A 115,343-nucleotide genomic window follows, 5' to 3' on the forward strand; every position below is an offset into this window, starting at 1 on the left:
GGTGCCCAGATGGAGCGTCCGAGGATTTCGTTGAGTAGGGCCAGTTTGACCTGGCCGTATCCTTCGCCGCCGAGTTCGGGGTCGAGGTGGCAGGCCCACAGCTTTTCGGCTTTGACTTTGTCTTGCAGGGGTCGGACGATCGCCATTGCTTGGGCGTCGTCTTTGTTGTAGGGATCGCCCAGGACGAGGTCGAGGGGTTCGATTTCGTTGCGCACGAAATCGTTGGCCCAATCGAGCTTGAGCTGGAAGTCGGAATCAGTTTCAAAGGCCCATACCATGCTCCGATAGTGCACATGTACGAGTTCTCATGTCAAGTGCACTAGCCCGAAAAGTGATTCCGTTGAATGCATTGGGTAGTGCAGTTGACACCAGTGCACGTACAAGTGCACTATAACTCGCATGGCGATGAATGTATCCCCCATCACACTACTCGGCAGGACGTTCGAACCAACTGTTGATGATGCGTATTCGCTGATGTTTTGCCGCCAGGTGACGTCTGAGGCCGACAGATCCTGGAACCCGATGCCCGGCCTATGAACCCCCTAGCTCGAATGAAGACTCGCCCCTTGCGGCAGTCGATCAGCCCCAGTCTGATCGGTGCAGCGTTGATCTCCGTGGAGGACAGATGAAGTACGTGGTAGGAATCGATATCGGCGGCACGTTTACCGACTGTGTCGCAATCGATTCGAACGGCCAGATAACGATCGGAAAGTCGTCGTCGACACCGCCGAACTTCGATCAAGGTTTCATGAACGCGATCGGAGTGGTCGCCGAGACCCTGGGCCGGACGGTCGAGGAGTTCCTGCCCGATGTGGAAGCACTTCTGCACGGCTGCACCGTCGGCACGAACGCCCTGGTCGAAGGCCGCACGGCCAAGGTTGGACTGATCACCACGGCAGGGCACGCGGAATCAATGTTCATCATGCGAGGTGGCGGTCGGCTGACGAACCAGTCGCCCGACTACATTGCGCACGTCGCGGCCCACCGCAAGCCGGCACCTCTTGTACCCCGCTCGCTTGTTCGCGTGGTCAATGAGCGAGTCGCGTTTGATGGGACCGTCTTGGCAAAGCTCGACGATGACGAAGTGCGCTCGGTGGTACAGGATCTGCTCGACGAGGGCGTGACCGCCTTCGCGGTATCGCTGCTCTGGTCGGTGGCGAACGACAGCCACGAGCAGCAGATCAGTAAGATCATTGCGGAGCTGGCTCCGCACGCTTTCGTCTCGCTGGCATCGGGCATGGTCAGTCGCATCGGTGAGTACGAACGCACCGTGGCCGCGGTCGTGAACTCGCTGATCGGGCCGGAGATGACGTCTTACCTGTCAACTACGCGCCAATCCCTCGCCAACGCGGGATTTGACCGCGAACTCGGAATCATGACGTGTTCGGGCGGGCTGGTCGACGCATCGTTGGCCCAGGAGCGCCCGATCCTGACGATCGGATCTGGTCCGGTTGCCGGTGTTGTCGGATCGCAGACCCTGGCGCGTCGCGGCGACACTGCTCCTCCCGGAGCCGATCGGAATGTCCCGCTCAACGTCATCACCGCAGACATGGGTGGAACCACCCTTGATGTGGGCGTGTTGGCGCGTGCTGTGCCCAAGACACGTTCGACCAGTTGGCTCGGCCAGTTCGAATACTTTGTGCCCACCATCGATGTGAGGTCGGTGGGAGCAGGCGGCGGATCGATCATCCATCGTCACGAGAGCACCGGCACCATCAGGGTTGGTCCGGAGAGTGCCGGCGCCAATCCGGGACCTGCAGCCTTCATGCGCGGCGGCACCCGGCCCACGATCACCGACGCAGACCTCGTACTCGGATACCTCAACCCGGACTACTTCCTCAAGGGCGGCATTCACCTCAGCGTAGATGCGTCCCGCGAGGCGCTGGCCGCGGTCGGCGAGCCTCTGGGCATGTCGGCGGAGGAAGTTGCGGCGGCTGCGGTCCGCATCGTCGACAACCACATGGCCGATGAGATCCGTTTGCTGAGCATTCACGAGGGCCATGACCCCCGTGACTTCTCGGTCTTCGCGTTCGGCGGAAACGGGGCCGTCCACGCGACGGCGTTCGCACGGGAATTGGGCGTGAGCCAGGTCGTGGTTCCGTTGGGCGACTTGGCCTCTGGCTTTTCGGCGCTGGGTGTCGCCGCTTCTGAATTCTTGGTGGTCGAAGAAGCCGGCGCGATGTCCGGCTACCCATTCGATCTCCACAGGATCAACACGCTGTGGAAAGAACTGGAAGAAACGGCATCCGCTCGGATGGCGTCCCAAGGTGTCAAGGCAGATGACGTCGTATACGAGCGCAGCGCTGAGATGAGGTACACCCAGCAGGTTCACGAGGTCCTGGTCAGCGCACCAGACGGGTACTACACGGATGAGACCGCGGACGAGCTGGTCGCCCGCTTCGAGAACGAGTACTCCCGCGTCTATGGAGAAACAAGCCTGATGCCGGGAGCAGGTCACCTGATCCGAACTCTGGTGGTCAAGGCGCGAGCCAAGGTCCGCACTGTGGACATCTCGCGCGGTGGAACGACAGGTACCGGTCGTCCGCCGAGCAAGGGCGAGCGCGGGGTCATCTGGTACGAGAACGGCCTCGAGCGGGTGCCCACCCCGACGTACGACGGCAGCGGATTCGTCACCGGCATGTCCGTGGAAGGGCCGGCGATTGTGGAATACCCCGACACCACGTTGGTCGTACGAGGCAAACAGATAGCGCGTGTGTCGGAGACCGGATCGGTCGTCATCGACATCAACATCGAGGAGAAGAACTGATGACCATACTGAACGACGCACCTGAGACCAAGACGTCGGAGCTCGTCGAGTCCCCGCCGATCAAATGGGATGGACTGTTCCACAGCTACCGGCCGGCCAGCGACTGGGAGGAAAACCTCTCACCCAACATCAAGTTCCTGGATCCCGGCCCGATCGAGGTCGATCCGATCGTCTACGAGGTTCTGCGATACCGGATGTGGACGATCAACACGGCGCACGGCGCTACGCTGGTGCGCATCTCGGGCTCACCGGTTCTGCAGGGCCTCGACTTCAACATGTGCATCCTGACCGCTCAGGGTGAGGTGGTGATGAACGCGCCGTACTACCAGCACCTGAACTCCGGTGCGCCGTTCACCATCAAACACATCCTCGAGCATTTCGGCGGAGATTCCGGCGTCAACGACGGTGACGTCTTCCTGTGCAACGACCCGTGGATCGGTGTGGTTCACCAGATGGACGTGTTCATCGGCATGCCGGTGTTCGTCGACGGAGAACTGGTCGCCTGGGTGACCAACGCCGCTCATCAGGCCGACCTGGGTGGCACAGCCCCGGGCGGATTCCCGCAGAACGCACCTGACGTCTTCAGCGATCCGACGAGCTTCCCACCGATGAAGATCGTCGATGGCGGAAAGCTACGGAAGGACGTCGAGAGGGCGTACCTGCGACAGTCCAGGGCGCCCGGCATGGTCGCCATGGATTTGCGCGGCCAGATCGCGGGCGTCCAGTTCGCACGTGGTGAGCTGCTCCGGGCGTGTGATCAGTTCGGTGCTGCGACGGTACGGGCAACCATGGGACAGGTCCTCGACGGCGCTCAGCGAGAGTTCGCCGAGACCCTCCGCCAGATTCCCGACGGCACGTGGTCGCAGATCCGTTACCTGGACGAGAAGATGCCAGGGGACCGTGAAACGCACAAGATGCAAGTCAACATCCACAAGGTGGGCGACCGCCTCCGAATCGACAACCACGGCACCGAAGTTCAGTCCGAGGGTCCCAATGGCTTCACGTTCGCCTGCTTCAAGGGTGCCATCCTCGGCGGCATCACCCTGAGCATGTTGTACGAGCAGCTGTTCGCCGCCGGCGGCGCCGATCGTCAGATCGATTGGGACGTCGAGCCAGGCCTCCTCAACTGCGTCGACTGGCCGGCCGCGGTCAGCGCCGGATCGCCGCAGCAGCTGATCACCGTCGACCTGGCTTTCGAGGCCATGTCGAAGATGCTGGCGTGCGTGCCCGGCAAGGAAGCGGACGTCATGGCGCAGAACGGGGCGCCCAACGTGCTGGTGTTCTTCGGAGCCGAAGGCGTCGAATCACCGTTCCTGCCGAGTTCTGACGCCATGTCGACCGGCGCCGGGGCACATTTGGACAGCGACGGCGTCGACACAACTGGCTACGTGTATTCGCCCCTGTCGCGCTATCCCTCGACCGAGGACACCGAATTGCAGTACCCGATTTTGTACGTCTACCGCGAGCAGCAGGTGGACAGCGGCGGTGCGGGTGAGTTCCGTGGTGGCGTCGGCACCAGGTTCGCAATGGTCCCGTACCGCAGCAAGACACTGGGAATCATGACGGCCGGTGCGGCGCAGTCCGCGACGACCCACGCTGCGCCGGGCCTGTTCGGTGGCTATCCCGCGCCGACGAGCCTGGTCGAGGTACTCGCCGAGACCGATCTGCACGAGCTGTACGGTGACGGCCGCATTCCTGTCAAAGCGGATGACTTCGGACGAACGTCGGAGATCACGCTGCGGAGCAAGACCGAAGCAATGTCGTTGGGGGAGAACGATGCTGTCATCGTGCGCATCCCCGGCGGAGGTGGCGTCGGAGATCCGCTGTCCCGCGACCCGCAGCGGGTGGCTGACGATGTCGCAGACGGGGCCGTGTCCGTCGGCGCTGCTCTCGACATCTACGGAGTGGTGTTCGACGAGACGGGGCTGCTCGACGAAAGCGCGACCAATGCTCACCGTGCGGAACTGGTCGCTGAACGCAAATCCTGGAAGCCGGTTGCATCCTGGTGGGCCGAGGCCGCGACGCTTGAACCTGCCGCTGCCACCGGTGGGCCTGCGTTCCGTATCCATCCGCGCATCGAGTCCGTCGACGATGCGTCGGCCCGAGTGCTCAAGTGCACGTGCGGGCACGTTCTCGCGCCCGGCACGGCGAACTACAAGTTCGGTCTGCTGTACGACGAGAATCCGGTGACGAAGCTCCCGCTGGTCATGGACCCGTCGCCGATGCTCGACGAGCCGATGGTCTTCCGCCGGTTCTGCTGCCCGGGTTGTCTCTCGTTGATGGTGACCGAGGTAGCCCGCGAGGCTGATGGCCCGCTACCCGAGGTGAATCTCGCCTGAACCCGAGTTCGGTGCCGGTCGGGTGCGGTGAATCTGCACCCGACCGGCACCGACCGGTGTCACGCCGGAATCGCAGCTGGTGGATATTCAAACTTGTTGTGGCACAAATCAATAACGTTCAAAACAATGTAGGGGTCTGAAATGGGTTCACGTTTTGCCGGCAAAGTTGCTGTCGTCACCGGCGCTGCCAGTGGTATCGGCACGGTTGTTGCGGAGCAGTTCGCGGCCGAGGGCGCATCTGTTGTCCTGGCCGATATCGATGACGTCAAAGGTGAAGAAGCCGTGAACTCGATCCGGTCTGCCGGCGGCAACGCGATCTTCCTCCACCACGACGTGATGATCGAGGATTCGTGGATCGCGACCATCGCGGCCGCCAAATCCGAGTTCGGTGGCATCAATGTGCTCGTCAACAACGCCGGCGGCAATCGACCGAATCGGTTGGTGGACATGAGTTTTGAGGACTGGAAGTTCCAGATCGGCCTGAACCTAGACGGTGCCTTCCTGGGCATGAAGTATGCAACTCCGGTGATCACCGAAAGCGGCGGCGGCAGCGTGGTCAACGTGTCGTCGGAAGCCGGCATGAATCCGTGGGTGAACAGCTCCGCGTACTGCGCGAGCAAGTCGGGCCTGAAGATGCTCACCAAGGTGGCGGCCCTCGAGAATGCTTACGACAAGAACAATGTGCGGGTGAACTCCGTCCATCCCGGAATCATCGAGACACCGGCCTGGGGTCCGCTGAGTTTGATGACCGAGGGTGAAGAAGGGCAAGAGTCCGACGTCGACAAGTTTGCCAAGTTCGTGACACCGCTCAAGCACGCGGGCAAGCCGATCGACATCGCGAACGCGGTGCTCTTTCTGGCCCATGACGACAGCCGATATATCACTGGTTCAGAACTTCTTGTCGACGGTGGCAGCGCCATTGCGCCTCCCGATGCCGCGAACCACTGACACGGTAGATCTGCTGCGTCACTTCGTTCGTTGCAACTCTTGAGTGGTAGTCAAAGGAGACACCGATGTCCGCAAACTTTGAAGGAAAAGTCGTCCTCATTTCCGGCGCCGGCGGAACGAAGGGGTTGGCACTGACACAACTCCTCGTGAGTGCGGGTGCAAAGGTTTTCGTGACCGATATGGATGCATCGAAGCTCGATCACGTCGCTGAGCAAACCGAGCACCCAGAGAACGTGACCCACTGGAAACTGGACGTCGGCGAAGAGGGCGACTGGATTCGCGTGGTCGACAAGATCAAGCAGTCCGAAGGCAAGATCGATGTCCTGATCAACAGTTCGCGTCAGTTCGGTGTGGGCAAGGTCGCGGATCTCACCATCGAGGACTGGCGTCGCTGCACGGCGGCCAACCTCGATGGCACCTTCCTGGGCGCGAAAACAGTGCTGCCGGTGATGATCGAGGGCGGCAGGGGTGGCTCCATCGTCAACGTCATCTCGATCGCATCTGTCCGGCCGACCGACAACACCCCGAACTACAGCGCAACCAACGCGGCGGCCATGAACCTCCTCAAGACCATCGCGATCCAGTACGCCGAGCACGGCATCAGGGCCAACGCGGTGATCGCCGGGTTCTCCGCGAATTCACCCCTCGAAGACACCCACGGATTGGCAAAGCGCGTTATCCCGTTGGGACGACCGGGTAACGGCACCGACATGGCCAACGCCATACTTTGGCTCGCCTCGGACGAATCTTCGTATGTCACCGGAACCGGGATCACAGTCGATGGCGGATGGACGCTAGGACTCAACCTATGATTTCGCGACTTGATGCGTCGACCGGAAATGAATCTGCAGACGGATTGACTTGTTGTCCAGCAGTTTGATTTGGCGTAGTCATCAGGAATTGCGCATCCTGAATCAGGAGGAAATATGAAGGCATGGCAGTTCCAGGACACCGGGATACCTCTCGAATTGGTCGACTGGCCCGAGCCCGAACCGGGGCCTGGAGAGGTGGTCATCGATATCAGGGCTTCCGGCCTCTGTTTTTCGGACGTTTCCGCAGTCGAGGAACCAAGCTGGTCATACATGTTCCCGACGCGTCCGGTCATACTCGGGCACGAGCCGGCGGGAGTGATCTCGGAGCTCGGAAGCGGTGTGACCGAGTTCGCGATCGGGGACCGGGTCAGCATCCCTTCCGGTTATCCGCCAGGTATCGGCTACGCGCGAAATGGTGCCTATGCGGAGAAGCTGGTTGCCCCGACGCAATATCTGGTTCGGATCCCGGACAGAGTGAGCTTCGTCGAGGCCGCAGCGGGAGCAGACTCGGGGAACGTCGCACACCATGCGGTCGTCGCCGTGGGCCAGGTCCAACCGGGCGAGCGAGTCGGCATCATCGGGATCGGCGGTCTCGGCCAGATCGGCCTGCGAATCGCGCATTTACGCGGGGCCGAGGTGTATGTCGCCACGCGGAATTGCGAAGTGTGGCCGATCGCGGAAGCCGCTGGTGCGAAACGGGTTGTCTCCGACATCACCGAACTGGCAGACGTCGGTCTTGATGTGGTAATCGACTTTGCCGGATTCGAGGCCACCACCGCCGGGACCATCGAGGTCTTGGGCAGGGGCGGTCGGTTGATACTGGTCGGGTTGGGCCAATGGACGGCATCTGTCGACATCGGAGCCGTGGTGACGAAAGAGCTGAAGGTACTGGGTTCTGAGGGTGGCGGAGTCGAGGACTTGGCCGCGGTCTTCGAGTTGTACGCCCAGGGCTTGTTGAAACCGGTTCTGACGGAGATCGCGTTCTCAGAGATCGGCGAAGGGCTTGAGCGACTGAAGAAGGGCGGGGTGCGCGGGCGGCTTGTCGCCGTACTCCCGTGAACGCTCCGCCATCACGAGACGAGCCGCGGATCGAGCCCGTATTGCGCAGGGACGTTCAGGTTTCCGCGAAGCGTCGAGTCCGCATACTCGGTGTGAAACACACCGCGCTGCTGGAGAATAGGAACGACACCTTCGACGAAGTCGTCCAGACCGTCGTGCAGGCTGTCCGCGGGGCGATCGAGAAGCCGTCGCAGGCACCAGCTTCGAACCATTCCTGCATGAAATCCGCTACATCCGTGGCGGTTCCGGGAACGACAGGGTGGTAGTCGATCACGCCGTGCGCGAGAACATCCCGGACGGACCAGCCTTCGTTGACCACCTCGAGTGCGTGCTTTGATCGCGGGTCGCGTGGATTCGCAGTGGCCCGGCCGCGCCTGGCCGCCGGAATCGGTTCGTCGATCCTTTCGAAGTCGAGGTGTAGACCCACCATCGCACCGAGGTAGTCGACTCTCTGTTGGAGATCGATGGATTCGTCCAGCAACTGTCGGCGGTCGAGCGCATCTCGGCGGGAGGCCGCAATAGACGGCATGAATCCGGCAAACATTTTGACTTCGTCTGGGTTGCGGCCCGCCCGGGCCGCGGCGTCACGGATGAGAGCACGCTGCGCGCGAGCGCTGTCGATGTCATATGGGTTGGCGTAGACGCCGGAGGCGTAGCGGCCCGCAAGGTATAGGCCTTCGGCTCCACCGCCTGCCTGGAAGATCACCGGTTGCCCTTGTTCGGATGGCGGGATCGGCAATGGGCCTCGCGAGGCCACGTAACGACCCCGGGCATTGACCGGCTGGATCTGGGACATGTCGGCAAACCGGTTGTGTTCCACATCTTTCAGCCACGCCTCTGGTCCCCAGCTGCCCCACAGTGCCTGCACAATCTGGATCACCTCGTGCGCACGCTCGTATCGCTCGGAGCGGTCGGGGACTGTTGTCCCGTAGTTGGCTGCCGCGCTCGGGTTCGAGGTTGTGACCGCATTCCAGCCGGCACGGCCGTTGCTGATCACGTCGAGCGCTTTGAACTGTCGCGCAAGGGTGTACGGCTCGGTGAAAGTCGTCGATACCGTGGCAGGGAATGTTGTTCCTGGCCAGCGACCAGTCGTCCTACATCACGGGAATCTCGCTGCCCGTCGAAGGCGGCCAGACCGCAGGCTGAAAGCCGTTGCGGAATCTTGGCCCGGTGGGCGTAGCTGATCTCGACGGCTGCCGCCCACTGGCCGCCCGCTCACGGCACTGATCTAGGGCTGTTTGAGAGCGCGCTCGATCTCAACAAGGCCGAGATTGTGCAGTCATCGGTGGACTCACCACGTAAGAGTCTCGCGAGAAGTAGGACCGATCAGCGTTTGCATCGCGTTGGCGACGTTGGGCCGGTATGGAAACTGCGGACCGTGCGTGGTGGGTGCGGTTTTGTCCGCGGGAGTTGTAGCCTGTGCACGCGCCGATGCCGTCCTTGACCGAACCCCAACGTTCGTGGGTGATGACATACACCATCGTTGGCGCTGTCAGATCGATACCGTGTGTCGCGCAGAACCGGCAGCCTTTGCCGGTCCTCACCCCGGTGAGCCTGGCAAAGACCGTGCGCTCACATTTCATGCAGCGACAGGACCATTGTTTGTCTGATCCCGGATACGGCACGAGGGGTTCGAGGCCGGCGGCGCGCATCTCCCCAGCAGTCGAATCATCGTCGAGGCGCCGTCCTCGCGCCGCTGCAGCGGTTTTGGCTTGACCGCACGGCACGCAACCGCCTTGCCCGGCTTTGATGCCGCCCAACTGTGGTGTTCCCACGGTGCCGCACACGGTGCATCGGCATCGCCAGGGCTTCTTTGTCCCTGGGAAGTCTTCAATCGCCTCGTACCTGCTGCGCGCATTCTTTCGGTGGCGGCAGGTGATCGAGAAGCAAGACGCCGGGCTTGCAACGCGGGCGATCTGCAAGCGCTGCAACCTAATAGTCCGTCAGTTCGTTCCTGACAGGCGCTCATGGTCGATGTGACCTCGGCATCGCACGACGTGCATCGGCATCGCCTGGGTTTCGCGGATCCTGGATAGTCCTCTAGCGGTTCGAGGCCGGCAGATTGCATAACCTGGCTGGCCCGAAGTGGGGTGATTCGCATTGTCGCGTTGGCACGTTTGCGTCCGCAGGGTTTGCACGGACCTTGACGGCCCAGTGCAGACAGACGCGGGTGCCCGGTCGTTCCACACTGCACGACAGCGCCACGGAGTGTCTGAGCCGGGATACGGCTCTAGTGGTTCTGCGCCGGCGGCACGCATTCGGGCAGCTGCCTCGGCTGGGTCGAGCGGTCGCACAGAACCTCCTGGTTGCACCAGCCACGTTTTATCGTTCGCTGGGTTGTACCGTCAGCATGCTACTGCGGCATTGGGACATTACTGCGGAACTACGTTGCGCACACGAAACTGGCCATCTGGGCTCGAGGGCGCGGTCTCATCTACCGTTCGAGGGCAGTACGTGCAAAGGCAACGAAAAGGGGTCGACCTCACCTTGGTTAAGGAACGTTGATCGTTTCAGATCGATTGTGGGCCTGAACGAACCGCCCTGGGTATCAAACCCGACCTGACCGCCGTGTCGCGGAGGGTGGTCCCCGCCACTACAGTGGGGACGATTTTAGGGAGTGAGGATGCGGCCCAGGCGCTTTGATGCCGCCTTCGCGTATCCACAGTCACGGCACGTTGCCTGTAGGGAAGTATCTGACATGCGCGATTTGCAGACTTGGACGATCTGGATTGGGATTGAAGTTGTCTGTATCTGAGTAGCTTCCGACAAGGACTATCGCTTGGCGTTGGCTGGATGAGTGGTCCGAAAGGTTAATTGCTACTTGTGATCTCAGGTGACGTGAGGAGTCGCCAATGTCTGGTTGGAACGAGGGCGGTGCGGGACGAGCCGGCTGGGTCGGTCAGTGTTCGGTGGGACGCGTGCGTCGCAATCGGCGTGCTGGTGTGCAGGACCTCTGGTACGCGCGGTTCACGAGGAGAAGAACTTTGCGATTCGGCCGTGGGATGCGTTGGCGTGCTGTGTATGTCGACACGGTGGGACTGCAGCACACCAGAGCCTTCCGGATCAAGGCTGCCGCGCAGGGATGGTTGGATAGCATCACCGCGGCGGTGGTGGCGGGCACGTGGGTCGATCGCGGAAAGCGCACCGAAGAGTTCGGGGGTGTCGCGCAACGGTGGATGCTGAGCAAGGCTGGATTGAAACCGACGTCGCAGGCGGGGTATCGATGTTTGCTGGACACTCTGGTGCTGCCGTTTTGGGGGGATGTGCGTCTTGTCGATATCGATTTCGCGGCCGTTCAAACCTGGGTGAGTAGCTTGCGCCAGGTGGGTGGGGGATCGCGGTTCACCGATCGGGGATTGTCTGCGTCCCGGGTGATTCAGGCCCACTACATCGTGTCGGCGGTGCTGAAGTTCGCGGTCAAATGTGGGTTGTTGGTGAGGAATCCCGCGGAGGAGGTCGAGCTGCCGCGCAAGGTGGAATCTGAGCCGGTCTTCCTCACTCACGTGCAGCTTCTTCGGTTGGCTGACGAGTGCGTGCAGTACAAGTCGCTGGTGTTGGTCTTGGGGTACTGCGGGCTCAGGGTCGGTGTGGCGATTGCCCTGCGTATCGGTGATGTTGACCTGGACAGGGCGAGAATCCGGGTGCGCAGATCGGCGACGCGCGTGCCGGGACAGGGCTACGTCGAAGGCACACCCAAAAATCATGCGGCTCGAACCGTCCCAGTGCCTCGAATAGCTCTTGGGCCGTTGCGTGCAACGATTGGCGACCGAACGGCGGATGCGTTGGTGTGGCCACCGACCGCGGCGACGGGTTGGCTGACGAGCGGCGCGCTGCGGTGGGTCTTTGACGCTGCGGTGAAGCGATGCGCCCAGACCTGTGCGGGGTTTCCCAGAGCTACGCCGCACCAACTGCGTCACACGTGTGCAACGCTCGCAATCAGCGCCGGCGCCAACGTCAAGGTCCTGCAGACCCTGCTGGGCCACAAAACAGCGACGATGACCCTAGACCATTACGGGCATCTCATGCCCGATGATCTGGAGCATGTTGCGAACGCAATGGACGCTGCAGCGGAAAATGCTGCATACCCTCTGCATACCCGGTACAAAACCCGTCCAGTTAGATGGCCTGAAAATAGGCCAGAAATAGCCCCTGACCTGCGCAAATGTGGTGCCCCCGGTCAGACTCGAACTGACACTGGACGGGTTTTGAACCTGCGGTCGTGGATGTTTGCAGATCGTTGGCCTTGTTGATGGTTTGCGAATGATGCAGTGGGGGAGCGTTATTCGTGTTTGTCCTGTTGGATAGATGTGGGTGGTTCCGGTGTTGCTGCGTACCCTCTGCGTACCGGGGGCAATATCGCTCGACAGTACCTACTGGTCCGAGGCGTGTTGATGTAGGACGAGTAAGTCGTTGCAGCTCGGCGAGGTGGTGTACGACGTGAGCCGCGGTGCGCGCCTGGTCGTCGAAATTTCCTGCATTGATGTCGCGTTGGAGTGGTGTCACTTCTTGAGCGTCCAACGTGACGTCGACCCGTCGTCCGGTGATATCACGCTCGCGATGTCACCGGAGCACCCCCCAGGCGACGGAAATGGCGGGTTTGCTTCATGCGCTGCGCTGCCCCGCGACTTCGTTGAGCGCTTCGGCCGCGAACCCGGCCCGAACGACCCGCTGCTGGTCGACCTGATGCTGCCGTGCCGACGCCGCTGTCCGGGGACGCGTTCGACGTGATGCTCAACCGCCTCGCCGCCGGTGTCGATGACCTAGTCATCAAAGCAAAAGTCCTGGCCAGCAGCGATGTCGGCTACATCCTCACCGAGGACACCCTGCACCTGTTCAGTGCCCACGAAATCGACTTATGGGAAGCCGCGCTCGACCGACGCCTAGATGACCTGCAGTGATGTGGTGACTAGTGGTGCTGTCCGACGGTCAGCTTCTCAACGGGCTGTTGTCAGGTGCGAAAAGTGCAATATATGGGGACCTGCGCCCGTCATCCCCGGACCTGCATGAGCACCCGATGCGACGGCGCGAGTGATCCAGGCTGGGCTGGCCCCCATATGTCCGCAGAGGTTGATAATTTCACCAGGTGAGGAAACGTGACGCACTACGGCGTGAACGGGACAGGGAACGTGACTACTCCAGTCTGGTGGCCGCTGAGCTAGATAGTCGCAAAGAGGTTCTCTGGCCGCGCCGACCGATTCTCGAAGGTCGCCCTCGCCAGGTTCTCCCGGAGCCTCCGGCCGGGTCTGTAGTTAGGTTCCTTAAAGAGGGCTATCGCTTTGTGGCGATCCGCATCGGAGGGAATTGGCACACGAGTTCAACAGGTGTCAGTAGCGACCCATCCTTCATTGCCCCGGTCGAGTCGTGGTCGAGGATCTGTCAATTGGGTTACGCCATCGAGGTGCCTGGCGGATGGCGGAAGCTCTCCTCCTTCCCGGCGTGTTCTGTCACATCTAGCAGGCTGGCGGCCTCCTCAGGTAGGTCGAATCATGACGAATCGGAGCTTGGCTAATGTACAATCAGGACGAAGAGTTGCAGCGGCAGAATGAGTTTGAACGTCGGTACTCCGCCGCTCTTCTCTCTGAGCTGAACGAGTTATATGAGGCCCAGAGGCAACCGCAGCTAGTGATCGATGACTCGGGTCAGCACGCCTACACGGAACCTCCTGAGTACACGACAATCAGATTTGTAAGTCGCGGTGCCCAGTATGTTGCGGTCCGCGTCGGCGACTTCTGGTACACCAGCTCCGTAGTCGGTGTTTGGGGTTCGTGGACCGATTCCGAAGTGATCAACTCGAACGAGACCTGGACTTCGATTTGCAGCCTCTCGACCGATATTGAGCTGGCTCAATCATGGACCGACTGGGGCGCGGAAACAGACACACTGGGCCGGGAGTTACCGGAGGGCCGCGACCGAGATGGCGGCGCAGCCAGGTGACCGAATCCGGTTTCCCGGGCATCCAGCTGCACTGCGCTGCCACCACGCGGTGATTATGGGCCCAGGCCCAGGCATAGAGGTCGATCAGCGCTCGGGTGAGCTTGCTCAGACCGGTTAGTCAAAGCATCGAGTTTATCGACCGGAACGGGTGAAAAATTGGTTGGATAGTCCGCAACCTGGCCGCGCGGTCCACAATGGCCTGGACGACTTCGCAAGGCGCGCAACCGCGTCGCCCATCATGAACCGGCCCAGGTCGTCGACGTCAACCAACTCATCCGACGCATTCGACGCTATGGCCTTTACATCTCGCGAGACGTTGCGGACTACTCGACCAAACCAGCGACGTAACCAAGCTTCTAGCCGCGCGCCCCTAATGTGAAATTGACTGCGGTTCTAGTAATTTCGCACTGCCGATAATAGGTAACCTTGACAAGATTCCGCTAGGGGCCAGGTCGTCGCGCGCCTGCTATCTGGGTTAAGAGCCGGATGTACTCCGGAGGTCCAGTCATCATCGACGGCCTGCTCAACGGCAGGCATACTCTTCTGCATGGGACCGGTCACCCGTGCACCACCTCCCACCGGTTTAGCTCAGCTTCAACGCTTGGCTTGCCGTTCCACATGTGAAGTTGGAAATCGGTGTCCTTCAGCATGAGCTCTCCGCTCGCGTCGGTCTCGGTGTAGTTCGCATAGTGCGCGACACGAAGCGCGAACATCTGGTCGCCGATTGCGGGTGCGGCCTTGTACGCCTTGGCGAACTGGGTCGCCAGCGGACGCAGCTCGTCGGCGGTGGAGATGGCGCCGCCGCACAGATCAATCGTGACCCCGAACATGTCCGGCTCGTCGCTGTCGGTCCCTAAACGCCCGGTCACGATCGACACCCCGGCCGGCAGCTCCACGCTCTCGGCGACCTGCTGCGCCAGAACCGCCTGCCCCTCAGCCGCACGCCCACCCTCACTGAAAGGCACAATTGGCCGGCAGCTGCTCGGTGCCGCGGTTGCGGTTGCGTTTGTGCTCGTCGTGGAGGAGGCAGTGCTCTGCGCCGCGTCGTCGGTCGAGGATCCACCACTGCACCCGGCGGTCAATGCAATTACCGCGGCCGCCGCGATCATCGGGGCAAGTTGTATGTTCAATTTCGTCATGTCTTCATCATCGCGGAGACATCACAAGGCACCGCGATGGGATCGTCCTCGGGTCGGCGGAAGGAATAAAACGGGTCCGGACGACAACCGCCCGGACCGCTCCTGGTGATGCTTGGTGGGGTCTATTGGATGCTTGGTAGCCAAATGCACTGCCCAGTAGGTGGTTACGCTCGGTAACAATGTTTATGTCAAGTATCACTTGGCGAAAGTGCTTATTTACGTTTGACGCATGGGGAAGCGACCCGACACTCGATGTGTGGCAACGACTTACCTGGTCGATCTCATCGACACCCACAAACACGCCTACGGCGTCAGCGACGCCGAGCTGGCCCGCCGCATCGGCGTCTCACGCCAGAACTTGAATCTCTGGCGCACTCACGGCGTCCGCGGACTGCCAGCCCGCGCCACCCTCGACGGCATTACCACGGTAACCGGTCAGCCATACCTCATCGTGCTCGAAGCGGTCCTGCGCGATACTGGCTACCTTGACGACACTGACAGCATTGTCGCCGTTGGGAAGGGCGCGCAAAGATGACCGGCAACCCCGAGGTTCGCCGCAGCGTGGTGGCTGCACTCGACTGTGCATCGGATGAAAGTCTGGCAGGATAGTTGGATGGCTGACTTCCCTTTGTTGCGCAGCATCTTTGGTGTGCCGACGGCAAAAATAGACGCCGCGATTATTGAGCGTGCAATCGCCGATCGCGTCGCTGAGAATGAAGAACTCGACTGGAAGCAAGAGCCCTATACGAAGGGCTCAGAAATCGCGAAAGATCTAGCCGCCTTTGCCAATCATCGCGGCGGCATAATCGTGCTCGGCGTCGCCGAGGATGATCACGCTGCCTCCTCCGCCACACCGGTGACGGTGCCGGCCGCCGAGGTAGAGAAGCAGTTCCGCCAAGCTGCAGCGAGCCACATCCAGCCATTCCTCGGTCGGTTCACTGTCCGGCAAACCGATTCCGCCGCTGGCGGTGGTCACTATGTGATCATCGAAGTGGAGCCCAGTCGCGACGCACCGCACGCGCAGATTCCGAACGGGCCCTCAGGAAGCACTCTCGCATATCCTGTACGCAACGGAGCCGACACCCGCCATCTCAAAGAGTTCGAGGTGGCGGTGCGCTACCGAGACCGCGCCGTCAGCCGCGCCGACCTCAACGCCGAGCTATTGGTCGCACACGACAAAGGCAACAAGACCGCGACGGAACGAGCAGTAACGGGCACGGACTGGGAGGGGCCATCGCTGTCGGTAGCAGCTGTCCCCGTCAATAGAGGGTCACGGCAAGTGGGGTCCAGCGCCCGCGAGGCGGAGACAACATTCTTCACCGAGTGGGATCGACGCTCCGGATTGCCTGGCCACAGTATCGAGTACAAGCTCCACCACAAGAACTATCGGTCGCGGCCAGCGCCTCAGCGCACCGTGTTCACCACACCAGACACCGTCGTGGAACTCGGACACCGCGGCACCGGTTTCCTCTGTCACGCCCTGACCGACCTACCCATTCCCTCCGGCGTCGACGACAGCGACCGAGCATTCAACGGTACACACGCCTCCGCCGTCTTGGTTCCCGCCGAGCGCATCGAGTGGGCGTTGTTCGTGGCCATCAACTTCCTGATCGATCATGCCATCGACACCGGAGCGTCAGGAGAGGTCGAACTGCGGGCGCAACTCCACTTCACCCACGGTGCTGGACGGCTAAATGGCGGCATCTGCACCCGAATACCCGGGCGGCGGGAGTACCAAAAGTTGTACGAGCTCCCGTCCGGGTCACGCCTGTCACCCATCACGACAGCGGCCCAGATAACAGCAGCGATCAGCGGTACTGATGACTCCCACCGCAGCGCGGCGATCGCGGCCTTCTTCCTCGCAGTGGACATTTTCGCCGAATTCGGCGTCGACACTCCACACATCTTCACCGACACCGGGGACGGTGTCCCCGACTCCATAGGCGGCACACAACCCCCCGGCGGGCGTGACTGGCTGACAACCCATCTCCAACAGCCAGGTGCTGGTGGATCCGGCAGCGTGTAGTTCCCCTGGTATGACCATGCCCCAAGCGGTTCGTAACGACATCATGTGAGGAAGTTTGGTGACTGAGCAACTGTCACGATTGAAGCTGTCCGAAGTGTCTGCGCGATGTGGCATACCCCTTCAAATTCTGAAGCTAATGGCCAGCGACGATTTGCTCGCTCAGGTGGAGCGAGGCCGGGCCGGGCACTTCTACTTACCGGAAGAGGCAATACCAACATGGCCAGAATGCATCGCCATCCTCGAGGAAGAACGAGACCGCCGGCTCCGACGTGCCAATGCGTAACTCGATCGCGTCGACCGGGAACTCGAAGCGGTCCGCAACGACATCAACGAAGCACGCGAGTACCCACGCCAGCCGCTGGGCGTTGACCTACTGTCTCTCGGTGACTGGGTCGGCGACCGCGTACGGGGACAAACCACGGTCTCAACCATCCTGAGCGAGTTCGTCATACAGCGTTGGCGCGTCACCCAATATGACGAAGCACTCCGCGAGGCATGCGCCAGCAGTCCTGACCGGGAATAACAGCTCGCCAGGCCGCCCATCAAGATTCTCGGTATCCGCGCGCCGGACTCGAACTCCTCCGATGCCCGGGAACAATGCCTTGGGCAGCTATCGACAGACCACCTCAAAAAGATGCTGGGGCCCGGATGTGCGTGTCGAGTACGAGGACGCTCAGCCGCCGGCTGATGGTGAAGGCAACACTCGCGCGCACCTCACGGCGCCGCTGGCTACTGGCGGCCAACTCGTCGGTGCCGGGCAGGTGCGTAGCGGATGGGCATTCCGTATGAACGACGCAGCGACGGGGTATGACGACGTGATGCACTCTCAGAGGTGTATCCAAACCGACGCAGAAGAGGAAGCACGTCACAACCAGGTAGGTATCTGGAATCCGGGTACTTGCAAATGTGCCTAGCGATCGCCCTCCGCGTCGTTTCCATGTCAGCGTCGGATGTGGCCGGGCCCCGGCGAATGCGCGAAGAGAGTCGGAGCCGTACTGTGACGGGTGTGCCCAGCGGTGAATCACTTCGGCGATATCGAGGTGGCGTCGCAATTGAATACCGCGAGTTCACAATTCAAGCTGGTGATGGTTCTCAGGTCGACTCCGCACGACGCTACGGCGCTGGGATGCTGTCGGCGCGAACTAGCCTCTTAGGAGTGGCAGTCGCCGTCGATCCGGGACCAGCCGTGCTCACAGTAGAGGTTTGGGACGAACCGCCTCCAGTGTCTGATCTTGACGATTGGGACGCGGCGGCGGAGCTCACGTACGAGTTTGAAGAATCTGCTGCGATTCTGCTTGCCTTTACGGCTGCGCCGCCGGAAGTACGGGGCGAGCTGGATTCTTTCGTACTAGACCCCGGCACATACCGAATCCGAGCTTACGGTCGTGAGCGCGGGCACACGTCGGTGCCAAAGACCGAGGTTGACGTGTGTGGTCTCAGCACATGAGCGACGAACATATCGAAAGGGTCAGGGACGCTGCGTTTACACACGCCCGGGGCGGTGGTGCCGTTCAAATAGGACCGGATCGTCTTGGGGTCTCGGCCGGTGTGCCGGGCGATCGCGGAGATCGTCCAGCCTCGTTCTTTCAGGGCGCGAATTTCCACGTCTTCCTCTCGTGTAAGGAGCGGGTCTCCTTCGGATAGCTGGTGCGTGGTCAGAGACCACCAGCATCCGGGGAGACCCGCCCTCGTTGGCGGTGCCACACGGGTAGGGAATTTCGGTGAGCGAAACTAGGAAATTTCGATGAGCGCCGTCAGCTGCGGTCGATGGGCCGGACCGAGGTGTGCTGGGACAATGCTGGTGCCGAATCGCTGTGGTCGACAATCAAACATGAGCACTACTACCGCCACAGCTACGTCCACAAGACGGAATTGGTTGCTGCGGTTGACAACTGGATTGGTTACTACAACACTACGAGGCGGCACTCAACGATCGGGATGCTCAGCCCCATGAACTAGGAGATGTCACTGACCGCGGAGCTTCTGGCCGCGTAACCACCCTCCACTATTCGGGGTGAACCTCAGACCTTTTAGTCGTCTGTAAACATGACGAAAGATCGGCGCCCGTCGAACCACGATTTGAGCCATTGAGGCTGCCGTCCCATAAATTGCATGGCGAGTGCCTGACGGTCGGCGCTCGGACGCCTTCCTGTCTTGACGCGATAGTCGCGCCACTCAAGAGCGGGTCGAATGTCATCTATTTGTAGGGTATTTAAGATTTGAATAAAGGCTTCAGTGTCGCACCTAGCCTCGTGTAGCGTGCAAACAAGGTGAAATAGCAGGATCAAGAGGGTCTCGTCGAGCGGATCGCTGTCTGTCAAATCAGGGCACGTCCAATCGAGATGCTCAGCGCCGTTGTACAGAATTGCGAGGCGAAGGTCTTCGATTAGAGGGGCAGGGACCTGTGCGCCGCGGCTCAACAATTTATACACAGTCATGATGACTCGTCTTCGCAGCGGCGATTCTGGAATAGCCTCACCTCTACCAAACCGCGCATCTATAGTCCACCATATGACACCCGGAACAGCTCCGTAGAGACTAGGGCTGACCACAGCGTCCCAGCCGGACCACGAATAGCCAACCGGATCGATATCTGCTGCCACGCTCCAGTTCGCGCCAACCGGTGAAGAGGGTGACGTTCCACGTTCGACAACCCCGATCATAACGGGATTCCAATATTCAAAGTGCCGGGCTGTAGACCCGCTCAACACTCGGCCGGCCCATCCATCAACAAGAACCTGGTGGATTCTGGGGAGGTTAATGCCTTCGACGTCTTCCGACGGGTTCTCAATAAATTCCTTGACTAATTGACTGCGTGCCTGGGGGTTCAGGCCGAGAACGAGGTCAAACTCGTAGTCGGATATGTCGCCGTCTAGCCACGTGCGAAAGGTCTTCACAAGGACTCGTCTCCGCATTGTGGCGGACATTCCAATGCCCTCCATTAAGCGCAGGAGGAGAACGTTTTGGGCACCTGATCTCAACAATTCCAGGAAGACTGCGGCTCCGCCGCCGTCGCGACGAAAATCGTACGCCTGAATTAGTAGTTCGGGTACGACGGATGTTGCATCTCTTGTAAATGTCTCCACTATCTCGTGGCAAACATCACTGTCATCCTTGGCTTTGCGAACGAAGGACTCCGCCGCGAAATACTCCAAGAATGTTCGGTGAGTGAACCGAAACACTCGCTGACCGTGACTGTTCGTGCCAAAGCTAGCGAGAAGCCAAGCACGTCCAGCGCAAAAGTTAACAAAACTCTGTGCGTCACGCTCCGCGTCTGCCAGCTCGAATCCGTCACGGTCTCTAAGCGAGTGCGCGAGAATCTTCACAAGGATCTGCTCTTCGATTCCATCTTGCACTGACGGTGACGAGTAGACCCATCGAGCAATCTCCTGCATCAGCCGTTCTGCGTATTTCGGCATCGCTCCATCGTGCTCGATCTGGCGATGGCTATCCCATCTCCGGAAAAGTAGATCGGCGCACCTTGCATACACATCTCGCCGGTCGGTGGGAAGGGATCCGTGTTCGCGGTATAGCGCGCATAGAAGAGATAGCATCAACGGGTTGGAGCGCAGATCCTCGACGGAGCTCGAGTCGTCAATAAAGCTTTCAATCAGGTCTTCACGGCCCTTGAGTCGGAACCATCTGGTGCAGTACTCGGAGAATTGTTCCTCGTCGAACTGGTCAAGCCGGACATGAACAAAAAGAGGATTACGCATGGGTGCTCGCTCGTACCCAAGCAAACGGGTAGTAGCGAGGACAGAGCATGAAGGGTATTGGACAACCAAACTCTCTATCCGTGCGATCATTTTGGCTCGTCGAATCTGGTCAGTGATTTCGTCAAGACCGTCGAAGACCAGGCAGACGCGTCCGAGGAGCAGCATATGCTCCAGATCCCGCGCGCTGATCGATATTGAATACTCGGCGTTTACAATGTCGGCGGCATGCTCGAGTAAAGATTCTGCCCACGCAGATTTGGAGTAGTGTCGACAGACTATTTCGATTACCGGTATATGAGGCTGAATGGACGAAATCTGCTTTTTCATGTGCTGGACGAATGTGGATTTTCCGGCTCCCGGATCTCCCATCACGACCATGCGAAATGGATCGGTGCTCGGATTTAGGGTGTTCGAGTCTACGGATTGCTCATCGTCAAGGCGAACGAATCGTCTGGAGACGTAGAGTGATTCGAACTCAGACTTATCGTCGAGCTCGGTATGCGTGATGATCGGTAGATGATTCGCGCTGCCGATAGTTTGCGCGATCCTGCGGCTCAGGTCGAGCGCATGGGCTAGCTGATCGAGGTTCGAAATCAGCTGGATCAGGCGTCCCAGATACGTGGTTGACGAAGATTCAGCGCGTGCCCCGCTCAGGGCGGGAGAGTTGACAAAATCGCCGAATTGCTCAAGATCGGCCGTCGCAACGGATTGTACAACGCTCGGCCCGATGGTGCCGTCATATATCCCTTCTATGCGACGGGTAAGCCATGTCGCGTGCTGAATCCAGTCAGTACGCTTTTCAGTCGTCCACCGCCTGACCTCGTTGCCGAACAAAGATCGAAATTGAGCTAGTGCTTCGTCGCGCTCTGCCGAAGGCAGTGATAATTTTGTAATTGCGAGGAACGCTAACAACGGCTCAAGTGACGGTGCCGCGAGAAACGATTCGATGTCTTTGACTTGGTTCGAGGTGAGCCCGGTGTCATCGTCGCCGCCCAGCGAGAGCCACTCAGGCTCGAAGGTTCCGAGAAGGCGCCATCTCTTGAAGGCGGACTTAGCGCCCTTGCCCGCGTTAATTGCGAGGCTGGTGCCAGCATTCGCTGCACCGATTCCTACTGCGACTGAAGCTGGATCGACCATGTGTTGATGCTATAGCGCGTATGGGTGAGGCCCGGCACGTGACGACGCGAGGCCCCGATTGCCAGTTCGGGTGCAGTCGCCGACGGTCGATCAGGATTTCGGCCACTTCGGTGGCAAGACTGCGACAGGCCCCGAGTCGTTGCGCAACATCTGCGATTGCAGATACGGATCAGGGTACGGGGTTTGTCCGGCGCATTGGTGCCTCGCGTCAGAAACCTGACGAGGCGCATCCTCCGACGTGCGTGGAACACCGACACTAGGTGTCCTGTGTCGCTAGAAATACCCGCGCCGCTACTCCAGGGCGTCAAGCACAGTGTGGACGGCAGGCTTCTCGAAGCCCGAGGCAAGGAATTTTAGGGCATGAGGGATCAACCCCTTCTTCGATCGCCGGCCTCCGGTACTGGGATCCGGTGACTTGTATTTAAAAACCTGGCCACCGGCACCTCGTGAGAGATGTGGCTCGACCTCTAACAGGCCCATAGATGATAGGAACTGGTGTCTATCAAAGGCATCTGGGCCGAGCCCGTGATAGTGAATCCGCTCATCGCCAGTCATGCGGAACCATCCGTCGGGCCCCTTTCGTGATTGCTGGTAGGCGCACACCAAGAGAAATGCCAACTCCGATTCAGTGAGGGCATACACCCAACCGTTCGTGAAGAGAGTGATAGGGATGTCAAAAGTGTCCCCGTCCCCAGCTCGCGGGACTGTGTAAGGAACATTATCGCCGGTGGCGCGCCGGCCGCCTTCGTGGAGCAACTCAAACCCCGCGTGCTTTTGACGGCCATGCCGTGGGGCTAGGCGAAGTAGTTCGTTCTGGGGGCTTGCCAGGTTGTCGATGGAACTCTGTAGTTGATTGAGCATCTTCTCCTCCGGCCTTACCGAGCTGAATCGGTTGTCTGGCTTGTTGACTCGCGTTATCGAAGGCAACAAATCGAGCCAGCCTAAATCCGACCCGCCCGAACTGAGCAGGTTGCGGCGGTTTTTAGGCCGGTCGCCCGCAGGAGTTTGGGTTTGAGCCTCCAGCAGCGTCAGCAGGCTAAACCGCAGGAGCGATCCACGAGGCGTAACGAGACGAGTGGCCGGCGGCCGATCCTCCCGATTGGGCTGCTTTCGGTCCGAACCGGAGGGCGACGGCGTATCGCGTCGAACGTAGACGTTACGGATTCGGATCGGGTCTTCATGTTTGCCCGCGATGCGGGACACGGTCTCTACTGCTTTCGCGATGTGCGGATCAGCATCGCGAAGCTGCCGGATTCGACGTTCAACCCTCACTGTGGGTGTGATGTTCGTCATGTTTCTCTCCGGCTTGGCGGGTTTTGGTCTGGGTGTTTAAACCTGTACTTATGTGCTAATCGCTTATACGTGGATAGCGTCAAACTACAGGTTTAAAACTTCGATTGAGTGTACCAGCGAAAGGTGGCGAACTCTGTTCTCGCAGTTCAGAGTGGAAGTCGTTCGCAACGCATCCGCATATGGGTGCGGCCCCCGGGGGGTATCCGGAGGCCGCGAACGTCGATGTTCGATCCAAGGAAAGGAAACAACCGACATGACGACTGTACGTCCGATCGATCCCAATGAGCTGAACGAGAAACACTCGCCGCCCAGCCGTCTACCGATTCGGTGGCTACTGATCGTGCTTCTCGTCGCCACAATCTGCATAGTCGTGCATCTGGCTGGTGCGCCGGTTGTGGCAGTCGTCATGTCCGGGTGTGCCGTTGCCACAGCCGCCCACCGACTGATCGAATAGCGAAACGAGTGGCGCGCTGCGGGAATGCGATTAGCTGTGGACTAGAACAATCTCAGGCCAGGCCCCGGTGGCGCCACTTCTATTTCGCCACCGGGGCTGTGCAGGCGAGGGCTTCCGTCCTGGTTTGTGCCTAGGCAAGGGAGATTGTTGGCGCCGGGCATCGTCGGAATGCCCGCGACTCGTCTGGTGGTGCGAGTGTGCCCCAGTCGGCGAATGCGGGCCGCGGGTGTGCTGGTCGCCACTCGTAGGTGGATGGTGTTCTCCTGGCCTCCGAATCGTGGACTCTGTGCAATTCGGCAGGGTCGGTAGTGGCGGTAGCCATACAGGTTGACCACCTCGGGAGAGGCAGCAAATCCGATGCGCGGCCGAATGGTTGGATCGTCGACTTCTGTATCTGCGGGAGACAGGGTTGAGCATGGTGAATGAGAAGGTGACGGCGTATTTCGTACAGTTCGGGAGTGTTGCAGGTAGGTCCCGTCGGAGCCAGTATCGGTATAGACCGTCATCAGAAATGATTTGCGGGCATCGACCTGGGAGCTTCGGTGACTAGTCGGTCCATCGACTGTATGGAGGGCACCGCTGATTGCCCGCTGGTCGGCATGCCCTAAATCTGCACGGCACCGATGGACGGAGTACTGGTCGACGCGGGCGTGCCCGTGGTCGGCGCCTGGTTGTGTGCAGTACGCAATGGTGTGTGGCTCGCGGAGCATGTCTCGCACTCGGCGTCCAATGGCACAGCAACCGGCGATGATCGCATCCGTGGGTGATCGGTATGGCCCCATTTCGCCGATGCATTCGTGAATGGTGTCACCGTTGGCGACGACTGTCGCAGAGACTTCGACGTAGTAGTGCCTGTCGGTGCCGGCGGAACTATTGCAACGCTTGTGGTTTGGATTCATGGCGTCACTCCCTTCTAAGTCCTTCTTGCAGGTGGTCGCTAGCCTTTCGCGCTGATCCTGTCCGGTCGATGGCCGACAAGCCGTTCTGATCGCACCAGATCCGCAGCGAGTGGGGATGGATGCCGAGGTGTCGCGCAGCGGTGATGATGGCTGTCCAGCGGGAGATGCTCTCGGTCCTGAGGAGGAAGCGGACGCGGTCGACAGCTGCGATTCGGAAGTCTTCGCTGACCGTTCTGTTTTCGGAACTCATTGGCCTACCTGCTTTTTCAGTTCTGGGACCTCGCAGGTCGGCTCGGCGCCGATCGTCACATCAGCATCACGGCCGGGTTCGGCGGACTCAACGCGTTCAGGCCGGTGGTTCCGGGATCGTCCGGCTTGCGGACTGCATCTTGGGCAGAAGGCTGCCGCGTCTGACCCGTCGGGTTGTTGAATCGTGATCGTGCGTGACCGATCGTCTTCACATTCGCCACACCAGGGCAGGAGCGGTTGACCGCTGATGCGCCGATTGCGCGGTGGCCCAGGAAGATCCGCGAGCCGAGCGGCGAGTACTCGCACGGGGTAGCGCACACCGTTCGGGTTGCGCGCCAGGTGCTCGACCAACGCTCGGGTGGTCCAACCATTCGCGAGCGCGGCGAAGACTGCCGGCGATAGCCGTTGTCGGTCCGCGCGTCCGACCGTCCACGGTGCGGGCAGTGCGTCGAAGACGCGGTCGGCGTCGTCGAGGGGTGGCGGTTCGGATGGGGGTTCTGGTGAGGGGTTCAAGGGGTCCTGCTCTGGGTCTCCCGGGGGGTGTCGTTCTGACACGCCCCCGGTCTGTCGCCGAGATGGGGCCCGTCCCAGATCGGGACGGGAGAGTGTCAATTCGGGACCGGGGTCGGAATCGACCTGTGGGGAATCGGGATGGTTGAGAAAATAGCGGCTCGACCGCTGGGCCCCGGACTGGTGGAACTGGGCGCGCCGAGTCAGATAACCATCGGTTTCGAGGGTGTTGAGGGCGCGCAGGACAGTGCTTCTGCCGGCGCCTGATTCAGCCATCAGGGTCCGGACCGATGGGTAGCAGGAGAAGTATTCGTCGGCCTTGTTCGCCAACAGGATCAGAATCAGTTTGAGGACTGGGGAACCCACGTGGGCGTCGGTGGCCCAATCGACGGCTTTCCAGCTCATGGCGGTCGGTTACACGCGAGTGGATTCGAGCCACTCGAGCACATCGTCGCGGGTCCATCTGCGGTGGCGGTCGCTGAGGCGAAGGTGATGCGGTCCCGGGGCGTTGATGCCGCGTTCGCGTTTGGCTGCCCAGTCGTGGAGCGTTGATACCGGGATGCCGGTGAGGTCGCGGACCTCGTTGGCGGTGAGCATGTCTCGGTCGCTACTGGTATTGCGCATGAGTGTTTCCTTCGGTGGTGGTGAGGTCGCCGGTCGGCAGGTCGGGATGCTGAGTCGTCCCGAGTTCGGTGTCGGTCGAGATGGCTGCTTTCGCGAGCATGCGGCCGACGGTCTTGTGGTGCACGCCGAGGTGGAGTCCGATGCGCCGGTTGGACCAACCGGCGTCTTTGAGCGTCACGGCGAGCGTCAGGGCGCCATTGGCGGCGGGTGGCGCTGTGGCTGTTTCGGTCTCCACGAGTGCTGGTGAGGTCTCCGGGCTGCTGTCTGGTGTGTCGCCGGTCTCCGCTTCGGCGGCACGTAGCGACTTCCCTTCTGGTGCAGAGGTCGGTGTGCCGACCAGCAGCGCGAGGCCGTGTGTTGCTGCGAGCAGACTCACTGGCGCGACGGTGGCGACCGCGGCGCCGATCAGGGGCGCCAGTGTTCGGACGGTGGATACCGCCGCGTGCAGGGCGTTTCCGGCAACGGACACCGTTGCGGCGATCGTAAGCACGGTCCAAAAGAATCGGCGGGCGGACTGTGCGCCAGTGCGTTGCGCGAGCGCCACGATGCTGATCGTGGCTTGGAGGATGGCGCCGTCGACGATCACCGGCCAGATCCAGGCGAGTTCTTCGGGTTGGCCGGCTTGTACGGCGAGATCCTCGAGTGCAGCAAACGAGAGGACGAAGGCACCGGTCGCGATCGCGACGGTGGTGCCGATGGCGCAGTAGGTAGCCACGCGCAGTGGTTGGGTAGCACCATTGGTGTTCACGCGCTTCGGTTCTGGCGACCGGGGCGCCGGTCGGTGCCATCGTGGTAGAGGGTGGCGACGTAGTCCTGCGCCAACCGGAGCGACTCCGACAAAGCCTCTGCGTGATGGGCGACAACGCTGAAGGCTGTCGCGGCCGCTTCGGCGCGTTCGACCGCGCATGCGTGGTTCAGTGCGTCTTCGACGTCTCGATAGTGGGTGTCGCGGAGCGTGGGGTCTGCGGTGAGCCGGCCGGCCCACTCTGCGAGTCGTCTGTGGAGCTTCGAGTGGAGCCGCGCTTCCTGCGAGAGCGCTTCCAACAAGGGGAGTGGGCTGGTCGTGGATGGTCGAAACGTGCCGGTGGAATCGTCGCGAGCAGTCTGTGCGAAGTGCTGATCTAGATCGCCGGCATCCTTGCCGGCTATCGGAAGGCTCCATTCACCTGGCGTCGTACCGTCGGAGGATCGCTGGATTCTCATGTGTTGGTCCCCGTCCTGCAATGTGGTTGCGGTGCTGGCGTCCATCGGTTGGTGACTCGGGTGTTGGTGAGTCGGCGGTCGGGCCGGGTTGGGCTATCTGGACTGTTCGTCGGCCTCGTACGAATCATCAGCCCAGATGAGTGCACAGAAAAGGACAAGCAAGAGGACATAAATAGGACATATAGAAACAATGCTTCGTGACACACGTCCACTAAGCGCCTAGCATTGAGGTATGACAACGCCAGGCAACGCGCGCCTTCGCGCCGCACGTCAGAGTCTTGGCCTGCGGTCGCAGGCTGCTCTTGCCGAGGCCGTGACGAATGCCGCTCGCGAGGTCGGTCTCCGTATCGCAGTCACCGCACGCACTGTTCGTCGCTGGGAGTCATCGACGCCGCCGTGGCCGCATCCCGACCACGCCGCGGCCCTGGAAGCCGTATTTCAGCGCCCCATCACGGAACTCGGATTCGCTCCACCGTGGTCAGGCGACTCCGATGCCGGCTATTCGCCGCAACGCCAGCCTGATTCGAGTGCGGGCGCACATCCGAGAATTGGTCAGTCAGGTCCACTGTTGCCAGCCTCGGTGGCCGCCGACTACATGGCTGTGACCGTTGCCCATCGGCGGATGTATTGGTCGTTGCCTGCAGTTCGTATTCATCGGGCAGTCGCCGAGCACGCACTGCTGGGTGCCGATTTGGTCGAGCAAGTCGCGGATTCCGCGAAAACTCTTCTCGCGACGGCGGTCTCCGAGTCGAGCTTGCTTGCCGGTCGTCTCGAGTTCTTCGACCTCCAGAAGCCGGAGCTTGCACAACGTAGTTTCGTGCTCGCACTGCAGGCCGCCCACGAAGCTCACGATTCGCTGTTGGGAGCTGCCGCGCTGGCGCATATGTCTTTCGCGCCGGCGTTCTCGGGCTCCACCACACGGGCTGAGGAGGCTCGGGACCGTATCCGTGCGGCTCGTGCCTTCGCCCGTCGAGGCGACGCGAACCCGCTGATCATTGCCTGGCTCGACGCGGTTGAAGCCGAGGTCGAGACTAGGTTTGGGGACACCCGCCGGGCTCTCGGACTCATTCATCATGCTGAGCAGCAGTTTGCCGAGATCGACGATCGCGCATCGCCGGTTTGGTTCGACTGGTTCTCTGAAGCTCGTCTCGCCGGTTTCAAGGGCAACACGCTGATGGTCGCCGGTCAGGGGCGAGACGCACGCGAAACCCTCGAGGGCGTGCTGCAGGACCTACCTGATGAAGCTGTCAAACAGCGCTCGATCATCTTGGCCGACCTCGCCGCTGCTGCGGTCATCGAGAAGTCGCCAGAGAAGGCGTGCGAGTACCTCTCGTCGGCGATGGATCAGCTTGGACAGAATTGGTACGCGACAGCGATGGAACGGGTCAAAGCGGTCCGACAAACGTTGCGGGAATGGGAGTCGCTGCCCGCCGTCCGCAAGCTCGATGAACGTTTGTACGACTGGCACACCACCGTCAACTCTGTTGTGGGCTAGCTCGATTCACCGTTCTCTAGTGCAACGATGCCGGGCAGCTCGTTGAGGCTCTCGATCCGCCAGTCCGAGAGTTCAGCAACTTCGGGCTTGTCGCGGAGGATCCAACCCCAGGGACCGCGCTGGATGTAGGCGGTCTTGAGGCCGGCCTTCTTGGCTGGCGTGATGTCGTTGTCGATGCGGTCGCCGACGTACAGGATCTGGTCGGCCGGAACTGGGGTCTCATCGATGAGGCGCTCGAAGAAAGCCACGTCCGGCTTCTGGACGCCCCAATCATCCGATGTGGCAATGAAATCCGTCGGAAGGTCGAGCCCTCGCAGTAGTCCACCTGCCCGAACGGTTTGGTTGCCGGCGATGCCGACCCAGACGCCGTTATCGCGGAGTTTGGTTAGCGCGGGACGCACGTCGTAGTAGAGATCGTCCTCACCGAACCATTCCGGCTTGCCTGCGTCGGCACGTTCTCGACGAGCGGTCGTAAGGTCGAAGCCTGGTTGGAACACCTGGAATGTCTCGCGGTAGTCCTTGCCTGACGCGATGGTGGCACCAAAGACCGACACGAAGGTATGGCGGGGGACACCCAGCCAATCGGCCCAGGTCCCATACTCACGGGTCTCGTCGACCAGACACTCACCGACGTCAAATACAACAGCTCCGATCACGGTCACAGGATACCTATCTGGGCGACGGGCGTGGATGGGAGGCAAATGCGCTTCACTCAAGAAGCTCTCGCGCTCGAGTTAGGAGTGACCAGAGACGTCCTGATCCAAGTCGAGCACGGCCGCCGGGGCACCCTCTACGCGCCTTTCCGACATTGCGGACGTTCTGGGGGTAGACGCCAGCGAGTTACTCAAAACTAGTTAAGGCACGGCGCGTCGAATCCTCCGACAACAACGCGCGACCGGGGAACGGGTTGATAGCTTCGAATGGTGACACCATCATTGGTCGGTGTGCCAGCCTCCTGGTGCGAGTACGAGTATTGGCGCTGTTCTGACGGCTGTCCCCTCAGGGCGGCCGAAGGACGGCTCCGCGAGGCGCACCGTAGCTGGCACGGATGTGCCAGCTCCTACCAGCAGCCCGAAGACTTCCGCGGCAGCCTTAACACCGCGATCCAAGCTCTCCGGAACGTGACGTTTCTGATACAGAAGGTGAAGTCGCAGCTTCCCGGATTCGACAGCTGGTACGCAAACGAGCAAGCTGCCATGAAAGCTGATCCGCTGCTGAAGTGGAGTCTTGGAGCGCGAAACTACATTGTCAAAGAGGGCGACCTAGACACCCAATCCATTCTGCACGTCAGCCTTGTATGTTCCTACGAGAATGAAGCGGCGTCGGTGTCGGACGAGCAACACGTCTGGGGTTCGAAGCCGAATTCGGTAAATACAAGCAACGCAATGGATTTTACCCGGGTCCCGGTTGGACTTTCGCTGGATGAAATCTTCGATGAGTTCGCTCGGTTCGAGCTTCCGCTGAGCGTTCGCCAGGATGCGACGGTTACAGTCGAACGCAGATGGGTTGATGAGAACAACCCTGACTACGAACTGCTGTCCGCCCTCGCTTATGTCTTCGGGGCTATGAACAGCCTCCTCACGCGGGCGCACGAACTGCTAGGCATGCGGGCTGCACGGGTCCATTTCACCGCACCTGGGACCGAGACCGAGGACGGCGGACCCGAGGCGGCCGTCGAATACCTCGAGCAGCTACCATTGAGCGGTCGGTTGCCATGCATGGCGTCGACCCGGCACATACGTGCGGCGCGGTATCGCTTGATTGACAGGTCTCTCGTCGACGAGTTTCGCAGTCACCGAGTGGTTTACGAGCCCGAAATTGCCCATCAGGTCCGCGAGAGTGGAGTCTACGGCCCACTTTCGGTGTGGCCACACGACGAACTTGGGAATCTCCAGACAAGCACGCAGCTTGCCGGCGCCGTCAGGCATTACAGCTCATTGGCCCGAGGGATTCTCGAATCAGGGCAGGACCACGGCTGGTTCACCTACTACTACCAGAACGGCGCCTCAGTTGGAGCGCGAGTACACGTGACCATCGACCGCCAGGGCAAACAGGCCATAGCGGCCGAGATTGCCCGAGCTGCACTAGAATACGACGCCGACGCTGTGATTCTCGTGAGCGAGGTATGGACTTCGCCGATGCAGCGTACTCCAGACGGCGCCTACATTCCGCCGTCCCTTCACGAGAGTCGTACCGAGGCTGTGATTATCGATGGCATAGCGCGTTCGGGTGCGCGCGCAGGCGGCATCTTACCGTTTCACGTTATCGGCGGTGAGCCTCCGAATCGCATAGTCGAAGTTGGCGCGTGGCTTCCCCAAAACAGCACAACTGGCCTACTCCTACCTACCCTGTCCGCTTGGGGAGTCGCGAACAACGAACCGTTACAGGGAGCGAATTTTTGGCGGGCTCAAAGAAGGCGGCTCTAAACTCAACGAGTGAACTCGCTGACAACAGATCTGAATCTAGTCTGCGCCAGAAGTGGTTGATCGAAAGCCTTTCGAGCATCGGAGCGAGCACGTCTGCCGCATGACATCGCAGGCGGTACACGACTGCTACGGTTCGTCGACTCGAGCCGACATCGTCGACACAGCTAGTGACGACGGAGCAACGTATGTCAAAAGCGGGATTTGTGACGACTACTCAGTCGATCGGGAACCGGACCCCGGCTAGCGAGCGGACGCGGGGACGCTTTCCGGCGGATCCTCGAAGGCGGCAAGGCAGGCTGCCATCAAATGTAGTCCCACATGCTTGGGGTGTCGACGTGCAAACCTTGGTCGCAAAGGAGAACGTCCGGGCCAGCGGAGAATCCTTCGGCTCAGGTTGGGGTCGACCTCGCTGGCATCCGTCACGGTTGTTGCCCACGACCTGTTGCCTTCATGACACCGAACGATACTGGGCTGAGAACGTGCCCCAGTGAGTTCTCCTCCTTCATGAGTTGGCAGTCAGGGGCACGGGCGACAATGAGCGCATGAGTGTCAGCGTTATCAGTCGCATCCGCTGCGCGGCGGCTCTGCTTCGTGAGACCGGGCAAGTGCTGGGGCGCACTCTTCTGAAGCCGCTCGGTGGCTTCGGTCGGGCGTCGACAGCAGGTGAACCGGATGGTCCGCGGTTCGATCGTCTGGACAGGGAACTGAACACGGCGTTTACAAGGGTGCTCGAGGAGGCTGCAGCTCGCGACCCCGACGGGTTCGCAGCTAGCTGGGACGAGCTAATTTCCAACGGTGCATTCGAAACACTCTACGACGAAGTCAGTCAGGTACACGCTTCATTTGATGTGCGTCGAGGAGCTCGACCCACGCGAGGTAACGCTGGTCGTCGAACCGACGGCCACGCTCGGGCCCGACGGATCTGACGATGACATCGTGGATTTCGCCGTGCACGTAGACGATGTTGTGTCCAGGCGCGTTCAGGTGAAAGCATCCCGACAGCCCGAGGAAAGAGTGCTCGCGCGGGCCGAGGCGGGCCGGGTGTTCGAGCGTCTCGACGCCCTCGCCAGCCCTGGTGAGTCGGTCCTGCTGACCAACCGGCAGCTCGCGGCGCGTTTGTCGGCGCAGTGCAGCCCACCGGTCGACAACCAACTTGGGTCGAGCGTGCGGTGGATGGGCGGGACCCGCGCCGCCGCAAGGCCAGATCCGCAGCTCGTGGTCACCAAGGATGTTGCCGCTCTCGAGGCCTTCTACGAGGAACTGATACGCAGTATCCGGCGCGACAACAGTCAAAGTCAGGGGATCGTCTCTGGCCGGCTGGTCGGTGTTATGTTGCGGCACCGGATTTTTGAGGCGGCTGCTGGTCACCAGCCGAAGTGCATTACAGGGAAGCAGTTGCTGGCCACTCTAACGATGCCTGATTCGCGGATTGCTCACGCCGTCGGCGGGTTCGACTGGGGTAACCCTGAGTCCCGGGTCCCGAATGTAAAATCGCCGGTGCCGCGACTCGACATCCTCAATTGCGTTGGTGCAAACTGCGAGATCGACGATCGCACACCCCCAATCGTCGTGCTGACTGGGCACACCGGTATCGGGAAGTCCATCGTCGCGACCGACTACTGTCATCTCAACCACAATCGCTACGAGCAGGTGCTGTGGTTGGATGCCCGCGACGACCGCCTACTTCTCGCACAGATCCGGGAGTACGCTGCCCGACTCACCGGCACCCCCGATGACGCGATTTCCGATCCGGTGAATCTATTCGCGACAGCACTCGGTGCACACCGAGGCCCGTGGCTGGTTGTGTTCGACGCGGCGCCGGGACGACGCGAGATCGAACGCTATGTGCCGACAGTCGGACACGGCGCGGTGCTGGTCACTACGACCAACAGCACCGGTTGGTGGCCGACGGCGCACGTCCACGAAATCGGCCCATTCGAATCCGCCGAAGCGTTGATGTGCTTTGCCAGCTATGCGGGAATCGATGACTCTGACATCCCTGCGGTCGCGGGAACGGTTCAGGCGATCATCGATCGACTCGGATCGATACCTCTGGCGATCAGCATGGCAGGACTGTACTTTCGCAATGCCGCCGGAAAACTCGCCGAACTTGTTCCTTCCTACTTTGCCACTCTTGACGCCCTCGACGACTCTCTTGCAATCCCGCCTGGCTTCAACCGCACGGCATTTGCAGCAGTGACGACGGCAGTCGATCAGATCGGCGCCGGAAGCAACTCCCCCTACACGCGCAACGCCCGGATACTGATGCACACTGCATCTTTCCTTGCGCCGGAGATGATCCCACTCAATCTGATGATCCCCGTCACGACTGATCCCCAAAGGATCGACATGGCGAATCTTCCTGTTCCGGCCGCGGCTGACCAAGTTCAGACACGTGCGATCGTGAGTCTGTTGCGAACCCAGACGATCGCCCATCGCGTGCTGACATCCGGACAGGCAGGAAGCGCGGACCTCAGTGCCGACTGTATCCAGATCCATCCCCTGATCAACGAGATTTTGCGCACGCAGTATGTGGCGTCGGCTCCTTCCGGTGCGGTGCAGGTCGCAGCGACGGTCCTTCTCGGTCATCTGATCCCATGGCTGGGACTGGTGAGAACCTCGGGCTCGTTTCTAGCCCTCGAGCAACTCAGAGTTCACGCTGAAACACTCATCGAGTTTCTCGACGCGCACGAGCCACTGACCAGTCTGTCGCCGCAGGACAATAGGGTGTACCTGACGGCGAAGGCCGGGGTAATGGGCGAGCTGGCCAATTGCTACGGCAATACCGCCCGACTCCAGGAATCGGTCGCGTTGCAGCACCGACTCGTCGTTCACTATCTCAAGTATTTCCCGAATGAGGAATGGGCCCAAGTCTTTGCCATGATCCACGGAGCGAACATGTTGACGGACATGTCGCGGGCTTCCGTCGCGCCGCAACCAATCTTTCAGATCGCTGGCCGCGTGCTCGGATTGATGAAGCTCCTCGAAGTCCGCGACAAACCGTCTACGAAAGCGGCGGTCTACAGATTTGCCCACCTGTCGGTGCAGATGGTGACGCGAGAGAAACAGTACCGCGATAACCCCATGCTCGACCGAATCGCGGCCGACATGGAGGTCATCGCCGAACGAGACCCTAACAAGGAATCAAGCCCGGAATGGCTGATGCGCCAAATGAATCCGCGCATGGAGAACGGTGATTATGAGTCGGTACTGATCGCTCTGAATCAATTGCGCGCAATCGATAGCTCACTCAACGACGCCATCACTCTCGACGCCCTCGAAGTCACCGCGCTCCTGCACACCGGCGACCTCGACGCCGCCTTCGCGCACCTCGATCGATTGATGGACACTGAAGTCGTGCAAAACCACTTGGTTCTCGATCTCCGAAGTGGGCTCGCGAAAGTTCTGCAGGCACTACATCGACTCAGCGAGCAGCACTGCGCGGATGAAAGATTCCAAATCTATTTTGACGATGTTCGGACACGGCTACAATCACTCGACGCCGCCATCGCAGCCGCCCAGCCGACCCGACCCTCGTAGAGTCAGCGTCTACAGTCGCCTCACCACCGGACGCGATCACCGTCTATCGACTTCTTTAACATCGAGGTCTCGACTTTGGCACAGCCGCACCCAATGTCGGCGTTACCCCTGACCAAACTCGATGACGAACGTAGCCATCGAACAAGCCGAAGCCGCCACCGCCGAACTACCCAACCTTCTCCACCACATGGGCGAGGCAATAGCCGCCGGGCAAGCCCCGAGATGCTCAGCCAGGTGCTGGTCCCGCCACGCGAGTTCACCCACAACGTTCTGGCCCGCAAGAAGCGACAAAGACTGTTCGACATGACTTTCCATGTCGTCCACCGTAGCCGCCTGGCGCACAACAATGCCCGCTGCGCGAGCACCAAACAGAAACGCCTACGGCGCTGCTGCGGACCCGACCATCGGCCGGTTGGTTGATTTCCTTGCCCTTCTGGCCTTCCGATTCTGGCCGGCGTCGTCCGCCGCACAAGACCCGACTCCGCTGCGCTCCGGCCCTTCGGGCTCGGAAACTTTTTCAACCCGCACTCGGCTTCGCCTCCCTGAAAAACTTTCCGCTCGAATCTTGTGCTCTGTCCTCCTAGCCGGCCCAAATCTCCCTCGCCAGAAGGGCAAAGAAATTGGCGGACACCGGGTCTGCCGCACCGAGGCCGGGAGGGTCGCCATGAGCACAGGCAAAGCAAATGAGTTTTCAAAAGAGCAACGTCGGATCGCGGGGAGCCGTCCCGATCACACGCCAACTCCGCTCCCGCTGCGGACGAACGGTGTCGTAACGAATGTCAACATCACCGCGTGCGGCGAGCAGCGCAGCCGGATCAAGGTGGTGGCCTCCGGGACCCGGGTGGCCATGCTGCAGGTCGAGTTCCCTGGTGTGACGATGCAATTCACCAGTTGCGAGCAGGTGCAACTCGTACTCGGACTGTTTGCGATCGCCCGACAGGCTCGTATGGGCATGAGCAAGCTGCACCGGTTGCCCGGAGTCATGACAGAGTCCAACGTCGAGGTCCAGACCACCATGATGTGGACGCGGGTGCCGATGGGTGCCGCAGCACGCGACCAGTTCACACATCCCGTCACGCACAAGGTATCGCCGTACGTGCGTCTGACGATCGCGCCGCTGACGTTCGCACTGATGGATACGACAGCCATCGAGACCATGGTTGCGGCGATGAAGAAGGCGCACAGGTTGGCTATTGCCACATTCGACGATGGCGAGGAGTTCGCCCGCAATTCAGCAGCACCCAGCTGGCGTCCGCGAGCGCAGCACAGCTACCGGATCACCGGAACCGGCTGGCTGACACGCGGACCGACCGCCGAGAAGAAGCACGACTAGTCCAACCATCCCCAGACCCGAAGTTATCCACAGGAACGGGTCTGGGGATGCGCGGATGCCGCGCGGCCTGGGGCCGCGCGGCATCCTTGTCGTTGCGAACCACTCGCCACCCGACAAGGAGAACCGTCATGATCTGCTGGAGCATCACAGCCCACGTCGTCACTCACCCCGATGCAGGCATCCTCGATGCCGGAGCCAACACCACATACAGCGAAGCCAATCGTTCCGCCGGCGAGGCCGCGCTCGTTGCACTCGCGGACCTCGCCGTCGGATACCCCAGTTCCTGTCCGTTTGTGACGATCAGCATCGACGACACCCCGGTACTGCTTGCAGCGGCTGGCAAAGACGCCCGAGGCAATGTTCAAATCGCGCTGCTCATCGACGCCGTTATTGAAGTCCGCGAGACGGGGATCGCGCCGCCGTTGGCGCCGACGGCGTGGTGATCAAGCCGCGCTTTGCGACCGCTGGCGAGTCCGCCGATCAGGCAATAGTCGACTCAGTGTTGCCACGCCCCAAGTGTGCGACGAGGAACCTACGCGGTCATTTGATCGGCCGGTCTGGAGTCCGCTATATCGGAGGCCGTTGCGGCCGTGGTGCTGGCCTCCGTGGCTGCGTTGCTGCTGTCGGGACTCTCGCCACGATTCTTGGCAGGCGTGCGGCGCACCTTCACCCTCTTGCGCGATCCGACCGGATCGACTCGCCAGTCTTTGAGTTCAGCGTCGGAGAAGCCGGCCTTCTTGGCCTGCGCGAGAGCTTCGCCGAGCCGACGGCGACGATCTGAGTCGCGCGTCAGGAACGCCTCGCGTTCTTCAATGATCTCGTTGTGAATTTCCTTCAAGGTGTGGACGGCGGCGATCTTGCGTTCTGCCTCGCCGCGTATGCGTGCTTCGATGTCCGATGCGGGAGTGGTGATATCCATAGCTCAACGGTAGCGAATCAGCCGGACCAGAATCCGTCCATTCGTGGCGTGTTGTCATGTTCCAGCACAACAGATTTAGCGTTGTGAACGCCAGGTCCACAGGTCGTCCAGTCCGTCCGATCAGTCCACTCAGAATTGACTTAAGTTGCTGTGCAATATATTTCGAATCGAAGGATGTCGATAGGAGACGGGACGTCGGTGCTTGGAACCACCTGGCATGGTGCGTGGAAACTGAGTTCGCTTCGCTCACACTGTGCTTGACCGAATCTGCCCCGGGCGGAGCAAGCTATAGACTTAGGTTCCCTAAGTCAAGATCCCGAGCGCTTCGCTCCGAAATCTGTCGCACCGCGGTGCTAGTCTCCAGTTACTGGAGTCGCTGCGCTGGGCCGAAGGGAGGAAGCGATGGCAGAGGAAGCTCAATCTCCACCGAAGCTGCCTTCACGCAGACGTTTTCGGCGAAAGAATGTGGTCGGCGGTCGTTCAATTTCGCACAAGGTGATGGTGTCGCCGGGGGAGGAGTCAATGCTGGCTGCGCGGGCATCTGCAGCGCGTGTGACGATTCCCCGGTTGCTGGTTGAGGCTGCACTTGCTCCTCGAGGTGAGACATCCACGCAGCGTGCGGATCTCGCGGCGGCGATGTTTGCGTCGTATCGAATGCTTGCTTCGTTGGCGAACAACATCAATCAGATCGCGAAGGCTACGAACTCAACCCGCGAGGTTCAGCCGGACACTGATGCCGCCCTGGCAGCGGTACGGCGTGCAGCTTTTCGTTTGGAAAGGACCTTAGAGGGGTTCGAAGTCCGATGATGCCGAACGTGACGCGGGGCGCGAAGATGACCGGACTGATGAAGTATTTGGTCGGTCCGGGTAAAGCCAACGAGCACACCGACCCGCATTTGGTGGCGGGTGACCCCGCAATCATGGCCTGGCACGACGACGCGACGTTGTCGATGGAAGCTGCGCGCGACGTGGCACGTCAGGTTGACCAACCACGGCGAGTCTTCGGCACGAAGGTCATGGTTCCGAAGCGGGCAAAGGGTGATGACGGCAGTTGGGGTACTGGCGGACTGCGGGACGGAAACGTCTGGCACTGTTCGTTGGCGCTGAAAGCTGAGGAAGGTGAGATCACCGACGACAAATGGTCAGACATCGCAAATGACTTCATGCGTGAGATGGGTTTCGCGGAAGACGGTTTGTCGCCGGCGCGGTGGGTGGCAGTACGGCATGGGTTGAGTGCCAACGGCAATGACCACATTCACATCGCCGCGACCTGTGTGCGTGAAGACGGCACCAAGGTTGCGCTCTGGGATGACTGGAAGAAGAGTCAACGTGCCGCGCATGCACTAGAGATGAAGTACGGCCTGGCCGTAACCGAAGGTCGTGCATCCGGCATTGCGACGCGGGGGTACTCCCGTGCCGAACGCCATAAGGCCGCAGGCAAAGGCGGCGAGCCAGCACGCTTGACTCTCGCGCGCAACGTTCGTGCGTGTGCTTCCGCAGCTGTCGATGAGGCAGACTTCGTTCGCCGCGTACGCGCCGAGGGAATGTTGATCCGACCTCGATTTGCCGCAGGTACCGAAGACGTCGTCACCGGATACTCGGCTGCGCTCGCACCCCGAACTGCACAGGGGAAGCGGGATTTCGCTGCGCGATCGGTCTGGTTCGGCGGTGGTCAGCTGTCGAAGGACTTGACCTTGCCGCGCTTACGCAATGAGTGGCCCGACAGCCCGTCGCACTCGCTCGCCGCAGTAGCTGAGTGGCGGCGCGCGAAGCGCGAGCGGCCAGCGATGCGCACCCCAGTAAGCCCGACGGTTTCGCCGGAATTACTGGCGCAGGCAGAACAAGACCTGGGGCGGTGGACGTCCTATCTCAAATCAATTCCGGTCGAAGACCGTGCAGAGTGGGCCCGTGCAGCCGGCCAAACAGCGGGAGTCTTCGCAGCGTGGTCGGCGCGGACAGAGACAACCCCTGGTCCACTCGCACACGCAGCAGACGCGCTGGCCCGCTGCGCTGGTATCAGCGCACACCGCTTCACGCCGAAGCGCGCAGGAAGGGTGAAGGCTGGTGGAGCAGCGCTGCTTCTGATGACCGCTAGCAGTCACACCAAATCGGTTGTCGTGTACACGGTTCTGATGCGTCAGCTTTTGGCGGGGGTTACGGCAATCGCGGACGCGTCGGCAGCTGCCGGTGATGCGCAGCGGGCATTGTCACTCGCCCTGGTGTGTCGGGAGCAGACCGCGTTTGCGCAGTCCATTCCCGAGATTGCGGTTGACGTTACGGCCGATCGTGAATCAGACTTTCCGATTGCGCCGGACGTCGCACAGTCAGATGGCCTGCGGCCAGCAGGCTCCGCACTTCCTCATGCGTTGGAACCCGTGAAGCGTGCGCGTGGAGCAAAAGGCACCTCCCTAGAGGAATCGCGTCTCCCCGGTTGAGCGAGGGGCACATCTGCGTAGCTTCAGGTAAGACTTCTTATGCCCCGATCGATGACCCCCGTTTTGAGGAGGCCACAGGCCTGGATGAGGCCGCAGTGGCGGCGTCGATCTCGAACCCGGAGACCACAGTGAACGCGGCCGTGATCACTGTCGTGGAGAGCGTCGTGCCATCGTCCCTGATCTCGACGGTGGTGATCGGCGACGACCTCGCGCATGCTCGGCCCGCTGGTGGCGGCGCGGTGCACTGGGTGACCACTGAACCGGCACCGGCCCAACCGTTGAACATCCAGTCCGGTGACTTCGTCTCACGTGTGACCGAGACTCTGGTCGAGTGGACGCCGATGATGCTGCCCAATCTGTTCGCCTGGTATGACGCGAATGAGATCTCTGCGTCGCCTGATGCGGCGATCGCGCAGTGGGATGACCTGTCGGGCAACGGTCACCACCTCAAACAGGCGACAGGTGCGAACCAGCCCCTCTACCGCGCAACCGGCTTCAATGGCGGTCCGTGTCTGGAGTTCGACGGTGTCAACGACATCCTCGCGACCGACCCGTTCACTCCCAGCATCGGTGAAGCCTGGACGGTGTACCTCGCAGCCCAGTCGACACCTGCGACCACCACAGGCTCCGACTTCTTCGTCGGTGGCTCCAACAACGCGGGAACCACTCACCAGCGCCTCGACATCTACCGGACGGCCGCCAACGTTCTGACGATCACCCGCGGAGCCGCGATGGGCGGCCCCGCTCTGGACAACAACCCACACCGCATCAAGGCGGTGTTCAATGGCTCGAGCCCGAACTCCTCAGCCCAGGTCGATGCCGGCACACCAACGAGCGGCACCACCAACCTCTCCGGCGTGGAGGTGGCGAAACTCTTCGTCGGCGGCCGCGGCGATCTCGCGAACTTCTTGGTGGGCAAGATGGCTGGCGGCACCTGGGTGAAGGGAACCGTGTCACCCGAGGATGACGCGAACATGGCGGCCTGGGTGCACGAGCGATACAACTTCGCCTGATGCCCAGCACCGCGGCAGGAACCGCCTACACAGTCACCACGGCCACCATGCCCAGCGGTGGCACCGCGCTCCTTTGCGTCGCGACCGCGCACGCCGCCGACGCCGACATTCCGACGATCCTCTATACCCACGGATCTCAGGGCGCCTACAACCAGTTCCTCACCACGCCGGCCTGGACCGAGTTCCGCGAATGGATCATCGATAACGGTGGCGCGTTCATCGAAGGCACAGGCGGGCCGACCGACGCGGCCGGAAAGGGCAACTGGGGCAACCCCGGCGCTCAGACGTTCTACGTCGAAGCGTTCCACTGGGGCGAGGTCGTCATCGACATCGGATTGCTGTTCATCAACGGGCGCTCGATGGGCGCGCTCGTGGCCACGTGGCTGTACCTGCTCAGTGAGATCGCCAGTCGTGTCACAGGCCTCATCGTCAGCTCTGGTGTGCAGACCCTGGCCTACGGAACCGCTGGTGGAGCGTCATCGGTCGCCCCCTCGGTCGACTACTTCGGTACCACCTGCAGGGCCGCGTACGGAGTCGCAGACTCCGGCGATGAGATGGCCGACATCGCAGCAGCGATCACCGCGTCCGCCCCCTACGACCCGATGAACTTCGATCCGAACCTCTGGACCGGGAAAAACGTCATCCAGCTCGTCGGCGACGCAGACACCACCGTCCCGCCCGGGGTGCGCGGGGCATACCCTCTGCGAGCCCTGTACGCCGGCAAGCCGGCCATCGACCGGCTCGACGTCCGCGCCGGCGGTGACCACCTCACCACCAACGGCACGTACTACCAAGTCGCGCCGATGACCACGTTTCTCTCGGACCTGGGATTCGGAACCGCGGTCGAAGAGCCGGAGCCGTTCTACTACGAGATCACCTCGACCGAGTACTACGCCGACGGCAATCTCTATCAGCTCGAAGGGTTCACGCCACCTGTGTAGCTCATCGCCCTTTGACCGGCGAGACAGCGACGTCGAACTTTCCCCCCACCGCCTGCACCAGTGAGGCGGCTCCCACCGCGGCCAGCTCCGGGTCGACTGCGCCGGGTCCGATCCGCAGAGCGGATGCAAAATGTTCGCCGGAGTATGTCTTGATTTCGATATGAGGCGTGATTCCCAACCGGCCAACGTGGTGACCAGTTGCGATCACATCGGGACCGACCACCAATCGAACCTCTTTCTCGATCGCATACGCGGGAGCTTTCATGTACGCGCAAGCGATCTGAAAGTAGCTCTTCGCCCGAATGTGAGCCTCCACGTTCTGCTCGTCTAGGGGCCAGTCGTCGAGCAAGGTGTCGTATCGCCTGAGTAGGCGGTCAGCTTGGTTGACGTGTTCATCGGGCGAGTACTGAACGGGTAGCCAAGTGCGATTCTCGAACGCATCCGCGGCGAATCCAATCGCGTGTGAACCGTAGGCCCGATACTGACCCAAGTCGTCCATCTCACGAGACGCACACAGCACGAAGGTGCTCGGCAAGACCTCCGTACCAGGCTCATTCATCGCCTGCATGTCAGCCCGCGGGTCTGCCGCATACTGGAGGATCAGTTGGATCTCGTCCGGGTGGCGATAGTCGTGTCGGTTCTCTTGGAGGTGGTTGAAGATGACGCTCGCCCCGTAGGCCATCTCTCCCGGGTCGTTCATCAATGTCGGCCAGCCCGCCCACAACGCTCGGCTCTGCAGGATGGACATCGCAGCGGCCGGCGAGGTGTAGTGCCACAGAACGCCCAGCGGAATCGGGTCGGGTTCGATCGCCCTGTGTGCCTCGGCCCTGGTCTCCGGAAAGCCGCCCATTGACGTAGGCCGTGCCAACCATTGGAACTGAAGCGGATTACCTGTCATGGGGAGATGCTATGCGGCGCTGCGATTACAGCCCGCGAAAGCCCGCACATAACGCTGAGAATGCCCAACTCGAGGAAGGTGCAGGCACCTCATGGTCAGGTGTGTTGGATATCCAGTTCCTGAATACGCACAACAGGCGGGGCCTAAGTAGTCGTCAACAGGTTTGCTGCGGAGGCGTTCACCGGGCGCTTCGGCTCCGGAAAGTTGAGACGGGCTTTCTCTCGGCCGCTTACGTCAGCTTGATTTATGGCTGATTGGACCAGATCGTCTATCGCTCGAACGCCGGCGCGATTTCACCGCGCGGTGGAGAGGATTGCTGGTCCAGAGCCGAGTATCGAACGACCAGGCCAGCCGAGGCGGGATCCGGAAAGTCCGAGGTAGAGCCATTAGAGATCCCGTACTCACGGCGCCGTTCGCGGTCGCTCCAGATCGCCTCGTGCGCCATCGTGCGATCAGGGTCGAGTGCGTCGTCGTACCGGGGTTCGGGTGGCGCTCCGGTCGTCTCGACCGCAATGATCTGCCGTTGGATGTTCTTGGCGGCGTTAGTGAATGCATCGCCAAGCCCGCGCGCGTATTGAGAGTCCGCAGTTGGGGTCGGCAGATCGGGGTCCGTCTGTTCCTCGAGGTACTCCACTTCAGAGAGCGCTTGCTGACCTTGCCGTGCGAGGTCTATCGCGAGCAGTTCCAATGAAGCGACAGTGGGGTGCGATGAACGAATTGCGGCCACCTCCGCGCGTAGCTCCATGATCTCCTCGCGCGCTCGACGTTCTTCCGCACTGGCGGTGAGACGGGCTCTGGCCGCGGACCGAGCAAGGAGCTGGTCTACCTCAGCGCCGCCGGTAGGTTCGAGCTGGATGGGCCCATTCGCGATCGCCTCCGGATCGACGGCCCAACCGTCGCTCGCCAGATCGCTGACCGGAGTAGTCGAACGGACGCTCCAGATGCGTTCGTCGGTGCGCTCGGCCACGTCGAGGCGGACGAAAGTTGTTGTGATGGCATAGCCGTCACGGGTAGTGCGGGCGGTTGCGTTGACAACCGCGCACCGGTCCGGGAGCTCGTAGTAGTTGCCGAGGGCGAACGGAGACTGTGACATAGGTTTGACCTCCCGCACTACCGGCCACGGTCGTGTTGGCGACCACGGCGTCGGCTGAACTTGTTCTTGCGTCCTGCCGGTGAACGCCTAGGGCCACCGCTGGACACCGCGGCCTCCGGCGGAGCTGCCTGGTCGAGGTCAGCCGAGAGTCGCGCGCTGGTGGCCTCGTGGTCGACGCCCAAGCTTTTCAGGTGATCCCGGAGTTCGGAGCGGCGTTCCGCCGAATCGTAAACCTCCTGGGCGACAACATGATCAGCGCCTGGATCCTGATCGACTCCGGCCGGCCGTGCGTCGCGGTTCTCGCCATCGGCTGCGGCCCCTTCTGCCGCTCTGTCCTCGGCGTCTGACTGGCGCAGAAGCGCGATGGCCATGGCCTCGTCCTTGTTGGGTAAGTCGGTCTCCGTGCCGGCGTTCTTGTGCTGCTCGGCTCTGCGGAGCAGTTCTTGAATGTCGCTGCGCGCGGCGTGTACCTCGGTGGGGGAGATTCCGTACCGTTGCTGGATCTGCTCGTCCATGTGTTGACGGGCCGCGGCAGCAACTGGTGAGAGTTCTTGCCACTCCGACACGGCCCGGTAGGCCGTGGCGATTTTGATGGGCTCAGAGTCTTGCCACCATTCGCGTCGGTAGATCCGAGTGAATGACGCTTCCGCGCTCTTCTGCTGTGCAACCATGCGTGCGTTGAGTTCTCGACGTTCCTGCTCACTCTCAGCAGCGACGTTTCGGTTTCGTTGTTCGCGCAGACGGGCCTGACGCTCGGCGATCTGGCTCGCTGCGGCCAGGCCGATGCGCATGGAGGTGGTGAAGTGCTGCAGTGCTTCGTCTACTTCTGAGGCTGTCATGCGTGGGTTCTGCCTTCCATTGCTCGGTTTTGAGGGATTAGCGGGCCGATGCATCTTCCTGGCGGGTCGACGGAGCCGCTCTCGTAACGGTCCGTGGTGTTGCCGGCACGCGACGGAAAGTCGCTGCGATCGAGATACTGTTGCGCTGTCACTGCATCTGCGGATGTTCGGTAGCGAATACGTTGCAGCTGTTGGTGGTTGGGCCGATTGCTGAGCTGATGTTCGCTGACGTATTCGTGCACTGTCTCGTTTGCCTCGGCGATGGCGCGCTGGTAGTGGTCGCGGTCGATCTCGATGTCTCGGCGCATCTCCGCTGGAATGCGTGCTTCGGCTGAAACCTCGCTCAAGCCGGCTTCGAGTGCAGCGGCGAGTTTTCTCGGGTCGTTGTCCCTAAGTTCGGCCCACTCGCTACTGCCGAGCGGGGGAGTGGCGCCACCAGCCTCTGCTGCGGCTGTCAGTGCCGGTCTCATCCACATCTTCACTGCTTCGAGATCAGGTGGATGGTATTCCGGGATGGGTACTCCTGCGACTACTCGGTATCCATCGTGGGCGGGTTCCTGCGGCGCGACTGTGGACTGGGTCGTTGTAAGCTCCTTGATTCTCTCCGGACGGAATCCCGACCAGTGCTCGGTGCCGGCGACAAGGACGGGGGCCTGCAAGTAGCCCAGGCTCATGACGTAGTCGCGTGCCTGTGAATCCGTGGTGATGTCGACAGTCTCGTAGTCGATCTGGGCCTTGTCGAGTGCTCTGAACGTGGCCTTGCACTGCACGCAACCGGGTTTGGTGTAGACGGTGATCTTCATTGCCTGGCACCTCTTACCCGACGCCTACGGTCTGGGGCAGGGCCACGAACATCCCGGCAGGTTCAGCGGTCACTGGCAGCGGCTCGATGTGTCCAGGCTGTCCTGGCCTCTTGTGCCCATCGCGGACCGAGCAGGCTTTGAATGGGCCATCCGGATCGAAGAGCTTGTCCATGTGGTGGTCGGCGTGATCGCGCCACCACACACTCATTCCGGTCGATGGATTGAGCCGTAGGTGTTCCCAGGCGCGCCACAATGATTCGAGCCTGGAGTTTGCCTCGGCATGTCGCCACCATTCCGGGCACCATCGTCTGCTCATACCTTCAGTGACTTCCCGTCGGTATGTCGGAGCAAGCTTGTCGGAAACGAACTCGGAGAGCGACTCGAAGACCAATTGCGGTGGTGCAGAATGCGCGGGCGCCACGTTGGCCGGGGCCTGTTGATCCTGCTCAGGCGCCGCCACCGTCAGGGCCAGTTGCTCGATCACCAAATCGTCGGCCAGAGTGGTGATCTGGTCTTGGATGTTCTTGGTGATCTCTGATTGAAAGGCTCGCTCGACTGCCGCATCGACGTGCGCGCGGATCCTTTTGCGCACTGCCTCACGTACGAGTTCGCCGGCTTCGGCTCCGACATCGATCTCGATTCCATCCATGGTGTTCTCCCTTGCGTCGGTGGATGTTGAGGGTTGCTACCGCAGGCCAGGTAGGTAGCGGCGTTCTTGTTTCGGCTTGGTCTTCGCGACGTCGACAGCGCCGTGCGCGTCGGCGCCTGACAAGACCGGGCGGGGAAGAGATGTCTTCGACGCAGCAGTTGCTGACGCGCTGATCTCGATCGACCCCTTGACGTCGGGTGCGTATGGTTTCGTCATCCATGGTTCGGTGCGCACGATGGTGGCGCGGTTTCCCGACGAGGACACCAAGGCTCGACCACGCGGCCACTCGGTGAGATTTGCGGTGGTGAGAATCCGTCGGGAACTGGTCTGCCGACTGACCGAGCCGCCACCGCGGCCCGACGAGACCGATGACGTCGTGTATTCGTGATCGCCGACAAGTTCGGATAGTTCCCGCAGAAACTCGGTCTCGGAGACGCCACCGCCGTAGGTTTTGATGTTCGCTGCCGACCACAGTTTCTTCATGCCACCAGCTCCCCAGCACTCCACACCTTGGGACCACGATTGCAGGATCGTAGCGAGGACGATTCCTCTCGATCCATAGTGCGAGTAGAGGTTTGGCAATTGGGGCCACCGGACGATGTTGGCTGCCTCGTCCAGTGCCGCGACCAACGGAGTCGGCAGTCTCCCGCCGGGGCACCGTATGGCCTGGCGTTCGGCTTCCTCGATCACGGCGACGGTCAGGGCCGCCACCAGCGGTCCACCGGTGCCTGCACCCTCCTTGGACAGCAGATGGAGGGTGTGATGGTCGCCAACGAGTTCGGCGACATCGAGGTGGTGACGACGTCGGCGTCCATCGTCGGTCACCCATTCGTGGAACGCGCGAAGACGCAGACATCCGGCCATCTTCTTTGCGGTGCCGAACACGCCGGCGCGCTGCCTGTCCGGTGCCGCGATCTGGGAGGCAAGTCCGTCGGCCATCAGCTCGTAGCCGGCGCGACGCAGGGTGACCACGGCATCCTCGGAGGGGCGAGTGACCCAGTCGTACACGTCGGTCACCGGACGCCCCTCCAGTGCGGCGGCCAGAAGGAGTTGTGCCAGAACATCTTTGCCCTCTGGATCGAAGAAGGCATCCGTTTTCGCGTCGGGAGCTGCTGAGCCAGCCGCGAACAATTCTGCGAGGTTGATGGCTGTCACGTCATCGGTGACGTACGAGAGTGGGTTCCACCACCAGCTTGCGGGTTCAGAGACGAGCTCTTGGGGGTCGAAGACCCAGACGGGTTTGGTTCGGGCTTTCACGTGGCGGGTTGCGTCCACGAGATCTCGCTTGTTGCTGGTGGCGATTACAGCGCCGGGGGCCTCGAGGATCGCTGGGATGACCAGACATGTCGATTTGCCTGTGCGCGGGCCCCAGATGTGGATCTGGGTGTCCTCCCAGGACGAGTACAAGCGTTGGTTGCCGTGCAGTGTGACGCCGAGTGGCAGGCCGGGGCCGGCGGCGGCATCGACGCCCATTCGTCGCGCAGCTCGGTTCGCTTCGCGTGCGGTGAGGGAAGCGATGTGTTTGCCGCGCCCCAGCAGGCGGGCTGCTCCGTCAACGCGGGTGCGTTGTGCTCTGTGTCGCAGCAGAAATCGGACGGCGACAGCTCCAGCTGCCCCGACGAACAACGACAAGAGGACCAGAGCGACGGTGGCACCGGAACTCCAGTGGAGTCGCCCTTGGGCGAGATTAAGGATGGTGGTCGGTGGAAACAACGAGACATCTTGATCAGTTCCCCACATCAGTGCCGTCGTGACCAGGCTAGCGACTGCAAAGCCGAAGACTAGAACTCCGAGGACCAGAGTGTGGCCGGCGTTGCTGTTGGGTTGTCTGGACCGTCCTGGATGAGTCATGGTCGTGGTTTCCTTTCGGGCAGCGCTAGATGCGAATGCTGGTCACGAGCCACATGCCAGATGATCGGTTGGTTGCAATCACCCATGCGGTCAGTACCTTTGGTGGTTGCGACTCACCGTTGACGGCCGTTGGACGTTGTGTCACCTTGACGACCCTCGCCACCGAGGTGGGGGTATCGGGTGGGTGTTCGTCGCTGACTATCTGCGCTGTCGCGACGACGGATATGCCTTGTGCAGCCCATTGGCCCCATTCGATGCTCCGGGTGAGGGGTGCACCGGGACCGTCGGCATCGATGAGCGGCGGTCCTAGCAGCGGCCGGGCCCGGTCGAAAGCCGCTGTCGTGTCAGCCTCCTGCGCCGGAAACCATGTGAACAAGCGGGTGAGTGCGGTGGTGATGACCGTTTCGGCGTTGTTGGTCGGGTTCGGCGTCGGTGCTGAGGTCGGTGTGGGCAGTGGTCGGTCCGGGTCGGACCCGCAGCTTGCCAGCAGCATCGCAATCGCGATTGCTGCGGCGATGTAGAGGGTTCGTGGTCTGGTCATGCCACCCTCTTCACTCGAGATCCACCTTGGAAGTTGCTGTACTTGACGTTCTCTCCGGCTTGCGGGGCGTGAATCATCTGGCCCGGAGCGACGACGACACCAACGTGTTCGGGTCCGTTGCCGCCGAACTCGGAGAACACGAGGTCGCCGGCTTGTGCTTTGTCGAGTGGGATCTCGGTGCCGAGGTTCCATTGGTCGTAGGTCGTGCGAGGCAGCGACGTCCGATTGCCGGTTCCTTGGAACACCGCGGCACTGGTCAGCCCGCTGCAGTCCAGTCCGCCGTTGGTGGGGCCGTGGATGTCGCCGCCACCCCACACATACGGCGTACCGAGATATTGCTTGGCGGCTTCGGCGATCTGCTTGCCGTGCGGCGATGTGGCGCTGTAGGTGAACCGGCCGGATGCGTTCCGGTCGGTGTATTTCGGCATGTCGGCGATGATCGACCGCACGTACGGGATTGTTTCGGTGATTGCGCGCGGGTATCTCGGTAGCGAGTCGCGACCAGGGGGTGGATTGCGGACCAGTGAGCCTTCGCCGGCGTTGTATCCGGCGAGGGTCAGCTCGGTCGGATCACCGCGGTAGCTGCCATCTTTGAGACCGTCGTCGACCTGTTCTCGGATGTAACAGAGGTAGTGCCCTTCGGCCATGACTGCATCGCCGATGGAGTTGACGTCGACGATGCCGTTGCCGTCGTAGTCCTTGCCCCATCGAGCCCAGGTGCCGGGAATGAACTGTGCCGGGCCGGCGGCCGCATCTGGCGACACAGGTGCGTTGGCGCCGTAGCGAAACTTGTTCTCGTGGTAGAGCTGGCTCGCGATCATCGGGGCGCTGACGCCGGGGCACAGCGAACCGGCTCTGCGGATCCATGGTTCGAACTCGGGTGGTACCGAGCCGGCTTTGAGGGATCCGCCTGCTGTACCAAAGGTGTCGGCCGGGCACGGAGCGGGTTGGTCGTTGCCGCCGTGAGTGGCCGCTTCATCGCCGTTTGATGTGGCGGTTCCTTGTAGCCAGGGCATCGGATCGATGGGATGGCCGGCGCCTTCTGGCAGGCGCCCGCCGGGCCAGACTTCGAAATGCAGGTGCGGCCCACTGGATTGGCCGTTGCTTCCGACATCGCCGATGCGTTGCCCTGCTTTGACTTTGTCCCCGGTCCGCACGCGGACGCCGTTGTCGTACATGTGGCCGTAGACAGTTGAGACCTTCTGGCCGTTGTCGATTGAATCGATGACGATCCAGTTGCCGAACCCCTGAGCGGGACCTGCGTCGGCGATCTGTCCATCGAGGGCGGCCACAATCGGATGGCCCGGTGGCGCTGCGAAGTCGGTACCGCGATGTGACTCGCCGTTGCGATCGCCGAAGGGACTGGACACGTTGTAGCCCGGCGTGACAGGAATTGTGCGTGTGCTGGGTGCGGCGGTAGCGGCTAGTTGAGGCGCAGGGGCGACAGGTGGTAGAGGTTGGGACAGTGGCGCTGCAGGTGCATTCGCGGGTCCAGATCCAGCGGCGTCGAATGTGCCGGCGGGGGCGGGCCTTTTGCCGCCAAGGTTCTTGGCTTCCGAGCACGAAGGCCATGCTCCCCAGCCTTGGCCCGCGAGGACGGCGTTTGCGATCTCCATTTGTTGCGCTGGGCTCGCCAGGTCGGCGCGTTGCGCGTAGCGGGTGCCGCCGTGTCCTTCCCAGGTTTGCTGTGTGAACTGCAGGCCTCCGAAGAGCCCGTTTCCGGTGTTGGTTGCCCAGTTGCCGCCGGCCTCGCACTGGGCCAGCGCATTCCAGTCGTCTGCCGAGACGATAGTCGGGTCTGTCGATCGCCCAGATGGTGCCGGTTCGATCCCGGCGGCGTTCACTACTGCCCCCTCGGAGGTCGAGGTGTCACAGTTGGCCTCCGGGTCTGAGGCAGTGATGACGGCAAGCATCAGCGTGACACCGGTGACCAGCGCCAGGAGCGCGATCGCGAGTTTGCCTGTGGTACCGCCCATCTCATGTCTGCTCGTATCTGGCTGCGCGGTCGAGCCCGTCGAAGCGCTTGTTGGTGTTGTGGATCCCGGACGCGATCTCAGTGGAGGTGAGTTTGGTGACGAATGCTGCACCGGGACGGCGCCCGATCTTGAGGAGGAACATCCCACGGCCCGGTGGTGGTTTCTCGAGGTTGCGTTGCACGTCCATGGTGGGAGGGGAGCTCCAGCCGGAGACTCGGGCTCGTTCCTTCGCGGTGAATGCGATCACCGTCTCCAACGCATCGATGTCAGCTGGTGTCAGACCGCCACAGATCACGGCGCCCGCTCGTTCGATGAATCCCATCGCACGTTGGCGTTCCTGCTCACTTTTCAACGTGCGCAGGTCCTTTGGTGTGTGGGTGATCATCATCAGTGACAGGCCCAGGGTGCGGTTGATGCGGGTGAGCGCGTCGACCCGTTCGACCATGCCCGGGCCGGCACTGAGGACCTGCCACAGTTCATCGAGGACGGCCTGGAACTGTCGTTGGGGTCGCAACCCGAGGTCGGAGAGTGTGTGGGCAGCTTCGATGGCACCGAATCCGTCGTTCCAGCAAGCAAGCAACACTGCCGCGCGCAGTCGTGAATCGCCTCGGGCCAGTGCGGAGACGTCAACACAGACCGCGGGAGCGTCGAGGTCTAGTGGCGTGGACGTCTGCGCCGAGAACACGCGCCCGACGGGGGTGTCGATCAATGCGCGCAGTGACATTCGTAGTGGTCGAGTGACTTCCAGGTATTGCTCGTGGGTTTCGGATTCACAGGTCGCGAACAGGTCGGGATGTCCGTCGGCCAGGAACTCCCGGAGATCGGTCAGCAACGGCGGAGTGCCCGGCCCGAACCGAACGTCACTGGTGATCAGCTCCAGCGCGCGGCTCAAGACTGCTTCTTCGGTATCGGAAACGGGTCGGTCTTTGCGGACCATGGCAATCAGAGCGCCGGTCATCTCCACCTGGCGGGACAGCACCTCGGCCTGTACCCGTTTGAACTCTTCCTCGAAGCCGTGTGCTTCGAGGATCGGCAGGATCGATCCCAGCGCGCCGACTGCGAGCGGGTTGATCGTTCCTTCGCCGGGGCCGACTTTGACGACTTGGCCGGCCATCTTGTGGATTTGATCGACGTATTCGCCTTTGAGGTCGCCGAGGATCATGGGTGTCACGCCGCTGGCAATGGCCCCGGTGACCATCTTGCGGCACAGTGTGGATTTCCCGAGCCCGGGCAATCCCAGGATGAAGACACTCGGATTCGAGATCAGGTTCGCTCGGTGGAACCAGTTGAGCGGGTCGAAGCACAGGGCTTGGCCCGTATCGAGGTTCTCGCCGAGGTAGGTCCCGATTGTGGGAGTGCCGGCACTGACCAGCCACGGCCAGATGCCGCACACCTGATTGCTTGTCCCTCGGTATTCGGCGGGCTTGTCGACCAGCGTCCAGCGGCCGCCTCCGCGCCCAGGAAGCCCACGAAAGCCGAAGGTGCGAACAGCTTTCCGCGCAGGGCTACGATCGCGCTTCGACCGTTGTTCGACGGTGCTCTGGGCGACGCTGGTCCTCCGCTTAGTGATTCGGGCAAACAGACGTCGCTCTGCGAGACCGGTCGCGTCGGTCGGTACGGTGATCGGGCCTTCGTCAGCGTTCGATAGTTGATGCAGCTTCATCACTTGTCCCCGCTCATGGTGAAGGACTGGGGGATTGAGTAGTGGTCGGGGAGCACCAAACCGATGCCGAGGCCGGCGGCAAACGCTGGTGCTTGATAGCCGTAGGTGGGTCGGGTTTTGATGCGCGCGTTGGCAGTGAGCGATTTGAGGACCGATCGCTGGCGAGGTAGTTCCTCGGGCGATAGCGCTGTGATGGTGATGATGCTGCCGAACCGGACCAGGCCGTGGCCTTCTGCTTCGTCATCGCGGGCTTTGGCGGCCGCACGCGACCGCAAGACGGTGGCGGCGGAGGGAACTGCCTTGGTTCCGTTGTTGACTGCGGTGACGGCGTTGTTGTAGTCGCGTTCGGTGATGGTGGCCGCATCGCCTGGGGAGTGCGGGCGATAGAGCATGGCGAGCCGCTTGCGGGGGAGTTCGTGGTGGCCCGAGAGCAAGCGCCGAAGAATCGTTTCAGTGGTTGCATTGCCGCGCGGTGGTTCTTCCATAGCGAGGACGGCCGAAACTCCGCTGTCGTGGGTGTAGGTATCCCAGGCCTCTTGCGCTGTGCTTGGTCCGCAGTCGTCCCAGGTGAGTGAGACCGCTGAATCATCGCCGGACAGAATCTCTTCCAGGGTGTCAGCACAGTCCGGGTCGTAGGATCGGCGTACAAATCCCGCGATCTCGGCGGGGGGCATGGGTGACGCCCCGACCCCACACATTGACAGCCCTTCGTACATCTCCGGGAGTCGTCCGCCAAGTTCGACAGCCATTTCAGACGGATCGCGCTTGCGTTCGGGTGTGTTGGCTCGAAGTGTCACCGCCAACCGCGCGTGCAGTTGCCACAGGCCAGTCGATTGTTCGGCCCCTTCTCGCATGATTTGTTTGGCCAGTGTCGGAGCGCCGCGGTGAGTCAGACGGGCCTGCTCGCTGCGCAAACGCTGTCCTGTTTCCGGGATGGTCTCGACCACAGCCGCGACCAGATCAACGTCAGCGTCCTCGCCGAGGATCGAGATGTACTGGCCCCAGTTGGCCACGAATGTGTCGATGTCGTTGGGGTCGATGGCGTCGTCACCTTGTGGTGAACACGCGAAGATGACGGTGTACTGCGCGGTGCGTGGCATGTGAATGATGCCGTAGCGGTTGCCGAGGGCATCGAGCGCCTCATACAGGTCCGTGTGGGCAAGAATTCCCGGTAGCCGGTGTCGTCCACCCGGCACCTTCGAGAACGGTCCGGAGCGATACTGATGTGCGCCAGTCAATTTGCGCTGTGTCCACTTCATGCGGATGTAAACCCTTTCGTATCCGGTACGACCGCCGAAGGGCGCCACCAGGGGTAGGAGCAGTATCGTCCCGATTACGGCGCAGATCACGCCGGCAAGGATGTTGATGAACAGCAGGAACATCGACGCCATCAGCACACCGATCATGACCATGCTTGCGCCCCAGGTCATTCCAAAGAATCCGGCGGATCGTGGCCGGATCCAGTTCCCGTAGCGCGGCCGGGAGATCGCTGTAGTTGTGGTCATTTGCGCGAGCCTCCCGCCGACCCGGAGGGGCCGTCCGTGCCGCCGGATGACGAATTGTCTGTGGACGAACCCTGTTCGGCAGCGCGGTCGATTGCCTTCGCTCCCGCCGCCACCGTGCCAGCCGCGACGGTCGCTGCCGCTGCGGCTGGATGTGCACCTGCTGCTCCCTTGCCGGCCAGTGCCGGTACTGAGCCTCCCGGTCCGCCGCTGGTCGAAGCAGGGGAAGACCCTGTGCCGCCTTTGGTTGTTTTGCCGCCACCGGTGTTGTCGCTGCGGGTATTGGTTGCTCCCGACGGCGGGCCTGACGTCACGTTGGTGGCGCCGGAAGATCCTCCGGCACCGCCTTTTCCGCTACTGGTCATGGAACCTTTGAGCGACCCGATCGCGGCCCCGCCGGCTACAGCGCCCCCGATGGCTCCGACTGTTGACGGTCCGTTTCCTACCGATGACACTGCCGGCGCGATGAGGCGCATCAGGGCGGGCAAGGTCAGGAAACTCATCATGAGCAGGAACATCCCTGCCAGTTGGCTCATGGGGTCCGAGTCGTCCGCGCCTGCCCAGATCGCGACTGCCATGCACATGCCCGCGACCGGTTTGAACAGGAGGAACGCGATTGTCCAGGCGATGAGTTTGTCGTATGTCTGTTTCCCGGTGCTACCGCCTGATGCTGATGCCGCAACCGGGAGCGCTGCACACACGAGGATCAAGAATGCCGTTCGGACAACGAACATGGCGGCTTGTAGCAGCCCGGTCAGGCAGATCGCGGCCGCAATGAAGAACATGATGCCGGGTCCGAACGCCGCGGCCATGAGCAGCTTTGTGATGGCCTTCTCGATACCGCCGTCGCCGGCGGCTTTGTTGACTATCCACATTGCCCACGCATCACCACCTTTGGATGCCAAGACGATCACGGTGGGGAGTGTGGCAACGGTGAAGATGACGCGAATGAGTGACTTGTTCGCCTCCCGGACCTCTTCGCCGGCAGCGTGTGCACGTGCCATCCCTACCTTGGTGATCACGACGAGGAACGACAACGCGGCCAGGAAAACCTGAGTTTGCACCGTGTATTCGTTGATCTTCGTGATCAGTCCCTGGTTGGGACCACCACCCTCGCCGTACAGGTCAGGGAGCGGGATCTTCATCCACCAGGTGAGGACGACTTTGACGATCTCAGCGGCGCCCGCGAGCATGTCTTCGACGACTTTTCCGAACGCCGAGTCGTAGAGCTTCTCCGCAGCGGCTCCAGCGCCTTCGGTGCCGGCAGTACAGGCCAAATCTTTGATACCGCTGGTGATGTCACCTACCCCCGGGATCAGGTCGATCGGCGCGCTGGTGACGGCTTGGCACGCCTTGTTGAGGTTGCTGTCATCGTCGGCGTGCGCGGTGCCAGCCGGTAGCAGAAGGCTGATTACTGCCACCAGCAGCGCGATGGTCGCTGCTTTAACACCTACGCGCGAACCTGGTATCTGCTTGCGAGCGAGACGATCGGTAGGCGCCGAGCCGGTGGTGGTCACCATTGGGTCCACCCCTCGATTGATGCGGTACGTTCCGCCAGCATCTGAGGGCTGAATCCCTTGAGTTTCCAGCTGTCTATCACGTTGTCCCACACCAGTTCGGCGCGTGTGATGGCCCACTGGGTGTTCGGGACAGCGCTGCGATCACGAACCGCGTACTCAACGACTGCGAACTCGGAGTCGTACGTCGTCAGCCGGAAGGCATCGGGCGCACTCACGGTGAGCCCGACTTCGGTCAAGGGACGATCTGGGCGTCGAGAAAGCTGGTCGTCGAACTGTGTCTGTTCGGCGGGGGTCAGGGCGAGGTACTTACGTGCGATTTGTTGTTGCACCACCTTCGGGCCAAGTTGCCGGAAAATGAGCTGCCATCCAGCCAGAGCCGAACCCTCCGGCCGATGACTGAAGCCTGTCGCTACGTCACCATCCCACCGGGTCGGTCCATCGCTGGTGGAGAACGGAAGTGCGAAACCGTAGACCGACTGCCACATCAATCCCTGTGGTGTCGCCGGTGGCAGCATCACTGTTCGGACTGGAACTGCGATCTGTTTGAGAAGTTGACCGTTGGCGTCCTTGGGGACGAACACTTTGCGCCCCCACATATCGGCGAGCGGAGCATCGAATCCGCCTTCGGTGCCGATCGGTGGCGACGATGTCGGGACGGAGTTGCTGGGACGCAGCGGAATCAGCGTGTCGTCACTGTCGTGCTCGCTGGAACTCACGACAACCAGTACAGTCGCGCCAACCACAGCTACGAGCAACAGAGCTGATAGAGCAAAGGTCATCGGCGACGCATAGAACCACTGAACGACGCCGCGGCGTGCATCGTCGTCGGATCGGTCACGGCTGTCACCGGCGCCCGCGCTCATGATGGACTTCCAAACTTGATGAACCCGTCGAGTGACGACAGTGGGGCAGGTGGATCGCCCAGGCCGTCGACAGGCAGCAGCAACATCCAATCGTCGGGTTTGTTTTCGAACCCCCGCACCCACCACATGGTCAACTGCTTGCTAAAGAGCTGCCCGTTCTGGCGGACTGCGACACGGACTTTCGCTTCACTGCCGGTGTAGCTGTGCCAGCGATAGCCGACGTAGGCGGGGACCTGGGCGACATCGGGTGCAGCGGTGATACTGACCGCCGCCCTGGCTGCGGCGAATCGATCTCGCCCCGCTCCGGGCGCGATGAGGGTGTTCACGACAGTTGGCCAGGTTTGATCAGGTGCCAGTGACAGTCGCGCTTCGGCCTGCAGTCCGGCGATGAGTGCGCCCTGTGGGGTGTGGGCGTATCCGTGCGGCGCTGTGTCGTAGGCGATCGCGGGGCCGTCGTCGTGGGAGAACGGCAGCATCACCGATTGGTAGGTCCGCCAGGAGACGGTAGGCACTGTGTCGAGGTTGGGCGTTGCCGGAGTACTTGATTGAGGTGCGGGACCACCGCCTTTCTCGCAGCCCACCAGTGCGGCCACTAGCAGGGCGGCCACCACGAGGAAGAAGCCCGACTGTCGCCGGTTAGGCCTCCTGATTGCGTTGCTGTGATGCATCTTTCGCTCACCTGTTGTAGAAGATCAGATAGAGAAAGGTTGGAAGTCCGGACAGTAGGCAGCTGCACAGGCAGATGCGAAAGAGCCATCGCGTGTTGTCGCCGAGTGGTTCGCTGCGCCGGTGTTCCCAAGCCAGAAGACCCACTGCGGCCATCGCGGAGGTCGCGAAAAGTGCGAGGACGCACCAGATTCCCCATCGCAGGAACTTGGCGAACATCTCCATCGTCTCGGGGGGCATCTCATCGACCTATGTCAATGCCAATGTGTTGACGATCGTGACCACGACGCCAATGAGGACCGAGGACACCAATACCTTCACGAGGTGTGGCTGGGCCTCGCCTCCGCCGCCCTGCCGCTTCTCCCAGCCGAGGGAGACCGCCGCGTACAGGCCGGCACAGCCGGCCGTCGCCACGACGCCCCAGAAGAACCAGTTCATCAACGTCTGGAACTTGCCGGACCCAGGTGGCGCTTCGGGGTTGGCCGGCCCGATGTTGCCGCCGCCTCCGGGATCGGCAGCCAGGACTGTATTGCCGGCGTGGTGGGCGATCTGATGCGAGTTCGTCGACAGCACGTCTTGGGCAGTGAGATAGGTGTGGACAATCATGACGAGCGTTCCCTTCGGGCTAGTTCGCGAGCTACAGAGGCGATTTCGTCACCGCAGCGCATGTATTCACTCGGTGGTTGTGCCTGTGCGTTGAGGGTCTTCCGCCGGGCACGGCCGACCAGGGCGACGTCACCTGGTCGCCAGTTCGGCAGTTCGTTGCGGGGTGTTTCGCGCCAATCGGGAACCCAGGGCAACGTCCAGTGCTGATCAACTGCCCGCACCACGACATCTCGGTACTTGCGGAGGTCGGCAGGTAGCTTGCCGGGCGCATCCGGGATCGTGACCAACCCAGCGATGACCAAGCCTCCGGGCACTCCACCTGCCGCCGCCTGGATCACCGCGTTGTGTGCAGCGCGTAGACCCGACAGATGCGTCCGTGCGACAAGGACAACGACCGGGCTCTGGCCGGGTTTGCCGCTGGGCCACATCCGCCGCGCATCGCCCGACGGGGTCAGTACCGTCGTCAACGTCGACACACCTGCGCCGCCGTGGACACCGAGCCACCACCACAGTGGCGACGCCGGTCCTGCTCCGGGAAGGGAAGGGATATGGCTCTGCCACACCGCAATCCGGTTCTCGGGTGAAGGCAGATGTGCCCCCGGTCGCGGAATGCTCAGTCGTTCTTTGTCCGGAAAGATTGCCGGCCCCGAAGGATGGAGCTCGATGGAATCCTGACGGGCGGCCGTCATCGTTCTGCCCTGCCGTACCGACGCTGGGCTGCTGCAGGGAAGTCGTCTGCGATGGTGGCCGCCAAAGACCGTAGGGCCTTGATCGTGGCGGGTGCCAGTCGGTCGAGAAGAACTTCTTGGCCTTCGGCCAGGTGCGGATCGAATGGCACGGTCAGCACTGCGCGGCAGCGGCGGGAGAAATGTTCCTGAAGTTCGCGGATATCCACACTCGACTTGCCCGGCCGGTTGATGCAGATCACGGTCACCGCCCGTGCGACCAGGTCCGCGTGCCCGTTCTGCTCAAGCCATTCGAATGTGGCCTCTGCTGATTGCGCTCCGTCGAGCGCCGGCGGTGTCACCAAGACAAGTGCGTCGGCTTCGTCGAGGACTCCGGTCATCGAGCTGTGCCGGATTCCCGTGCCGCAATCGGTCAGGATGAGCTGGTAGTACTCCTCGAGTATTCGTGCTGTGCGTCGATAGTGTTCTTCTGAGAATGCTTCGGCGATCCTGGGATCGCGTGGTGACGCCAAGATTTCAAACCGTGAAGGTGCCTGGTTGGTATAGATGCGGACATCTGCGGCCCGTGTGATGTTCTGGTCGGCAAGCAGGTCGCGGACGGTGTACGTGTGCTCGGAGCGGACCCGGCTGCAGAGCGTGCCGAGGTCAGGGTTGGCGTCAATCCCGATGACGCGGTCCGGGCGTACGGCTGCGAAGACCGATCCGAGACCGGCCGTTGTAGTCGTTTTGCCCGAGCCTCCCTTCAGGGACAGCACGGCAAGTTTGTAGTCGCCTCGAATGCTCTGGCGGATGCGGTCGTTCGTGATGCGCCATTCGATGTCTGCGGGTGCTTCACCGGGGTTGATGGCTCCCAGCGTCGCGCGATGAACTGCTCTGCGCCATCCAGACTCGGGTGTAGGTCGGACGCGCACTCGTAGTAGGTCGGTGCTCAACGTCCCGGTCAGGGGCTGCGACTGCGGTGGTTGGAGAGACGAAGGCTGGTACTGCTCGGTGCCCAATGGCGGAGTGCTGCCGGAGGCGGGCGGCAGACGGTGATGGTCTTCGTCGACGGGTGTCAACGGCCGCACGGGTCTGGGTGCCACGACCGCTTCGTAATTCCTCGGTTGGGGAATGTCTTCATCCGCTGTGGCGGCGGATTCTTGATCGACCACGTCGCTGGGGATGCGCGCAGAACCCCACCAGTCGTCACGCTGTTCGGTCATTGCACCGTCTCCGTTTCTGTCGTAGTTGAGGTTTGGGCGGGCGTCGTCGTCGAAGAACCCGAAGCAGATACTTCGTGCGGTGTGGAGGTCGTGGTCGAAGCCGCCGGCGAAGGGGAAGACTCTGGAATCGGTGTCGTTGCCGTGGCATAGGTCGGTTCGACAAGTCCGGGCAGCTCCGGCGTGGTCGACACTTGATCGACGAGCGGCTCGGAGGTCTCGTCGGTCTCGGTCTTCTTGGCAAGTAGGTCCTGAAGGACGGCATTGAACCATTGCGCTACGAACGCCGTGGACGGTGCCCCGTCCGGGGTGGCTATGTTTGAGGAGTAGATGCCGTGCAGACGCACGGTGTCCCAGTACCGAAGATCGGTGGCCATCTTGACCAGGCCGGCGTTGTCGGTGACGCCGGCCTTGACTTCGTTGAAGATGGATTGCTGCACACCGTTCAGGATTCGGTCGGGAGGATAGGTGTCTGCGACTGCGCCAACGAGCTGGCTACCGAAAAGCGCAAGCGCTGCAGCGGGGTTGGCCAGGCCCACGGATGCGAGCGATACGATGTTCGCAGGTGTGATCACCTTCTTGGCCACCGTGACTGCGGCGCCGAACCCGATTGTTCCCAAGCGCACCAGTGCTGAGAACGGATCGGCAGGGGCAGTGGGATCAGAGCCTTCGGCGGCGTAGGTCAGCAGGGACTTTTCGCCGTTGACCGGTTCTCCGGCCAGGAACTTCTCCACTCCTCCGTCGTTGATGAAGTTCGACGAAGAGCGAATCATCGTCCCGCCGATTGCCACCGCTGCGTCTGCCAGGATCGTTTGTGGATCTTCGGCGTCGAGGTGCATCTGACCCGCGATGTTGGTGATGAGTCGTGCGATCGGTGCATTCTCCGGTGTTGAGCACGCGATATCGCCTGTGGCACAGGGGGAGTACACGCGACCGTCGAGTTCACCAAATGTCTTGCCGTCTGACGGCGCGATCCCACCACCTTCAGCAGGTGGTGTCGCAGTGACCTGGAGCTGAGCAACATTCGTACCGCTGGTGCCCGGAGCCGGGTCGGGGGTTGTTTGATCGGCTGGGCCACCTGGGAAGTTTGGCGATCCTGCCACTCGGCCGGGATCTGAAAATAGCGCTACGCCGGCAATCCGTTCAGCCGGAACTGGTCCCGATCCGGCACCGATCGTCTGGGCAACCAACCGCGCAATCTGCGCACCCTGGCTGTATCCGGTGAGCGCAAAATCGGTGTCCGGGCAACGGTTGGCGAAGTCTTCCAACATCTTTGACGCGTTCGCCTCGCCAGTCTTCACAGACTGCTCGTATGTCGCATCCTCGCCGGGGGTTGCGCCCCCGAAAGATGCTGGATAGGGCACGTATTGGCGTGAGTAGGTTCCCGGAACGGCACCGGACCCTGCGCCGATCGTTACACGGGAGAGCAAGCCTGTATCCAGATTCGGATCGATGTCGGATGACGACTCACTCGTGCCCGAGACTGCGAGCACGTGGAGAACGGGGCACTTGTCGGACTGAATGGGCTCGGCATCGACCGGGGTGATCCCGATCGACAGGATTGCCAGGACCACCGTGGTGGCGAGCGTTGCACTCGTCGCTCGCCGTCGACGTCTCTGGACTGCCTGAACCGGAGCCAGTGGGACTGCAGGGGTGCGCGCCCGCGATGCCTGAACCAGCGATCTGGACTCGTCCTCGCGGACCAACGAGGAAGTTCGCATTCCGTACCCCCGAGACTCGGATAGCTGGGACCGTTCTGTCAGTCGAACGATCAAACAAGCAACGTAGAGTCAACATAAGACAGTTATAAGACATTTACAAGCATCACACACCACGAAAGTTTTGTCGGTTGTGTGTCTTGTGTGGGTTGTATGAGGTCTCGATCTGCTAAAAATCGGGAAGAGTGCAGCGTTCGCTGCGGACACTGGGATACGGTTTTGGTATGTCCGGTGTGCCTGAAAACCTTCTGCGACTCGCGAGTGCAGTGCATGATCGTCGGCGGGAACTCGCGTTGACGCGGACTGAGGTGCACGAGAAGGGTGGGCCTGCCGATACGACGATGGCGCGCATCGAGAATCCCGTCCCGGAGACAGCTAGCCCGCGCCCAACGACCTTGAGAAGGTTGGACCTGGGTTTGTCCTGGCCGGAGGGGCACGCTGCGAAGATTCTGCATGGTTCGACGCAGGTGGTCGACGCTCCTGGGACTCAGGACCTCACTGACGCACTTTCGTTCACGACGATGGAAATACCGGTGTCGATCATTCAAGACATCGTTCAGGCCGCTTCTAAGGTGGTCGTCGCGCTACCGAATGCCGACTCGGAGGACCTGAAGGCCTGCGTTCAGCGGTTGACCGCGATCTATGCCACTGAGGTCCTCGAGCGGGTGGGAGGCCCTGGTACAGCCAGGATTCCACTCATCGACCTGACCTTCCGCGATTTGCTCGACACACCTCTGGCAGCGCCCGGAGACCCCATGCGTACCGAGCAGCTCTACCGTCGCTGGCTCGCCGGGATGCTGCCGGACGATGAAAAAGATCTTTCTGATGCTTTTACGACACGCTGGAAGGCGCGGAGAAGATCGATTAGGCTCCGAGAGGACACCAGCTGAGGGGGTTCAGTTGACCGATACGTTGCCATTGGAAGTACGCATCGACAGACTGCTGCAACTTGCGAAGTGCGTGAAGCAACCGGCCACTTCTCAAGAAGTATCCGCAGGTGTCACAGCGACACTTGGGCGGTCCATATTGCCTGAGACCGTCGATAGATGGTTCGCAGGCGAAATCGTCCCGACCGAAGCCGAGCGCCAAGCGATCGCCGAGGTTTGCGGCTTCGCCGGGGACTCGTCTGCCTATATCGCGAGTGATGATCCGAACAAGTATGTGCCGATCCACCAGCAGATCGGAAACCTGCTCGAACTCGCGCACAACACCACGGGATTGATCGCACTGCGTGCCTCGGGAAAGCCGATGACCGATCACGCGCGTCAAGCCCTTGCTGACCTCGCCCGACGTGCACATGACGAGCAGCACTGATCCGCAGCAAATAGCAACCGCGGCGTTGGGTCAGGTCTCATTCCGCCGCCCGTGGACAATCGAAGCTGCGATCGCCGCACTGTCCCTCGATCGCCAACGTCCGATCACAGTGCACCTGCTGCCCGACAACCTCGCGGAGACCTGCTCCGGCTTATGGATCCCGCAATCGAACAGCGACCAAATATACATTCGACAAGACCTGACACCCGTGCATCGCGAAGTCGCCATCGCACACGAACTGGGGCACATACTCCTGCAGCACGGGCTGTCTGACCAAGAGCGCATCGACTACCTCGCCGCGCTGTTTCCGCTGGTACCTCCCGAGATGGTCGGCAACGTATTCGCCCTGCCTTGCACCATGGCCAGGTCAAACTACGAGCATCCATTCGAGATGCAGGCCGAGTGGTTCGCTCGGCTCCTGGTCGCCAAGGCAGACCTGTACCGCGACGTGATCATTCCGGACAGAGCAACAGCCTCCGAGCGTCGAATGCTGCAGAAGGCAGCCGCAACCTTCGGCTGGCCGTGACCATGGCCGCGGCACTCACCGTCGGCATTTGCGTTCTGCTCATAGTTGTTGCCTTGCTGCGCCTCTCGCGCCCACCAAGCGATGCGACGCCTACCTTCTGGGCCTACACCCAGGTCTGTCTGCTGATGGGTGCCGGCAAGCTGGCTCGGACGCCGCACTTCACGGATGACCTCATCAACCCGGTCATCTCGAGGGCTACCGGATTATCGAACGCGATGACCCTGGTGGGCATGACGCTCGCGGCCTGCGCTGCAGTGCCGGCAGTAGCGTTGATGTGGGCGGTTACCGGGCATGAGGTGCGTTACCGACCGTGGTTATACGCGCAGATCGCCATCGTCGCCGTAATGACAGTTACCTACATCAGCTCACCAATCGACGACATTCCCAGTTCCTACATCACAGCCGATATTCCTTTCACACCAATGGTTTACGCGTACTGGTTGGTGTTCCTGGGTGCGATTGGCATTGCTGGGGCACTGAACGCCGTCCTCGCCGTTCGTGCATATCGTGTTGTGCGACGAGGTCCCTTCGCGCTGACACTCCTCGGGTGGGCGTGTACCGCGGCGCTTGTCTGCATCTATACGGTGAACAAGATCGTCGATCTTGCGCTCACCGATGTGAACGTCGAAGCTGGTTGGTACTCGGCGCATGTCAGATCAGTGTCTTTGGCGATCGCGCTGCTGATCGTGCTGACTGCTTCGGCGACCGTGCTGATCTACCCAGTTGTTCGGCTGCCTCATCGGTGGGGTCGCTTCCAAGTCCTCCGGCGATCCGCTGGCGCTTGGAGTGAAGCGCGGACGCAGTTCCCGGCTTTTGTTCTCCCGGGATCATCCGACGTACCGACGAACCAATGGCAATGTTGGACGGCAGCGAAAGACCCGGTTTCCGCGTACAACCTGCAGGTCGAGATCGCGGATGCAGCGAATGCTGCGGCAAGTCAGGAGCGGTCCGACCGAATCATCTCTTGACAGCCCTGATCAGCCACGCGATTTCGCGGCCGGGACCTTCTTCGATGTCGTAGGGGATTGTTCGTCCCAGGCGCTCCGCGGCAGCGCTAAATGCTTCCGCTTCGGTGTCCCATCCATACCCGTCGAGCCACTGAACGGGGTCGGCGACCGTCGACTTGAATCCGTAGCCGGCATTTTCGGCGGCCGTCGCCATCTCACGGCTCTGGGCTTCGATGAGCGCACCGGCGCCGAAGTGCACCGCGAGCAGCTCGCTGCCTGCGGCACTCTGATCGGACACCGTCTGAATCAGCTGGGCCACAGTCTCATCGGAGAAGTAGAACAGGACACCTTCGATGATCCAGGCTGTCGGAACCGTTGAATCGAAGCCGGCGGTGGTCAGCTCCCGGAGCCAGTCACCCTCGAGGTTCCCGCCTCGAGGGCGCCAATCTACGTCGATGGGGACGCCCCGATCAGCGAGAACTTGTTTCTTATAGGTGATCACCGCGAGTTGGTCGATCTCGAATACGACGCAGTCATGAGGTAAATCGAGTCGCGCCGCTCGCGTGTCGAGGCCAGATCCGAGGATGACAACTTGGCGGACACCGTTGGCACTCGCCGTGAGAAGTGCGTTGTCGAGGAAGTGTGTTCGCACGACGTTGGACTCGAATAGTCTTTGCCCGGTGACCTGTTCGAGTTTGAGCGATCGAAGGTCAAGGCCAGAATGTTCAACCAGCAGTGCAGCGTACTGATCGTTGATCTGGCTACCTTCGCGTTCGGACTCAAGCGCTCGCATCTTCGCAGTTAACACTGCGGTGGCCGAGATGTTGCCTACTTCGAACTGACTCATATTGCCCCCGTCGATAGTCGTCTGCCCGGCAATATACCGGTGGTCGGCATTGGGCGGCGCGAGCCTCCGAGTCGTGAGGCATTGGTTAGTTTTTGCCGACCGTAGGGGCACGACCGTCGCCAGTGGTCCCCTGGCAGGCTCGCGTGCGCGTAGCGCAGCAGACGATCCACTCGCTCGTTGGTGGGTGCTCCAACAGGTTGTGGATGTAGCCCCTAGGCAGCATTCTTAGTGGGTTACGCCGCGCCCGCGCCCCGCTTCGTTGCCCCTTCGTGTGCTGAGAGCCATCGTTCGATCTCACTGCGGCGGTATAAAACTCGAGCACCGGCTCTAAACGAGGCGGGCCAATGTTCACATGCCGCCAGGACCGCAGTGTGGCGGCGGGCAGGAACGGCCACTGGTCGCTGACTTGCGTCGTGGTTAGAAATCCCGAGAAACCGATCGAAATGCGATCTCAATGAGGAAACGCGGACATTCAACAGTCGATCGTCACGGCATCGCATGCTTCTCGAGGGTCCAGTAGTTACTTCCCACGCTACAACCGCAACGCCAACACAGGTGGTGTCATCGCAAGCCAATCGCTCGACGACTCCCAGGTTGCCGTCAGTGACGCGTCAAGGTCGGCCTATCGACTGTGTGCAAGGCACCGCTGATGGACCACTGGTCGTCAGCCCCGAACTCTCCGCTGCACCGATGAACGGGGTACTGGTCGACGCGGCCGTGCCCGTGGTCGGCTCCTGGTTGGGTGCGGTACGGAATGGTGTGTGGCTCACGGAGCATTTTTCGCACCCAGCATCCAATCGCGCGGCAACCCGCAAGATTGCGTCCCGGCCAGTTCGATGAAATTGGCGCGGGAGCAACTGCAACACGCAATGTCGCTCACGGTCACCGACTCCGTGGCGAATCAGTGGCGGCAACCAGGGCTAGTACTCGCTGCGCCTGCTTCAGATGAGGCAGATCGAGCATCTTGCCGTCAAGCGCCACCGTCCCGACATCACCCGAGAACGCCTCGACCACTCGCGATGCGAACTCCACTTCCTCTGCCGACGGTGTGAACGCGGCATTGATCGTGTCGACCTGACCTGGATGGATGGCTATCCGGCCACTGAAACCCTCAGCCCTGGCACGACGAGAGGATTCCGCGAGCCCGTCGTTGTCGCGAATATCCACATACAGCGTCTCCACTGCCTCGACCTCGGCGGCGCGCGCGCCCATCAATGTCAATGATCGAACCAGCTGGTAAGTGACTGCCCAGCCACCGCCCTGGCCGAGGTTCGTCGACGCACCGAGCGCCGCACTCAAATCTTCTGCGCCCCAAGTAAGTCCATATAGCCGGGCGATTCCGAAATCGGCGAAATCGCCCAACCGGAATGGCGCCCGGGCGGTCTCGGTGGCGACGGGCAGGACCGATACGCTTCCAGGCGTCATACCGTTCGCGGTCTCGAGCGCTTCTAGGTAATGGTGGACCCGCACCACATCGAGCGGTCCGTTGATCTTCGGGATCATGATTCCGTCTGGTTGCGCCGCCACCACGGCCGACAGGTCTACTAGCGCATGATCGGTGTTAATCGGATTGATCCGCACCCAGAGCTGGGAGCGGCGCGAGCGTCCCCGGTGCTCAACAATGAAGTGGGAGGTCAATTCGCGAGCCACCGCCTTCCGGTTCTCGCTGACCGCGTCCTCGAGGTCGAGGATCAGCGCGTCTGCGGAGGATTCAGCGACCTTGCTTAGCTTCTTCTCGCTGTCGCCCGGTACGAACAGGAAGGATCGAATCGGTGTGGTCATTTCGGCTTCTTTCGCTGCAACCCAGCGCGTTTGCATGAAGCTACGACGTCGTCGTGCTGGTTGTAAGCCTTGTGCAGGAACACCACAATGCCCTGATCCGGTCGCGACCTCGACTCCCTGAGTTCGAGCACCTCGGTAGTCACGTGAACGGTGTCACCGTGGAAGAGAGGTTTGGGGAATCTGACCTCATCCCAGCCCAGATTCGCCACAGCCGTTCCGAGTGTGGTGTCTCCGACCGAGATGCCGACCACGAGCCCGAGAGTGAAAGCACTGTTCACGATTCGCTGCCCGAATTCGGTTCCCTTCATGTACTCCTCATCGAGGTGTAGCTGGGCCGGATTATGGGTCATGGCAGAGAACAGCACATTGTCGGTTTCGGTCACAGTCCGTCGAATCGCGTGTTCGATGGTCTGCCCCACAGTCAATTCATCAAAATAGAGCCCCGCCATTGGCACATCCTCTCTCTCGAATATCTCTGCAAACCATCCAACTCAATTCACCAGGAAATCGTCAGATCTTGTTCCACCGCGGTGCAGGGGAACTAGCGTTCATCCATCTCCCGTCCGAGTCCTAGACCTGACGCAGTCGTCCCGCCGGCGGGGACGATCTGTTGTGGTCCGTTGAATCGTCGTGCACGCCGAGGCGCAGGATTCGGTACAAACGATCCGGAATTGCGATTAGTCGCATCGTAGACTATGTTTGCGGGTATGGATTGGCCGATTCCGTTCGATGAACTCGTGGCAGTTCTTCGTTCCGCGGGCGCTCCAGCATCTGGCCAGGCAACTGTACGCCACAGTTCGATGTGCTACGGCTGCGGTGAGGCCAATCCAGATGGTTTGCGGCTCGATATATACGCCGGGGAAGGCGTGGGTGCGTGCACCACCCTCTCGGCGGATTGGCGCCTCGCTGGCGACGAGAACTTCATTCGACCCGGCATCTTGGCGGCCGCCGTTCACGAGGTTGCGGATCATGCGCTTCAGCAGACTGGACTCCTTGCCTCCGTTGTGAACGTCAAGGTCGACTTCCCCGAACCCGTGCCTGTCGGCGCTTTGGTGAGGATCGGTGCGCGTGTGATTGGAGCGTTTCGGAATAGGGTTTACGTGGACGTGACAGCTAATATTTTGGACGGAGATAAACCTGTCGGTTCGGCACTGGCAATTTTTGAATGTGAAGCGTAAATCGGTTGGAATCCGGCCAGATGCCGACGGGTAAAGCAAGATTCGCCTCTGGCCCATGAATTCAGTTCAACAGCGCATCCTCGAGATTCAAACGCATGCCGGCATCGATCCCGGCGCGCTCGAGGTAGTTATCAAAGGATCCATAGGCATCAGTGATCCTTTTCATACCAGTCTGGTAGTAGCTTTCTTGGACGCCGAGCAAGGGGAGCATCGATTCGGGGGTGTGGTTCGAATTGCTTCCAATGGCTGCCCTGAGTTCGGTGATGGCCGAATTGCTTTTCAGATAGTCGGCGACAACCTCGTCCTCACTGATGCCAACCGAGCTCAGGATGGTGGCGACCACCCAGCCCGCTCTGTCTTTGCCTGCGCCGCAATGAACGAGCAACGTGGCTCCTGTGGCGAGCAGCGAAGCCACTTCGAAAATTGATTCGTTTGCGGGCGCAAGTACGGGAAACTCCCAGTAGACCGATTTCATGTGGGCGGTGGCGAATACCTGCGACTCGAGCTCCGCTTCGTGCGGCGCGTCGTGGTCGTAGTCGAATGGCAACCTGTGGAGTTTTACGTTCGGTGGGATTCGGTCGTGTCCGGTTCGCTCCACTTCGCTGTCCCGTCGGAGATCGCAGACGTCGGTGATTCCATAACACGAGAGCGCCTGGAGACCAGCTTCATTCAAGTGTGCGAGATGTGAGGAGCGGAAGAGCTTGAACGGTTTCAACTGGCGACCGTCGAGCCGGCGAGCGCCCCCGACATCCCGAAAATTCCAAGCACCAGGCAAGAGGAGATGGTCGTTCATCGTATGACCTCGCAGTGTGTTCGTCGTTCGGGTGCTTGCTTGAAGGAATCGGGTGGTCGAAGCGCCTTGCTCCGAAGACCGTTCAAGCGTGTTGGGAGCTGTCCTTGCAACCTCCGCGGACCATCTCGAAAGTTATCGTATCCTGGATAGTTGATTGCTAGAGTGTATAGGTCAGTACTGCACTCGAAGATAGGACCGTTGCGATGGGTAGATTTGATGGGAAAGTTGCATTCGTCACAGGGGCAGCCCGTGGTCAGGGTCGGAGCCACGCATTGACGTTGGCCCGGGAGGGCGCCGACATCATCGCCATCGACCTATGCGCTCCAATTGACTCCGTCACGTATCCCATGGCAGATGAGGGCGATCTCGAGAAGTTGGTCAAGGAGATCGAGGCGCTCGACCGTCGGATCCACTGGCGGGTTGCCGATGTACGCGATTTCAGCGCAGTTCAGTCCGCGGTCGATAGTGGGGTGGCCGAGCTCGGTAGTCTTGACATCGTCTGTGCCAATGCGGGTATCGGCGGATTCGGCAAGGCGGAGGAACTGACGGCGCAGGCATGGGACGACATGATCGGGATCAACCTGACCGGTGTCTGGCACACCGCAAAAGCCTCGATTCCTCACATGGCGGTTCGTGGAGGCTCGATGGTTTTGACGAGCTCTACGGCAGGTGTGCGGGGTATCCCCAACATCGCGCACTACTCGGCTGCGAAACACGGAGTCATCGGCTTGGGCAAGACGCTGGCGCTCGAGTTGGCCGACCGGAACATCAGGGTGAACATGGTCGTGCCGACCAGCGTGGACACGCCGCTGATTCACAATCAGGCCGCATACGACCTGTTTGCCCCCGATATCGAGAATCCGACGAGAGCTGACGTCGAGAGCCGGTTCGCTGCGTTGAACGCACTACCGGTGCCGTGGATCGATCCATCCGATGTCTCTGCGCTGGTGGCATTCCTGGCATCAGACGACGCCCGCTACATCACTGGCGCCGTGATGCCCGTGGACGCAGGACAGACGGCCACGTAGATGCCGGACAAACAACAGATAACAGAAATGGTGGGTATCGAGATGGACGTGGCAGAGTTGCTGGTCCGTGAAGCCGCGAGAGACCTCGTGGCAAGGTACAACGCCTACGGCGACGCGGGCAAGATAGACCTACAAACTCAATTGTTCGCGCCCGCGGCCCGGTTCGAGTACCGCGACGGCGATGAACAGTTGGTCATCCAGGGCCGCAACGAGATTGCGGAGTTCATGCAGTCGATGCAGAAACGGTGGATCGAGGAGTCCACGAGCGTGGGTAATTCCGCGTATGTGTTCCACAGCGCCACCACCCACATCATCGATGTCGAGGACGAGTCCCATGCCAGCGGTCAGGCGTATGTGTCACTCCTGCGGGCGACCGGTCTGGTGGAATGGGGTATCTACCGTGATGAGTACGTGCGTCTCGATGAGGGCTGGCGGTTTGCCCGGCGATCGGTAAAAGTGATCGAGCGGCTCGAAGCGGCATCCGAATGACAAAGTTCGGCATTTCGCTACTGCGGGCGAATCCTGCGATCTGGGTGGAATTGGCCCAGGAGGCAGAACGATTGGGTTTCGAGTCCATCTGGATGTCGGATCATCTGATACTACCGGTCGACCTGAACAGCGGCGACTACCCCGATGGAAAACTACCGATAGAACCGAATACTCAGATTTTCGACGTGATGGTCTATCTCGCGTCGATCGCGGCTCAGACGAGCACGATCCGTCTGGGCACTTTCGTGTACCAGCTCGGATTGCGCGACCCTTTCGCCGCGGCAAGGGCCGTGGCCACGCTGGATGTCGTCTCGGGTGGACGGGTCGAATTGGGTGTTGGCGCGGGGTGGTCCAGTGCCGAATGGCAGGCTGCCGGCCTCGCGTTCGACAGTCGCGGTCGTCGTCTCGACGAAGTGGCCGCGATATGTCGACGGTTGTGGACTGAAGAGGTCGTCTCCCATGAGGGTGAGTTCTACTCGTTCCCGGCGGTTGCATTCGAGCCCAAACCGGTCCAGGGAGCAGAATTGCCCCTACTCATCGGCGGCGAGTCACCGCCCGCACTTCGGAGAGCAGTTCGAACCGGAACCGGTTGGATCGGAATGCATCACACGCCGGAATCGGTGGCGCCGGTTGTCGAGAAGTTGAAGGAGCTCAGTGTGGCTGCCGGTAGGCAGGATCCGCTGAGCGTGACCGTGGCTGCTCCGCCCGGCGAGGTCGACGTCGCAGGATGGCGAGCGTCAGGTGTGTCGCGAGTGATCGTTGCACCATGGCGGCGCACGAGCACCGCCATCACGGATATCCGTGCCTTCTCGAAGGCACTTCTTCAAGCATCGTGACACGCGAAAGTCCGGCCGGCGCCCGATAATCGGACGCTGGCCGGACTTTGTTGTTACTTCAGGTCGAGATTGTAGATGCGCGCGGCGTTGTCCTGCAGTAGGAGCCTGACCGTCTCGTCGGGAAGATCTTTGAGTGCGGTCTTGAGGTACTCGCGGGGTGTGGTGGCGATTGACGCCGGACCCGGGGACATACTGGTGGGATGGGGATAGTCGGTCTCGTACAGGAAGTTCCGCGCACCGAGTTGTTCGATTGCGCTCATCGCCGTCTCCCGTTCGAACCAGAAGCACCCATAGACCTGGCGGAGAAAATACTCGCGCGGCGACAGTTCGTATTCCGGATGCTCCTCGGGAACGCCGCAGTTGTACCACTGCCAATCCAGCGCCTCCAGAATGAACGGAATCCAGCCCACACCGCTCTCCACTGAAACGATGTTGAGATCGGGGAACCGGTGGCACACACCGCCACAGATGACACGCACGATCGCTTGCGCGTTGTTGATGAAATTGATGCACGACAACGATGCCGAGTTGGCGTGCTTGCCACCTGGATGTCGTGGGTAATCACCGATGTCGCCGGACCCGATGTGGAAGTTGATCGGCAGACCGGCCTCTTGCGCTGTGGCCCACAGACGATCCCAATGGGGATCTTCGATCATCGGCTGACCCCAATTCTGGGGTCCGGCAGTCATGATTACGCCTTTGTGTCCCGCGTCGACGACGCGCTCGATCTCCTTGACAGCTGCGTCGATGTCCCAGAAGGGAAGCGCGCTGATCGGTACGAACCGTCCGGGTGCGACGGCGGCGTAGTCGGTGAGGAAGTCGTTGTACGCCCGAACGAGATCGAGCATCAGGGCAGGTTCCTTGACGGATGTGAAGTTGCCGCCACCGAATCCCGCCACGTTCGGATACAGCACCTGTGCGTGTATCCCGTCGCTGTCCATGCGCTTCAGACGCTCGACTGGATCCCATGCCGAACGTTCGGCCTCCGCGAGTGAAAGTGGATGATCCGGCTGGTATTCCTTCCACCCGGCCATTGCGGCGGCAGCGACTCCGAGCATCCGGTTGCCGCCGGCATACCAAGCCGGATTTCCGTCGTCGTCGGGCTTGATGTGGGGAACAAGGTCGCCCCACTTCTTGACCGACACCCGAGAGGTCCACAGGTCGGGGGGCTCGATGACGTGCGTGTCGGTATCTATGATCTTCAGTTCGTCGATCAGCGACGTATCCATTGTCTTCACCGTTCCGTAGTCGTTGGCTGTCAGGCCTTTTGGTACTAAGAGCTAGCCGCCGCCCGCAGGTGTCGGTGCTCACGCAGCGGGTGGATCCGCAGTGCACTTGAGGCATCTCGGCCGACTGCCACTCGTTGCGATCGATTCTTGATTGAACCAATACACGCATACTAGACTATTTAGTCTACGAGTAATGTCGATTCGGTAAACTTTTTGAAAGCGTTTGCGCCATATTGCGGGCAGTACGAAAGGGCTGCCACAGCGGTCGGGTGCGGCCGCCCGCTGTGGCAGCGGTCTCGGGACTTCAGCGCAACTACAACTTCGACAGTGATTCGGAACCCCCCAGCAATACGGCAAGTCCCACGCCGACCGCGGTGACGCCGGTCATGATGAGTGCGACTGCGGCTGCAAGTGGATAGGTCCCCGTGTTCCAGAAATCGAACAGAACCGTACCCATGACCTGGGTTGTGGACGAGCGAACCAACAGCGATGCGCTGAACTCGTGTGTCAGAAGCACAAAGATCAGCGCCGCAGCGCCCGCAAGCGACGAACGCATCAGGGGCAGCATGATGAGGACATTCGTGCGAAGGCGACCAGCTCCGCTGACCCGAGAGGCCTCGATGTACTGGTCACCGAGAGCAAGCATCGTGGACAGCTGCATCCGTGTCGCGAACGGCACCATCAGCGCGACATACACAAGGATCAGCACCCATGGCGTTCCGTACAGGACGAAGGGGCCCTCGCTGTAGGTGAACAGGAACCCGATACCAAAGATGACTGCCGGGACGCCGAGCGGGACCGCGACCACGAAATCCAAGATCGTTCGCAGAATCGGAAAGTCTTGCCCTCGCACCAGGACCTGAGACACGATGAATCCCACGGGAAGCGCGATCGCGACCGCGACAATCGAGTAGATCAGGCTGTTTTGGATCGCAGTAGGTACCACGTTGTCACTCATTACGGCCTCGAAGTTGGCTGTTGTCAGCTTCGATAGGTCTATATTTCCACTCCAGTAGCGCGACAGTGAAACAAACGTCAACGCTGCTATTGGCAGCGCAGTCGACACCACGAAGTAAAGGACAATGAACCCTGCGCCCACCCACGAAGGCCTACCTGTTGACCGAAATGCCTTGCCGCCATGGGTCACGAATCGCTTCTGGTTGCCCAACGCGAGCTTCTGGAACAGAACGAGGAGCAGGCCAATGACCATCAATGGTGAACCCAACGCCGCTGCGGCTGCGGTCTGTACGGGCGATTGTGTGGTCAGAAAATACATCTCGGTTGTGATGACCGTGACGCCGCTGTTCGTTCCCAGTAGAAGTGGTGCGGTGAACTGTCCGAGCCCCAGTAGGAAGGCGACACTTCCGCCGTAAATCAATGTCGGTCGGAGGAGCGGTAGCGTCACCTTGAAGAAGGTCTTGAATTGCGATGAACCGCTGACCTGGGCTGCTTCGAGAATTTCGGAGTTGATGTTCTGAAATCCGGCGCTCACAAATAGGAAAACGAACGAGCTCAACCCGATTCCGGTGATGAAGACAATCCAAGGGAGTGTGTAGACGTCAACCGGGCCTTCCGTGAGGTCCGACCACCAGGGCAATTTGCGAAGCAGGGCGTTCAGATACCCGGGCCGTGGGGAGAAGAGGAATGCCCATCCCGCGACACTGGCAACCGCTGGAACCACGATGGGTAGAATCGGTACGATCCGCAGGAATCCCAGCCCGGACGGTAGCCGGCTCGCGGCCCACGCCAGCGCTGTTCCGAGCACCAGCGAGATGATCAACGAACCGAGTGACAGTCCGATCGTGTACCCGATAGTCCGGCCTATACCGTCGGCGCCAAATGCTTGCGAATACCCGGCCGCGCCGTCCGAAAGTGCCTCCCGCTGAAGCTTTATCAGCGGAGTGATGATCAAATAGCCGAGGATCAGTAGGAATACGCTCAAAGCAGCGCGGTTGAGATTCTTGGGCTGGAACAGAATACGGAGCCGTGACGGTTCGGCAGTGCTGGAGTTAGACCGCGGCCTGGTCTCGAGGGCAGTCATCCCATCGCCGCCAGAGCGGGCCCGAGGTCGAAGTACTGTGCATTTCTGAGCTCGAATGCGACGATTGCGCGGGCACCGGTCGCCCATCTGTTGAGGTGCCCGCCGAGATCCGCGGTCGCAACCTGCGCATTGATACGAGTTTCGCTTGCCTGCAGCCGCAACGACACATCCAGATGCTTGCCGCCGTAGGCCACATCCATGACTCTGGCTTCGAGTCCTAGTTCACTGTGCCGTAACTCAGACAAGTCTGAGACAAGGCGCAGATCATCCGGACGCAGTCGCACCACCCCGTCCGACGCCGAGATCGGTATTTGATTACCGTTCGCCTGCACAGGCTGCCCATCGCACGACCACCCTTCTCCACTGCGTTTGAGCTCGAGGCGTTCTGACATGCCGATGAATTCGGCCACATAGTCGTTGGCCGGATGTTCGAAGACCTCGCGTGGGGTGCCGAGCTGTTCGATCTTGCCGGCTCGCATGATGGCCATTCGCTGTCCGAGTGATAACGCTTCGGACTGGTCGTGTGTAACGAACACAGCAGTGAACGAACGTTTTCGGTGGAGTTCGTGTAGCTCGGCGCGGACCTGCTGCCGAAGGCGTGCATCGAGATTGCTCAGCGGTTCGTCGAACAGGACGAGGTCGGGTTGTGACACCAGTCCTCGGGCGAGCGCGACCCGCTGCTGCTGGCCACCGCTGAGTTGTGCGGGATATCTGTCGAGAAGACTTCCGCAGTCGACCGCATCCGCTATCCGCTCAACGCTACCGTCTTTGAGCTTGTCTCGGAGATGACGTGCCGCCAAGGGATATCGGATATTCTTCCGGACGGTCATGTGTGGCCATAGCGCATATGACTGGAAAACCATGCCGATCGAGCGCCTGTCTGGTGCAATATCGATGCGTCGGGTTGTGTCGAATACCGTTGAGTTGCCGAGGACGATCCGCCCATCGGCAGGCCTCTCGAGCCCGGCAAGGCAACGCAGGGTTGTCGTCTTTCCGCATCCGCTCGGACCGAGGAGGACGAGAAACTCGCCCTCCTCGATTTCGAGGTGGAGATCGTCAACCGCTGTCGTGGGAGGTTTACCCTCGAAGTTCTTTGTCAGTCCCTCAATGGAAACGTATGCCACTGCTTCTCCTCTGTCGAGCGCTGATCGGTTGTTCGCTATGAGCGACTTCTATGTGAACAGGCGGGTAAATTTGTCCTTGAAATCCTGAACCTCCGCTGGTGTGAGTTCACCGTCGGCGGCTGGGTCGATGACCTGGTCCTCGGTTGCGAGAGTGCCCGGAATGTTGGGCAGGATCGAAGCAGCCCGGTTCGAGATGCACTGTTGCCCTGCGGGAGTGATCATGAAATTGGCAAGGAGTTGTCCGGCATTGGGATGGGGGGCCTCCGCGAGAACTGCGGTGTTGAATCGTGTTCCGAAGATCGGACTGGACAACGCGAAGTCGACCGGAGCGCCCTGTGCCTTTTCGTTGACTACAGGCACTGAGAAGATGCTGGCGGCGATCTCGCCCGATGTCACAGCTTGTGTGAGCGGAAAGGCGCTCGGGTAGATCCGTGGCTTCTGAGCTGCCAACTTCTCGATGAATCCCGGGCCGAAGCGATCTTCGAGGTAGAGGTAGAACTCGACCAACACCGGTGCGCTGGGTGCGATCACCCCGATCTTGCCCCCGGCCAACTCGGGGTCCAGGACATTGTCGTAGTCCTTCAGCCCTTTGCTGTAGAGATCAGTGTTCCAGACGAAGGTCGTCATGCTCGCATCCGAGATGAACCAACCGCCTTCTTTGAGGTTTTCGGCAGCGTTGAAGTCAGGGTTGTCGAATGCGGGGCCTATTGGTGCAGCGAATTCGCCGGACTCCGCCTTCGGTACCGACCACGACGCCTCGGTCTGATCGATGACGTCGACGGTGACGTTTCCTGTCTGAAGTTCGGTATCCACTTTGGTTTGATTTACGGCGTTGATTCCGCTGGTGACGTTGACGGTGATCCCATAAGTGCTCTTGAAAGAGTCGGCGAGGCACTTGAGAGAGTCGGGGATGTTTCCCGAGTATATATTGACCTCACCCTCGTCTTTGGCCGCTTCAATCACGGTTTGCCAGGCGGCGTCACCAGAGGGCCCGACATCTCCGACCTCCATGTTTTCGGATGATGCGCATGCCGAAAGTGCAAGCAGAACAGCAGTTGTCGTGGCAATGGTGCCAACCATGTGTGGAAGATGGATTAAACGGAATCGATTGGATCGGTATGGATCAGCAAAGTCTGACCGGATCATGTGGATCTCCTTGGCTACGATTCTCGGACGGAATAGTCCAGTGATGGATAGTCTAGTACTAGATCAGTCAAGAATGTAGCCGTTGTCACGGGTGCACTGTTAAGTGATGCAGATCACTCAAATCGGGCAGATCTGACCAGTGTCACGGCTCTTTCGGAAGGCCGAGAACTCGTTCGCCGATAATGTTGCGCTGTATCTCATCGGTCCCACCGCCCAGGCGGAATCCCGGTACGCCCAGAATGAATTCGGTCCACGCGTACGTTCCCCACTCACCGGTGTCGGCAAGTAGTCGGGGACCCAGGGCGAGGCTCATCAAACTCGACAGCGCCGCAAGGTTTTCGGTGAGAGCCAGTTTGGACAGGGACATCTCGGGCCCGGGGGCATGGCCGGCCTTTGTGCCGGCTTCAGCACGCGAGCGCATGTTCTTGGCGCACACCACTCCTGAGTGCAGGCGGGCGTATGCCTCGCGTACGGCGGGGTTATCGCCGCATCCGAGGTGATTGACCATCGCTGCTACCCGCTCCATCCGGAAGAGTCCGCTTCCCCCGCCCGCGGACCCTCCGATGGCGCCACGCTCGTAGACGAGGGTCGCCATGGCCACCTTCCATCCTTGATCGACTTCACCAAGCCGGTTCTCGTCCGGAACCACGACCGCGTCCAAAAAGACCTCATTGAAGTCCGATCCACCGGTCATTTGCCGCAACGGCTGAACCTTGACCCCCGGAGTAGTCATGTCGATCACAAAAGCGGTCAAGTTGCCGTGCCTCGGGCCGGGTGAGGTTCTGGCAAGAAGTAGTCCCACGTCAGAGAAGTGCGCACCGGAGGTCCACACCTTTTGTCCGGTGATGATCCAATGGTCACCGTCTGCCTCGGCTTTGGTCGAGACCGCGGCCAGATCGGAGCCGGCACCTGGCTCGCTGAATAGCTGGCATCCAACCGAGTCGCCCCGGTGAAGCGCCTTGAGCCAGTGCTTGCGCACTGCCGCCCCGCCGAATTCCGCGAGGGTCGGTGCAACCATTCCGAGGCTCACCCCGAGCGGTGAACGCGACGGAGTGTCGAAACCCCGCTCGACGGAGTCGTAGGCCTTTTCGTAGCGACGAGGTAGCCCGCGCCCGCCGAATTCCTCGGGACCGCTGATCCAGCCGAAGCCCGCGTCAAAGACTGTGCGTCGCCACTCTCTCGCTTCGTCCGCCTCGGCTGTCGTGGCGCCACGGAAGAGGCTGACGCGATCGTCACCGTCGCCGAGCACACCTCCGGGCCGGCCGCCTTTCGGGCGCGGACTCACGTGGTTTCGAAGAAACCCCTCGGCTTCTTTGCGAAAATCGTCAAGGTCGATCTGGGCCTCGGGTGTGTTGGTCATATTCGTCTCCTCGGACGCGGAAAAGTCTAGTCTCCGACAATGCTGGCTTCAGAGGATCGGTGTCAGACGGTCGCTCAAGATGCGCTTGGCGGAGTGGGTTGCCATCCGGTGGGTACCGGACCACAAAAATAACTCTACCCCTATACTAATTTCCAGCTTTCCGGCTATCGTGCAGAGAAGGTCTTGTCGAACCAACGCTGGTTCATATCGAAGGGTTGCCACGTGAAGGAATTTCAGGCACTTGAGGTCATCAGGAACGGCCAGGTGGCGGAGCTGCGCCTTTCCAGACCTGAAGTGCAGAATCGCTTCGATGACGTCATGTTCGGAGAACTCGCCGACGCCCTCGAACAGGTAGGTGCGGACCCCGATGTGCGCGCCGCCGTCCTGTCCTCCACGGGCAAACACTTCTCTGCCGGCGGCGATACCGAGACGATGCTCAACGCGAACAAAGACCTGCAGGTCCTGATGGCGCAGATCGACGATGGTCGCAGATTGTTCAAGACATTCGCGGACTTTTCCAAGCCTTTGATCGTTGCGCTGCATGGCCACGTATTCGGAGTCGCGACGAGCCTCGTCCTCACCGGTGACGCGGTGGTTTCGACTGCAGGCGTGCGAATTTCGGATCCACATGTGCACCTGGGCCTCGTTGCCGGTGACGGTGGCTGCGTAACATGGCCAACCAATCTGCCGCTGATCAGAGCGAAGCGTCATCTGCTCTGGGGTGAGCCGATCCTCGCCGAAGATGCATATCAACTCGGGATGGTCACAGATTTGGTTGCGGGGCCGGATGAAGTGCGAGCCAAAGCCCTTGAACTGGCCGACCGCGTAGCCGAGTTGCCGCCCGTAGCGGTGCAACTGACAAAACGTGCTCTCAACAAGGTTCTGGCTGCACGAATGGACGAAGTCTTCGATACAGCCTTCTATCTCGAGGCGATCAGTGCTTCCACCAGCGACCTGAGGGAAGCCGTCGCGGCGTTCACCGAGAAGCGTCCCGGCGTTTGGACAGGCCGATGAAAACTGACGAGAGGGGTGTCGGAGTGCTGTCACAGGTCTGGGGCAGAGAAGTGGAACCCGCCGAGTATGCGGGCCACGAAGGATTTGTCCTCAATCCACACCCGCGGTCACTCGGTGCTCTGCTAACCGGTGTCGAACGGTTTGCCGAGCGCGAGTATCTCGTACAGGGCGATCAGCGAGTAACCGTCGGAGCATTCTTCGATGCGATTGGACCCGGACTGGCAAAGCTCAAGGATCGTGGGGTCAACGCCGGCGACAATGTGCTGCTGATCGGCTATAACAGTCCAAGTTGGGTTGCTGCGCTCTGGTCGATCTGGGCTGCGGGAGCCGTCCCGGTACTCGGGAACCGTTGGTGGAGTGAAAACGAGATCCTGCACGCGGTCGATGTAACCGCTCCGGCCCTGGTCATTACCGACCTGCCGGAGGCCATGAGGTCAGCACTGAACGATCCGCTTCCGCTCGACGCCTTCGTTTTCCAGGGAGTTGCCGACCGAACCCAGATCGCGAGTATCTGCGCGTCCCTTCCCGTGCCGGAGGAAGACTCGCCGGGACTGGTGATCTTCACCTCTGGGAGTTCGGGTGCGCCGAAAGGTGTTCTGCTGTCGCATCGCTCGGTGATCGCAAACCAGCAGAACCTTCTGATGCGGTCGGGACGGTTGCCCACAGATGGCGATGACGGAAATGCACCGGCTTCTGTGACCCTGGTATGCACGCCCCTTTTTCACATCGGTGGGATCTCGAACTTGCTGACCAACCTCATCACGGGCGGAAAGCTGGTTCTGAACAAGGGACGCTTCGATTCCGGGCAAGTGCTCGACTTGATCGAGGCCGAAAAGGTGCAGAGTTTCGGGGGTGTGCCCACGATGGCGATTCGTGTGCTCGAGGATCCGAGTTTCGAAACGAAGGATTTGTCAAGCCTGCGATCGTGGCCGCTCGGCGGTGCGCCAGTGCCCTCCACCCTGCTCGCCCTATTGCAACGTAAAGTCCCACAGCTGGCGGCGCGAGGGCTCGGAAACACCTGGGGGATGAGCGAATCCGGGGGATTCCTCACGGTCGCGGGTAATCGCGCGCTTGAAGAACGTCCGGGAACCGTCGGCCGACCCTACCCGGTTGTCGAGATCAAGATCGACGCCGATCAGGAAGGTGAGACCGGCGAAATCCTGGTTCGAAGTCCCACTGTGATGCTTGGCTACCTCGGGATCGAGGGGGCCGTCACCGCGGAGGGCTGGCTGCACACCGGCGACCTCGGGCATCTCGACGCTGATGGGTACCTGTACCTCGATGGCAGAAGTAAGGACATCGTCATCCGCGGCGGTGAGAACATTTCCTGTGCGCATGTCGAGATCATGTTGGCAGAGCATGAATCCGTAGTTGAAGTCGCGGTATTCGGTGTCCCGCACTCAGATCTGGGTGAAGAAGTGGCGGCAGTGATTGTCTACCGCGGTCAGCTTCCGCCGGAGCCTGAAGACCTCAAGACCTTCCTGAAAGGACGGTTGGCGTACTTCGAAGTCCCGACGCGATGGCAGATCCAGCAGGAGCGACTGCCTACGCTTGCCGGCGAAAAGACAGATAAGAAAACATTGCGAGCGGCATTCGCCGACGCACCAGCAGATACGAAGTGAGGTCGACGACGTGGTCTTCCTGAGTCCGTCAGACGAATACTTTTCACACCAGATCTCGCAGCCACACGCCTTGGTCGGATCCAGCGACCCGAGTTGGCGGGAAAGGTATTGGCTGAGTTTACAAGACACCGTCGCGAAGGACACGGTGCTGAGCCTTGGTATCGGGCAGTACCCCAACCAGGACACCCAGGAAGCGTTTGTCGTTCACTCGAAGTCGGGTGAGCAACGCAATATGCGCATGGCACGTTCGCTGGGGCGTCGGCGCGACGAGATGGCGGTGGGTCCTCTCAGGATCGAGATAGTCGAGCCAATGAAGGACGTTCGATTCATCCTGTCTGACAATCCTTCCGGCGTCGAGTTCGACTTCCACTGGAAGAGTGACCTCGAACCCATTCTCGAGGGCCGTCATTTTCAGGTCAGTCGAACGCGGGTGACCTACGATGCAATCCGCTATGTGCAATTGGGTCGCATCGAGGGTCAGCTGAGCGTCGATGGCAGCACAACCACATTGACCCCGGACCGGTGGTGGGGCGAACGCGACCACTCGTGGGGGACTCGAACGCTGCCCAGCACACAGGGGACTCCGCCGGGAATTCGACCGGAGTGGCGGATGCTGATGTTCTGTCCGATTCAGTTCGAAGACTTCGGAGTCCACTTCTACCTGTATGAAGCCGAACCCGGACGACCACTGCATCTGTCAGCGGCGTTCTCTCGGCGCGCAGGCGCGCCAGACGAAGAGGATCTCATCGTCCACATCGATCATGATCTGGTCTGGGATAGCTCGGCCGCTGCACCGACACTTCGTAGCGGAATCATCACTCTGGCGCTGCACAGCGGCGAGAAGATGGAGTTCAAAATCACTGCACAGGAAGGTCGTGCGCATTTGCGCGGTGGGGGATACGAAGGATGGAACGGTTGGTTCCAAGGGCATTGGAAGGGCGAGGACTCCTTCGAACATGACACGTGGGACCTCACCGACCGCAGCCAGATCTACCGCTATGCGAAGGCTGGCAGTGACCACATGATCGAGGTTGAGTACGCCGGACAAACCGGATTCGGAATCATGGAGTACATGGTGTTGCCGGGCTATGCGCGCTACCAAGAAGCGATTCCGGCCAAGCCTGGCTCGGGAGTGAACCAATGAACTCAACCCTGGCGAACGAGACGGACACCGTCGCGGCTGCGCTCCGAGAGTTCCTTGCAAAGCGCCTTGGGCCAGGCGCCGATCCCTTGATCAACGGAATCCATAGGACGGGTCTCGGGAGCTCGCGAGAGAACTGGCCTTTCGATGCCACCTGGACCATTGACGGAGTGACACAACAGCATCAACTGCTGCTGCGCCGCGACCCACCCGCCGCAGTGGTCGAGACGGGTCGCGCAATGGAGTTCGAACTCCTGCGGCGACTCGAGACGTTTGATGTCCCGACCCCCACGGTGTTGTGGCTCGACGACCAAGGCAGTGAACTGGCACGTCCTTCGATGGTCGTGAAGCGCTACGCCGGCCGCGCCCACCGCGCGATTCTGCGACATGCCGATCCTCTTGACCTCGGTATTGAACGGCGGGAGTTGCTTGCTCGTGAGATCTGCACAACGCTGACAGACCTCCACAACATCGATACTGAAGCGGCCGGGTTTCGAGGAATACTCCACCATCCGGGGCCGAACCCCGCGGCTTACGAGCTCGGTCACTGGCGGTCGGAGTTGGAGCGCTGCCAGCTTGAACCGCAACCTGCACTTCAGGCTGCAGCGGAGTGGCTTCGTGACTCACTGCCGCGCCCAGTTGATCGTCTCGTCGTGGTCCACGGCGACTTTCGGCCTGCGAACCTCCTCATTCGTGAGGGTCGGGTCGAAGTACTTCTCGATTGGGAGTTGGCGCACCTGGGTGATCCACTTGACGATCTGGGTTGGTATACGGCGCCGCTGTACCAAAAAGAACACTTCATCAAAGGATTCTGGGAGCAGAAGGATTTCCTCGAGCTCTACACCGCACGGACCGGCATCGAAGTCGATCCGCACGCCCTCAGATTCTGGCAGGTCATGTCCACGTTTCGGCTGGCCGTCATGGCACTGGCAGGTGTGAAGAACTTCTGCACCAGAGACAGCGACCGCCCAGCTGCCCCTGCGCGAGTCGTCATCAATCGGGTGCTGGAAGCCGTGATAGAAGCACAAGGAGCTCGTGATGCGACCTAGTCCTGCAGACGTGATCACCGGTGTTCGTCGGATCTTGAAAGAGGTTGTCGGACCGGAAGTGGCGTCGGAGTACGCCCTCAGCCGCCTCGAGGAAGTGAGAGCTGTACTCGCTCAAATAGATTGGAACGACGCAGCGCTGCGCCTTCGCAACGATGTGCTCATACAGCGTCAACTTCTGGCGGACATCGATGGCTGGAGATCGGCGTCACGAGATCGTGTCGAGCACTTCGCGGGTGTCGCCTCTTCGCCGGCTGTGAATACGGATATTCCGGTGACCTACGCCGAATTGGATGAACTTTATCGGAGTGAGGCGGCAACGCTGGTTGAGATGAACCGCTCCCTTGCGATATGGACCCGTGCGCACCCCGACGATGTGTCGGCACGAGAACTGCGTTCGACCATATTGACAGCACTCGCGGGTGAGCCCGCGTCCCGATGATCGCCGATCTCACAACCCTATTGGGTCTACTTGAACTGGAATCTGCCGGTCCAGACCACTTCGTAGGATCGCACCCTCCCGAGGCATCGACGCACGTTTTTGGTGGTCAGATTGCGGCGCAGGCGCTGGTCGCCGCCGGCAGAACGGTCGAGGATAGGGTGCCGAACAGTCTGCACAGCTATTTCTTGCGGGCGGGCGACACGGACAGTCCAACCGAGTACCGAGTCCGTCGAGTTCGTGACGGTGGAGCTTTTGCCAATCGGCAGGTGACGGCCGAGCAAGGTGGCGCGGTTATATACGAGGCGATGATTTCTTTCTGCGTGCAACGGCAAGGTCCGGACTTCCATCGACCGATGCCTGATGTGTGCGGCCCCGATTCGCTTCGGCGAATCGAAGAGATTTTGGAACCGTACGCCGCCGAGCAAGACGGCTGGTGGGTCCGACCGAGAGCCTTCGACATGCGTTACGTCAACGCACCGCCCAGGTTGGCCTTGGACGATCCCAAACCGCAGAAACCGGTAAACCAGATATGGATGCGCGCAGGTCGTGACTTCATGTCGGCTCCGGCACTCAACGCTGCGCTGATCACATATCTGACCGACATGACGCTGTTGGATTCGGTGATGCGCGTCGACCGGCGGACTAGCAGAGGGCCGGGAAGGGTTGCCTCACTGGATCATTCGATCTGGTTCCAGAGGCCTGCGGACTTCTCGGATTGGTTGCTGTATGACCAGAGTTCACCCAGCGCTGTCGATGGCAGAGGGATGGCCGCCGGATACATCTACAATAGATCCGGCGACCTGGTGTGCATTGTGATGCAGGAGGGGTACCTCGGCAGCGTGCAAACAACCACGTCCTAAAGCTGGCGATCACAGCTCGAACGGGGGCTCCGTCCAGAAGTGGGCGAACTCATCCAGATCCTTGCTGGGCCGGGAGTTGAACTGCGCCGGACGGTGTTCCAGAAACGCTTTGATTCCTTCTTTGGAATCGGGTTTCCGCGCCAGCGACCGGATCAATTCGGTCTCGACGCGATGGGCCTCCATCGGATGCGACTGGGTCAAGCCGTTCCACATCTGCCGACGTGTTGCCGACACCGAAAGTGGGGAGGACTGCGAGGTGAGTTCGGCCGCAACACGATACGCCTCATCAAGGAGTTGATCGGCCGGGTGCACAGATGTGAGCAACCCTCCATTCAAGGCCTCATCGGAGTCGAGAATACGTCCACTCATGGTCCACTGCATCGCACGTGAAATACCGACGATACGCGGCAAGAACCATGTCGAACACGCTTCCGGAACGATACCGCGACGGCTGAAGACAAAGCCGAATCGCGCATTCTCCGACGCGATCCGAACATCCATCGGCAACAGCATCGTTGCGCCCAGACCGGCTGCGACGCCATTGACCGCGCCGATGACCGGTTTAGTGCAGCTGTAAATGCGCAAGGCGAGAACCCCACCGAAGTCTCGGTGCGTTTCTCTGACCATGTCGGCGTCCGCCGGTTTGACCAGACTGCCTGTTGAGAGATCGGCGCCGGCACAGAACGAGTCCCCTGATCCGGTGAATACGACAGCTTTGATCGAGTCGTCCGCGTCGGCCTGATCGAGTTGCGCACAGAGGTGTTTGACCATCGGTGGCCCGATGGTGTTTTTGCTTTCTGGACGGTCGAAGCGAATGGTCAGGATTCCTGAATCCGTCAAGGAGGTGATGCTCTCGTGGGTCGTCACGACTCGTCAGATCGCCGAAAGCGCTGGCATGGCTCCGGCTTTGAACGTCGCCCCCAACTCCGAGCGAGCCTCAGCCGACGATCCGAGCAGTCGCTCGAGGATCAATCCTCGACGGAGAAAGGTGTGAAACGGGTGTTCCCAAGTGAAGCCCATGCCGCCGAGGTACTGCTGGCAGTTCTCCGCGGCGCTCCGGAAGAATCGACCCGCCAATGACGAGGCGACGAGTGCTGCTTCGATGCCGGGATTTTCCGGTGCCGCATCGGCGGACAGGTCTGCGCACTCCTGCCACGCTCTTGTGTCCGCAAGACCCTGTTTGACTGCTTGAAATGATCCGAGCGCACGACCGAACTGATTGCGTGAGGACACGTGTTCGACGGCGAGCTCCAACATTCGGGCACCGAGTGCATTGAGCTCCAGGGAGATTGCCAGCATGCTGTGCGCCCGAATGCTCAGCCACTGCCTCTGGGCCTCTTCGCCGGTGGAAACGACAGTGCAATCGGCGGTGCCGACAACACGGAACCAACCCGAGTCAGGGTCGATTCCAGCAGCATTGGTCGACAGTGCGTCAGTGTCAGCGATCTCCACCAGTGCCAAAGCTCCGTCCAGCACCGCCGGCGTGATCAGTGAACCCGATGGGATCGGACCGAAGTTCGCGGTACCGCGTACCTCGATAAGGTTTCCGCCGGGACTCACTGTGCTGGTCGGTTGGTCGGACCCCAGGGCTGGATAGAGGAGATGTGTCGTCGTGCGCTCCGACTGTGGGACGCCCGACACCGCCAGTGCAAGGCGGTCCACGAACGAGGCGTTCGGTAGAAGTTTGCCCTGTAATGGTGCAATGATGCGGATCGCATCAACAGGTTCGTCGGCGCAGAGGTCATCCCAGCCGAAACTATGAAGTGCTTCTTGCCAACCGGCGGGTCCCGCAGCCGTAAGAATCTGGCCGACTGTGCCGGCCAACTCGGACCTCTCGCTGCTGTCCATCACTTCTCCCTGGGCAGGCCGAGGATGCGCTCGGCAATGATGTTGCGTTGAATTTCTTTGGCGCCGCCATAGATCGACGACGCGCGAGAGTACAGATAATCGTTGCGCCAGTCGGTGGACTCGTGGTCGTCAGCGAGTAGCAGTCGCTCCGGCATCGACTTGAGCGCGGCATCGAAGAGAAACTTCTCGGCCGTAGACATGACGTACTTGTCGAAAGAAGGGCGGACGCCTAGCTCTTCGCCAGCGGACAGGGCGCGCAAGGTTCGACGCGCGAGCAACCGTAGCGCGCTGATCAACTCGAAGGCTTCGCCGACTGCTTCGTCGGAAAGGTCCGGACTCTGGGCGACGAGTTGTTCCAGCTGCCAACGCATCCATGCTTGACGTTGCCAGGCGGCGGCGCCGCGCTCGCAGCCGAGTATGAACATCGACACACCCCAACCGCCGTTGACTTCTCCGATGACTCGCGCCTTCGGGACGACGACGTTGTCGAAGTGCAGACTGGAGAAGTCATCTTGCCCGGTGATGGCGCGCAGTGGGCTGCGAGTGATACCGGGCGTGTCCATGTCCACGAAGAACGCTGTGATTCCTCGATGGGCCGACTCCTGGGTACCCGTTCGAGCCAAAACGAAGCAGCGCGAGGCGTATTGGGCCCAACTCGTCCAGATCTTCTCGCCGGTGATGACCCAGTCATCACCCCGCTCGACTGCTTTGGTTCGCAACGAACCGAGGTCGCTACCGGCACCTGGCTCGGAGAATCCCTGGCACCAACTCTCCTGGCCGCGAAGAAGTCGGGGGACGAATTCGGTACGCAGTTCGGGCGAACCGTAGCGGGCCAATGCCGGACCCATCACCTCTTGGGTCGCGAATGAAAACGGGGTCGGATAGCCGGCCAAGACCAACTCTTCACCGACAAGTGCTCGATGCGCGACAACGCCACCGATCCCACCGACATCCGCGGGCCATCCGAGCCGAACCCAGCCGGCATCGTAGAGAAGCCGCTGGAGTGCTGCGCCGTGTCCACTGAAGATCTCGTCAACGTCTGTCGGCAGAGTCCGGAAGCGCTCGAGTTCGGCGGCGTGATCGGTCATCCACTGGCGGAAGACTTCGCGCATTTCGTCGATCGAGAGATCAGGGTCGGATACCGCCAGCGTCGCATTGGTGGTGCCTACAGATGACATCAGGACGCCCTGGCCTCGAGGACATGGACCGCGCAGGCCGACGCAAGTCCGATGACATGGGTCAAACCTACTCGGGCCCCCGAGATCTGACGATCGCCCGCTTCACCGCGGAGGTGGGTGGCGACCTCGTAGATATTGGCGATTCCGGTTGCACCCAGCGGATGGCCTTTCGACAGCAACCCTCCCGAAACGTTCACGGGTGTCGTGCCGTCGCGCCAGGGTGCACCGGAATCGAGGAAGTCGCCGGCGCCACCGGGTTCACACAGCCGCAGGTTGTCATAGTGGAGCAGTTCGGCCGTGGCGAAACAGTCATGTAACTCGACCAGGTCGAGGTCGGCCGGTCCGACTCCGGCTTCCGCATAGGCAGCGTCGGCTGCTTGCCGTGTCAAAGTGCTGACGTCGGGTTGTACCTGACCGCCCTCGACCCAGGGATCGGATGTCAAAACCGAAGCAGAAATCTTGACCGCTCGGCGTCGAACGTCCGGGTCCATTCGGGCGAGCCTGGCGTCGGAAACCACAACGATTGCTGCAGCACCATCGGTGTTAGGGCAACACATCGGCAATGTGTTCGGATACGCGATAACATCGGACGCTAGAACCTCCTCAAGTGAGAACTTCTTGCGATAGTGCGCAAGGGGATTCAGGACCGAATGCTCGTGGTTCTTCACGGCGACTTTGGCGAAGTGTTCGGCCGTTACACCGTTGGCGAGTGCATATTCGGTGCCAGCCTGTGCGAAGACTCCTGGCATGATGCCGGTCCCCAGCACCCCCTCCGTCTTCAGCACCGAACCGTAACGACCGGATGGCCTGTACACCTTCCGAGCATCACGCTTCTTGGCTGCGCCGCCGATGAGTCCCATCTTGCCCATCTTTTCGACCCCGACGGCGAGTCCGATATCTGACTCGCCGGCCTTGATCGACATGATCGCAACCCGGGCAGCGGTCGCGCCGGTTGCACAGGCATTCACGACGTTGTACACGGGAATGCCCGTCTGGCCGATCTGCTTCTGGAGGCGCTGTCCATTGTGCGAGTTCGCTTCGTACACATTGCCCATGGCCAGGATGTTGACATCGCCGATGGCGATGGCGGCGTCGTTCAACGCGTCGAGTGCCGCGTCAGCCGCGAGGTCGATCAGATCGCGGTCCGGGAATCGGCCGAACGGCGTCATCGAAGCGCCGATGATCCAGATGTCACCACTGCTCATTATTTGTCCTCAATCTCGAAACCAAATGCGACGGCATCGGTTTCATCGTCGTCGGTTCCGGCCACGAAGGTCTGCAGTCGCACAGGTAGCCCAGGCCTGATGTCTTCCAGCGTCGCATCGAGCAGGTTCGCCTTCACCACACCGCCGCCATCGAGGTCGACGACCGCGGAGATGTACGGCACTTTTACGGCCGGACCGGCTCTGTGCACTTGGGTGTATGCGCGCAAGGTGCCAGTTGTCCCAAGAGCCTTGCGGGCGAAATCGGTTCTGCCGCAGTGCGCACAGGCATTCCGTCGGTCGAAGTACAGGGCGTCACAAGACGTGCACTGATGCGCGCTGAGATGTGGAACTTCGTCGAGTACCAAGTAGTCGACTACCGGTATCTGATTCGCCATGGGTGTGGATCCGATCTGTACGGGACTCTGACTTACCACAAAACTCTAACACGAATTAGTCGCGTACTAGACTACTTTGCGGCGTTGCTGACGCCCGCAGTGCCTGTCGTATATCGAATTCGCGAATGAACTTCACCCGCGGACGACCTGCTGCCCTGCCGGCCGAGCGTTCGGCCTTGTCGATTTGGTTCCAGTCGGACATGACCAAATGGTCAGGCGCTCGGTCAGCCAGCATTTTGTCGAGCGACTCCTGGTCCCTGGCCGGCGCCGCCAGTCGACCCTCAGCGTGGTCGGCGAGGAGGAGTTCCACCGTGTCGCCGGCGCACTTGCGGTTTGTCCCGATGACACCGTTGGCTCCGCGTTTGATCCAGCCGACCGTGTAGACGCCGGTGAGCACTTCGGCGGGATCGGAATCGACAACTCGACCGTCGACATTGGGAATGACGCCTCGACTTTCGTCGAACGGTACCCCTTTGAGCGGACGGCCTTTGAATCCGATCGACCTCAGTACCAAGCCAGCTGCTAGGTCGTCCGATTCGGTCGTCAGTTCAGCATGGGTTGCACCATCGGGGCCGACACTGATTTTGGTGTGGCTCAGTCGGATGCCTTCGACCTTTTCGGTGCCGAGTATCGCCGCCGGTGCGCTGAGGTATCGAAGGACGATGCTGGTCTCTTCGGATCCGGGACGATCTGAGATATCCTGGGCCAATTGAACTTTGAGTCTAATATGAGGCTCGGTAGCGGTGGACTGGAGGACGGCATCCACGTGGTCGTCGACGATGCTGTCGGCGTCGACGCGGACATTGATGTCGGGGTGTTGGATAAGGGCAAGCAGTTCAGGATTTGTGTAGGCCGCCTGTGCGCGGCCGCGACGCCCTACGATCACAACTTCGCGGATGTTGCTTTGTCGCAGGGTGGCCAGGGCGTGTTCGGCGATGTCGGTCCGAGTCTCCAACTGACCTTTGTCGGACAACAGGATTCGCGCGACATCCAGGGCCACGTTGCCGTTGCCGACAACGACGGCTCGCTCGCTCGAGAGGTCGAACTCGCGATCGGCGTAGTCGGGCTGTCCGTTATACCAGCCGACGAACTCCGTGGCGGAGTAGCTCCCGGGCAAGTCCTCGCCGGGGACCTGCATGCGCCTGTCGCCCGATGCTCCCACTGCGTAGATCACCGCGTGGTAGTGAGCCAGAATCTCATTGTGACTGATGGTCTCACCAACTTCGACTCCCAGTTTGACCTGGAGGGCCTTCCGGCCCGCGGTGGATTTGAAGACGTCGGTCACGGATTTGGTCGTCTGATGATCCGGAGCAACACCCGCCCGGACAAGTCCGTAGGGAGTTAACAGGCGATCAAACATCGTGACTTCGACACCTTTGTGGTCGGTCAGCTCTCTGGCTGCATAGAAGGCGGAGGGCCCGGTTCCGACGATCGCCACCCGAAGTCCCGCATGATCGAACTTTTTGTGGGTAGCGCGGGTGACAGGATCGTCCTCTGCAATGGGATGGCGATCGAAGTAGGCGGCGTTGATCGCCAAATAGGGCTCGTCATTGGCGTCCAGCTCGTAGTCGGGTTTGATTGCCTCCACGGGACATGCGTCGACGCATGCACCGCAGTCGATGCATGTCGTTGGATCGATGTGCAACATCTCCGCGCGCATGAACGCCGGCTCGCCCGGTTTCGGATGGATGCAGTCCACCGGGCACACGTCGACGCATGACGCCTCGTTGCAGCAGGACTGAAGGATCACGAAAGTCATGCGAGCCTGCTTTCATGCTCGGATATTGAATAGGTTGCCATCAAGTTTAGTCCAGTCTTAGAGTTGTTTGGCCGGTTCCGATGATCTCGTCAGGGTCGGGTGTGGACACGCAAGCCGCCGTCTACGACTACGGTCGTTCCGGTGATGTAGTCCGCGCGAGAAGAGAGGAGAAAGGCGCACACCCCAGAGACTTCGTGCGGCATACCAAGCCGCCGGGCCGGGATGTGCTTCGTGACAACGGCGAGATCGGCGGGGTTCGGCTGAGCCCGGCGCATTGCTTCGGTATCTACCGACCCAGGTGCAATGGCATTGACCTGGATATTGTGCCTCGCCCATTCGTCGGCGATCGCTTCCGTGAAGCGTAACAGTGCGCCTTTGGTTGCCGAGTACAGTGACATGCCGCGTCGTCCGGTGATTCCGGTCAACGACGCGACGTTCACGACCTTTCCGTGTCCCTGTTCGGCGAAGCGAACACCTGCCGACTGGGTCAGCAGCATTGGTGCGGTGACGTTTACCCGAAACACGTGATCCCACTCCGTCAGCGTCTGCTCATGTAGTCGAGTGTTGGGGGCCTGAGCCGCGTTGTTGACCACCGCATCGAGTCTGCCGAAACGGTCGATTGCGTAATCGGGAATGGCGGCGATCCTGTCGAGATCGGAAATGTCGCACGCCAACGTGGCGACTTTCTCTGGCCAGGCACTCGCCAAGGTTGCTAGAGCGGACGTGTCCCTGCCCACGGCGACCACCATCATTCCTTCGGAAGCGAGTGATGCTGCGATCGATCGACCGAGCCCGTGACTGGCTCCGGTGACGATCACAACGTGACCCTCGAGCTGCAGATCCATAGTCGCGATGCCAATCGTTCGGTGCGCCGGGAGGCACCCCTGGACGCAGTACTCTAATGATCTAGTATCTATTCATAGAGTACATAACACATATGTCTCGCGATGGGAGTTTACGAATGCGTGATGCAGTAATAGTCGAAGCGGTGCGCACCGGGGTTGCACGTCGAAACGGAAGTCTCGCCGGTCTTCACCCGGTCGATGTGTCGGCACTGGTCCTGCAGGCTTTGGTCGGTCGCGCGGGTCTCGAACCGGCCGTGGTCGATGACGTTGTATGGGGGTGTGTGAGCCAGATCGGAGACCAGGGCGGAAATCTCGGGCGAAATGCGGTGCTGGCGGCTGGCTGGCCGGAATCGGTGCCCGCCACCACCGTCGACAGACAGTGCGGATCGAGCCAGCAGGCTGTGCATTTTGCTGCCGCCGGCGTGGTGTCCGGTCAGTACGACGTTGCGGTCGCCGGCGGGGCAGAGTCGATGACGCGCGTGCCGATGGGTTCGCCGGTCACCTCGGGGCACGGTTTTCCGATGTCGGACCGGCTGTCTGCGCGGTACCAAGCAGCCTTTAATCAGGGTATCGGTGCTGAAATGATCGCTGAGAATTGGGGTTTGACCAGGACCCAGCTGGACGAGTACGCCCTTGAATCGCACGAGCGTGCGGCGGCCGCACGGGACGATGGTGCCTCTGTATCGCAGATCGTGTCGGTGGACGGAGCGACGCAGTTCAATGTTGACGAGTGCATCCGCGTCGGCACCACGATGGAGAAGATGTCGCAGTTGAAGTCGGCGTTCAAGGACGACGGCTTGATCACGGCGGGCAACTCGTCACAGATTGCAGACGGCGCGGGAGCGCTCCTGGTGACGACGAGCGAGAAGGCGGCGGAACTGGGGCTGACTCCGATTGTTCGAGTCCATACTTCAGTCGTTGTAGGTAGTGACCCCGTGATGATGTTGACCGGACCTATCCCGGCCACTGCGAAAGTGCTTGCGAAATCCGGACTTCAGCTCAGCGACATCGGGGCCTTCGAGGTCAATGAAGCGTTCGCATCGGTTCCCCTGGCCTGGATGGCGGAGACCGGCGCCGATCCCAAGCTCGTCAACCCGCTCGGTGGTGCGATCGCGGTTGGTCATCCGCTCGGTGGTTCCGGAGCTGTACTGATGACAAGATTGATCAATCACATGCGGGACAATGGTATTCGCTACGGAATGCAGACGATGTGTGAGGGTGGCGGGATGGCGAACGCCACGATCCTCGAACTGCTCTGAAGTCGGGCCGCGGGGGGCCGTCATGGTGGAAATGACGGCATCACCCCCGCGGTCTTCAGCTGATCTCGGCAGAACCGGTCAGCACGGTGATGCCACCATCGATGCGGGTCCGGAACTCAACAGTTCCGCCCTCGACTGGCCACGTGTCCACATACAATGTGTCGCCCGGCATTACCGGATGGGCGAAACGCCCTGCAAAGGAACGAATTCGGGATGGATCCCCACCCACTACGGCACTGAGGACTGCTCGTCCGGTGACGCCATAGGTGCAGAGGCCGTGCAGAATCGGCCGCTCGAACCCGGCCTTCTCCGCGAACCATGGGTCCGAGTGAAGCGGGTTCCGATCGCCCGAGAGTCGGTACAGCAATGCTTGATCAGGAGTGGTTACGCACGTTGTCGTCTCATCCGGATCGCCGAGTTCTGCGGCCGGCTTTCGTTCCGGCCCGCGTTCACCACCGAATCCGCCGGCTCCCTTGATGTACACCGAGGACCGGGAGGTGAAGAGGTCCTTTCCACTCGCATGATCTGTTGCGGTCGTTTCGGTGACGATGACAGCAGCCTTGCCCTTGTCCCACACGTTCGCGATCTTGGTGACCGCTGTTGCCGAGCCCTCGACCGGCAGCGGACCGAAGAGATCTACGCCCTGCTCGGCGTGAACGAGGCGGGTCCAGTCGATCGTTCCCAGCTCGGCCATCACACTGAAATCGACTCCCAGTGTGACTGCCATCGTTGGATACGCGACCTGCTGCACGTTCCGGGAGTTCTCTGTTGTGAAGGCGAGATCGTCCGTGCCGGCGCCGATTCCTAGCGCATAGAGTATGCAGTCCTTCGAGTCCCAGCTGATCGTGGTGGGTTCGGATGTGGCTCCGACGGCGGAGAGATCAAACGTCATCGTGGTGACTCCTCGAGAGATGCATGCATGCCCATGTAGGCGTTTCGAATGCTAATTTACTCTTAACATCTATCATATAGCTAACGACCAAATTTTGATATCCGTCGGAGCGCTGCGATTTGCTCGCCCGACCAAGTCACAGAATCTAGGAGATGCAATGGGGCCACTCAGCGGCTTGCGTGTGTTGGAGATCGCCAGCGCGGCACCCGCGCCATTCGCGTGCATGATGCTCGCAGACATGGGTGCGGACGTTCTGCGCATCGATCGGCCGAACAAGAAGGTCGCCGTAGAGGGCTATCCCGATCCGGCGCTCGACCCGCTGGGTCGCGGGCGTCAGTCGATCGCAGTCGATCTGAAGTCGCAGGCGGGTCGAGACCTTGTCTTGAGCCTGTGTGACCCGGCAGATGTTGTGGTCGAGGGGTTTCGGCCCGGCGTAATGGAGCGGCTGGGCCTCGATCCCGAGGTTTTGATCGGGCGCAACCCCCGCCTGATCATCGGCCGCATGACAGGCTGGGGCCAAACCGGCCCCTTGGCCGAGCGGGCCGGGCATGACATCAACTACGTCGCGGTGGCGGGGGCGCTCCATTCGACTGGGCGGATCGATTCACCGCCGTCGCCGGCACTGAATCTGGTCGGTGACTTCGGTGGCGGGGGAATGCTGCTGACTGTCGGAATCCTCTCGGCACTCGTCGAGCGCAGCCATTCCGGACACGGCCAAATAGTTGATGCCGCGATGATTGATGGTGCCTCGCTGCTCATGGCGTCGGTTCGCGGAATGCGGGACGCGGGTAGCTGGAATGACGCTCGGAGCAGCAACCTGCTCGATGGTGGCGCGCCGTTCTACGACACTTACGAGACCGCCGACGGCAAGTACATGAGTGTAGGCGCATTGGAACCGCAGTTTTACAAGCTTTTGCTCCAAGGGCTCGGCATCGAAGCCTCCGAATTTCCGCGTCGGATGGACCCCAAGTCGTGGCCCGAGCAGAGAACCCGCTTCGCGATCGAGTTCGCGAAGAGAAGCCGCGATGAGTGGTCACGGATCTTCGATGGGACCGACGCATGTGTGTTCCCCGTGCTCGAGATGGCAGAAGTACCTGATCACCAGCAGGTCTCAGCCAGAGCGGGATTCGCCGATGTGGCAGGCCAAGATCAACCCGCACCCGCACCGCGATTCTCTCGCACCCCATCCGCGATCTCAGGTCCATCACCGCGTCCGGGAGTGCACGACGCTTCCTCGCTCGGAGAATGGGGACTCGACGAAACGACCCTGCAAGGCCTGGCCGATTCCGGAGTGATCTGGAGGCCGGATCACCTGACCTCCGCCGGCACCCGTGAGGCCGCCGTGTAGGCCGTTGTCCCGGATCCTTGTACCCGTTCATCCTAGGGTTCTGAGAAGAGGTAACGACATGTCCGACAACAACTATCCCCACTTGTTTAGCCCGATACAAGTGGGCACGATGACGCTGCGCAATCGGATCATGGTTCCCACACACGCCTTCGCCGACGGCAACCTACTCGGCACGCCTGCGGAAGCCGCCAGGTTTGTCGGCTACTACCAGGAGAAAGCTCGCGGGGGGTCGTCGTGGGTTTGCGGCAGCAGCATGCATCTGCGTACTCCGGTCGGCCCGGGATTCGAGCCCAGCGGAATGGGGGCGTTCAAGGACGGCATGTTCAGGAACGAACTCTATGTACCGCGCGCAGCACAATTCGCTGAAGCCATTCATAGCGAGGGCGCCTACGCGTCGATGCAAATCGTATTCATGGGCGGCACCCCACACGGACCAAGCCCACGAGCGCACGGTTTCACCAACAACCGCGTGTCACACGTATTGACTACCGGCGAGATCGGCGAAATCGTCGCAGAGTATGCGTTCACCGCAGGACAAATGCTCAAGGCAGGACTCGACGGCGCAGAACTGCACGCCAACAATGACGACCTGCTCCAGTGGTTCATGTCACCGATGACCAATGATCGCGACGACAAATACGGCGGGTCCGTCATCGCCCGCCTCACGCTGCTACATGAGGTGCTGGCGGCCATTCGGGCACAGGTCGGGCCTGAGTTCACTCTCGGTGCGCGCATCTGTATGGACGAACGGGTTGCCGGAGGTTACGACAGTGACCTCGCGCGAGAGTCACTGTCGCTTATCGATGAGTGGGGACTGGTCGACTACTTGCACCTCAATGTCGGCAACAATTGGGGTGAGACGACGTACTTACCGATGCCCGACTTCGACACCGCGCACTGGACTGATCTCGCGGGCACGATGAGGGAGGTGGTCGGTTGCCCGGTGATCTACACAGGCCGAGTGACGACACCCGATGTCGCAGAGCAAATTGTCGCATCCGGCCAAGCCGACATCGTTGGTATCGTCAGGTCGAATATCGCGGACCCCGAGTTCGCGAACAAAGCCTCAACAGGTCGAGTGGCCGAAATTCGGCCGTGCGTGGCATCAAATGATTGCTTGAGTCGGGTCACGCTGGACGGCATCAGCTTTGGATGTGCGGTAAATCCACGCGCTGGGATGGAACAGCTGAAGGTCGAGCCTGCGATCCGTCCGAAGAACATCCTGGTGATCGGCGGTGGTCCGGCCGGTATCGAGGTCGCAGCCACTGCTGCAGAACGTGGTCATCGAGTGTCCCTGTGGGAACAGGCGCCCGACCTCGGGGGACAGCTCCTGATCGCTGTGCGTATGCCATACCAGGACGCATTCGGCCGGTATCTCGACTACCAAAAGGCACGGCTCAAACGCGCGGGGGTCAAACTGGAAACCAGCCGCCGGGCAGACTTCGAAAGAGTTCTTGCGGCCGGCGCAGACGAAGTCGTTGTGGCCACAGGTGCCACCGCGTACGCACCGTTCGACATTCCTGGTATCGCCTCCGCGCACGTTGTTGATGTGCGTGATGTTCTGCGGGACCCAGCAGGCGTCGGACACAAAGTCGTGATGGTTGTCGAGGACGATCACATGGCTCCATTGGGCACTGCCGATTTGTTGTCCTCGCGTGGGCACGATCTGACCCTTGTCTACCGGACCACAGAGTTCGCTCCGATGGTTGGCCGGTACAACATCGGCCCATCGATGGCACGTTTGTTCGCCGCCGGGGCCACACTCCTACCGATGCACCGTTTGGTTGCGATCGAAGACGGGACCGTGCAGACGGCGGACGTCTATGGTGGCTCGCTCAGATCAATCAATGACGTGGACACAGTGGTGCTCGCGTGTGGCTCACGTTCGGACCCTCATCTGCACGCCGAGCTCGAAGGAATTGTCGAGCATCTGCACTTGATCGGTGATGCGTACGCACCGCGCCGCCTCACATACGCGACTCGCCAGGGGGACGCCCTTGGCCGGATGCTGTGAGAAATCGGCGAACTGTTGCCTGAATCACTTCAACGGAGGTACATTGGTCGCAGACTAGAGTATTTTTCCGCCGGCGTGCTTACGGGTGACGTGACACCTGCCGGGGGTAAGTAACTTTATGGTCCTCAGCCGCGATCCCACCTTGATCTGATGCGTCAGATCCATTGATGTACAAGGAAGTTCACAACTATGGACACTAAGTCTCCCGCCCACACGGATCCGTCGGGACCGATTCGCGAAGGGTTCTTGCACTCGACACATCCGGCGCTGCAGGCCGATACCTGGGAAGAAGTCAGTCGTCTTCGCGACGAAACGCCGGTGTTTCGGAGCGACTTTGTCAATCCGGTCGATGAGAAGTCGACCTTGTGGTATCTACTCGACTACGACTCGGTCTACAACGCGTTGCGCACGCCGGACGTGTTCTCCAATGTTGGGTCGGCGCATCCCTTTTCCGAGGGGGATCCGTACAGTATGTTGCCCGGAGAGCTCGATCCGCCGGACCACACGAAGATGCGTCGAGCGCTGGATCCGTATTTTGCGCCGTCGCCAATCAAGAAATTGGAGGACGCGGTTCGGGAGACTGCGATCACGTTGATCGAAGGATTTCAGTCGCGCGGCGAGTGCGATCTCGTAACCGACTTCGCGTTGCAGTTCCCCACGTCTGTTTTCATGGAGTTGATGGGTCTACCCAAAGACAATCGCGATCAGCTGATGAGCTGGGTGAACGCCTTCTCGGCCATGATGGGAAGTGAGCAGGCGATCACCGCAGCGGTACAAGCTGAACAAGAGGTACTTGCCTTTCTGGCAGAGTCGCTGGTGGATCGTAAGAAGAATCCGAAGGACGATTTCATGACCGCGGTCAGCGCGTTGACCGTTGACGGAGAAGTGATCTCGCACAAGGAGCAGGTTGCAGTGGCATACCTGTTCTTCCAAGCTGGACTGGACACAGTGGCCAGTCAGCTGGGCTGGACGTTCAAATACTTGGCGGAAAACGATGAACTGCGGCAGTCGATCGTTGAGGATCCTGATCTGATTTCAGGTACGGTTGAGGAAGCGCTCCGTTGCTTCAGCGTCCTGTCGCACACAATGACCGCAGCCAAGGATACCGAGGTGCAGGGCTGCCCGATCAAGAAGAACGATCGAGTGGTCACACTCATCGCAGCGGCCAATCGCGATCCCGAGGAGTTTCCGGATGCCGGTGAGTTCGATGCGACACGCAAACCGAACCGTCACATTGCCTTCGGAATCGGCCCACATCGTTGTATCGGATCGCATCTTGCGCGATTGGAGTTGAACGTCGCGCTCGAGGAATGGCATAAGCGGATTCCGAATTACCAGATCAAGGCGGGTGCCGACCTAGATCCGAGTATGGGCTGGGCAGTCACGCGAATCTCTTCCTTGCCACTCCACTGGGAGCCGTGAACATGATCGTCCGCGTAGACAGCAACTTCTGCACTGGCCACGGCCGCTGTGTCGGGTTCGCACCTGAATTGTTCGAACTGGGCGACGAGGGCTTCCTCGACATCGAAGATCAAGTTGTGCCCGACGAGCTCCTGGCATCGGTTCGAGATGCGGTCCAGAACTGTCCGGAGCGGGCAATCTCGCTCATCGATGAGTAAGTCTTCCATCATTACAGCAAGAAGGAGTTTCGATTCACTTGAGCGAGAAACGCTTTGATGGCAGGGTCGCGGTAATCACCGGTGCCGGAGGTGGTCTGGGTTTCGAGCATGCAAAGCTGCTCGCTGCCCGAGGTGCACACGTGGTGATCAACGACATCGGCGGTTCGGTGACCGGTGACGGCGGCGACCGCGGCGCAGCGCAGCGTGCGGTCGATGAGATCACCGCGCTGGGTGGTTCGGCGGTGGCGGATATGAACTCAGTGTCGACGCCCGAGGGCGCGGCGGGGGTCATTGCGACCGCGCTCGAAGCCTTCGGTGGTCTGGACATCGTGGTGAACAATGCGGGCATCCTGCGCGACAAGTCACTTCTCAAACTGCAGCCGAAGGACTTTCAAGCGGTTCTGGATGTGCACCTCCTGGGGACATTTCTGGTAACCCAGGCGGCATTTGCACACATGCGAGAAACGGGGTACGGCCGGTTCGTCAACACCGCGTCGCCGGCCGGCCTGTACGGAAACTTCGGTCAGGCAAACTATTCGGCTGCAAAGGCCGGAATCGTGGGCTTCACCCGGACAGTGGCGATCGAGGGCGCGAGATTTGGGATCTCGGCGAATGCGATCTCCCCGGCCGCCTATACGCGCATGACGGAAAACCTGCTCGGAAAATTGTTCAATGGTGCCAGTGCCGACGCCCTTGATGCGGCCAAGGTGTCGCCCGTTGTTGCCTGGCTGTCCCACGAGGACACGGCGGTGACGGGGCAGGTCTTCGGGACGGCAGGTGGGCTGGTTACGAAGGTGTTCATCGCAGAGACAAAGGGCATCTTCGAGCAAAACCCGACAATCGAGAACATTGCGGCCCGCGAGGCGGAGATCTTGGACGAAGACGGGTATCTCGTCCCGAAGGACGTAGGGGCCAGTATGGCACCGCTTTTCGAGCATCATGTCAGTGAAGTCAGGTAGCCGTGAACGCTGAGTTGCAAGGCATACTCGACGAGAGAGCGATCAAGGACGTCACGATCAAATACGCCACCGCGCTTGACACCAAGAATTGGCGGCAGCTTCGCGAGTGCTTCACCCGGGACGCGGTGGCGCACTACGGGGTGATTCCCGATTGTGAGGGTGTGAACGCGATCATCGAGCAGGTGAGTGGCGGGATGGACCATTTGGCCCAGACACAGCACATTCTCACCAATCATGTGATCAAGGTCGACGGTGACTCGGCCACCAGCGTGTGCTACTTGCAAGCCCAGCACCTCCGTGACGACGCCAAACCATCGTGGAATTTCGTCATGGCTGGGCAGTATTCGGACAGGCTGGTCCGCACCGCAGACGGCTGGCGAATCAGCGCGCGCTCACTCGAACTTTGGTGGACGTCGGGAGATCCTGCCGTCATCGCCAAGTAGTGAAACAAATCCGGAACAACGAAAATCAATCTTGCAATAAGCCTTTACTGGTTCGTGTCAAAGATGGTGCGACAGAGGGCGGGACGAAGGAGTTGCCGTGGTACGGCAGGCAGTGATCGTCGATGGTGTCAGAAGCCCACGTGGAAAGGGCAAACCCACGGGTGGGCTCCACGGAATTCATCCGCAGGAAGTCCTCGCGCAGGTCCTCAATGCACTCGTCGAGAAGACTGGAATTGCGGTCGCCGATGTAGAGGATGTTGTCATCGGCAATGGCGATCCGTCAGGCGACCATGCCAACGACATTGGCAGGTTGGCCGTCCTGGCGGCGGGCTGGCCGGTGACGGTACCAGGTGTCACGCTCAACCGGTTCTGCGGGTCGGGACAGCAAGCGATCATGTTCGCGGCGATGGGCATACGGGCTGGGTGGCAAGACGTGGTTGTAGCCGGCGGCGTCGAGTCTATGTCGCGGTATGTTGGAGGTGTGGCAACGCCCACCTCGGCTGGAAATGACCATCTTCTCGAGCTGCATCCATTGGTTCCGCAGGGTATTTCAGCCGATCTCATCGCGACTCGGGAAGGATTTTCGAGGACTGAGGTAGACACTTTCGCAGCACGTAGTCAAGACCTGGCGGCCATTGCTCAAGCCGACGGCAGGCATAAGTGCAGCGTGGTTCCGATCTTGGACGCCGACGGTAATGTCGCACTTGATCGCGACGAACACCCGAGGGCCGGAACGACCGTGGAATCGCTTGCTGCACTGACTCCGTCGTTTGCAAGGCAAGGTTCCAAAGTTCGTGATGGCGGTATGAGTTATGACCAGATGTGCACCCAGGTGTACCCAGAAGTTGGCAGTGTCGACCATGTCCATCATGCAGGGAACTCGTCGGGCGTCGTCGATGGGGCGTCCGCGGTCCTCCTGACGTCCGATGACTATGCGAAAGCCCACGGGCTCATAGCGCGCGCTCGTATCACCTCGGTGGCAGTCGCCGGCGCAGATCCGGTCATCATGTTGACTGCTCCAGGCCCGGCCTCGGAGAAGGTTCTGGCCAAAGCCGGTATGGCCGTGTCCGATATAGACCTATGGGAAATCAACGAGGCGTTCGCGGCCGTACCGTTGAAGGTGATCCGAGATCTGAAGATCGATGAAGACCGTGTGAACGTGAACGGTGGCGGCATCGCACTCGGTCACCCGATCGGGGCCACCGGCCCCATGCTCTTCCAGACGATACTAGATGAACTGGAGCGCCGTGACCTCAGGACGGGCCTGATCACCATGTGCACCGGTGGTGGCATGGCCACTGCGACCATCATCGAGCGGATCTGAGGAATCGGCATGACGGTCGATCCGATAACGGCCAGCTACCTGTCTGCACTCCGACAACGAATCCAGGAGCTTGCTGGTTCTCGGCTGTCAGAGTTCATCCACGAAACCGAGTCGACCGGCACCATTCCACCACCTGCCCTGGCAGCGATGTCTGACGCGGGTTGCTTTGGTCGTGCCCTGCCGCTCGAGTTCGGCGGAACTGGAGAGGGACTGCGCGCCTTTTCTGTTCAGCAGGAAGAACTGGCACGGGTCTGGCCTACCGCAGCGGTGGCAGCGACGTGGACGAATCTGAGCGGCATCTTGCTGAGCAAGTTCGGGACTCAGGATCAGCAGTCGGAGTTGCTCGCTGCGATCGCCACCGGTCGCTCGATGGGCGCGGTGGCCTGGACCGAACCCCACGGTGGGTCTGATGCGGCTGCGTTGCGGACCACGGCAGTTCGGGTCGAAGGCGGTTGGCTGCTGGCCGGCGCGAAGCGGCTGATCGATAACGCGGCCAACGCCGACTTCCTCATCGTTGGGGCACGTAGCGACCCCGATGGACCGCCACGGCGCGCGATGTCCATGTTTGTCGTCCACCGGGACAATCCTGGGTTTCACTTCGGTGGGACTTACGAGACACTCGGCCTCAAGGGTGCGGGGGTGGGCCACTTCACCTTGCACAACTGCTTTGTGCCCGACGCAGACGTCTTCGGGGAAGTTGGGCGGGGCTTTTACCAAATGATGGCAATGGTCGAGTTCGGCCGCACGGGCGTGGCCGCGATGTGTGTGGGGATCGCCCAACGCGCCCTTGATTCCGCGGTCGAGTTCCTGGCTGACCGTGCGTCTTTCGGCCGCAAGCTCTCCGACAACGACGTCATCCTCGCAGCGGTCGCTGATATGCGCATCAAACTGGACGGAGCGCGCTTGTTGACCGAACGCGCGGCCATCATGTTCGATGCTGGACAGCGGTGCACGGTCGAAGCCGCTGTCGCGAAGGTGTTTGCCTCAGAGGTCGCAGTCGCCACCACCGCCGCCGCGTTGCACCTTCACGGCGGTATCGGCTTCACCAATGAAATGCCCATCGAGCGGTTCTTCCGGGACTGTCAGGCCTTCACGATCGGTGAAGGTACTTCGGAAGTGTTGCGAATGGTGATTGGCCGCCACGAGTTTGCGCAGGGCCGGCCCGCGAGATGAACGATGATGGCGTCGTGCGCGGGCCTTCGCTCTTGCGCTCTGGTGCGACAGGCACTGTTCGTCATATTCAGCTTTGTGATCCTGGACGCAACAATTCGCTCGGGCCCCAGATGGTGCGGGAACTGCGGTCAGCCATCGAAACCTCTGACGAGACAAGGAGTCTCCTGATTTCGGCGGAGGGCAGGAACTTCTGTGCCGGGGGCGACCACGATGAATTGGCGAAACTGACGAAAGTGGAGTTCCGGCAATACGTGAGCGAGCTTGGGTCACTGTTTACCGAGCTACCCGAGAGGTTGCCCTCTGTCGCTTGCGTGCACCGCGCTGCGGTCGGTGGCGGTGTCGAACTCGCTCTCAGGTCGGATTACATACTCGCCGCCGACGATGCCTGGTTTCAATTCCCTCAACTGAGTCTCGGGGGTCGTATCGGGCCCCACACCTTGCAACTGTTGGTGTGTCGGGTTGGTCTGAGTACTGCACGGCGCCTGTGTCTCTTCGGTCAGCGGATCAATGCACAGGATGCCTGTGCCGTCGGACTTGTCGATGACGTCGTAGCCAGAGCTGAAATGATTACCACTGGAATGGAACTGGCTCGCAAATTGGGTGCGCTACCAGAGCGAGGCCTATCCCAGTTCAGGTCGACGGTGAACTCCATGACTATTTCGTGAAGGCACATGTCGACGACTGCCGGGACAACCGCCTAACGGCATGGAAGCGGGTCATCCGACAATCGAGTTGCATGTCGAACTCACTAACCGATTAGTAGGGCCCATGTCCCAGATACTGCGGACTCTCAGCGAATTTTGGATGGCAGACCAACTGACAATGCAGCCTCGCGGAGGCCTTCATCTCGAAGGCCACCGCGAGTCAGCTGAGGTCGTCTTCGACAGCGCGGAAGCGGGGCGAGCGCTTCTGTGCGAACGCTCGTCCGGCCTCTTTGGCTTCGGTGGTTCCGAATGCGACTGCCTGATTCAGACTTTCAGAATCGATCGCCCGCTTGAACGAGCTCTCAAAGGAGTTGTTCAGGGCCGATTTCATCATGGACAAAGCAAGGGTCGGGCCATCTGCGAGATCCTGGGCCCATGTGCGGACAGCGTCGTCGATCTCGGATTCGCCGACTACCCGGTTGATCAGCCCGATTCGCTCGGCTTCGTCGGCTGAAACCCGCCGGCCGAAGAACACGAGTTCCTTCGCCTTGGCTATCCCGACCAGTCGAGGTAGTGACCATGAGGCGCCACCGTCTAACGCGATACCTCGATCAGCGAATATCTCGCCGAATGTCGCATTGTATGATGCGACCACAAGGTCGCAGCACAGCGCGAGATTGCAACCGAATCCCATTGCCGGACCATCTACTTTGGCGATGACGGGCCGCGGTAGGTCGTGGATTATGGTGCACAGCTGTCCGACTCTGGTCATGAAAGTCAGTGGATCTGGTGACACTGGCTCGGAGAGATCCATTCCAGAGCAAAAGGATCCACCCGCACCAGTAAGTATCACCGCACGATCAGCGGGCGTGCGGGCGATTTCCTCGAACACCCCGAGGAGTTCTTCCACGACTGGCCCGGTGATCGCATTGCGGCGACTGGGGCGATCGATCGTCACGGTGACGACGCCCGTCGACCGCGCGACCAATACCGAACTCATCGCGCCCCGATCAGGCCTGCGGTCTGCGCGACCTTCTCGCGATATGCCGCAGGTGATCCGAACATCAACTCAGTTGCCTTCGCACGTCGGAAGTAGAGGTGGGAGTCGTGTTCCCAGGTGAACCCGAGACCACCGTACACATGCAGGGTCTCATCCGCTGCGAACATGAACGCATCGGAGCAGACTGATTTGGAGATGGCCGAAAGCAGACCCAAATTCCCCCTGTTGGTCGGCCCGGGATCGAGCAAGTAGGCGTCCGCCGCTGCCACAGCCTCGGACGCCGCAGACCGCGCGAACTCAACCTTCAGCAGGATATTGACCAGAGAGTGTTTAATCGACTGGAAGCTGCCGATCTTGCGGTTGAATTGAACGCGCTGCTTCGCGTACTGGACAGCACCGTCGAGGCAGTGTTGCGCGGCGCCAACCTGCTCTGCGGCGAGCAGGGCAAGCGTCATATCCCTCGCGATCTCGAGTTGATCTGCAACATCGCCGTCGAACTCGATGAGCTCGGCACGCGCGCCGCTCACACCAACCGAACCGAAGGCACGGGTCTTGTCCAGCGACGTGTTCCATGCCACTGAGACGCCTGGTGTGGTGGTCTCGACCGCAAACAACTTCGAGCCGTCGGGCGTAGCGGCCGCCATCAAAACAACGTCGACGACGCCCGCATCGAGGACAAACCGTTTGCTCCCGGTCAACGACCAACCACCTGAATCGGCAGTAGCGACAAGATCTTGCGATGATCGGTCCCAAGAGCCGGACGTATCAAAGCAGGCGACCGTGGCGATCGTTTCACCCATTCCGATTCGGTGCAGCAGACCACTCGTGTAGCCGGCACCAGTGCTCAGACGCAGTACAGAAGTCGTCAGCGCGACGGTGGAAAGGAATGGGACGGGGGACAGGCTCGCGCCCAGCTCTTCCGCAACGATCGCGGCGTCGGCGAACGTCGCCTCGGAACCTTCCGCGGACGACGGGACGAGCAAACTGCTCACGCCGATCTCTTTGCTGAGAACACGCCACAGCTCAGCATCATGAGGGACGGTGTCCGACTCTGTGTCCTGTAAGAACGCTCGGACCCCCGTGCTTGCGTCGATTGCGCGACGGATGGCCGATCTCAACTCGAGTTGCTCGTCTGTGAAGGTGGTCACGAGGGAACCCTTGCCCTGCTTCCGGCCGGCGAGACATTCATCTCACGGGACGGCAGCGCGACAGTTGCGTGACCCGGCATCACGTCCCCACCGCGCTGATTGCGCGCGAACGTGCTGATGTGGACGACATGTTCGCCGTCGGCATCGATCTCCTTACTGTCGACGACACCACCGAGCTCGATCACATCCGACAGATAGACGAATCCGCGGTACTGGGAATCGAGGTGCTTAACCCATCCCTGGTCGCCGATCCAATGGGTGAGTAGCTGGATCTGCCAGCATTGACGTTGGAAGCCCACGTCGTACTGGTACGCGACGCCCATCGCCTGTGCTGCTGCGTTGTTGTAATGGACAGCGTAGATCGGTTCTTGGGCACCGGTGACCGGGTCTCGGAACGACCACGCGGGGTGTTCGGCGTAGTCGACGAGTGCGGCTGCGTGCGCTTTCAGTCGCGGAATCGGGGTGCCGCCACCGGCGATGAATGCGACCTCGTCCGTGAGACCGATCGGCCCCTTGGTCAGTGACGAGATCGGATCGCCCGGTTGGATGTCCTCCCACCACTGGGGCGCGGCACCCTGCGGCTTCTCTGCCAGCGCTTTGGCTTCCACTGCTTCGATCTCTTCGAGTTTCCACGGGTGCGGCAGTACCAGTGGCTCCCGCTTCGTCTTCGATGCGGATCGTGCAGTTGCACGCTCGTAGTTGACAACCTGCCAACGAATTTCAGCGACCTTCTCGTCACGCTGATTGGTGTAGGTATTCGTGAAGTTGTCAGTCACCATCTGATTGGCAAAGGTGGATGGTCGAGGTCCGGTGAATCCGTCGTAACGGCAGGTAGCCGTGATGACATCACCCTGGTAGATCGGAGCAAGAAGGTCCATGTCGGTCGACGAGTGGAACGAACCCAACCCGGGCCATCCGAACTGGATACCAGAAAAACATCCGATCACAAAGGACGGCGGGGCCACCGGCGCGCCATAGTCGGAATCCGTTGCATGCTCGGCATCAGTCCACAGCGGGTTGATGTCGCCGATACCACCGGCGAACTTGGCCACCGCGATGCGAGTGACCTCTTCGTTGTTGATCGAATGGCTGATTCGTAGATCGACCCCGGCCTTCGCCTTCATCGATTCGATCATCGCGTCATCGATGACGGCTTCTGGCATGCGGGCTTCAGAAGAACGCGACTCTTCGGTCGACGAGGTGCTCATTTGGATGCCTTGTTCGGGTTCGCAGTCCAGCTCTGTCCTGTCGGGATCCCGGCGTCAGAGACGGCTTTCTCCAGGTCAGCGACAGTCCAACGTCCGTCGGTCTGCAACTTCCACTCGGGGTCGCGTTCCCAGGGCTTCACACGTTGCACGCGACTGCCTCCGACGATGAAGACCTCTCCACTCAACTGTGTTGTCGGAGAAGCGAGATAGGCGACGAACGGTGAAACATTTGCGGGATCCCAACGATCGAATTTGTTCTCGCTTGCCGAAAGGGCATCTCCGAAGGTGGCCTCTGTCAACCGAGTCCGGGCCTGGGGCAAAATGGCATTGACGCGGACCCCGTATCGATCGAGTTCCTTGGCCGCCACCTGTGTAAGTGAAGCGACTGCAGCCTTGGCCGCGGCGTAGTTCGCCTGTCCGGGATTGCCGAAAACACCGGATTCGCTCGAGGTGTTGATGACCGACGCACTGACGGGGTGTCCTGCCTTGCTCTGGTCTCGCCAGTAGTTCGCGGCAGCGCGGAGAACAGCAAAAGTGCCACGCGTGTTGACCTTCATGACCAGATCCCAGTCGTCGTCGGTGAGGTTGACGAGGACGCGGTCGCGCAGGATTCCGGCGTTGTTGACAACGATGTCGAGGCGACCGAACTCGGCCACGGCGGTGTCTATGATGCGTTGAGCCCCTGCGGAATCCGAGACATCATCGCCGTTTGCCACGGCGCGCCCGCCGGCCTTGATGATCTCGTCGACGACGTCTTGCGCGGGCGAGGATTCGGAACCCGTGCCGTCGCGCCCACCACCGAGATCGTTTACGACGATTGCCGCGCCTTCGCTGGCCAAAAGCAGCGCGTGCTCGCGCCCGATTCCCCGCCCCGATCCGGTGACGACGGCCACTAACTTGTCAAGACTACCCATTTTGGAACTCCTCATTATCGACGCAGCCTGCTTGTTCGCTGGGGGCTGCCTCAGTGGCGACAGGACGATTTTGAACGTGCGCGACGATCGAGTCGTCCAGAATCAACATTAGTCGTGCACTAGAGTATTCTCAGTGTGAATGCCATGTCAACCCGTCGATCGGTGTGCGATATCGACGGGGTGACGAGGGTGGCGTGACGGTATAAAGCCACCCAGTCTAGGCGATTTGCCTGTTCGCGTGACCGTTTTCACGGCAAGACTTGCTGGGTTGCCGTACCAGCTACCTCGCAGCCTGTATATTTTGATCGTAGACAGTTACGGCGAAATTGAACGCACATATTTGAGCAAAGGGGAGAACATGGCCAAACGAGCGGCGGGTGACGGCAATGGTGGCGACAGCTTCCACGACCCAGTTGACTGGGCGCGGCACTTCTGGCGAAGGCACGGAATGGGGGACTCCGAGGACGCATTCATCGCGATGAGTTCGGTGTTGCGGTTCCATCGGCTCATGGCGGATGCCGTCGAGGCCGAATTACGCAGCCACAAACTGAACATCACCGACTACATGCTTCTGATGACACTCCTGCTGAGTGAGACCGGCACTCGGTTGATCAGTCAGCTCGCCAAGGCTCTGATGGTGCACGCAACCACTGCGACACTGGCGACGGACCGACTGGAGGGGCGCGGTCTGATCGCTCGAAATCCCCATCCAACCGATCGGCGGGCAACTGTTATTTCGATCACGAAGGACGGACGTGCACTCGTTTCGGTGGTGACGGAGTCGTTGAAGACCATTGACTTCGGATTCGGTGGAAGCTCCGCGGACGATCAACGTGAACTGGTCGACGTGCTGGGTCGCCTGCGTTCCGCCGCGGGTGACTCGGATGTTCCGCTGCGGGCAACGCCTGCCTGACCTCATTGTCGGGTCGGCGCGGTGGCAGGGGGAGGGCTCAAGTCCGGCCCGATTATTCTATTGCTCAATATTCCATCGCAAGACAAATATCTGTGGCACCGTCTAAGTACTCACGAGAACTTAGGACGGTGTTGTGAAATGGGAAGAGTTGACGGCAAGGTAGCGCTGATCACCGGTGCTGCCAGAGGACTTGGGCGAGCGTTCGCTCTGCGTTTGGCTGAAGAGGGTGCTGACATTATCGCAGTTGATCTGTGCGCCAATGTCGACTCCGCACTGTACGGAATGAGTACAAGCGTCGAGTTGGAGCAGACTGCCGCAGATGTTCGGACACTCGGGCGGCGAGTCGTCACAGCACGCGCAGACGTCCGGGATCTTGAAGCACTCGCCGAGGGAGTACGACGCGGCGTCGAGGAGTTGGGTGGTCTCGACCTGGTATGCGCCAATGCCGGGCTGGTGTCTTATGGCGGTGTTCTCGATCTGACGTCCGAGCAATGGGCGGACGTCATGGACGTCCATGTCACCGGGTCTTGGAACACGGTGCGGGCAGCCGCGCCATTCCTCACCCAATCCGACGCTGGTTCGATCGTTCTCACCAGTTCGACTGCAGGTCTCCGAGCTGAGGCCTATATCGCCCACTACGTTGCGGCCAAACACGGCCAGGTCGGGCTGATGAAAAGTTTGGCAATCGAGCTGGCTCCCTCCGGGATTCGGTGCAATTCGGTCCATCCGACCAGCACCAACACACACATGATCACCAATGAGGTGACGCGACGCCTCATGAGTGAAAACGCCGGCGGGGACGAGAATCTCGACCACGCGGCACGGGCGAAAAACCTTCTCGGTGTCCCATGGGTTGAAGCTGTTGATGTCGCTAACGCGGTGCTGTTCCTGCACTCTGACGAGGCTCGATATATCACCGGAGTGAGTCTGGCCGTCGATGCCGGCGCTGGGTTGATCTGAGTCGATCACACGAATGCCTGGGCGCGGTGGTTTCTTATTTCAGTTTGTCGAAAGTGCGACTATTTATTGCAAGAGTACTTAGGCTCTTCTCTGGGCGACCAGGAGTGGCACCCGTCATCGGCACCGCGCATTCGCGTGGCGGATGGGTGAGGGTCGACTTCCACTCTTGGCAAGTCAATTGCTTTCGCCCCTCACCGATTGGAGATCAGCTCATGGATTTCGACCCGACATCACCGGCCGTGAAGGCAAACCCGTATCCCGCGTACGCACAACTTCGCGAGACGGCTCCCATCGCCTGGAATGAGGCGGGGTTCTGGACCATCGCTCGCAATGAAGATTGCTTGAAGCTGTTGCGTGACAAGCGCATGGGTAAGGCACATCCGTTCGCTTGGGAGGCGGACCATCCCAACCTACCTCTGGTGGCCGTCCACAAGGCGATGATGATCTTTCAGGACGGATCGCCGCACCTGCGGCTTCGGCGGCTGTTCACATCGGTGTTCACGAGGAAAGCTGTGGAGGACCTCCGTCCCGGAATTGCGGCCATGACCGATTCCCTTCTCGATGACTTGCGAGGGCGTGACGAGGTGGACATCGTTTCCGAGTTCTGCTTTCCGATCACGCTGGGCACGATCTGTCAGATGCTGGGCGTTCCTGAGAGCGATATTGACTATTGTTATCGCCTGATGAGCACTGTGCAGCGGCTACACGAGCATGACCTCACGGATGCTGAATTGCAGTTGATCAGTGATAACACGGTCGAACTCGCTGGTTATTTTGCTGAGCACGTCCAGGACCGAAAGAAGAACCCTAAGGACGACTTGATCACTCTCCTCGTGCAGGCGGAGGTCGATGGGGAGCAGCTTTCCGAGGAGGAGATCGTCGCCAACGCGATTTTGATGTATCTCGGGGGTGAAGACACCAATGCTTATCTGATGGCGAATTCCACGCTGGCACTGCTGTCATCGCCGGACCAGGCAGACGTGCTGCGGAATGATCAGGAGGTTGTCGAAACCACGGCGTTTGAAGAGATGCTCAGGTTCGACTCCTCCATTCAAATGATGCCCCGGCATGTGTTCGAGGATGTCGACTACGGTGGTGTGACGTTCGAGGCTGGCCAGACTGTTATGTGCCTGTTGGGTTCTGCAAATCGAGACGGTCTCGAATATGAGAACCCTGATGTGATCGACCTACGACGGCAAGTGAAGCGCGGTGTCGGGTTCGGAGGCGGCCCGCACCTTTGCCTTGGTGCACCCCTGGCGAGAGTGCAGCTGAGAGAGGCACTTCCGCGGCTGTTCCGAACCTTCCCGGAGATGGCATTGGCGTCATCAGAGCTTGAATATGAACTGCTTGTTGTTCGTGGGCCGAAGGAACTGCGGTTGTCACTCGGACGTGATCACCAACTGACCGCGTAGCCGGCGACCACGGCGCGCGCGTCCAGCGGTTAGACGCTTCTTACGCAACGAACAGTCTGTCACGCCGGATCTCGGGCGACCAACCGACGTGCCCCGGATGGTCTCTCGGCATCAACAGAATACGATTCCAGATCGCGTAGCTCGGTGATGTCGCGCGAGCACAGATCGTCAATCGGATATGAAACATCAACATCGAACTGACCTGCCGGAAACGCGCTCCACCATTGCCATCGACAACGCTCGGGCAGGGTTCGAACCTTCTCGGTGTGACGGAAAAGGTCTCGCACCTTGCGCTCCCACGGCGCGTTGCAGGGTCCGTGACATGGGTGACGCCTGTTGTTCGGGACATACCTGCCGAGGCTGGTCTTTGGCGTTGATATTCGTACGGTTTGCTGTACGCGCGCGCCCTGCGGGGGCGAGCTCTTTGACCGATCGGCGGCGCTGTGATGCTGGTCGACGACGCCAGTCACGATTGTGAAGAACGATGAACAGGGAGAGAACTGATGGGCATATCGGAGGGTAAAGTGGCCTTCGTCACTGGCGCGGCCCGCGGGCAGGGACGTGCACACGCCGTCGCGCGGGCGAAAGAAGGCGCCGAGGTGATCGCGTCGATATCGACCAGCTGATCGAAAACGTGGTGTACGCCCCCGCGACTGCAGCCGATCTGCGGATGCGGTGAAACAGGTGGAGGCACTTGATCGCCGGATCCTGGCAAAGGAGGCCGACGTCCGCTCGTCCGAGAAGCTCGAAGCGGTGATTGACGAGGGCCTGGCGATGTTCGGCAAGATCGAGATCGTCGTGGCGAACACCGGTATCTACACCTAGGCGCCGTTCTGGGAGATGGATGAGAAGACGTGGGACGACGTCCAGGACGTCGACGTCATGGGCGTCTGACGGACGATGAAAGCGGTTGTGCTGCGAATGATTGAACACAAGCGGGGGTCGATCGTGCTGATCTCCTCGGTGAACGCGGTCATCGGTAACCCGGGCGCGGACCGCTCTGATTACGGCACGGCGGCCATGCATTTCGGGATTCTTGCCGCCCAGGGCGCGCTACCCCCGGAGACGATCGCCAACACTGCGGCCTGGCTTGCGTCGGACGGGTCATACGCGGTCACTGGTTCAGAACATCGTCGTGGACGCCGGGTACACGATCTTGCCGGGATTCAACCCGGCACCGGCCTCAACGCTCTGAATCGCAGCGGCCCTCGGTCGTGTTCTGTCGAGGTGGTTCGGAGTTCAGCCGCTCGTTGCCAGACAAACGGTGATTGCTTTGGAAACAGGCAAATTTGGCGATGCCGCGACGTGTCCGAGGGAAGTCATTGGGTTCGTTTCGCGGTAGTAGCCGGCGACGTTGCCGGCGGGTCGGTAGGCGATCACGTTTCGTTGAGCCACATCACCGGCGCGATCGGAGACAGGGGTGGCGGCACCTCTCCCGGGGTTGCCACAGATCTGTTTCAGGACGGAGATTCGGTGACCAGAGGTGCACATGACGATAATCGAGGCCATGAAGAGGGAGGCCACGATCACCGCTCCCCGAATCGCACCAAGATTCCGCTGCTTGCTGTCCAACAGGTTGAACACCGCGAGCGGATCGTCATCACTCCGCAGCCCACGAGGCAGGAGCGTGCTGTCGCACCGCATTTGACCTCTTCGTGTCGGCCGCTGATCCGGTGTCAACTTCATCGATTGCGGACGGAGGCCTCGGAAAGAACCAAAAAGCGCTATGAATTGAGAGCAGGCCTAGTCGGCATTTTTGCAGGCCAGGGGCCTATTTGTGTCTCAACCAAATCAGTCGAGGTGGCGGGATCGATACCACGATCTCTTCGGCCCGAATGAACTGTTGGAGTTTTGTTGAAGACGGAAACAAGTTGGCGGAGTGCGTATCTGCTCGTTGCCTGTGCTGTCGAGTTGAGCCTGTAGAGCCGCTCGCAAGGACTGTCCTGCAGTGAATCGATCAGCTGACGATCTCGCCGAGATAGCTCTGTTCGAGCAGATGGCGGTCACGCAGTAGGGCTTCTGCGGTGTCGGTTCTGTCTATTACGCCCTTGCTCAGGACGTAGCCACGATCAGCGACTTCGAGGGCAAGCTCGATATGTTGTTCGACGAGTAGGATACCTGCACCGGTATCGACCGCCAGCTGCTTCAGGACTGGAAGAAGTCGTTCCACGATGATCGGTGCCAACCCAAGACTCATCTCGTCAACCATGATCAGCTTCGATCCGCTGATGGCGGCTCGTGCAGTGGCGAGCATCTGCTGTTCGCCTCCGGATAGTAGCCCGGCCTTCCGGTTGGACAGTTTGGCCAGGGCCGGGAAATAGTTAAAGACCCGTTCGTAGTCTGGTTTCCCTTGGCGGGTACCGAGTTTCAAGTTCTCTCGTACCGTCAGTTGGAAGAACAGGCCTCGCTCTTCTGGGACGTGGGCAACTCCGCGCCGTGCGACAAGCCACGGTCGATTCTTTCGTATGGGCGTACCCATCACTGTGAGTGTTCCCTCGGAGACCGGGACAATGCCAGAGATCGTTCGAAGCGTAGTAGTCTTGCCTGCGCCGTTGGCGCCCAGTAATGCGACAACCTCTCCGGGTTGGACGACGAGGTCGATACCCCGGATGACCGAGATGGAGTTGTAACCGCTGTGTACGCCTTTGAGTTCAACGACCGGTTCGTTCATTTTCACGCCACCTCGTCCGGAATTCTGTTTTCACTCAACGCGATTGCGTCTTGTGTGATGTCTTCGGGAAGTTCCTGTTTGCCCAGGTAGGCAGCGACGACCTTGGGATCCGTCCGGACTTGTGCAGGCGTACCTTCGGCAATGATCTTTCCGAACTCGAGCACGTAGATGTAGTCACACGCGTTGAGGACTAGACCCATGTCGTGGTCGACCAGCAATACGCCGATACCTTGTGCCGCTATCTTGCGCAGGAGCGGACTGAGTTCCCTGGTGGCGTCGGTATCCAGACCGGCGGCAGGTTCGTCCAACAGCAGGAAGTCGGGTCGCGACACCACACTTCGCGCCACACTGACTAACTTTTGCTGACCGAGTGAGAGCGAAGTAGGCAACTCGTCGAGAAGCGCTTCGAGGCCAAACTCTGCAGCAACGGCGTCGATCTCGGGTGTTTCGACCTTTTGGGGCGGTAGTGCGATGTCGGTGAGCATCGACCACCAACGGGTCTTGCTGGACGCGACCGAGAGGTTCTCCCGCACGGTCAAGTCATCGAACAATTCCTGCGCCTGAAAGGTTCGTGAAACACCGGAGCGAAATCGCCGGTAGGCGGGTAGGCCTTTCAAGGACTGATCGGCCACCGCTATTGACCCTTTGGCCTGAACGAATCCGGACAGGGCGTCGATGCAGGTGGTTTTTCCCGCACCATTTGGGCCGATGAGCCCAACCAGTTTGCCGACAGGTATCTCCATCGAGACACTGTCAAGGGCGCGTACGCCACCAAATGTCACTGTGACATTCTGTGCTACAAGGGAACTCATATTAGCGCACACCTCCGGCGTGTGGTTGGGCCTTCGTCGGTCGCTCGCCGGCATCAGGCTGTGAGGGGTCATCATGGGCGACGGTTTGTGCGAAGGATGAATCTCCTGGCGCGCGGTCTACCACTTCTGAACCGGCGGAAACGGTGGTCGATCGCTTGGCGAACTGTCCGCGAATCAAGCGGTTGATCGTCCGAGCGCCGTCCCGAGTTGCTCCCGAGATCCCTTCGGGGTTGAAGATGGCTGTCAGGATCAAGCCCAGTCCGGCGATGAGGTTGAAGATCACCACAGCGTTGTCGGCATAGACATAGCTCTCGAATACGTAGAACGACAGACCGCCTGCGGCGAGTGCCCCGGCGGCCAAGGACCCGGAGATGCTGGTGATACCTCCGACATACGCGATCGCCAGGATGCCAACCGACGACAGCGCGTCAAAAGGTCCGCTGACCTGAGTCTGCTGGTATGCCATCAGGCATCCTGCGAGACCGGCGAGGAAGGCCGAGAACCCAAATGCCATGAACTTCGTTGACGCAATGTTGATTCCAGAGGCCGCTGATGATCGTTCGTTCGCGCGCATCGCCAGCATCCGCAAGCCCGTTTGCCGCCGACGAAGGTTGGCCACGCCCAGGGCGGAGATTGCTAGCACGACCACACACATAATGCCGAACTGCGGGCTGCCGACCACCGAGCCTTGGACGAACCCCAGGTTGATACCGAAGATTTCGGGCTGGGGGACGGTGGCGCCCGATGACCCGCCGGTGTACTTGGGATTGTTGAAGAAGAAGGTCTCGATGGCATACCCAGCCGCAAGTGTGATGATTGCAAGGTTCACGCCTCTCACTCGAAGTGCGGGTGTGGCAGCGATGACGCCGACGACGGATGCCACCAGAGCGGCGATGATGGGCGCGAGAGGAAAGGGAATCCCCATGTCTGTCGCGAAGTACGCGACGGTGTACGCGGCAACTCCGGACATCGCAAGCTGAAACAGTGAGATCTGTCCGACATAACCGGTCAATACAACGAGTGACAGGCATACAAGTGCTGCGATGATGGAGTTGATCGCGGCCACGCGAAGGCCGCTGCCCATCACCAGGAACAGTAATCCGAGAACTACGAAAAACGCTGCACCGGACCATACTCCGATTCTGCCAGGTGGCGGAGCGGACGGTAGCCGTGCCTCGAGGGACATCCCGCGCGTGGGAAGCGACTTTCCGAGGAACACGATCGCGATGATGATCACGATGAACGGGAGTGCATCCTGTGCGCCGACGGCGGGAAACCACGAGAGTTGATTGGGCAACTCGACCAGCAAGCCCTGTGCCATGCCGATCAGAATGGCGGAAATTGCGGTGATAATGAAGGAGGTGAACCGTCCGAGCAGTGCAGCGGCGAGGGCCGGAATGATCAAGAGGCTGAACGCAGTCGGAGTCAGCTGGGTCAACGGACCGATCAGAATCCCGGCAACACCGGCGAGCACGGACGCCATCACCCAGTTGACACCGGCCTGAAAGTCTGGCGAGATGCCGAGCAGTGTTGCACCCTGCTCATTTTCGGCTGCGGCGCGGGTTGCCAAACCGAATCGTGTGTATCGGAAGAAGGCGGCCAACGCGACTGCCAACGCAAGACTGATGCCGACCAGGACAAACTGTTCGATACCGATCTGAGCGCCGAGTACTTCGACGGTCCCGGTGTCGGGAAGAAGCTTTGGCACCGACACGGTAGTGGTGCCGAACCGGTATCCGACCACGGCTTGAAGCAGCAGCATATACCCGATTGTTGCTACCACCCGTGCGAGCATCGGGGCGGTACGTAGCGGACGCAGTATCAAGAAGTGGAGTATCAAGCCAAGGACCGCCGCCGTCAACAACGAAAGAATCAGTGAGACTGCGGTATTGGCTCCGGTGGAGTCGCCGACCTGAATTCCGCTTGGCAGCCCGGGCACCGGAAGCATGTAGATTCCCGTGGTTTTGAGCTGATACCAGACATACGCGACGTACATCGCTATCGCGCCCTGCGAGAAATTGACCACGCCCGAGCCGCGGTAGCCGAGCAGAACACCGATCGCAAGCATGCCGAGCACCGCGCCCGAACCCATGCCGAGAAGGGCGAAGATTACATAATTGGACATCGTCAGTGACTTCCGATCGCAGAAGAGGGTCGTGCAGCCTTGCCCACCCGCTGTCCGGCAGACTGATCTGCCCTGCGCGTAGAGAAGGTCGTAGACCAAGTACTCGGAAACTAGACTAATTCGCCATTGACGTGCTGTCTACGGTTTTGGGAAATTGGGTGAGATCCAGATCACGTGACAGGGCGGTGTGATGACCCTGGTACCAGGTTGCTTTTTCCGGATAATA

102 protein-coding genes and 5 pseudogenes are annotated in these 115,343 nt (G+C 60.7%); 51 read left to right on the forward strand and 56 right to left on the reverse strand.

What is annotated here, in order from left to right:
• Positions 1 to 278 (reverse strand): annotated as a pseudogene (locus H290_RS29070) (acyl-CoA dehydrogenase family protein); the annotation flags it as partial.
• 347 nt (positions 279 to 625) lie between these two features.
• On the opposite strand from H290_RS29070, the gene H290_RS0118325 reads away from it, so the two are divergent.
• The 5 genes from H290_RS0118325 to H290_RS0118345 all read left to right on the forward strand — a co-directional run bounded on the left by H290_RS0118325 (position 626) and on the right by H290_RS0118345 (position 7,925).
• Complete coding sequence (locus H290_RS0118325; RefSeq protein WP_020108283.1) at positions 626 to 2,767, forward strand: hydantoinase/oxoprolinase family protein; 2,142 nt, start codon at positions 626 to 628, stop codon at positions 2,765 to 2,767.
• Positions 2,767 to 5,106: a hydantoinase B/oxoprolinase family protein gene (locus tag H290_RS0118330; RefSeq protein ID WP_020108284.1), complete on the forward strand. Its 2,340-nt coding sequence runs from the start codon at positions 2,767 to 2,769 to the stop codon at positions 5,104 to 5,106. Before H290_RS0118325 ends, H290_RS0118330 begins: the two co-directional genes overlap by 1 nt.
• Before the next feature lie 141 nt (positions 5,107 to 5,247).
• Positions 5,248 to 6,054, forward strand: a complete 807-nt coding sequence (locus tag H290_RS0118335; protein ID WP_020108285.1) for an SDR family NAD(P)-dependent oxidoreductase — start codon at positions 5,248 to 5,250, stop codon at positions 6,052 to 6,054.
• 65 nt (positions 6,055 to 6,119) lie between these two features.
• On the forward strand, positions 6,120 to 6,866 hold the full coding sequence (locus tag H290_RS0118340) for an SDR family NAD(P)-dependent oxidoreductase (protein WP_020108286.1): 747 nt from the start codon (positions 6,120 to 6,122) through the stop codon (positions 6,864 to 6,866).
• A 114-nt stretch (positions 6,867 to 6,980) separates the two neighbouring features.
• Positions 6,981 to 7,925, forward strand: coding sequence for a zinc-binding dehydrogenase (locus H290_RS0118345; RefSeq protein WP_020108287.1), 945 nt, complete (start codon positions 6,981 to 6,983; stop codon positions 7,923 to 7,925).
• A 55-nt stretch (positions 7,926 to 7,980) separates the two neighbouring features.
• Here the strand turns inward: H290_RS0118345 and H290_RS29075 are convergent.
• A pseudogene (locus H290_RS29075) lies at positions 7,981 to 8,931 on the reverse strand (LLM class flavin-dependent oxidoreductase); the annotation flags it as partial.
• A gap of 2,011 nt (positions 8,932 to 10,942) precedes the next feature.
• On the opposite strand from H290_RS29075, the gene H290_RS29085 reads away from it, so the two are divergent.
• The 3 genes from H290_RS29085 to H290_RS31250 all read left to right on the forward strand — a co-directional run bounded on the left by H290_RS29085 (position 10,943) and on the right by H290_RS31250 (position 12,823).
• Positions 10,943 to 12,175: a site-specific integrase gene (locus H290_RS29085; RefSeq protein ID WP_020108288.1), complete on the forward strand. Its 1,233-nt coding sequence runs from the start codon at positions 10,943 to 10,945 to the stop codon at positions 12,173 to 12,175.
• 160 nt (positions 12,176 to 12,335) lie between these two features.
• Positions 12,336 to 12,653, forward strand: coding sequence for a hypothetical protein (locus tag H290_RS0118365; protein WP_020108289.1), 318 nt, complete (start codon positions 12,336 to 12,338; stop codon positions 12,651 to 12,653).
• Positions 12,650 to 12,823: a hypothetical protein gene (locus H290_RS31250; RefSeq protein WP_155976917.1), complete on the forward strand. Its 174-nt coding sequence runs from the start codon at positions 12,650 to 12,652 to the stop codon at positions 12,821 to 12,823. The genes H290_RS0118365 and H290_RS31250 overlap by 4 nt, the downstream gene beginning before the upstream one ends.
• Positions 12,824 to 14,416: 1,593 nt before the next feature.
• Here H290_RS31250 and H290_RS0118380 read toward each other — a convergent pair.
• Positions 14,417 to 14,968: a hypothetical protein gene (locus H290_RS0118380; protein ID WP_020108292.1), complete on the reverse strand. Its 552-nt coding sequence runs from the start codon at positions 14,966 to 14,968 to the stop codon at positions 14,417 to 14,419.
• Positions 14,969 to 15,254: 286 nt separating this feature from the next.
• On the opposite strand from H290_RS0118380, the gene H290_RS0118385 reads away from it, so the two are divergent.
• Together H290_RS0118385 and H290_RS0118395 are read left to right on the forward strand one after the other, a co-directional pair.
• Entirely contained in the window at positions 15,255 to 15,533 is a 279-nt protein-coding gene (locus H290_RS0118385) for a hypothetical protein (protein WP_020108293.1), read from the forward strand.
• A 78-nt stretch (positions 15,534 to 15,611) separates the two neighbouring features.
• Positions 15,612 to 17,024, forward strand: a complete 1,413-nt coding sequence (locus tag H290_RS0118395) for a helix-turn-helix domain-containing protein (protein ID WP_196809576.1) — start codon at positions 15,612 to 15,614, stop codon at positions 17,022 to 17,024.
• Between the two features lie 1,440 nt (positions 17,025 to 18,464).
• On the opposite strand, the pseudogene H290_RS31760 reads toward H290_RS0118395, so the two are convergent.
• Positions 18,465 to 18,683, reverse strand: a pseudogene (locus H290_RS31760) (helix-turn-helix domain-containing protein); the annotation flags it as partial.
• A 108-nt stretch (positions 18,684 to 18,791) separates the two neighbouring features.
• Between H290_RS31760 and H290_RS32065 the strand changes: the two are divergent.
• On the forward strand, positions 18,792 to 18,983 hold the full coding sequence (locus H290_RS32065) for an integrase core domain-containing protein (protein WP_020108297.1): 192 nt from the start codon (positions 18,792 to 18,794) through the stop codon (positions 18,981 to 18,983).
• A gap of 71 nt (positions 18,984 to 19,054) precedes the next feature.
• Here the strand turns inward: H290_RS32065 and H290_RS0118415 are convergent, their stop codons facing one another.
• Complete coding sequence (locus H290_RS0118415; protein ID WP_020108298.1) at positions 19,055 to 21,877, reverse strand: NACHT domain-containing NTPase; 2,823 nt, start codon at positions 21,875 to 21,877, stop codon at positions 19,055 to 19,057.
• Positions 21,878 to 22,168: 291 nt separating this feature from the next.
• Complete coding sequence (locus H290_RS31255; RefSeq protein ID WP_155976919.1) at positions 22,169 to 23,170, reverse strand: hypothetical protein; 1,002 nt, start codon at positions 23,168 to 23,170, stop codon at positions 22,169 to 22,171.
• A 253-nt stretch (positions 23,171 to 23,423) separates the two neighbouring features.
• Here H290_RS31255 and H290_RS0118425 point away from each other — a divergent pair, with 253 nt between their 5' ends.
• Positions 23,424 to 23,624 (forward strand): hypothetical protein, encoded by a 201-nt coding sequence (locus H290_RS0118425; RefSeq protein ID WP_020108300.1) that lies wholly within the window; start codon positions 23,424 to 23,426, stop codon positions 23,622 to 23,624.
• A gap of 1,145 nt (positions 23,625 to 24,769) precedes the next feature.
• On the opposite strand, the gene H290_RS29095 is transcribed toward H290_RS0118425, so the two are convergent.
• Genes H290_RS29095 through H290_RS31765 form a run of 4 tightly spaced genes read right to left on the reverse strand, consistent with a single transcriptional unit; the run spans position 24,770 to position 27,109 of the window.
• Complete coding sequence (locus H290_RS29095; protein WP_020108303.1) at positions 24,770 to 25,687, reverse strand: helix-turn-helix domain-containing protein; 918 nt, start codon at positions 25,685 to 25,687, stop codon at positions 24,770 to 24,772.
• Between the two features lie 9 nt (positions 25,688 to 25,696).
• Positions 25,697 to 25,906, reverse strand: a complete 210-nt coding sequence (locus tag H290_RS0118445; protein WP_155976920.1) for an AlpA family transcriptional regulator — start codon at positions 25,904 to 25,906, stop codon at positions 25,697 to 25,699.
• On the reverse strand, positions 25,890 to 26,621 hold the full coding sequence (locus H290_RS30285) for a DUF2637 domain-containing protein (protein ID WP_231373744.1): 732 nt from the start codon (positions 26,619 to 26,621) through the stop codon (positions 25,890 to 25,892). The genes H290_RS0118445 and H290_RS30285 overlap by 17 nt, the downstream gene beginning before the upstream one ends.
• 29 nt (positions 26,622 to 26,650) lie before the next feature.
• Positions 26,651 to 27,109, reverse strand: coding sequence for a DUF2863 family protein (locus H290_RS31765; RefSeq protein WP_231373745.1), 459 nt, complete (start codon positions 27,107 to 27,109; stop codon positions 26,651 to 26,653).
• A gap of 232 nt (positions 27,110 to 27,341) precedes the next feature.
• Between H290_RS31765 and H290_RS0118460 the strand changes: the two genes are divergently transcribed.
• Positions 27,342 to 28,604 carry a helix-turn-helix transcriptional regulator gene (locus H290_RS0118460; RefSeq protein WP_020108307.1) on the forward strand — a complete coding sequence of 421 codons (1,263 nt, stop codon included), beginning with the start codon at positions 27,342 to 27,344 and terminating at the stop codon, positions 28,602 to 28,604.
• On the opposite strand, the gene H290_RS0118465 is transcribed toward H290_RS0118460, so the two are convergent.
• Positions 28,601 to 29,260, reverse strand: a complete 660-nt coding sequence (locus H290_RS0118465) for an HAD family hydrolase (RefSeq protein WP_036519583.1) — start codon at positions 29,258 to 29,260, stop codon at positions 28,601 to 28,603. The genes H290_RS0118460 and H290_RS0118465 overlap by 4 nt on opposite strands.
• Positions 29,261 to 29,305: 45 nt before the next feature.
• Between H290_RS0118465 and H290_RS30840 the strand changes: the two are divergent.
• Positions 29,306 to 29,462, forward strand: a pseudogene (locus tag H290_RS30840) (helix-turn-helix domain-containing protein).
• 65 nt (positions 29,463 to 29,527) lie between these two features.
• Complete coding sequence (locus H290_RS0118470; RefSeq protein WP_155976921.1) at positions 29,528 to 31,030, forward strand: hypothetical protein; 1,503 nt, start codon at positions 29,528 to 29,530, stop codon at positions 31,028 to 31,030.
• 822 nt (positions 31,031 to 31,852) lie between these two features.
• Here H290_RS0118470 and H290_RS31510 read toward each other — a convergent pair.
• Entirely contained in the window at positions 31,853 to 32,182 is a 330-nt protein-coding gene (locus H290_RS31510) for a hypothetical protein (protein WP_196809578.1), read from the reverse strand.
• 63 nt (positions 32,183 to 32,245) lie between these two features.
• Here H290_RS31510 and H290_RS0118475 point away from each other — a divergent pair, with 63 nt between their 5' ends.
• From H290_RS0118475 to H290_RS0118490, 3 genes are all read left to right on the forward strand, one after another.
• Entirely contained in the window at positions 32,246 to 34,570 is a 2,325-nt protein-coding gene (locus tag H290_RS0118475; protein ID WP_196809579.1) for a hypothetical protein, read from the forward strand.
• Positions 34,571 to 35,234: 664 nt separating this feature from the next.
• Positions 35,235 to 35,903 (forward strand): hypothetical protein, encoded by a 669-nt coding sequence (locus tag H290_RS0118485; RefSeq protein ID WP_020108312.1) that lies wholly within the window; start codon positions 35,235 to 35,237, stop codon positions 35,901 to 35,903.
• 128 nt (positions 35,904 to 36,031) lie between these two features.
• Positions 36,032 to 36,346, forward strand: a complete 315-nt coding sequence (locus H290_RS0118490; RefSeq protein WP_020108313.1) for a hypothetical protein — start codon at positions 36,032 to 36,034, stop codon at positions 36,344 to 36,346.
• 89 nt (positions 36,347 to 36,435) lie between these two features.
• On the opposite strand, the gene H290_RS30290 is transcribed toward H290_RS0118490, so the two are convergent.
• The gene (locus H290_RS30290; RefSeq protein WP_020108314.1) at positions 36,436 to 36,822 is read right to left on the reverse strand and encodes a hypothetical protein; all 387 of its coding nucleotides are present in this window, start codon (positions 36,820 to 36,822) and stop codon (positions 36,436 to 36,438) included.
• 402 nt (positions 36,823 to 37,224) lie between these two features.
• Here H290_RS30290 and mobC point away from each other — a divergent pair, with 402 nt between their 5' ends.
• The 4 genes from mobC to H290_RS29120 are packed head-to-tail and all read left to right on the forward strand — an operon-like array spanning position 37,225 to position 41,211.
• On the forward strand, positions 37,225 to 37,629 hold the full coding sequence (mobC, locus tag H290_RS29110; RefSeq protein ID WP_155976923.1) for a plasmid mobilization relaxosome protein MobC: 405 nt from the start codon (positions 37,225 to 37,227) through the stop codon (positions 37,627 to 37,629).
• Positions 37,629 to 39,257: a relaxase/mobilization nuclease domain-containing protein gene (locus tag H290_RS0118505; RefSeq protein WP_020108316.1), complete on the forward strand. Its 1,629-nt coding sequence runs from the start codon at positions 37,629 to 37,631 to the stop codon at positions 39,255 to 39,257. The genes mobC and H290_RS0118505 overlap by 1 nt, the downstream gene beginning before the upstream one ends.
• On the forward strand, positions 39,254 to 40,270 hold the full coding sequence (locus H290_RS29115) for a hypothetical protein (RefSeq protein ID WP_155976924.1): 1,017 nt from the start codon (positions 39,254 to 39,256) through the stop codon (positions 40,268 to 40,270). Before H290_RS0118505 ends, H290_RS29115 begins: the two co-directional genes overlap by 4 nt.
• A complete protein-coding gene (locus tag H290_RS29120) occupies positions 40,270 to 41,211 on the forward strand; it encodes a hypothetical protein (protein ID WP_020108318.1) in 942 nt (313 codons plus the stop codon). The genes H290_RS29115 and H290_RS29120 overlap by 1 nt, the downstream gene beginning before the upstream one ends.
• A 1-nt stretch (position 41,212) precedes the next feature.
• On the opposite strand, the gene H290_RS0118520 is transcribed toward H290_RS29120, so the two are convergent.
• The 18 genes and pseudogenes from H290_RS0118520 to H290_RS29165 all read right to left on the reverse strand — a co-directional run bounded on the left by H290_RS0118520 (position 41,213) and on the right by H290_RS29165 (position 60,287).
• Positions 41,213 to 42,109 (reverse strand): hypothetical protein, encoded by an 897-nt coding sequence (locus H290_RS0118520; protein WP_155976925.1) that lies wholly within the window; start codon positions 42,107 to 42,109, stop codon positions 41,213 to 41,215.
• Positions 42,110 to 42,377: 268 nt separating this feature from the next.
• Positions 42,378 to 43,202: a hypothetical protein gene (locus H290_RS0118525; protein ID WP_155976926.1), complete on the reverse strand. Its 825-nt coding sequence runs from the start codon at positions 43,200 to 43,202 to the stop codon at positions 42,378 to 42,380.
• Positions 43,203 to 43,219: 17 nt separating this feature from the next.
• Positions 43,220 to 44,041 carry a hypothetical protein gene (locus tag H290_RS0118530; protein WP_020108321.1) on the reverse strand — a complete coding sequence of 274 codons (822 nt, stop codon included), beginning with the start codon at positions 44,039 to 44,041 and terminating at the stop codon, positions 43,220 to 43,222.
• A 578-nt stretch (positions 44,042 to 44,619) separates the two neighbouring features.
• Positions 44,620 to 44,844, reverse strand: a pseudogene (gene nrdH / locus H290_RS31770) (glutaredoxin-like protein NrdH); the annotation flags it as partial.
• A 13-nt stretch (positions 44,845 to 44,857) separates the two neighbouring features.
• Positions 44,858 to 45,493 carry a DUF4913 domain-containing protein gene (locus tag H290_RS30850; protein WP_020108323.1) on the reverse strand — a complete coding sequence of 212 codons (636 nt, stop codon included), beginning with the start codon at positions 45,491 to 45,493 and terminating at the stop codon, positions 44,858 to 44,860.
• A gap of 36 nt (positions 45,494 to 45,529) precedes the next feature.
• Complete coding sequence (locus H290_RS0118545) at positions 45,530 to 47,344, reverse strand: type IV secretory system conjugative DNA transfer family protein (RefSeq protein ID WP_051122109.1); 1,815 nt, start codon at positions 47,342 to 47,344, stop codon at positions 45,530 to 45,532.
• Positions 47,345 to 47,369: 25 nt separating this feature from the next.
• On the reverse strand, positions 47,370 to 47,885 hold the full coding sequence (locus H290_RS0118550; protein WP_020108325.1) for a hypothetical protein: 516 nt from the start codon (positions 47,883 to 47,885) through the stop codon (positions 47,370 to 47,372).
• The gene (locus H290_RS29135; RefSeq protein ID WP_020108326.1) at positions 47,882 to 49,861 is read right to left on the reverse strand and encodes a transglycosylase family protein; all 1,980 of its coding nucleotides are present in this window, start codon (positions 49,859 to 49,861) and stop codon (positions 47,882 to 47,884) included. The genes H290_RS0118550 and H290_RS29135 overlap by 4 nt, the downstream gene beginning before the upstream one ends.
• 1 nt (position 49,862) lies before the next feature.
• The gene (locus H290_RS29140; protein ID WP_020108327.1) at positions 49,863 to 51,524 is read right to left on the reverse strand and encodes a hypothetical protein; all 1,662 of its coding nucleotides are present in this window, start codon (positions 51,522 to 51,524) and stop codon (positions 49,863 to 49,865) included.
• A complete protein-coding gene (locus tag H290_RS0118565) occupies positions 51,524 to 53,029 on the reverse strand; it encodes an SCO6880 family protein (RefSeq protein WP_028463364.1) in 1,506 nt (501 codons plus the stop codon). Before H290_RS0118565 ends, H290_RS29140 begins: the two co-directional genes overlap by 1 nt.
• Positions 53,026 to 54,546, reverse strand: a complete 1,521-nt coding sequence (locus H290_RS0118570; protein ID WP_020108329.1) for a hypothetical protein — start codon at positions 54,544 to 54,546, stop codon at positions 53,026 to 53,028. The genes H290_RS0118565 and H290_RS0118570 overlap by 4 nt, the downstream gene beginning before the upstream one ends.
• Positions 54,540 to 55,409, reverse strand: coding sequence for a hypothetical protein (locus H290_RS30295; RefSeq protein ID WP_020108330.1), 870 nt, complete (start codon positions 55,407 to 55,409; stop codon positions 54,540 to 54,542). The genes H290_RS0118570 and H290_RS30295 overlap by 7 nt, the downstream gene beginning before the upstream one ends.
• Positions 55,406 to 55,921 (reverse strand): hypothetical protein, encoded by a 516-nt coding sequence (locus tag H290_RS30300; RefSeq protein WP_155976927.1) that lies wholly within the window; start codon positions 55,919 to 55,921, stop codon positions 55,406 to 55,408. The genes H290_RS30295 and H290_RS30300 overlap by 4 nt, the downstream gene beginning before the upstream one ends.
• Before the next feature lie 163 nt (positions 55,922 to 56,084).
• Positions 56,085 to 56,315, reverse strand: coding sequence for a hypothetical protein (locus H290_RS0118585; RefSeq protein WP_155976928.1), 231 nt, complete (start codon positions 56,313 to 56,315; stop codon positions 56,085 to 56,087).
• Between the two features lie 9 nt (positions 56,316 to 56,324).
• Positions 56,325 to 56,681: a hypothetical protein gene (locus tag H290_RS30305; protein ID WP_020108333.1), complete on the reverse strand. Its 357-nt coding sequence runs from the start codon at positions 56,679 to 56,681 to the stop codon at positions 56,325 to 56,327.
• Positions 56,678 to 57,370, reverse strand: a complete 693-nt coding sequence (locus H290_RS0118595) for a DUF6668 family protein (protein ID WP_020108334.1) — start codon at positions 57,368 to 57,370, stop codon at positions 56,678 to 56,680. The genes H290_RS30305 and H290_RS0118595 overlap by 4 nt, the downstream gene beginning before the upstream one ends.
• The gene (locus H290_RS29160; protein WP_020108335.1) at positions 57,367 to 58,569 is read right to left on the reverse strand and encodes a MinD/ParA family protein; all 1,203 of its coding nucleotides are present in this window, start codon (positions 58,567 to 58,569) and stop codon (positions 57,367 to 57,369) included. The genes H290_RS0118595 and H290_RS29160 overlap by 4 nt, the downstream gene beginning before the upstream one ends.
• Entirely contained in the window at positions 58,566 to 60,287 is a 1,722-nt protein-coding gene (locus tag H290_RS29165; protein ID WP_081631634.1) for a cutinase family protein, read from the reverse strand. Before H290_RS29165 ends, H290_RS29160 begins: the two co-directional genes overlap by 4 nt.
• Before the next feature lie 290 nt (positions 60,288 to 60,577).
• Here H290_RS29165 and H290_RS30310 point away from each other — a divergent pair, with 290 nt between their 5' ends.
• From H290_RS30310 to H290_RS0118625, 4 genes are read left to right on the forward strand one after another with little or no spacing between them, the layout of a single operon-like run.
• On the forward strand, positions 60,578 to 61,174 hold the full coding sequence (locus tag H290_RS30310) for a hypothetical protein (protein WP_155976929.1): 597 nt from the start codon (positions 60,578 to 60,580) through the stop codon (positions 61,172 to 61,174).
• 10 nt (positions 61,175 to 61,184) lie between these two features.
• A complete protein-coding gene (locus tag H290_RS0118615; protein WP_155976930.1) occupies positions 61,185 to 61,598 on the forward strand; it encodes a hypothetical protein in 414 nt (137 codons plus the stop codon).
• Entirely contained in the window at positions 61,582 to 62,124 is a 543-nt protein-coding gene (locus H290_RS30315; protein WP_081631635.1) for an ImmA/IrrE family metallo-endopeptidase, read from the forward strand. Before H290_RS0118615 ends, H290_RS30315 begins: the two co-directional genes overlap by 17 nt.
• A complete protein-coding gene (locus H290_RS0118625) occupies positions 62,121 to 63,092 on the forward strand; it encodes a hypothetical protein (RefSeq protein WP_020108340.1) in 972 nt (323 codons plus the stop codon). The genes H290_RS30315 and H290_RS0118625 overlap by 4 nt, the downstream gene beginning before the upstream one ends.
• Here H290_RS0118625 and H290_RS29180 read toward each other — a convergent pair.
• The 3 genes from H290_RS29180 to H290_RS0118645 all read right to left on the reverse strand — a co-directional run bounded on the left by H290_RS29180 (position 63,082) and on the right by H290_RS0118645 (position 66,173).
• Positions 63,082 to 63,918: an SAM-dependent methyltransferase gene (locus tag H290_RS29180; RefSeq protein ID WP_020108341.1), complete on the reverse strand. Its 837-nt coding sequence runs from the start codon at positions 63,916 to 63,918 to the stop codon at positions 63,082 to 63,084. The two genes, H290_RS0118625 and H290_RS29180, sit on opposite strands and share 11 nt — an antisense overlap.
• A gap of 882 nt (positions 63,919 to 64,800) precedes the next feature.
• Positions 64,801 to 65,700 (reverse strand): CoA ester lyase, encoded by a 900-nt coding sequence (locus H290_RS0118640; RefSeq protein ID WP_020108343.1) that lies wholly within the window; start codon positions 65,698 to 65,700, stop codon positions 64,801 to 64,803.
• A complete protein-coding gene (locus tag H290_RS0118645; protein WP_369758834.1) occupies positions 65,697 to 66,173 on the reverse strand; it encodes a MaoC family dehydratase in 477 nt (158 codons plus the stop codon). The genes H290_RS0118640 and H290_RS0118645 overlap by 4 nt, the downstream gene beginning before the upstream one ends.
• Before the next feature lie 234 nt (positions 66,174 to 66,407).
• On the opposite strand from H290_RS0118645, the gene H290_RS0118650 reads away from it, so the two are divergent.
• Complete coding sequence (locus tag H290_RS0118650; protein ID WP_155976931.1) at positions 66,408 to 66,878, forward strand: hypothetical protein; 471 nt, start codon at positions 66,408 to 66,410, stop codon at positions 66,876 to 66,878.
• Positions 66,879 to 66,939: 61 nt separating this feature from the next.
• Here the strand turns inward: H290_RS0118650 and H290_RS0118655 are convergent, their stop codons facing one another.
• On the reverse strand, positions 66,940 to 67,671 hold the full coding sequence (locus tag H290_RS0118655; RefSeq protein ID WP_020108346.1) for a tyrosine-protein phosphatase: 732 nt from the start codon (positions 67,669 to 67,671) through the stop codon (positions 66,940 to 66,942).
• Positions 67,672 to 67,874: 203 nt separating this feature from the next.
• On the opposite strand from H290_RS0118655, the gene H290_RS0118660 reads away from it, so the two are divergent.
• Genes H290_RS0118660 through H290_RS0118670 form a run of 3 tightly spaced genes read left to right on the forward strand, consistent with a single transcriptional unit; the run spans position 67,875 to position 70,024 of the window.
• Positions 67,875 to 68,699 (forward strand): mycofactocin-coupled SDR family oxidoreductase, encoded by an 825-nt coding sequence (locus tag H290_RS0118660; protein ID WP_028463368.1) that lies wholly within the window; start codon positions 67,875 to 67,877, stop codon positions 68,697 to 68,699.
• The gene (locus H290_RS0118665; RefSeq protein ID WP_155976932.1) at positions 68,700 to 69,188 is read left to right on the forward strand and encodes a nuclear transport factor 2 family protein; all 489 of its coding nucleotides are present in this window, start codon (positions 68,700 to 68,702) and stop codon (positions 69,186 to 69,188) included.
• On the forward strand, positions 69,185 to 70,024 hold the full coding sequence (locus H290_RS0118670) for a TIGR03619 family F420-dependent LLM class oxidoreductase (RefSeq protein WP_020108349.1): 840 nt from the start codon (positions 69,185 to 69,187) through the stop codon (positions 70,022 to 70,024). The genes H290_RS0118665 and H290_RS0118670 overlap by 4 nt, the downstream gene beginning before the upstream one ends.
• Before the next feature lie 53 nt (positions 70,025 to 70,077).
• Here H290_RS0118670 and H290_RS0118675 read toward each other — a convergent pair whose 3' ends face one another.
• The 5 genes from H290_RS0118675 to H290_RS0118695 form a co-directional block, all read right to left on the reverse strand.
• Complete coding sequence (locus tag H290_RS0118675) at positions 70,078 to 71,253, reverse strand: amidohydrolase family protein (protein WP_020108350.1); 1,176 nt, start codon at positions 71,251 to 71,253, stop codon at positions 70,078 to 70,080.
• A 313-nt stretch (positions 71,254 to 71,566) separates the two neighbouring features.
• Positions 71,567 to 73,294 carry an ABC transporter permease subunit gene (locus H290_RS0118680; RefSeq protein WP_020108351.1) on the reverse strand — a complete coding sequence of 576 codons (1,728 nt, stop codon included), beginning with the start codon at positions 73,292 to 73,294 and terminating at the stop codon, positions 71,567 to 71,569.
• Positions 73,291 to 74,418, reverse strand: coding sequence for an ABC transporter ATP-binding protein (locus H290_RS0118685; protein ID WP_020108352.1), 1,128 nt, complete (start codon positions 74,416 to 74,418; stop codon positions 73,291 to 73,293). Before H290_RS0118685 ends, H290_RS0118680 begins: the two co-directional genes overlap by 4 nt.
• A 48-nt stretch (positions 74,419 to 74,466) precedes the next feature.
• Positions 74,467 to 75,498: an extracellular solute-binding protein gene (locus tag H290_RS0118690; protein ID WP_020108353.1), complete on the reverse strand. Its 1,032-nt coding sequence runs from the start codon at positions 75,496 to 75,498 to the stop codon at positions 74,467 to 74,469.
• 208 nt (positions 75,499 to 75,706) lie between these two features.
• Positions 75,707 to 76,924, reverse strand: a complete 1,218-nt coding sequence (locus H290_RS0118695) for an acyl-CoA dehydrogenase family protein (protein ID WP_020108354.1) — start codon at positions 76,922 to 76,924, stop codon at positions 75,707 to 75,709.
• 222 nt (positions 76,925 to 77,146) lie between these two features.
• Here H290_RS0118695 and H290_RS0118700 point away from each other — a divergent pair, with 222 nt between their 5' ends.
• The 6 genes from H290_RS0118700 to H290_RS0118725 all read left to right on the forward strand — a co-directional run bounded on the left by H290_RS0118700 (position 77,147) and on the right by H290_RS0118725 (position 83,049).
• Positions 77,147 to 77,938 (forward strand): enoyl-CoA hydratase/isomerase family protein, encoded by a 792-nt coding sequence (locus H290_RS0118700; protein WP_020108355.1) that lies wholly within the window; start codon positions 77,147 to 77,149, stop codon positions 77,936 to 77,938.
• Positions 77,935 to 79,560 carry a class I adenylate-forming enzyme family protein gene (locus H290_RS0118705; protein ID WP_081631636.1) on the forward strand — a complete coding sequence of 542 codons (1,626 nt, stop codon included), beginning with the start codon at positions 77,935 to 77,937 and terminating at the stop codon, positions 79,558 to 79,560. The genes H290_RS0118700 and H290_RS0118705 overlap by 4 nt, the downstream gene beginning before the upstream one ends.
• A 145-nt stretch (positions 79,561 to 79,705) precedes the next feature.
• Positions 79,706 to 80,704, forward strand: coding sequence for a hypothetical protein (locus H290_RS0118710; protein ID WP_231373747.1), 999 nt, complete (start codon positions 79,706 to 79,708; stop codon positions 80,702 to 80,704).
• Positions 80,705 to 80,871: 167 nt separating this feature from the next.
• Positions 80,872 to 81,750 (forward strand): phosphotransferase family protein, encoded by an 879-nt coding sequence (locus tag H290_RS0118715; RefSeq protein ID WP_231373748.1) that lies wholly within the window; start codon positions 80,872 to 80,874, stop codon positions 81,748 to 81,750.
• Between the two features lie 10 nt (positions 81,751 to 81,760).
• A complete protein-coding gene (locus H290_RS0118720) occupies positions 81,761 to 82,189 on the forward strand; it encodes a hypothetical protein (RefSeq protein WP_020108359.1) in 429 nt (142 codons plus the stop codon).
• Entirely contained in the window at positions 82,186 to 83,049 is an 864-nt protein-coding gene (locus H290_RS0118725; RefSeq protein WP_020108360.1) for an acyl-CoA thioesterase II, read from the forward strand. The genes H290_RS0118720 and H290_RS0118725 overlap by 4 nt, the downstream gene beginning before the upstream one ends.
• A 9-nt stretch (positions 83,050 to 83,058) precedes the next feature.
• Here H290_RS0118725 and H290_RS0118730 read toward each other — a convergent pair whose 3' ends face one another.
• The 7 genes from H290_RS0118730 to H290_RS0118765 all read right to left on the reverse strand — a co-directional run bounded on the left by H290_RS0118730 (position 83,059) and on the right by H290_RS0118765 (position 90,279).
• A complete protein-coding gene (locus tag H290_RS0118730) occupies positions 83,059 to 83,916 on the reverse strand; it encodes an enoyl-CoA hydratase-related protein (RefSeq protein ID WP_020108361.1) in 858 nt (285 codons plus the stop codon).
• Positions 83,917 to 83,922: 6 nt separating this feature from the next.
• Positions 83,923 to 84,897: an acyl-CoA dehydrogenase family protein gene (locus tag H290_RS0118735; protein ID WP_020108362.1), complete on the reverse strand. Its 975-nt coding sequence runs from the start codon at positions 84,895 to 84,897 to the stop codon at positions 83,923 to 83,925.
• Positions 84,897 to 86,075: an acyl-CoA dehydrogenase family protein gene (locus H290_RS0118740; RefSeq protein WP_020108363.1), complete on the reverse strand. Its 1,179-nt coding sequence runs from the start codon at positions 86,073 to 86,075 to the stop codon at positions 84,897 to 84,899. The genes H290_RS0118735 and H290_RS0118740 overlap by 1 nt, the downstream gene beginning before the upstream one ends.
• Positions 86,075 to 87,280 carry a thiolase family protein gene (locus H290_RS0118745; RefSeq protein WP_020108364.1) on the reverse strand — a complete coding sequence of 402 codons (1,206 nt, stop codon included), beginning with the start codon at positions 87,278 to 87,280 and terminating at the stop codon, positions 86,075 to 86,077. Before H290_RS0118745 ends, H290_RS0118740 begins: the two co-directional genes overlap by 1 nt.
• Entirely contained in the window at positions 87,280 to 87,675 is a 396-nt protein-coding gene (locus H290_RS0118750) for a Zn-ribbon domain-containing OB-fold protein (protein WP_020108365.1), read from the reverse strand. The genes H290_RS0118745 and H290_RS0118750 overlap by 1 nt, the downstream gene beginning before the upstream one ends.
• A gap of 55 nt (positions 87,676 to 87,730) precedes the next feature.
• Entirely contained in the window at positions 87,731 to 89,434 is a 1,704-nt protein-coding gene (locus H290_RS0118755; protein WP_036519545.1) for an FAD-dependent oxidoreductase, read from the reverse strand.
• 89 nt (positions 89,435 to 89,523) lie between these two features.
• Entirely contained in the window at positions 89,524 to 90,279 is a 756-nt protein-coding gene (locus H290_RS0118765; RefSeq protein ID WP_020108367.1) for an SDR family NAD(P)-dependent oxidoreductase, read from the reverse strand.
• A gap of 116 nt (positions 90,280 to 90,395) precedes the next feature.
• Between H290_RS0118765 and H290_RS0118770 the strand changes: the two genes are divergently transcribed.
• Positions 90,396 to 91,538 carry an acetyl-CoA C-acyltransferase gene (locus H290_RS0118770; RefSeq protein WP_028463374.1) on the forward strand — a complete coding sequence of 381 codons (1,143 nt, stop codon included), beginning with the start codon at positions 90,396 to 90,398 and terminating at the stop codon, positions 91,536 to 91,538.
• A 55-nt stretch (positions 91,539 to 91,593) separates the two neighbouring features.
• On the opposite strand, the gene H290_RS0118775 is transcribed toward H290_RS0118770, so the two are convergent.
• Positions 91,594 to 92,430: a MaoC/PaaZ C-terminal domain-containing protein gene (locus H290_RS0118775; protein WP_020108369.1), complete on the reverse strand. Its 837-nt coding sequence runs from the start codon at positions 92,428 to 92,430 to the stop codon at positions 91,594 to 91,596.
• Positions 92,431 to 92,587: 157 nt separating this feature from the next.
• On the opposite strand from H290_RS0118775, the gene H290_RS0118780 reads away from it, so the two are divergent.
• From H290_RS0118780 to H290_RS32070, 9 genes are all read left to right on the forward strand, one after another.
• Positions 92,588 to 93,778 (forward strand): CaiB/BaiF CoA-transferase family protein, encoded by a 1,191-nt coding sequence (locus tag H290_RS0118780; protein WP_020108370.1) that lies wholly within the window; start codon positions 92,588 to 92,590, stop codon positions 93,776 to 93,778.
• A gap of 58 nt (positions 93,779 to 93,836) precedes the next feature.
• Positions 93,837 to 95,792 carry an FAD-dependent oxidoreductase gene (locus H290_RS0118785; RefSeq protein WP_028463375.1) on the forward strand — a complete coding sequence of 652 codons (1,956 nt, stop codon included), beginning with the start codon at positions 93,837 to 93,839 and terminating at the stop codon, positions 95,790 to 95,792.
• Positions 95,793 to 96,038: 246 nt separating this feature from the next.
• Positions 96,039 to 97,214 carry a cytochrome P450 gene (locus H290_RS0118790; protein WP_196809584.1) on the forward strand — a complete coding sequence of 392 codons (1,176 nt, stop codon included), beginning with the start codon at positions 96,039 to 96,041 and terminating at the stop codon, positions 97,212 to 97,214.
• A 2-nt stretch (positions 97,215 to 97,216) separates the two neighbouring features.
• Complete coding sequence (locus H290_RS0118795; protein ID WP_028463376.1) at positions 97,217 to 97,411, forward strand: ferredoxin; 195 nt, start codon at positions 97,217 to 97,219, stop codon at positions 97,409 to 97,411.
• Between the two features lie 38 nt (positions 97,412 to 97,449).
• Entirely contained in the window at positions 97,450 to 98,370 is a 921-nt protein-coding gene (locus tag H290_RS29185; protein WP_020108374.1) for an SDR family NAD(P)-dependent oxidoreductase, read from the forward strand.
• A 2-nt stretch (positions 98,371 to 98,372) separates the two neighbouring features.
• Positions 98,373 to 98,813, forward strand: a complete 441-nt coding sequence (locus tag H290_RS0118805; RefSeq protein WP_020108375.1) for a nuclear transport factor 2 family protein — start codon at positions 98,373 to 98,375, stop codon at positions 98,811 to 98,813.
• A 97-nt stretch (positions 98,814 to 98,910) separates the two neighbouring features.
• Positions 98,911 to 100,137, forward strand: coding sequence for an acetyl-CoA C-acetyltransferase (locus H290_RS0118810; RefSeq protein ID WP_051122110.1), 1,227 nt, complete (start codon positions 98,911 to 98,913; stop codon positions 100,135 to 100,137).
• Positions 100,138 to 100,146: 9 nt separating this feature from the next.
• On the forward strand, positions 100,147 to 101,310 hold the full coding sequence (locus H290_RS29190) for an acyl-CoA dehydrogenase family protein (protein WP_020108377.1): 1,164 nt from the start codon (positions 100,147 to 100,149) through the stop codon (positions 101,308 to 101,310).
• Positions 101,307 to 101,975 (forward strand): enoyl-CoA hydratase/isomerase family protein, encoded by a 669-nt coding sequence (locus H290_RS32070; protein ID WP_081631637.1) that lies wholly within the window; start codon positions 101,307 to 101,309, stop codon positions 101,973 to 101,975. Before H290_RS29190 ends, H290_RS32070 begins: the two co-directional genes overlap by 4 nt.
• A 199-nt stretch (positions 101,976 to 102,174) precedes the next feature.
• On the opposite strand, the gene H290_RS0118825 is transcribed toward H290_RS32070, so the two are convergent.
• From H290_RS0118825 to H290_RS0118840, 4 genes are read right to left on the reverse strand one after another with little or no spacing between them, the layout of a single operon-like run.
• Positions 102,175 to 102,954, reverse strand: coding sequence for an enoyl-CoA hydratase/isomerase family protein (locus H290_RS0118825; RefSeq protein ID WP_020108379.1), 780 nt, complete (start codon positions 102,952 to 102,954; stop codon positions 102,175 to 102,177).
• Positions 102,951 to 104,102: an acyl-CoA dehydrogenase family protein gene (locus H290_RS0118830; RefSeq protein WP_020108380.1), complete on the reverse strand. Its 1,152-nt coding sequence runs from the start codon at positions 104,100 to 104,102 to the stop codon at positions 102,951 to 102,953. The genes H290_RS0118825 and H290_RS0118830 overlap by 4 nt, the downstream gene beginning before the upstream one ends.
• Positions 104,099 to 105,310: a MaoC family dehydratase N-terminal domain-containing protein gene (locus tag H290_RS0118835; RefSeq protein ID WP_020108381.1), complete on the reverse strand. Its 1,212-nt coding sequence runs from the start codon at positions 105,308 to 105,310 to the stop codon at positions 104,099 to 104,101. Before H290_RS0118835 ends, H290_RS0118830 begins: the two co-directional genes overlap by 4 nt.
• The gene (locus H290_RS0118840; protein WP_028463378.1) at positions 105,307 to 106,224 is read right to left on the reverse strand and encodes an SDR family oxidoreductase; all 918 of its coding nucleotides are present in this window, start codon (positions 106,222 to 106,224) and stop codon (positions 105,307 to 105,309) included. Before H290_RS0118840 ends, H290_RS0118835 begins: the two co-directional genes overlap by 4 nt.
• Before the next feature lie 358 nt (positions 106,225 to 106,582).
• Here H290_RS0118840 and H290_RS0118845 point away from each other — a divergent pair, with 358 nt between their 5' ends.
• From H290_RS0118845 to H290_RS31260, 5 genes are all read left to right on the forward strand, one after another.
• Complete coding sequence (locus tag H290_RS0118845; protein ID WP_028463379.1) at positions 106,583 to 107,137, forward strand: MarR family winged helix-turn-helix transcriptional regulator; 555 nt, start codon at positions 106,583 to 106,585, stop codon at positions 107,135 to 107,137.
• A 138-nt stretch (positions 107,138 to 107,275) separates the two neighbouring features.
• Entirely contained in the window at positions 107,276 to 108,097 is an 822-nt protein-coding gene (locus H290_RS0118850) for a mycofactocin-coupled SDR family oxidoreductase (protein ID WP_028463380.1), read from the forward strand.
• Positions 108,098 to 108,309: 212 nt separating this feature from the next.
• Entirely contained in the window at positions 108,310 to 109,509 is a 1,200-nt protein-coding gene (locus tag H290_RS0118855; RefSeq protein WP_020108385.1) for a cytochrome P450, read from the forward strand.
• 503 nt (positions 109,510 to 110,012) lie between these two features.
• Positions 110,013 to 110,135, forward strand: a complete 123-nt coding sequence (locus H290_RS31955; protein WP_255327767.1) for a hypothetical protein — start codon at positions 110,013 to 110,015, stop codon at positions 110,133 to 110,135.
• A 58-nt stretch (positions 110,136 to 110,193) separates the two neighbouring features.
• On the forward strand, positions 110,194 to 110,334 hold the full coding sequence (locus H290_RS31260; RefSeq protein WP_196809585.1) for a hypothetical protein: 141 nt from the start codon (positions 110,194 to 110,196) through the stop codon (positions 110,332 to 110,334).
• 414 nt (positions 110,335 to 110,748) lie between these two features.
• Here the strand turns inward: H290_RS31260 and H290_RS0118870 are convergent, their stop codons facing one another.
• The 4 genes from H290_RS0118870 to H290_RS0118885 form a co-directional block, all read right to left on the reverse strand.
• Complete coding sequence (locus H290_RS0118870; RefSeq protein WP_020108388.1) at positions 110,749 to 111,153, reverse strand: hypothetical protein; 405 nt, start codon at positions 111,151 to 111,153, stop codon at positions 110,749 to 110,751.
• Positions 111,154 to 111,466: 313 nt separating this feature from the next.
• Positions 111,467 to 112,180: an ABC transporter ATP-binding protein gene (locus H290_RS0118875; protein ID WP_020108389.1), complete on the reverse strand. Its 714-nt coding sequence runs from the start codon at positions 112,178 to 112,180 to the stop codon at positions 111,467 to 111,469.
• Positions 112,181 to 112,182: 2 nt separating this feature from the next.
• The gene (locus H290_RS29200; protein ID WP_051122111.1) at positions 112,183 to 112,992 is read right to left on the reverse strand and encodes an ABC transporter ATP-binding protein; all 810 of its coding nucleotides are present in this window, start codon (positions 112,990 to 112,992) and stop codon (positions 112,183 to 112,185) included.
• 1 nt (position 112,993) lies between these two features.
• A complete protein-coding gene (locus H290_RS0118885; protein ID WP_081631638.1) occupies positions 112,994 to 115,117 on the reverse strand; it encodes an ABC transporter permease in 2,124 nt (707 codons plus the stop codon).
• Positions 115,118 to 115,343: the final 226 nt, after the last annotated feature.

The organism is Nocardia sp. 348MFTsu5.1, from assembly GCF_000383535.1.
GTDB lineage: Bacteria > Actinomycetota > Actinomycetes > Mycobacteriales > Mycobacteriaceae > Williamsia > Williamsia faeni.

Bases quoted from the DNA above. Each gene is read 5' to 3' on its own strand.
- H290_RS0118325 (WP_020108283.1), top strand. From the start codon at position 626: ATGAAGTACGTGGTAGGAATCGATATCGGCGGCACGTTTACCGACTGT.
- H290_RS0118330 (WP_020108284.1), top strand. From the start codon at position 2,767: ATGACCATACTGAACGACGCACCTGAGACCAAGACGTCGGAGCTCGTC.
- H290_RS0118335 (WP_020108285.1), top strand. From the start codon at position 5,248: ATGGGTTCACGTTTTGCCGGCAAAGTTGCTGTCGTCACCGGCGCTGCC.
- H290_RS0118340 (WP_020108286.1), top strand. From the start codon at position 6,120: ATGTCCGCAAACTTTGAAGGAAAAGTCGTCCTCATTTCCGGCGCCGGC.
- H290_RS0118345 (WP_020108287.1), top strand. From the start codon at position 6,981: ATGAAGGCATGGCAGTTCCAGGACACCGGGATACCTCTCGAATTGGTC.
- H290_RS0118380 (WP_020108292.1), bottom strand. From the start codon at position 14,968: ATGATCGCGGCGGCCGCGGTAATTGCATTGACCGCCGGGTGCAGTGGT.
- H290_RS0118395 (WP_196809576.1), top strand. From the start codon at position 15,612: ATGGCTGACTTCCCTTTGTTGCGCAGCATCTTTGGTGTGCCGACGGCA.
- H290_RS32065 (WP_020108297.1), top strand. From the start codon at position 18,792: ATGGGCCGGACCGAGGTGTGCTGGGACAATGCTGGTGCCGAATCGCTG.
- H290_RS0118415 (WP_020108298.1), bottom strand. From the start codon at position 21,877: ATGGTCGATCCAGCTTCAGTCGCAGTAGGAATCGGTGCAGCGAATGCT.
- H290_RS31255 (WP_155976919.1), bottom strand. From the start codon at position 23,170: ATGACGAACATCACACCCACAGTGAGGGTTGAACGTCGAATCCGGCAG.
- H290_RS0118425 (WP_020108300.1), top strand. From the start codon at position 23,424: ATGACGACTGTACGTCCGATCGATCCCAATGAGCTGAACGAGAAACAC.
- H290_RS29095 (WP_020108303.1), bottom strand. From the start codon at position 25,687: ATGAGCTGGAAAGCCGTCGATTGGGCCACCGACGCCCACGTGGGTTCC.
- H290_RS0118445 (WP_155976920.1), bottom strand. From the start codon at position 25,906: ATGCGCAATACCAGTAGCGACCGAGACATGCTCACCGCCAACGAGGTC.
- H290_RS31765 (WP_231373745.1), bottom strand. From the start codon at position 27,109: ATGAGAATCCAGCGATCCTCCGACGGTACGACGCCAGGTGAATGGAGC.
- H290_RS0118460 (WP_020108307.1), top strand. From the start codon at position 27,342: ATGACAACGCCAGGCAACGCGCGCCTTCGCGCCGCACGTCAGAGTCTT.
- H290_RS0118485 (WP_020108312.1), top strand. From the start codon at position 35,235: ATGAGCACAGGCAAAGCAAATGAGTTTTCAAAAGAGCAACGTCGGATC.
- H290_RS0118490 (WP_020108313.1), top strand. From the start codon at position 36,032: ATGATCTGCTGGAGCATCACAGCCCACGTCGTCACTCACCCCGATGCA.
- H290_RS30290 (WP_020108314.1), bottom strand. From the start codon at position 36,822: ATGGATATCACCACTCCCGCATCGGACATCGAAGCACGCATACGCGGC.
- mobC (WP_155976923.1), top strand. From the start codon at position 37,225: ATGGCAGAGGAAGCTCAATCTCCACCGAAGCTGCCTTCACGCAGACGT.
- H290_RS0118505 (WP_020108316.1), top strand. From the start codon at position 37,629: ATGCCGAACGTGACGCGGGGCGCGAAGATGACCGGACTGATGAAGTAT.
- H290_RS29120 (WP_020108318.1), top strand. From the start codon at position 40,270: ATGCCCAGCACCGCGGCAGGAACCGCCTACACAGTCACCACGGCCACC.
- H290_RS0118520 (WP_155976925.1), bottom strand. From the start codon at position 42,109: ATGACAGGTAATCCGCTTCAGTTCCAATGGTTGGCACGGCCTACGTCA.
- H290_RS0118525 (WP_155976926.1), bottom strand. From the start codon at position 43,202: ATGTCACAGTCTCCGTTCGCCCTCGGCAACTACTACGAGCTCCCGGAC.
- H290_RS0118530 (WP_020108321.1), bottom strand. From the start codon at position 44,041: ATGACAGCCTCAGAAGTAGACGAAGCACTGCAGCACTTCACCACCTCC.
- H290_RS30850 (WP_020108323.1), bottom strand. From the start codon at position 45,493: ATGGATGGAATCGAGATCGATGTCGGAGCCGAAGCCGGCGAACTCGTA.
- H290_RS0118545 (WP_051122109.1), bottom strand. From the start codon at position 47,344: ATGACTCATCCAGGACGGTCCAGACAACCCAACAGCAACGCCGGCCAC.
- H290_RS0118550 (WP_020108325.1), bottom strand. From the start codon at position 47,885: ATGACCAGACCACGAACCCTCTACATCGCCGCAGCAATCGCGATTGCG.
- H290_RS29135 (WP_020108326.1), bottom strand. From the start codon at position 49,861: ATGGGCGGTACCACAGGCAAACTCGCGATCGCGCTCCTGGCGCTGGTC.
- H290_RS29140 (WP_020108327.1), bottom strand. From the start codon at position 51,524: ATGAAGCTGCATCAACTATCGAACGCTGACGAAGGCCCGATCACCGTA.
- H290_RS0118565 (WP_028463364.1), bottom strand. From the start codon at position 53,029: ATGACCACAACTACAGCGATCTCCCGGCCGCGCTACGGGAACTGGATC.
- H290_RS0118570 (WP_020108329.1), bottom strand. From the start codon at position 54,546: ATGGTGACCACCACCGGCTCGGCGCCTACCGATCGTCTCGCTCGCAAG.
- H290_RS30295 (WP_020108330.1), bottom strand. From the start codon at position 55,409: ATGAGCGCGGGCGCCGGTGACAGCCGTGACCGATCCGACGACGATGCA.
- H290_RS0118585 (WP_155976928.1), bottom strand. From the start codon at position 56,315: ATGCCCCCCGAGACGATGGAGATGTTCGCCAAGTTCCTGCGATGGGGA.
- H290_RS30305 (WP_020108333.1), bottom strand. From the start codon at position 56,681: ATGATTGTCCACACCTATCTCACTGCCCAAGACGTGCTGTCGACGAAC.
- H290_RS0118595 (WP_020108334.1), bottom strand. From the start codon at position 57,370: ATGACGGCCGCCCGTCAGGATTCCATCGAGCTCCATCCTTCGGGGCCG.
- H290_RS29160 (WP_020108335.1), bottom strand. From the start codon at position 58,569: ATGACCGAACAGCGTGACGACTGGTGGGGTTCTGCGCGCATCCCCAGC.
- H290_RS29165 (WP_081631634.1), bottom strand. From the start codon at position 60,287: ATGCGAACTTCCTCGTTGGTCCGCGAGGACGAGTCCAGATCGCTGGTT.
- H290_RS30315 (WP_081631635.1), top strand. From the start codon at position 61,582: ATGACGAGCAGCACTGATCCGCAGCAAATAGCAACCGCGGCGTTGGGT.
- H290_RS29180 (WP_020108341.1), bottom strand. From the start codon at position 63,918: ATGAGTCAGTTCGAAGTAGGCAACATCTCGGCCACCGCAGTGTTAACT.
- H290_RS0118640 (WP_020108343.1), bottom strand. From the start codon at position 65,700: ATGACCACACCGATTCGATCCTTCCTGTTCGTACCGGGCGACAGCGAG.
- H290_RS0118650 (WP_155976931.1), top strand. From the start codon at position 66,408: ATGGATTGGCCGATTCCGTTCGATGAACTCGTGGCAGTTCTTCGTTCC.
- H290_RS0118655 (WP_020108346.1), bottom strand. From the start codon at position 67,671: ATGAACGACCATCTCCTCTTGCCTGGTGCTTGGAATTTTCGGGATGTC.
- H290_RS0118660 (WP_028463368.1), top strand. From the start codon at position 67,875: ATGGGTAGATTTGATGGGAAAGTTGCATTCGTCACAGGGGCAGCCCGT.
- H290_RS0118665 (WP_155976932.1), top strand. From the start codon at position 68,700: ATGCCGGACAAACAACAGATAACAGAAATGGTGGGTATCGAGATGGAC.
- H290_RS0118670 (WP_020108349.1), top strand. From the start codon at position 69,185: ATGACAAAGTTCGGCATTTCGCTACTGCGGGCGAATCCTGCGATCTGG.
- H290_RS0118675 (WP_020108350.1), bottom strand. From the start codon at position 71,253: ATGGATACGTCGCTGATCGACGAACTGAAGATCATAGATACCGACACG.
- H290_RS0118680 (WP_020108351.1), bottom strand. From the start codon at position 73,294: ATGACTGCCCTCGAGACCAGGCCGCGGTCTAACTCCAGCACTGCCGAA.
- H290_RS0118690 (WP_020108353.1), bottom strand. From the start codon at position 75,498: ATGGTTGGCACCATTGCCACGACAACTGCTGTTCTGCTTGCACTTTCG.
- H290_RS0118695 (WP_020108354.1), bottom strand. From the start codon at position 76,924: ATGACCAACACACCCGAGGCCCAGATCGACCTTGACGATTTTCGCAAA.
- H290_RS0118705 (WP_081631636.1), top strand. From the start codon at position 77,935: ATGAAAACTGACGAGAGGGGTGTCGGAGTGCTGTCACAGGTCTGGGGC.
- H290_RS0118725 (WP_020108360.1), top strand. From the start codon at position 82,186: ATGATCGCCGATCTCACAACCCTATTGGGTCTACTTGAACTGGAATCT.
- H290_RS0118735 (WP_020108362.1), bottom strand. From the start codon at position 84,897: ATGGACAGCAGCGAGAGGTCCGAGTTGGCCGGCACAGTCGGCCAGATT.
- H290_RS0118740 (WP_020108363.1), bottom strand. From the start codon at position 86,075: ATGTCATCTGTAGGCACCACCAATGCGACGCTGGCGGTATCCGACCCT.
- H290_RS0118745 (WP_020108364.1), bottom strand. From the start codon at position 87,280: ATGAGCAGTGGTGACATCTGGATCATCGGCGCTTCGATGACGCCGTTC.
- H290_RS0118750 (WP_020108365.1), bottom strand. From the start codon at position 87,675: ATGGCGAATCAGATACCGGTAGTCGACTACTTGGTACTCGACGAAGTT.
- H290_RS0118755 (WP_036519545.1), bottom strand. From the start codon at position 89,434: ATGACTTTCGTGATCCTTCAGTCCTGCTGCAACGAGGCGTCATGCGTC.
- H290_RS0118765 (WP_020108367.1), bottom strand. From the start codon at position 90,279: ATGGATCTGCAGCTCGAGGGTCACGTTGTGATCGTCACCGGAGCCAGT.
- H290_RS0118770 (WP_028463374.1), top strand. From the start codon at position 90,396: ATGCGTGATGCAGTAATAGTCGAAGCGGTGCGCACCGGGGTTGCACGT.
- H290_RS0118775 (WP_020108369.1), bottom strand. From the start codon at position 92,430: ATGACGTTTGATCTCTCCGCCGTCGGAGCCACATCCGAACCCACCACG.
- H290_RS0118780 (WP_020108370.1), top strand. From the start codon at position 92,588: ATGGGGCCACTCAGCGGCTTGCGTGTGTTGGAGATCGCCAGCGCGGCA.
- H290_RS0118785 (WP_028463375.1), top strand. From the start codon at position 93,837: ATGTCCGACAACAACTATCCCCACTTGTTTAGCCCGATACAAGTGGGC.
- H290_RS0118795 (WP_028463376.1), top strand. From the start codon at position 97,217: ATGATCGTCCGCGTAGACAGCAACTTCTGCACTGGCCACGGCCGCTGT.
- H290_RS29190 (WP_020108377.1), top strand. From the start codon at position 100,147: ATGACGGTCGATCCGATAACGGCCAGCTACCTGTCTGCACTCCGACAA.
- H290_RS32070 (WP_081631637.1), top strand. From the start codon at position 101,307: ATGAACGATGATGGCGTCGTGCGCGGGCCTTCGCTCTTGCGCTCTGGT.
- H290_RS0118825 (WP_020108379.1), bottom strand. From the start codon at position 102,954: ATGAGTTCGGTATTGGTCGCGCGGTCGACGGGCGTCGTCACCGTGACG.
- H290_RS0118835 (WP_020108381.1), bottom strand. From the start codon at position 105,310: ATGAGCACCTCGTCGACCGAAGAGTCGCGTTCTTCTGAAGCCCGCATG.
- H290_RS0118840 (WP_028463378.1), bottom strand. From the start codon at position 106,224: ATGGGTAGTCTTGACAAGTTAGTGGCCGTCGTCACCGGATCGGGGCGG.
- H290_RS0118845 (WP_028463379.1), top strand. From the start codon at position 106,583: ATGGCCAAACGAGCGGCGGGTGACGGCAATGGTGGCGACAGCTTCCAC.
- H290_RS0118850 (WP_028463380.1), top strand. From the start codon at position 107,276: ATGGGAAGAGTTGACGGCAAGGTAGCGCTGATCACCGGTGCTGCCAGA.
- H290_RS0118855 (WP_020108385.1), top strand. From the start codon at position 108,310: ATGGATTTCGACCCGACATCACCGGCCGTGAAGGCAAACCCGTATCCC.
- H290_RS31955 (WP_255327767.1), top strand. From the start codon at position 110,013: ATGGGCATATCGGAGGGTAAAGTGGCCTTCGTCACTGGCGCGGCCCGC.
- H290_RS0118870 (WP_020108388.1), bottom strand. From the start codon at position 111,153: ATGCGGTGCGACAGCACGCTCCTGCCTCGTGGGCTGCGGAGTGATGAC.
- H290_RS0118875 (WP_020108389.1), bottom strand. From the start codon at position 112,180: ATGAACGAACCGGTCGTTGAACTCAAAGGCGTACACAGCGGTTACAAC.
- H290_RS29200 (WP_051122111.1), bottom strand. From the start codon at position 112,992: ATGAGTTCCCTTGTAGCACAGAATGTCACAGTGACATTTGGTGGCGTA.
- H290_RS0118885 (WP_081631638.1), bottom strand. From the start codon at position 115,117: ATGTCCAATTATGTAATCTTCGCCCTTCTCGGCATGGGTTCGGGCGCG.